Here is a 115343-nt window from a genome sequence, read left to right as displayed (position 1 = left end):
ATCGTCCTGGTGCTGGTGGAGGGCCCGCGCCTGACACCGGAAGAGGAGGCGCGACAGCTCGCCCCGTGGAAGCAACTGACGGTGCTGCGCGCGGTGAAGCAGGGGCGGGTGAAGCTCGTGGCTGGCCCGGGTGTGCAGTCCACCGGCCCTCGCATCCTGGACGTGGTGGAGCAGCTCCAGGCCGCGCTGCGCTTCGACGCGAAGACCCCATGACGTCTCTTCTGGAGGTCTCCGGGGCGACGGTGCGCAAGGGCGAGCGGGCGTTGCTGGAGGACGTGTCCCTCCGCGTCGCGCCTGGAGATTTCGTCGCGGTGGTGGGTCCCAATGGCGCGGGCAAGACGACGCTGATGCGCGTGGCGCTCGGCCTTCAGCGCCCAGACGCGGGCCGCGTCACCTTGAATGGACGCGACGTGGGAGCCCTCTCGCCCCGGGAACGCGCCGCGTTCCTCGCGTGGCTGCCCCAGCGCGTCCAGGTGTCCGAGCCCATCACCGCGCAGGAGCACGTGGCCGCCGCGCGCTACCGCTTCACGGAGTCCCACCGTCGCTCGGAGGAAGCCGCGCTCGTGGCGCTCGCCCGAGTGCAAGCGGAGCCCCTCGCCTCGCGGCCCATCACCGAGTTGTCCGGCGGAGAGCAGCAGCGCGTCGCGGTGGCGGCGCTGCTCGCACAGGAAGCGCCCCTGGTGTTGCTGGACGAGCCCGCCAACTTCCTGGACCCGGCCCAGCAGTTGGAGCTGTACGCGCTCGTGGGGCAGATGTGGCGCTCGGGGCTGGGCGTGCTGTGCATCACCCACGACATCAACGTGCTCGCCCATGCGATGCACGCTGGCAGCGAGGGACGGATTCGGGTGCTGGGCTTGTCGAAGGGCCGCGTCGCCTTTGAGTCGCACTACGACGCCCCGGACCTGGGTGAGCACCTGGGCCGGGTGTTCTCCGTGCGGATGCGGGGCGTCGAGGTCGAGAACCGCCGGGTCTTCGTGGGCATGTCCCTGGAGCGTGGGGAATGAGGACGCGACTGGTGGTGATGCTGGCGGTGTGCGCGCTCGTGATCGCCGTGGCGCCCTTCATCGGGCCGCCGATGCCGCCGGACGCGCGCGACTTCATCCTCTGGCAGTTGCGCATCCCCCGGACGTTGATGGCGCTGGTGGTGGGAGGCACGCTGTCGCTGGTGGGCGCGGTGTACCAGTCCCTCTTCTCCAACCCGCTCGCCGCGCCGAGCACCATTGGCACCACGGCCGGCGCCACGCTGGGCGCGTTGGTGGCCATCGTCCTGGGCGCGCGCACCGCGCTGTGGGGCCTGCCGCTCATCACCGGCGCCGCCTTCGTGGGCGCGCTGGGGGTCAGCCTGCTGGTGGCCGCCATCGCTGCGGGGCGCAACGTGCGGATGAATGACCTGGTCCTCGCGGGCATCGCCTTCTCGATGGCGGCGGGTGCCATCTCCACGGGCGTGCAGTTCTCCGCGGACTCCGCCGAACTGCTCACGGCCATGCGGTGGACCATGGGCCACCTGCCGCAGGTGGGCTATCAGAACATCGTGATGTTGCTGCCCATCGCCGCCGTGTCGGTGGTGGGCCTGTTGACGCTCACGCGCGCACTGGAGGTGTTCATCTCCGGCGAGGAGCACGCCGAATCGCAGGGCGTCAACGTGCGCGCGGTCCGCATGGCATCCATCGGCCTGGGCGCGCTGGGCGTGGCGGGCTGTGTCGCGTGGTGCGGTCCCATCGCCTTCGTGGAGCTCATCGTCCCCCACATCGTCCGCCGTGTGCTGGGCGTGAGTCGACGCGTGCTGCTGCCGTGTTCGGTGGTGGTGGGCGCCAGCTTCCTCGTGCTCTGCGACGCGGTGGCCCGCATCATCTTTCCGGGCAAGGAGACTCCCGTGGGCCTGGTGACGGCGGCCCTGGGCACGCCGCTCCTCATCTATCTGGTGGCGCGCAAGTCGTCCTGAGCCGCTCAGCCCTGGCAGGGCAGGGCGGTGAGACCCCGGAACACGGCGGTGTCGCGCCGCTTCCACGCGCCGGGCACCAGTCGCAGTCCAGGCAAGTCTCTCGCCAGCATGCCCAGCGCGCCCTGGGCCTCCATGCGCGCGAGCGCCGCCCCGACGCACTGGTGGATGCCGTGGCCGAAGGCGATGTGCTGGAGGTCCGTGCGTTGGATGTCGAGCGTGTCGGGATGCTCGAAGCGCCTCGAGTCTCGATTGGCCGCGCCCAAGAGCACCCAGGCCCACTCGCCCGCGCGCACGGTGGCGCCGCCCACCTCCACGTCCTCCTGGGCCATGCGCGAGCAGAGCTGCAACGGCGTGTCGAAGCGCAGCACCTCCTCCACCGTTCCCTTGATGCGCGAGGGCTGCGCGCACAGCGCCTCCCATTGCGCGCGGTGCTCCATCAGCGCCAGCACCCCATTGCCGATGAGGTTGACGGAGGTGTCGTAGCCACCGAAGAGCAGGAGCATGCAGGTGGGAAGCAGCTCCTCCTCGCTCAGCGCCTGCTCATCCTCCTGCGCGGCCACCAACAGGCCCAGGACATCGCCGCGACGCGACCGCCTGCGCCGGGTGACGGAGGCCTGGAGGCACTGGCTCACCTCGCGCGTGGCGGCGCTGGCGGCTTCGCGCACGGCCAGCGGAGTGGAGGCATCTCCACAGCGGGCGAGCGCGAGCGCCCACCGCTGGTACAAGTCCGAGTCCAGGTCGTCGGCGCCCACGAGCCAGCGCAGCGTCGTCCGGGCCAGCGGCGCGGCCAGGTCCGCGATGATGTCCACCTCGCCCCGGTTGCGCGCCTGGAAGAGGAGGGCCTCCACCGTGGCGTGGATGTTCAGGGACAGCTCCTTCATGCGCGTGCCCAGCGCGCGCTTCGTCACGGCGCGCAGGCGCGTGTGGTCCGGCGGGTCCATCAGCAGGAACCACTGACTGTGCATGGCGGACAGCGCCGCGAGCGCCTCCGGAGGCGCGGGGAACTCCTCGGGACGACTCTTCCGCGCGTTCGCGATGTTCCGGCTGAAGCGCGGATGGGAGAGCACCTCCACGCAGTCCGCGTGGCGCGAGAACAGCCACAGCCGCAGCTCCGGATTCCAGCACGCCGGACGCTGGAGGAGTTGCTCATAGATGGAGTAGGGATTGCTCAGTGACTCGGGTGAGAAGGGATTGAGGCGCTGCGTCTCACGGACTCCGGGGACGCCAGGCGGCGCGGGGGCTTCACCTCGCGAGTCGGTCTCCATGCGACAGGCCCCCCTGCGCGTCGGACGGTCAATCCCAGACAGAAACGAACCGAACCGTGAACGGTGAAGGGTACGCCTCGCGCCCGAAACCAGTCAAACCGAGGGCCCGGGTGAGTGTCTGGCCCGCCGTGTCAGGGCTCCGCGTTCATCAGCTTCACCACCGGCTCGTCGCCGTAGAAGTCGATGACATTCACGGAGGCGTGGACCTGGTCCAGTCGGAACAGGTGCTGGTCCGCCATGCCCAGTGACTCGGCGAGGAGGGTGCGGTTGACGCCGCCATGCGACACCAGGGCGAAGCACTGTCCGGTATGCCGAGCCCGCAGCATGCGCCCACCGACACGCACGCGCTCGCGCATCTCGGAGAACGTCTCTCCCTCCGGAAACCGCACCCGGGCCGGATGCTCCATCCACTCCGCGTACACGTCCGGAAAGCGGCGCTCCGCCTCCTCGTAGGTGAGGCCCTCGAAGAGGCCGAAGTCGATTTCGCGGAAGGCCTCCTCCACGCGGATGTCCAGGCCCCGGTCCGCCGCCAGCCGTCTCGCCGTGTCGAGCGCCCTGAGCCGGGGGCTCGAATAGAGGGCCTGGAGCTCCACCTGGGCCAGCAGGCGCGCGGCCCGCTCCGCCTGGACGTGGCCCTCCGGCGCGAGGCCCACGTCGAGCCGTCCATAACACCGGCCCTTCATCTCCTCGGAGGGCCTGCCGTGCCGCACCAGAATCATGCGCGTCACGCCGCTCGGCATTCGCCAGTCCATGCCGCGTTCCGCTCCTTCCCGGGTGACTCAGCCGAGCGCCAGCGCCAGCACGAGCACCAGCGCCTCGCACACCTCGGTGTTGGCGCCCATGGTATCGCCGGTGATGCCGTCAATCTTCTTCCGGCACCAGAGGCCCTGGAGCGCTGACACACACGCCACCATCAGCAAGGCCACGCCGCCCTTCCAGCCCATCAGCCCCAGGGCGAAGCCGAGCGCCAGCACCGTGGCCCCAAGCACTTCGACGCGGCCGACATAATCGGTGATGGCCATGCCGATGCCACCGCTCCGCCGCGCATACGGCAAGAGCCACCCCTGCGGAACCGAGCCCCAGCGCCCCAGCGCCAGTGCCACCACCAGCGCCGCGTCCGCCTGTCCGCGCTCCAGCAGCGCCGCGAGCGCGCTCGCCTTGAGGCCCACGGTCAGCAGCAGGGCGACCCCGCCATACGCGCCGATGACGTGGTCCCTCATGATGCGCAGCACGTCCTCCTTGGTGCGCCCGCCGCCGAAGCCGTCCGCCATGTCCGCCAGCCCGTCCAGGTGCAGCGCGCCGGTGAGCAGCGCGTAGATGGCGAGCAGCAGGTACGCCGTCACCATCGACGGCAAGAGCGGGTAGAGCGCCAGGCGCACGCCGACGAGCAGCGCGGCGAGCAGCGCGCCCACCAGCGGAAAGCACAGCGTCGCGCGGCCCACGTCGCCAGCGTCGAACGTGGCGGCCCCGGGGACGGGGATGCGGGTGAGGAAGGCGATGCCGGCGAGGAGTCGCTTCATGAGGGGCTCGGCGCGACTCCTGCCACGTTTCGACCGTGGGAGCGAGCCTCAGCGCCGGGTCTTCTCCGCCACGCCCGCGGAGGCGAACGTCGCCATCTCGTGCAGCACATGCATGCTGCTGTCCATCAGCCCCATCGCCAGCACGGCGCCCGTGCCCTCGCCCAGTCGCAGGCCCAGGTCGAGCAGGGGCCGCAGCCGCAGCGCCTCCAGCACCCGGCGGTGGCCCGCCTCGCGCGACATGTGACTGGCGAGCAGGAAGGGCATGACTTTGGGACACAGCCTGGCCGCCACCAGTCCGGCGACGGAGGAGATGAAGCCATCCAGCATGACGGGGACCCGCCGGGAGGCCGCGCCCAGCGCCGCGCCAGCGAGGCCCGCGATTTCGAAGCCGCCCACCTTGGCGAGCACGTCCAGCGGATCCGCCGCGTCCGGCTGATTCACCGCGAGCGCGCGCCGCACCACGTCCACCTTGCGCGACAGGCCCGCGTCGTCCACGCCCGTGCCGCGCCCGGTGGCCATGTCCGGTGACACGCCCGCGAGCACGCACGTGAGCGCCGCCGACGCGGTGGTGTTGCCGATGCCCATGTCTCCCAGGCCCAGCAGCGTCACGCCCGAGTCCGCCAGCTCCAGCGCGAGCAGCGCGCCCACGCTCAGGGCCTCCTCGGCCGTCTTGCGTGACATGGCCGGCCCTCGGGCCAGGTTCGCCGTGCCCGGGCCCTGGCGGTGCACGCGCACACCCTCCAGTCCTTCCACCGGCACGCGCACGCCCATGTCGACGACCTCCACGCGCACGCCGTGCTGCCTGGCGAGCACGTTGATGGCCGCGCCGCCCCGGGCGAAGTTGGCCACCATCTGCGCCGTGACTTCGGCGGGGTAGGCGCTCACGCCTTCCTCCGTCACGCCGTGGTCCGCCGCCATCACCACCAGCCCCTTGCGAGGCATCGCGGGCGCGGGCTCACCCCGCAGCGTGGCCCACTGACACGCCAGCTCCTCCAGGCGGCCCAGGCTGCCCTGCGGCTTCGTCTTCATGTCTAGCAGGCCCTGACACTGCCTCCCGGCCTCGGCGTCAGGTTCGGGAATCCTGGCGAGCACGTCACGGTACGCAGGCATGGGGCCCCCTTTGGAGGAAACCCCTTCAAGCTAGGCGCGCGCGGTGCCGTGAAGCAATGACCGTGGATGGGCCCGAGTGCAACGTGCTGCACGGTGGTGGACACAAGCCCGCACGCAAGTGCCTGCCCCGCGAGACGGGCGCACCGTCGCGCAGTGAGGGATTGGGCGCCAGCGCGTCGAGTCACCGACAGCCCGGGGGCAAGCGCTCCTGGCGCGCGGCGCGACGCGGGTGAAAGTGCGCGGGCCGCTACACGGCTGTCCCGGGTCCTGGGGTGGCGGGGGGGAGGCGCTCGTGAAGAGGAAGGCATGGTGGGGGTGGCTGGCGCTGACGGCGCTCGTCGCGAGCTGCAAGTGCGGGAGCGAGACGGACCCGACGGGCACGGGAGGCAGCGGAGAGCCGCCGCCCCTGGTGGAGGTCACCACTCCGGAAGGTGGCGAGCGGGTGTCGCTGGCCATCATCGAGGCCTTCACGCGCCGCGAGGGCACGCCGACGCGCACGTCGTTCGTGACGAGCGAGGAGCTGGTGGTCCGCGCGCGCGTCACGGGAGGCGAGGCGGGGCTGGTGGACCGCATCCAGTGGACGGTAACGGCGGTGGGCACGCGCACCGCCCCGGCCGAGCCCGCCACGGCGACGGGCGCGGAGCTGACGTTCCATGGCAAGTCCTCGCAGTCGGTGGCCGGCAGCCGGGACTCCAACCCTCCGCTCGAGTACGAGGTGCTGGGCGTGCTGGACCTGGACGATGGCCGGAGGCTGGAGGTGAAGCTGCCGCCGTCCTCGTTCCTCCGCCAGGACGAGACGGACACCCTGAGACAGGAGTATGTGGATTACGATACGGACTTCCAGCCGACGCTGGCCAACGTCCGCGTGGCGGGGAACCCGACGCTCAACCGGGGCAACTACACGCTCATCGCCGAGGAGACGCCGGGCGACCTGGACAAGCTGCTCCAGGAGGTGGACGCCGAGCTGAACAAGCTCCTCAAGGATGACGTGCAGGTGGTGCCGGTGGGCACCCTGACGCGGAGCCCCGCGACGGTGGTGGTGTCGCCGGGGCCGTCGGTGCTGATGCTCGGGCCGCTGGGGGACACGAATCCCAGTGGAGACGACGTGTGCTCGGGGGCCCGGGTGGGCGGCCTGTGCGCGGGCTCCATCCTCGCCGGACCGAATCGCCGGGCCGACACGACGGCGAACAACCGCTCCACGACGGTGAGCGTGGAGCCCTTCATCACCAGCGCGTTCCGCAACCCGCAGCGCAACCGGTTCATCGGCTCGGGCTCCATCAACAGCCGGCACACCCGGGGACGCGCGCTCGACATCGCCCCGCGCTCCATGGTGGTGCCCGGCCGGGACACGCGGCAGCTCATGTGCCTGGTGGAGCTGGCGGGCATCCGGGTGGTGGGCGAGGAAGACAGCTTCACGGAGAACGGGCCGGTGACGTTCCTCGACTGCAATGACCCGGCGGCGGACCACGTCCACATCCAGCGTTGAGCCAGGAGGACAGATGAGCGCGAAGGTTCTACTCGTCGCGGGGTGGGGGTTGCTCTCGCCCGTGCTGGCCCAGACTCCGCCATCCCCACCGCCCTCGGCGGCGGCCAAGCCCTCCGTGGCGACCCCCTCCACGCTATCGCCCACGGCGAAGGAGGGCATCCGGCTGGCGCAGAGAAATTGCCCCTCGGACGGCTTCGACAAGGCGGGCTGCGCGAAGGCCATCGCTCTGCTCCAGGCGGCCGCGGCGGAGAATCCGGACCAGCAGGACGTGCAGCTCGCGCTGGCTCAGGCGTACTGGAACACGTCGTTTCGCGAGTCACCGCAGGCGCGAACTCAAGGCGACTTGCGGCAGCGCGCGTTGGACATCTACCAGCGACAGGTGGAGTTGGGGTCGAAGGACGCAAGGCCGTACTGGGAGCTGAGCCTGCGACAGAAGGACGAAGCGGGGCGCCTTCCGCTGCTGCGCCGCACGGTGGAGCTGAACCCGTCCCACCCGCAGGCGAACCGGGAGCTGGCGCGCACGGAGCTGGCGGTGGGCGAGGTGGACGCGGCGGTGCGCAGCTACCAGAAGCACCTGGAGGTGAGCCCGTATCGCGACTCGAGCGATGCGCTGGCGCACCTGGACTTCGCGAAGCGGCTGGAGGACGTGGGGCGCCCCAAGGACGCGACGCAGGTCACCGAGCGCGTGTCGACGCTGATGCAGGGCGAGCGTCGCGCCACGCGCTGCGAGGTCTGGCGGGCCGCGGACCCGAAGCTGTACGAGCAGCAGGCGGAGCTGTCGAAGCAGGTGAAGGCGCTGCTCCCCTACTGCACGGAGACGGCGTCACTCCAGCAGGCGACGGACCTGGAGCGCCAGGGTCGGGTCGACGAGGCGATTGTCGCCGCGAAGCGACAGATAGCGGAGAACCCGAAGGTGGAAGGCGCGCACGTCATGCTGGAGCGCCTCTACCAGGACAAGGGCGAGCCCGCGCAGGCCGCTCAGGTGGCCACCCAGCATCTGGAGCAGGAGTCCGACTCGAAGGAGAAGTGCGAGCGCTTCAAGGAACTCGCGCCCGCCACCGTGCGAGCCATGCCACAAGACCAGGTGGAGACCCTGCGGCGCGACTGCCGACAGCCGTGAGGGCCGGCCCGCTCGTGCTCAGCGCTCGACGCCGTCGGGTGTCGGCGCCTCGCGCTCCCCGAGGAAGCGCCGCCGCAAGGTCTTCGTCACCTCCGCGTCCCAGCGCGGGGACAACAGCTCCACGAAGGTCCTCCGCCAGCGAAGCGCGCACGCGAAGCACGCCAGCGTGGTGAAGAGGCCGATGACGGCGTTCTGCCACGAGGACAGGTTCCACTGCCCCTGCCAGAACCACTCCCGGAAGGTGATGGGCCAGTAGTAGTGGATGGGCCACCCGGGCCCGCTGCCCGCGAGGTCGCAGAGCAGGTGCAGGTGGAAGGTCCCCAGCGCGAGCAGCCCCACGCGCAGCCGCTGTCGTCCCAGCGCCATGCACACCCCAGCGGTGACGAGCGCGCCCACGAAGCCGTGGAACAGCACATGGTGATAGCGCACGTACAGCTCCTCACCCCCGAGCAGCGTGAGCCCGTCCAGGTCCGGCGCCAGGCCCGCGCAGGTGACGAGGATGCGGTCTCTCCGCTCACGCAGGCTTTGCGCCGCCAGCCAGGAGAACTCCGCATGGACGAGGGGATTCATGAGGCCGTTGAGCCTACGCCAGCTTCGCGCTCACACCGGCACGGGCGAGCGCCGGGGCGTCCCCAGCAGCTCCAGCGTCCGCACCGCCACATCCGCCAGCGTGGCCGAGCACGGCTGACAGCCTCCTCCACAGCAAGGAGACCAGTCCCCCTCCGGGTCCCTGAGCAGGGGATACACGCAGCTAAGTAGGTAGTCCGGCAGCCCGGCCTCCTCGGAAGCACGGCGCAGCGCCTCCTGGACGGTGGGGTCCTTCACGTCGAGCACGCCCCCTTCATAACGGTGCGCGCGCCCCTTGGGGACCTGGCTTCACTCCCGGGCAGGCGAGCAGCCCTGCCCGTCTCCTTCTGGAGCCCCCTCGTGGATTTCTATTGCGTGCACTAGTTAGGGGCCTTACTAATTGGGGCGGCATCCTTTCGCCGAGCATCGAGATGAGCGTGAGTCCTCCCCCCATCACCCGCTTCGAGCGGCTGCAGCGACTGGCGAAGCGCTTCCCGCAGCTCGACTCGAGCGGCCTGGAGACGTGCATCACCCTCTTGCGCCTGTCGAACGACTTGTCGGACGCCTACGACGCCAGCCTGGCGCGACACGGGCTGTCGAAGGGGCGCTTCACCGTGCTCGTCCGGCTGTACTCCACCAGCGAGACGGAGGGCGGCCGAGGACTCATTCCGGCGGAGCTGGCGGAGAGTTCGTGCGTGAGCCGCGCCACCATGACGGGCCTGCTCGACACGCTGGAGAAGGACGGCCTCATCTCCCGGGAGGACCACCCGGAAGACCGCCGCATGTACACCGTGCACCTCACGCCGAAGGCCCGGCAACTGCTCGAAGGGATGCTCCCCGAGCACTACCGTCGCGTGGCCGCGCTCATGTCCCCGTTGAGCGAGCAGGAGCGCGACACCCTGCGCGAGCTGCTGGCCAAGGTCTCCACCGGTCTCCCCGCCTTCCGCGAGCCGTGAGCCACCCCTTGCCCTCCTGATTCCCCTCTGCCGGACCCGGCGGATGACCCGCCGCATCCGGATGGTTAGCCACCAAATCATCGACTCGCTGAACCTTTGAGAACCACCATGAGCACTGCTTCCCCTTCCTTGGATGTGCAGGACAACGATGTTCCGAAGAAGCTCCCCTCCGTCGCGAGGGAGCCCGCCGCGCCGCGCTCGCGAGCGAAGAAGGTGTTGCCCGCCCTCGTCGCGCTGGCGCTGGTGGGCGGCGGTGCGCGCTGGGCGCTGACGCGTGGCCACGAGTCCACGGACGACGCGCAGGTGGAGGGCCGCATCGCCAACGTGTCGCCGCGCGTGTCCGGCATGGTGGCCAAGGTGCTGGTGCGCGACAACCAGGCGGTGAAGGCGGGCGACGTGCTCGTCGAGCTGGACTCCACGGACCTGGACGCGAAGCTGGAAGTGGCCCGCGCGGATGTGCTGAGCGCGGAGGCACAGGCGTCCAACGCGCAGTCGCAGCTCTCGCTCACGGAGGCCAATGCCGGGGCGAACCTGCGACAGGCGCGCGGCGGCGTGACGCAGGCCAACAGCGGCATCAGCTCGTCCAAGGCGGCGCTGGACCAGGCGCACGCGGACGTGGCGGCGGCCGAGGCCCGCTTCAAGCTGGCGGACGCGGACATGACGCGCGTGAAGACGCTGAAGGAGCAGGGCGCGGTGACGCAGGCGGACCTGGAGGCGCGGCAGTCCGCGTATGACCAGGCGAAGGCGTTGCTGGACGTGTCGCGCGCGCGGCTGACCTCCACGCAGGCGGGGGTGCAGGGCTCCTCCGGTGGACTGGAGACGGCGCAGGGCAAGCTCGCCGCCGCGGAGACGGGGCCGGTGCAGGTGCAGGCGGCGCAGGCGGCGGTGAAGCTGTCCGACGCGAAGCTCAAGCAGGCCCAGGCGGCGCTGCACCTGGCGGAGCTGGCCGTCTCCTATACGCACGTCCGCGCGCCGGTGGACGGCGTGGTGAGCCGCCGCACGGTGGAGGTGGGGCAGATGGTGGGCCCGGAGCGTCCGCTGATGGCGGTGGTGCCGCAGGACGACGTGTGGGTGGTGGCCAACTTCAAGGAGGACCAGGTCGGCGAGATGAAGGCGGGTCAGCCGGTGGAGGTGGAGGTGGATGCGTTTGGCAGCCACGCCTTCAAGGGCCACGTGGACAGCCTGGCCGGTGCCAGCGGCGCGCGCTTCGCGCTGCTGCCTCCGGACAACGCGTCCGGCAACTTCGTGAAGGTGGTGCAGCGCATCCCCGTGCTCATCCGCTTCGACGGTGAGTCGAAGGTGGCCCTCAAGCCGGGCATGAGCGCCGTCGTCACCGTCGACACGAGGAGCAACTAGTCGTGAAGGGCGACGTCATCACCGGTTCAAAAACCGGTATCACCATCGCCGCCATGGCCGCGGCGCTGATGTCCGTGCTGGACATCTCCATCGTCAACGTCGCGCTCAGCGACATCCGCGCGAGCTTCGGCACGCCGTTGGACCAGATTGCCTGGGTGTCCACCGGCTACATGATGGCGAACGTGGTGGTCATCCCGATGACGGGCTGGCTTCAGCGGCGCTTCGGCTTCCGGCGCTACTTCACCGCGTCCATCCTCATCTTCACCGCGGCCAGCGTGCTGTGTGGCCTGGCGTGGAACCTGCCTTCGCTGGTGGTGTTCCGCATCCTCCAGGGCATGGGCGGCGGCGCCATCATCCCCACGTCGCAGGCCATCCTCTTCGCGCGCTATCCGCAGAAGGAGCACGGCATGGCCGGCGCGCTCTTCGGCCTGGGCGCGGTGACGGGGCCGCTCCTGGGGCCCACGGTGGGCGGCCTGCTCATCGACGTGGCGAGCTGGCACTGGATATTCCTCATCAACCTGCCGGTGGGCCTGTTCGCCGCGTTCATGGCGTGGCGTCACATCAAGCAGGAGGACTTCCAGCCCTCCACGGCCCGCGTGGACCGTTGGGGAATCGCCCTGCTCGCGGTGGGCATGGCGGCGCTCCAGTTCGTGCTGGAGGAGGGCACGCGCGAGGACTGGTTCGACAGCATGAAAATCACCGTGCTCGCCGTGGTGGCGGGCGTGGCGCTCATCACCTTCGTCGTCCACCAGTTGGAGACACCCGAGCCGGTGGTGGATTTGCGGGTGTTCGCCAACCGCTCCTATGCGGCGGCCACCGGGGTGAACTTCCTCGTCGGCACCGCGCTGTTCGGAGGCTCGTTCCTCTTCAGCCTCTTCTGCGGCACGGTGATGCACTACTCGGCGCTCGACATCGGCCTGGTGTTCCTCAAGGGCAGCTTCATCCAGGTGCTGTTGATGCCGCTCATCGGCAAGTTCGGCGGCAAGCTCGACGGGCGGTGGCTGGTGGGCCTGGGAATCATTGGCATGTGCCTGTCGCTGTGGACCAACGGCCACTTGAGCAGCACGGCGGACGAGGCGACGCTGATTACGCCCGTCTTCATCCGCGCCTGCTCCATGGGCTTCATCTTCGTGCCGCTGTCGGTGATGGCGCTCAGCAACCTGCGGCCGGACCAGCGCGGCAACGCGGCGGGGCTCTTCAACCTGACGCGCGAACTGGGGGGCTCCATCGGCACCGCGTGGATGAGCAGCGCGCTCAACCGGCTGACGAAGGTGAACACCACGGCGCTCACGTCGCACGTGGACCCGTACAGCCAGGTGACGCAGGAGCAGCTCGCCGCGCTCAAGGCCACGGTGGCCTCGCGGGTGACGGACCCGCTGTCCGCCGCCTACGGCCTGTTCAGCCAGCGCATCAACATGCAGGCGCTGGTGCGGGCCTTCAACGCCAACTTCACCGTGCTCACCGCCATCTTCGCGTGCTCGCTGGTGCTGGTGTTCCTCCTCCAGCGCGCCAACCCCGGCGTGAAGGTGGAAGGCGCGCACTGAGGCTGTCTCCCACGCGCCGGAAACAAGAAGCGGGTCCGCTCCCCGAGGAACGGACCCGCTTTCGTTTTCCAGGCAGTGGCGAGGGCCGTCGGTTCAGCTCAGCGCCGACGGGCGCGGACTTCCGCGGGCTTGCGACGACGGCTCAAGAGCCCGGCCATGGCCAGCAGCGCGGTGGCGGCGACGAACGGCGCTCCACCCGTGGCCGACGCGCCACATCCCTGCGGACCGCTGTCGGACAGCGGGTTGTTGGGGCCGTTGTCATCGTTCACCACGCCGACGTTCGGCGTGCCGGTGCCGGGCAGCGTGGGGACGGAGATGACCGGCGGGGTGGGAATCGGGGTGGGGGTGGGCTCCGGCGTCGGCGTGGTATCCGGCGTCGGAGTGGGCGTGGGGGTCGGCTCCGGCGCGGGCTCGGGGACGGGCTCGGGAGCCGGCGCGGGCGGCATCACGTCCTCGAGCGTGGTGCTCATGGTGAAGCCATCGTGGTACACGCTCGCCTCGGGCTTGATGGTGTCCTCGCGGTAAAGGCCGAGCTTCAGGTAGTTCATCTCACTGCCGAACTGCGTGGCGCCCATCGTCTTCGGCAGCGCCACCTTCCCGTTGTGCCAGAGCTGGACGAAGCCGACCTTCGCGTTGGACGACCACTTCACCTGGAGCACGAAGTCGTGCCATTCGCCTCGGGAGAGGGGACCTTCCCAGGAGATGGGGGCCTCGGAGCCGCCCACGCGCAGGAACATCCGGTCTCCCTTCACGAAGAACTCCAGCGGCGGCGAGCCACAGCAGCCCTCCTGGTGCCACTGCGCGAACACCTGCCACCCGTCCGACAGCGGGTAGTTCTGGGGGAACAGCGTGCTCCACTTGTAGAAGTACGTGGAGCCCGTCTTCTCTTCACTGATGTAGAGCAGCTCGTTGCGGTTGCCGCTCGCGCCGATGGGGTCATCGCCCTGGCGCACGGTGGCCTTCAGGGCATAGCGGCCTTCGCGCACCATGTCCGTCACCACCTGGAGGCGGCTGTTGGAGACGCTCTGCGAGCGCGTCCACTGCGAAATGTTTCCGGTCTCGAAGTCGCCCTTCCACACCACTTCAGCGGAAGCGAGTGAGGGAACCACAAACACCAGGGCGGCGAGTCGAAGGAATGCGGTCAAACGAGGTCCTTTCATTCCGGGTTGGCGCATGGGGACACCCGGCCGGGCGTGCTACTTCCCGCTCATGACTGGCTGCCAACCCCCAGGACGTCGTGCCCTCGGTCGCTTGCTCGCAGTGGCTCGAAGCGACACGGCGCCTTCGTCCTCGTTCGCCGCTTGTCTCATGACGCAATGATTCTCGGGGGATGGAGCGCCGCGTCGTGGGTGGGTGCCCGAGCCACCTCGCGTCGAGCACGGCTCGCCTGCTGCCCGGCCTGGGGACGTGCCGTCGTCCCGCACGTCTGCCGTTGCACGGGAAATCCAGACCTGCGTCCTCCGCGCGCGCGAGGATTTGGAGACATGTCCGTTCGTACGAGGCGGACGTGGACTCCCGAACGTCCTCCTCGGAGGAGCGGGGTGTCTCATTTCCGTCGAAAGTCGGCGACAGCAGGAGGGTTGGTGTAGAACCCGACGCGTGGGCGGCTGCTTGGGGGAGTTGCCCGAGGGGGCAGCATGTTGAAGTCGACGTACGACAAGGCCCTGGTCCTGGCGTTGGCCGCGCCCGTGCTCGTTGTCACCTTCCTGCTCGCGCGCACACCGTCCGGGGGGAACGGGGTGGAGACGCGATTCTGGGCCGAGCGCCGGGCATCCGCGCGCATCGAGGCCCGACTCACCTATCCGGAGGCCGACCGCTATCGCCCGCGCGTCTCCGCCGGTGGCTGTCTCATTCCTCCCGAGCCCATTCCGTTGAAGGAGCTGGCCCGGCTGGAGGAGGACGGCGACTGGGCGGGCATCGCGGCCGCGTACGGTTTGCAGAGCGAGTGGAACCAGGCCGGCTCCTTCCTGGAGCGGATGACCGCGTCACCGGACCGCGACAGCGACCTGGCCGCCGTGCACCTCGCGCGGGGAGCGCACGAGAAGGCGCTGCGCCTGTTGGACGGTGTGCTGGCGTCGAAGCCCGCGCACCCGCAGGCCTTGTGGAACCGCGCGCTGGTGCTCCGCGACATGGGCCTCACCATGAAGGCGGCGGAGACCTTCGAGAAGGTGGCCGCGCTCGGTGAGCAGGGGTGGAGCCGAGAGGCGAAGGCGCACGCGCTGACGCTGCGCGAGGAGACGCAGGAGCGGGCCCGCAAGTGGCGTGGCGCGCGCGACGCGACGCTGGCGCTGATGGACGACGCGCAAGCGCCGCTGCCTCTCCAGGAGGCGCGTCAGAGCCCGGGCGTCGTGCGGCAGCACTTCTACGACGTGGTCCGCGCGGCGCCGTCCAAGGAGCGCGTGCTGGCGTTGATTCCGCTGGCGCGGGAGCTGGACCGCATCCAGGGAGGCTCCTCGCTCGGGGACTACGTGACGCGCGTCGCCTCTCGCGACTTCGCCCGCCGGGGCGAGCTTTCGAAGGGCTACGCGGAGCTGGTGCGCAAGCGCGTCAGCGCGCCGGAGTCGCTGGTGGAGTCGGTGCGCGCCTCCGGGGAGGACGACCTCTTCGTGGGACTGGCGCTGCACAACAAGGCCGCGCTGCGCTACTTGCCGGACCTGGTGTCTCGCGCCCAGCGCGAGCAGGACTCCTGGTTCAACCTCTTCCTGGAGCGGGAGCTCGCGCGCAAGGAGACGGCGGACGGCGAGTGGTGGAAGGCCGAGCAGCGCCTGTTCAACGCGCTCCAGCGCTGCCGCGAGGGCGCCTTCTCCACGCGCTGCGTGGAGCTGGAGATCCGCCTGGGCATCCTCTACGCGGACCTGCGGCGGCTGACGGAGGCCGAGCAGCACACGCGCACCGCCTGGTCCTGGGCGCGCCAGCTCCAGGAGTGGGATTTGGAGCTGACGGCGCTGGAGAACCTCAACCACATCGCGAGAGACCGCGGCGATTTCTCCAGCGCGATTGCCTACGTGGAGGAATGGTCCGCTCGGGGCGGTCGCGATCGCATCGACACCTGCTACTGGTCCCACATCAATCAGGCCCACACGTACTACCTGGCGCTGCGCCCGGAGGCCGCGCGGGGCGCGCTGGACGCCGCCGCCGCGTGCCCCCAGGCGCCGTTGGACCTGATGTTCGGCGCGACGTTCGCGGAGCTGGCGCGCGCGCATCCGGACCCGAAGGACGCGGAGCGGCTGCGCCACGTGCTCGACGTCGCGCGGGTCAGCAATCCCATCCCCGGCGACGCGGTATATGCGCGCTACATCGAGGGCCGCTTCGCGCTGGACCGGGAGCACGCGCGGGGCGTGGAGTTGCTCACGCGCGCCATCGAGGACGCGCGGAAGCTGCCGTCCACCGACGTGCTGGCGCGCGAGTCGTGGACGCTGAGCTACTCCTCGCTCGTCACCGATGCGGGGCGCACCGGCGACTACGCGCGGGTGCTGGAGTTGATGGCCGCGCAGCTGGAGACGCAGGTGCCCACGAAGTGCGCGCTGGCCGCCGCCGTGCACAGCGAGCGCTCCGTGGCCGTCGCGCGTGGACCGAACGGCGAACTGGTGGGTGACTACCAGGGAGACCGCAAGGCGCCCTTCGCCGAGAGCCCCAGCGCGCAGCTCGTCCCCGAGCGGGTGCGGCAGGCGCTGCGAGGCTGCCCCCAGGTGGACGTGCTGGCCTGGGCGCCCGTCTTCGGGCGCACGGACCTGCTTGCCTCGGAGCAGCCCTGGAGCTTCCGCATGGGACGCACGCCCCCGCCCGCCGGAGGGGCGCCCACGTCCCGCAGACTGGTGGTCTCCAGCGTGGAGGCGCCCGCGCTGCTGCAACTGCCCCGGCTGCCCAACTGGACGCCGCCGACCGAGCCGGAGCCCACGGCGCTGGAGCTCTTGTCGGGCTCGGACGCCACGCCCTCGCGCGTGCTCTCCCGCATGTCGGACGCGACGGAAATCGAGATTCACGCGCACGGCATCAGCGACCCCGTCCTCTCCGACGCCGCGCTGGTGGTGTTGTCGCCCGAGGGCAACGGCCGCTACGCGCTGACGGCGGACATCGTCCGGAAGCAGAGGCTGGCGGCCGCGCCCCTCGTCTTCCTCGCGGCGTGCAGCGCGGGCCGGCTGGCCTCCACCACCACGCACGAGCCCTTCAGCCTGCCCGCGGCCTTCATCGAGGCGGGCGCGCGCGCGGTGCTCGCCTCCACCGTGGACATCCCCGACGCGGCCGGCCGCTTCTTCGACGGCGTGCGCCAGCGCATCCGCCAGGGCACCGCGCCCGCGGTGGCCCTGCGCGACGAGCGACAGAAGTGGCTCGCGCGCGATGCCCGCAACGGCTGGACGCACCACGTGCTGCTGGTGGAGACGTCCGACTGAGCCTTGCCTCTTTCAGAGGGGCGTGGGCAGGTACGTGTTCCCCTGGGGCACGAGGAAGTGGTGGAACGTGACGGACGCGCTCACGTCGAGCGCGTGCACCCAGTGCCACCAGCCCACGGGGATGAACACCAGCTCCCCGGGCTCCAGCACGGCCTCCACCACGTGCGCCTCCGAGTACAGCGGGTAGCGCTCGCCGTCCGGATGAGCCGCGTCCACGTGGCTGAACGTCCCGTAGCGCGGGTACATCAGGTGCCGCTGGAAGGAGGGGATGAGCTTGATGTGCTTGCGCCCCATCACCTGCGCCAGCAGCACGTTCATGTTGTCGTGGTGCAGCGGGGTGACGGTGCCCGCCGGGCCCAACAACAGCGTCATCATGTCCGGCCGCAGCTGCGCGTCGATGATGCCCTGGGGCGCGCGCACGTCGTCGCGCAGCGGCTTGAGGCCGTCGCGCTGCCAGTTCTCGTTGCGCGGCACCATGTAGTAGTCGTTCGTCGCGCCGCCCGTCGCCACGCGGTGCACGTAGTCGGAAAAGCGCATCGTCTCGCGGTGCTTCTCCGGCTCGGGCGCGTGGTCCGGGTTCGACTCCCGCCGCGTCATCACCTCCACCTCCGCGTCCCCCGCGCGCTCCGCCAGGTACGGCAGCGTCCAGCGCTCCAGCGCGGGCCAGTCCTTCATCAACCCCGTCAGCACCACCGGCCGGTGCCCGAAGTAGTAGCGCGTGAAGAACTCGTCGGCGCTCAACCCCTCCCGCCGCTCCAGCCCCGCATGCCCGCCCGACTGCCGGTGCAGCGTGCTGTAGACATCCATCACGGACTCCAGCCAACCGTAGCGCCGCCCCAACCGCTGACACGCCTGGAAGAACGGGTGCGCCTCCACGCGCGCCACCTCTTCCCTCGCCACGTCTTCACCCACGCCCACGCCCATCAATGCGCGACACGCCTCCTCCCGCGTCACCCCCAGCGCGAGGTTCTCCACCAGCCAGACCTGCCATTCCAAAGCCAACCGGGACGCATCCGCGCTCATTGAGAAATCCTTGGATTTCATGACTCAAACCACCCCCCGCCCTCTCACGGAAACGCAGCGGAGCATGTTAAGGACGGCGACAGCTTCAAAGTTTCATCCACCAGCAACTTGTACGTGCTGCCTGTATCCCAGCACGAGGAGCGAGCGCATGACGCCCGGTTCCAAGCAGTCCCCGAGTGTCCAAGTCGTCGAGTCGAGTGCCGCGGACGCCCACGTGAAGAACAACTACGTGGACTGCGCCACCGAGGTGGGGGTTCAGCGCCAGCGCAAGCCTCTGCCGATGCCGTCCACCCCCGCCCTGGCCTCCGCTCCGGAGCCTCGCTAGGCCGCTTCCCTCACCAGCGGCGGGGCCCGCACCCCACCCCTGGAGATCCATGCCCGGACGGGAATGACCCCCCTCCGGGCATTTGCTTGTCGGTGTCCTTGCACTTTTTTCTCAAGGAACGGGCGCCTTCGCGTCTTTGACTGGGAAACCTGCCGCGCGAGCATGTAGGACAACATGGCAAATCTCTTCAACCGGGAGCGGAGGCGCTACGAGGCGTTCATCCGACAGCACCGGCCCAGCCTGCTGGGTCTGGCGCGCCGGTTGTCCGCCCGTTCGAGCCTGGAGGCGGAGGACCTGGTCCAGGAGACCTTCGAGCGGGCGATGAACGAATTCGAGGCGTTGAAGGACCGGACGGACGCGGCGGCGGCGGCGTGGTTGTGCACGACGATGACCAACCGCTTCCTGGATTTTTGCCGCAGGCAGCGTACGGAGTCGCGGGGGATGCCACACCTTGCCCTGGTGCAGGAGGGGGTGGCGCAGGGGGAGGCCCAGGAGAACTGGGAGCTGGTCAGCACCGAGGAGTTCCAGAAAGCGGTGGAGCGGCTGAAGCCGCACCTGCGCGACGCCTACCGGCTGCACGCCGAGGGCAAGCGCTACAACGCCATCGCCGAGCATTTCAACGTTCCCGTGGGCACGGTGGGCAGTTGGCTCACCCTGGCGCGCAGGGACCTGAAGGACTTGCTGCTGCCACAGGTAGCGGTGGCCCGGGAGCGGGGGGCAACGAGCTCATGACGACGCCATGCACCAACAACCGACTGCACCTCTTCGTGGACGGAGAGCTGTCCGCCACGGAGGCGGAGGCCTTTCGCCAGCACCTGACGCGGTGCGCGGAGTGTGAGTCGGGACTGAGGGACTTGCTGCAACTGGAGCTGCTGGCCGCGAGGGCGCTGGGGGGCGCGGCGCCCGTGGCCGAGTCGCCGGACGTGGTGGAGCCGGTGACCGCGAAGGTGGTGCCGCTGCGGGCCAGGCTCCAGAAGGTCTACCGCACGGCGCTGCCGCTGGCGATGGCGGCGGGCCTGGCGACGGTGTTCATCCGCTTTCAGGCCCCGGTGGAGATTCCGGGCGAGGTATGGCTTTCGAGCGCGGACTCCCGCACCTTCGAGGCGCGGTTGAGCCACCCGAAGGCGGACCGCTTCCTCCCCTACAGCCCGATGCGCGGCACCAGCCAGGCGACGGAGATGTTGCCGCTGCGTCCGCTGGCGGAGCTGGAGGAGCGGCACGACTTCAGGGGAATCGCCGCGGCGTATGCGCTGCGCGGTGACTGGCAGCAGGCGGAGGCGTTCCTCGGCCGGGAGCCGGAGTCCGCGGACAAGGCGAACGACCAGGCCGTCGTCGCGCTGAGCCGGCAGCGGTACGAGGAGGCCCTGGGCCTCTTGACGAGCGCGCTGCGGCAGAATCCGAATCATGCGCAGGCGCTGTGGAACCGCGCGCTGGTGTTGCGCGAGCGGGACTTGCTGGACCGCGCGGCTGCGTCGTTCGACACGGTGGCTTCGCTGGGTGAAGAGGGCTGGAGCGCGGAGGCCCGCCGGATGGCCGCCGAGCTGCGCACGCAACTGGCGGAGGAGCGCGTGCGGTGGCGGCGGCAAGTCACGGATGCGTGGCTGACGCTGACGGGGGACGCGCCCTGGGACGTGAAGCAGCTCGCGCAGCGGCCGGTGGTGGCTCGCGCGGCGCTGTACGAGGCGGTCCGCACCGTGACTTCGAAGGAAGACGTGGAGGCGCTGTTGCCGCTGGCGAAGGAGTTGGACACGCTGGGTGGGGGCTCGGTGCTGCAGGAGTATGTGCGGCAGGTGGCGACGAAGGACTTCGCCGCGAGGGCGCCGCTGGCGCAGGGATATGCGGGGCTCCTGAGGGAGCGCGAGACGAAGAAGGACGCCACGGCGCTCCTGGAGTCGCTGCGTCGCTCGGGGGAGCGGGACATCTACTTCGGGGCGCTGGTGCACACGGGGAGCGCGGTGGTGGATGCCACGGCGCTGAGCGCGTTGCGCGGCTTCGCCGAGGGCACGCCGGACCCGTGGCTGCACCTGCTGGCCGAGCGCGAGGGCATCCGCCGCGAGCTGGCCGCCGGCCACACGGCGCTGGCTGAGAAGCAGTTGATGGACGCGATGCTGACGTGCAACGGGCTGGGCAACATCGTCCCGTGCATGGAGCTGAACTGAGCAGTCGCTTCTTCGGAGCCTGAAGCCGTCAGGGGGTCGGTCCATCAGGGCCGGCCCCTTCGCATTTTGGAGGGAGTCGTCACTCCGGGCCTGGGGCACCGCGCGGTGCTGGCGTGGAGGTCACTCCTGGAGGGATGCCCGCCGCGCGCCGCCCATCTGGCTGCCGCGCTGTTGTCCACCGTGCGAACGCGGGCTCGTGTCGCGCACGGGCGCATCCTGCGTGGCAGGCTCGCCCGCATGCCAGAGTTCGCGCCCCGCAACATGAGCGACTACGCGGCCACCCACCGGGACTTCCGATGGGAGCGGCCCGAGCACTTCAACTTCGCCACCGACGTGGTGGACCGGCACGCCGCCGAGCGCCCGGAGTCGCTGGCGCTCCTGTGGTCCGACGAGTCCGGCCGCGAGCAGCGCTTCACGTGGCAGGGCGTGCGGCAGCGCTCCATTCATGCCGCGCAGTTCCTCACGGGCCTGGGGCTGAAGAAGGGCGACCGCGTCTTCATCATCATGCCCCGCGTCCCCGAGTGGTGGTTCATGGTGCTGGGCTGCATCCGCGCGGGCATCGTCTTCATGCCCGGCACGCCCATGCTCACCGTCAAGGACATCCGCTACCGGCTGGTGGCGGCGGACGCCAACGCGGTCATCGCGGACATGAGCTGCCTGGACCGCTTCGAGGGACTCGCGGGCACGGGCCGCGTGGAGACCTGGGTCGCGGTGGGCAAGGGCGCGCCCGCGCCGTGGGTCTCCTACGAGGCGGGCACGCTGGGCACCGGCGCGCATGGCCAGGTCTTCTCGCCCACGCGGGCAGAGGACCCGCTGCTCATCTACTTCACGTCCGGCACCACCGGGATGCCGAAGATGGTGCTGCACACGCACGCCAGCTACGGCCTGGGCCACGTGATTACCGGGCGCTACTGGCTGGATTTGACGCCGGAGGACCGGCACCTGACGCTGAGCGACACGGGCTGGGCCAAGTGCGCCTGGGGCAAGCTCTTCGGGCCGTGGAGCCAGGGCGCGTGCAACGTCGTCTACGACTTCCGGGGCCGCTTCGACGCGGCGAAGATTCTCGAGGTGCTGGAGTCCCAGCGCGTCACCACCTTCTGCGCGCCGCCCACCGCGTGGCGCGCGCTGGTGCTTCAGGACCTCCAGGCCGTGGACCTGACGGAGCTGCGCCACACGGTGAGCGCGGGCGAGCCGCTGAATCCAGAGGTCATCGACTCGTGGAAGGCGGCTACGGGGCTGCACATCCGCGAGGGCTACGGCCAGACGGAGACGGTGGTGGTGGTGGGCATGTTCCCCTCGGTGGCGCCGCGCGTGGGTTCCATGGGCAAGCCGTCCCCGGGCTTCACCGTGGGCGTCATCGACGACACGGGCCAGGAGGTGAAGGACGGCCAGGAGGGCGACATCGCGGTGCGGGTGGCGCCGGAGCGGCCGGTGGGGCTGTTCCAGGAGTACCTGGGCGATGACGCGGCCAACGCGGCCTGCCGCCGGGGCGACTGGTACGTCACCGGGGACAGGGCGGTGCGGGACGCGGAGGGCTACTTCTGGTTCGTGGGCCGCGCGGACGACGTCATCAAGACGTCCGGCTACCGCGTGGGGCCGTTCGAGGTGGAGTCCGCGCTGCTGGAGCACTCGGCGGTGGCGGAGTCGGCGGTGATTGGCGTGCCGGACGACAAGATTGGCCAGCGTGTGAGGGCCTACGTGGTGCTGGCCCCGGGCTTCACTCCGTCACAGGAACTGGCGAAGGAACTCCAGGAGCACGTGAAGCGCACCACGGCGCCGTACAAGTACCCGCGCGAGGTGGAGTTCGTCACCGAGCTGCCCAAGACGGTGAGCGGCAAGATTCGCCGCGCGGAGCTGCGCGCCACGCCGCCGAAGCCGGGGTGAGGACGTCACCCCGGCTCCCGGTTTCAACGCCTGGCTAGCTGCTCCAGTCCGAGTGCACGAAGCCGGCGTCGGGCTTGTCCCGGCGCTGGTACGTGTGCGCGCCGAAGTCGTCACGCTGGGCCTGGGTGAGGTTCTGCGGCAGCTCCGCGCTGCGGTAGCTGTCCATGTACGCCAGCGACGAGCTGAACACGGGGATGGGGATGCCCAGCTTCGTCGCCGTGCCCACCAGCTTGCGCCACGACGGCGCCATCTTCTCCAGCACCGGCGCGAAGGCGTCCGACACGAGGAGGTTGGGCAGCTCCGGCTGGCGCGTGAAGGCCTCGCGCAGCGGGGTGAGCAGCTTCGCGCGGATGATGCAGCCGCCCCGCCAGATGCGCGCCATCTCCGCCAGGGAGACGTTCCACTTGTACTCCTCCGACGCCGTCTGGATGAGGCGCATGCCCTGCGCGTACGTCACCACGCGCGCCGCGTAGAGCGCGTCATGGGCCCACGCGCCCAGTTGCGCCTTCTCCTCGGCGGACAGCGCCTCCGAGGGGCCCTTGAGCTTCTGGCTCGCCGCCACGCGCTGGTCCTTCATCGAGGACAGGTTGCGCGCATCCAGCGCGGAGGCGATGGAGGGAATCGGCACGCCCAAATCCAGCGCCACCTGCACCGTCCACTTGCCCGTGCCCTTCTGCCCGGCCTTGTCCAGCACCAGGTCCACCAGCGGCCTGCCCGTCTCCGCGTCCTTCTTGCGCAGCACCTTGATGCTGGTCTCCAGGAGGAAGGACTCGGCGATGCCCTTGTTCCATTGCGAGAAGAGGTCCGCCACGCCCTCCGCCGACAGGCCCAGGCCCCGGCGCAGCACGTCGTACGTCTCCGCGAGCAGTTGCATGTCCGCGTACTCGATGCCGTTGTGCACCATCTTCACGAAGTGGCCCGCGCCGTCCGGCCCCACGTGGGTGACACACAGGCCCTCGTCCGTGCGCGCGGCGATGGCCTCCAGCACCGGCTTCACCAGCGCATACGCCTCCGTCGGGCCGCCGGGCATGATGGACGGGCCGTGCCGCGCGCCCTCCTCGCCGCCGGACACGCCGACGCCGAGGAAGTGGAAGCCCTTCGTCTTGCAGAGCTCCTCGCGCCGCCGCGTGTCCTGGAACCAGGAGTTGCCCGCGTCCATGATGACGTCGCCCGGCGACAGGAGCGGGAACAGCCGCTCCATCATCTGGTCCACCGGCGCGCCCGCCGTAATCATCAGCAGGATGCGCCGGGGGCGCTCCAGCCGCGACACGAACTCCTCCAGGGACGCGGTGCCCTTTATCTCCGGATGCCCGTACTTCTTGTGCATCTCGTCGATGCGCTCCGGATGCCGGTCCCAGGCGGTCACCCGGAAGCCGTGGTCCGCGATGTTCAGGGCCAGGGCCGCGCCCATGACGCCCATTCCCGCCACGCCGAACTGCGCGCCCGTCTGGGCGCTCGCTGCCGCACTCATGATTCCTCCGAAGATGGCCCGCTCACCGTCCCGCGGCGGCGGAGTCCAACATCCACTGCGCATTCGTCACCCGGGCCGCCGGGAGCGCCAGGTCTCCCGCGAGCGCCCGGTGCACCGTCTCCCGCTTGCCCGCGCCCGCCACCAGCATCAGCACCGCGCTCGCTGACAGGAGCGTCGGCATCGTGAGCGTCATCCGCCAGGGCGGCGGCTTGGGGCCCACCACGGACAGCACGCGCCGGCTCTTCTCCTCCAGCGCCGGGTGGCCGGGGAAGAGGCTGGCCGTATGCCCGTCCTCTCCCATCCCCAGCAACACCACGTTCAGCATCGGCGGCAGGCGCGCCTCGTACTCGCGCGCTGCGACTTCGCGGTCCCCGCGCTCGCCCTCCATGCGGAACACCTGCGAGGGCGACAGCCGCAGCGGCGCAATCAGCGTCTCCTCCACCATGCGGTAGTTGCTGTCCGCGTCATCCGGCGGAACGAAGCGCTCGTCCACGAAGTACAGGTCCACCCGTTCCCACGGCAGCACCAGGCGCGACAGCTCCCGGTACGCGGGCCCCGGCGTGCCTCCGCCCGACACGGCCAGGCTCACCCGCCGGTTCATCGCCAGCGACATCTGGAGCGAGCGCGCCATCCACTCGGCGGCGGCGCGGGCCAGGTTCTCCGGCGGGAGGACGCGGGGAGGCAGCGAGTTCATAGCTGCGTCCACCGTCGCCCGTCGCGGGCGAGCAGCGCGGAGGCGGCCTGGGGGCCGGTGCTGCCGACCGCGTAGGAGTGCACCGTGCCGCCCTCGCCGGACTCCAGGGCCTGGAGGATGGGCGTCACATAGGCCCACGCCTGCTCCACGCTGTCCTGCCGCGCGAAGAGGGTGGCGTTGCCGCGCATGCAGTCCAGGAGCAGCCGCTCGTACGCCTCCGGCACCGGCTTCTGGAAGCTCTCCTCGTAGTTGAAGTCCATGGTGACGCCCGCGATGTTGACGTCCTCGCCGGGCACCTTGGACTCGAAGGAGAGGGCGATGCCCTCCTGGGGTTGGATGCGCACCGTGAGCACGTTGGGCTGCAGCCGCTGGCAGGTGGCGCCCTCGCCGGAGAACAGGCCGATGGGCACCGACTTGAAGTGGATGGACACCTCCGTCATCCGCTTCTTCAGGCCCTTGCCCGCGCGCAGGTAGAAGGGCACGCCCTCCCAGCGCCACGAGTCCACGCTGAGCTTCATGGCCACGTACGTGGGCGTGCGCGAGTCGGGCTTCACGCCCTTCTCCTTGAGGTAGCCCTCGTACTGGCCGGCCACCACGGAGCGCGCCACCTCCTTGCCCTCCACGGGGCGCAGCGCGCGGAACACCTTGTTCTTCTCGTCGCGGATGTCCTCCGCGCCGAAGGACACCGGCGGCTCCATGGCGCACAGCGCGAGCACCTGGAGCAGGTGGTTCTGCACCATGTCCCGGATGACGCCCGTCTCGTCGTAGAAGCCGCCGCGGCCCTCCACGCCAATGGACTCCGCCGCCGTGATTTCCACATGGTCGATGTGGTTGCGGTTCCACAGCGGCTCGAAGATGGCGTTGGCGAAGCGGAAGACCAGGATGTTCTGGACGGTCTCCTTGCCCAGGTAGTGGTCGATGCGGAAGATCTGCTTCTCGTCCAGCACCGCCGCCAGCTCGCGGTTCAGCGCGCGCGCGCTCTCCAAGTCATGGCCGAAGGGCTTCTCGATGACCAGCCGCTGCCAGGGCTTCTGGAGGGGGTGCTCCTCGCGCTTGACCAGTCCGGCGCCGGCCAGGCTGTGCAGAATCTGGGGGAAGGTGGAGGCGGGGGTGGCCAGGTAGTAGAGCTGGTTGCCCTCGGTGCCCTGGCGCTGGGCGACCTGCTCCAGCCGCTCGCGCAGGCGCTTGAAGGCGGCCGGGTCGTCATAGCCGCCGGAGATGCCCTCCAGGCGCGGGGCGAACTTCTGCCACGTCGCCTCGTCGAGCGGCTGGGTGCGCGCGAACTTCTTCAGCCCCTCCTTCACGTGGTCGCGGAAGGCTTCGTCGTCGAGCTGCGAGCGACTGAAGGCGACGACGGAGAAGTGGTCCGGCAGGAGGTTGGCGCGCGCCAGCTCGAAGAGCGCCGGGAACAGCTTGCGCTGCGCCAGGTCTCCCGTCGCGCCGAAGAGCACCACCGTGCACGGGTCCGGGCGCGTGGCGCGCAGCAGCGGGTCTCCCTCTCGGGGGTGCGTCTCGATGTGCAGGCCCTGCGCGTCCATTCCGTTGCCTCCTCGGAGTGACTTCGTGGGGGGGCACCTTACGCCGCTCCAGTCGCCTCGCGGCAAGCCAGAGTGCGTGCAGTGATGTGCGCGTGACGTCTGGAGCGTCCGAAAGCGCGCCCCGGGGGCCTGCTCTAACGGCGGGCCTCGGAGGTCGCACGGGTCATCGGCCTTCCATCCGTGGTGGCCTGGGAGGCTTGCTTCGATGCCTCGAAGGAGGCGATTCGGGGTATCCTGTTGCCCTGAGACGCCCGCCCTCCGGGCAGGCGTCTCGCGCGTGCCCGGGCGGTGGTGGCTGTATCGCCCCCTCCCGGCACGCTATGTCCGGTGTCCGATGATGACCTATCGCCTCGAGCCTTCCGGCCCTCCTCGATGAAGTACCTCGTCACCGTCTGGTTCTGGGTCGTCTTCCTGCTCACCGCGCCCGTGCTCTTCACGCTGGGCGCGCTGCTGCTGCTGGTCACCTGTCCCTTCGACCGGGACCGCCGGATGTTGCACTGGCTGGTGTGTGGCTGGTGCCATTGGCTGTGGCTGCACCTGTCCCCGGGCTGGCGCACGCGCTTCGAGGGCAAGGAGCACCTGCCCAAAGGCCCGTGCGTCATCGTGGTCAACCACCAGTCCGCCATGGACATCCTCGCCGTCATGGGGCTGAACCACCCGTACAAGTTCGTGGCGAAGGCGTCGCTGTTCAACCTGCCGCTGGTGGGCTGGATGATGACGCTGCTGGCCTACGTGCCCATCGTCCGGGGCTCGTCCAGCGCCCTGCACCAACTGCTGGACCCGTGCCGCAAGTGGCTGCGCCGGGGCATGCCTGTCCTCATCTTCCCGGAGGGCACCTATGCCACCGGTGGCCAGCGGCTGCCCTTCAAGCGTGGCGCCTTCCAGCTCGCGCTGGAGGAGCATGTGCCGGTGGTGCCCATCGTCGTGGAGGGCACGACGCAACTGCTCGACGGAGACGGCCCGTGGATGAACGCGCGGGCGTCCATGCGCGTGCGCGTGCTTCCGGCCCTGCCACCGGAGTCGCTGGGACAGGACGCGGGAGAGCTGGCGGAGCGGGTGCGCACGCTGTACGAGCGCACCCTCGCCGTGGGCCGCTGAGTCACGCGCATGGGCTGGCTGCTCTGGACCTTGGAGACGTGGCTGGCGGTGGTCGCCGCCTGGGCGCTGTCCGCCGCGCTTTTGCGTGAGCGCTCCACGCTGGAGCGCTGGATGGCCGCGCTCCTCTTCGGTGCCGCGAGCATCCTCACCTGTGTCCAGGGACTGGGCCTGCTGGGGCAGTTGGGCCGCGTGCAGCTCGCTGTCGCGGGGCTCGTGCTCCACGGCGCCATGCTCGCGGTGGCTGTGTCGCGCGTCGGCGTCGCGCAACTGCTCGCCCGGCTGCGCGCGGACGTAGGCGCTCCCGTGCGGCTCCTGCGAGACATCCATCGGCGCCAGGAGCTGGCCGCCTGGGCGCTGTTGCCCGCGGCGTGCGCGCTCATGCTCTCCAGTGTCATCGCCTGGTCCTTCCCCAACTGGGCCTGGGACGTCGTCTGGTACCACGTCCCCAAGACGAACTACGCGGTGCAGACGGGCAGCATCGCCTGGGTGGACACCTCCGTCTGGTACGTCAACGGCTACCCCGAGCTCACCGAGCTGCTCTCCGTCTGGAACGTGCTGCTGCCCCGGCACACGCGCCTGGATGACCTGTCGCAGGTTCCCTTCGGCCTGTTGGGAGCGCTCGCGGTGGCCGCGCTCTGTCGCCGTGCGAGCGCGAGCCCCGCGCTGGCCGCGTCGCTGGGCGCGATGTGGCTCGCCCTGCCGGCGGTGTTCCTCCAGCTCCACACCTCGCACGCGGACGTGGTGGCGGGCGCGCTGTTCATCACCGCCTTCTATTTCCTCACCGAGAAGGACTGGAGCCCCGTCGCGCGCACGCTGACGCTGCTGGCGCTGGGCCTGTACGCGGGCACCAAGGTGACGGGCCTGTTCCACCTCGCGCTGCTGTCGCCGCTGCTGCTCGTGCGCGGGGGGCTCGTGCTGTGGCGCGCGAAGGGCGCGCGGTGGCGGACGCTGGGGCAGGCGGGGCTCGCGGTGTCGCTGCTGCTCTGGCTGGGCGCGCCCACGTACGTGGAGAACGCGGCGCGCACCGGCAATCCGTTCTGGCCCGCGCGGATGCGGGTGCTGGGCCGGGAGCTCGTGGGCACCATCGGCGCGGATGAAATCGCCGGCCCGCCCGCCTTCTTCGGCGCGCCCGGAGCGTTCGAGCGCATGGTGGACAACTGGAGCGCGAGAGAGGGGATGTACTGGCCCGACGTGCGCGAGCGCGCTTTTGGCTGGCTCTTTCCGTATCTGCTCCTGCCCGCGCTGCTGTGGGTGAGCGCCTCCGCCCTCTTCAGTCGCGAGCGCTGGTTCAGGTTGTCGCTGTCGCTGCTCGCGGGCCTGGCGGTGCTGGTGCCCGCCGCGTGGTGGGGGCGCTTCACGCTGGCGCTTCCCGCCGCGGGGCTGGTCGCATTCGCCGTGCTGCACCGGCAGGTGGGCACGCGCTATCTCCAGGCGCCGCTGTCCGCCCTCGCGGCGTTCCTCTGCGTGGCGTCCTTCGCGAAGGCCTCGGTGGGCTATCGCGTGCTGCCGACGGTGGGCCCGCGCGCCTCGCCGGACGTGCGGGACGAAGACAGGATTCGTCTGCAGATTGGCTGGCTGTGGCCGCTGGACGCGATGCGCCTGCGCGAGCAGGAGCTGCGCCCCGGTGACGTGGTCGCCTACGACAGCGCGACGTCCTTCCTGGGCGAGTACTGGACGGAGGACCTGCGCAACCGCGTCGAGTACGTCAACCACGAGGGCGATGACGGCATGTACCTCGACAAGCTCCGCGCCCTCCGGCCGCGCTGGGTGAGCGTGCGTCGGGGGAGCCCCGCGGAGCGCCTGCTGCGCGCGCGGGGGCAGGCCTTCGAGCATCTCTTCGATTGCCCCCTCAGCTCCGCCGTCATGTACCGCGTCACTCGCGCCGACTGGTAGGTGGCGCGACGCCACCGGGGGGCGAAGGCCACGGCCTCGCTGGAAGAAACTAGTGAGGGTGCGAGCTCGCGCGGCGCGGCCAACTGAAGGACGGGGCGCCCGTGCTCCGTGCTGTATCTTCCGGGCCATGCGCCAACTCTTGACTCTGCTGCTGTTGCTGGCCGCGCCCGCCTGGGCCGCTGTACCGACGGGCTTCACCGAGACGCTCTTTCAGTCGAATGACCTGAACCAGGCCACGAGCATGGCGTGGGCCCCCGATGGTTCCGGGCGCTTGTTCATCACCATCAAGTCGGGGGCCATCCGGGTGGTCTCGACGGCGAACGGCCTGCCGCAGACGACGACGCCGGGCGGCACCACGCTGGTGACGAGCCTGTTCGCGACAGAGCCGGCCGTCCACACCAACAGCGAGTGCGGCGTCATCGGCATCGCGTTCGACCCGAACTACATCGTCAACCGCTACGTCTACGTCTTCGTCACCGTCTCCGCCACGCAGCAGCAGATTGTCCGCTACACGGACTCCAACGGCACGGGCACGGCGCGCACGGTGATTGTCTCCGGGCTGCCCACGCGCGGAGAGAACCACGATGGCGGCGGTATCGGCTTCGGGCCGGACGGCAAGCTGTACTTCTCCATTGGTGACCTGGGGAACGGCACCGGCGTGGATGCGGACCTCACGTCGATGGCGGCGAAGGTGAACCGGGCCAACCGCAACGGCACGCCCGCCAACGACAACCCGTTCAACGACGGCGTGGGGCCGAACAACGAGTACGTCTGGGCGCGCGGCTTCCGCAACCCGTTCACCCTGACCTTCCAGCCGAGCACCGGCCTGCTCTGGGTCAACGTGGTGGGCACCGGCTACGAGCAGACCTTCGTCGTGAACCGGCGCAACCACGCCGGCTACAACGACTACGAGAACAACCAGCCGGCCGGAAACGACTACATCACCCCCGTCATCAAGTACCGCACCAACAACCTGGACACGCGCACCCTCACCGGGACGGGAGCCGTGCGCGCGGGCGGCGTCGCCACCTTCACCACCACGGGCACCCACGGCTTCCGCAAGGGCGAGAAGCTCACCATCGAAGGTGTCGCGGACGCGTCCTTCAACGGAGACTTCTATGTCGCCAGCACCCCCAGCGCGACGACCTTCACCCTGACGCAGACGGGCCTGCCCGATGTCAGCAGTGGCGGTGGCACCGCGAAGACGCAGGAGCTGGGGGGCTGCATGAACGGTGGCGTCTTCTACGACTCCACGCTCTTCCCGGCCGAGTACCGCGGCAACTACTTCTTCGGCGACTACAACTCCGCCAACTTCATGCGCGTCACGCTGGCGGAGGACAACACCGTGGCGAAGGTGGACCTGTGGGGGACGAGCTTCAGCTCGTATGTCGACGCGACGGTGGGACCGGACGGGGCGCTGTACACCATCGGCGTCTCCAACGGACGCCTGCGCCGCATCGTGCCCACCGCCCCCGGACAGCGCCTGGTGGTGTCCGGGCTCTATCCTCGCGTCGTGGAGGGGGGCCGGGCCACCTTCACCGTGCGGCTGGCGGAGGCTCCCTCGGCTCCGGTCGTCGTGGACGCCTTCCGGGCGGCGGGCGGCAGCACCGACCTGCGCCTGTCCGGTGTCTCCACGTTCACCTTCACGCCGCAGGACTGGAGCGTTCCCCGCGTCGTGACGATTGAGGCGCTGGAGGATGCGGACGCGGTCGTGGACACGGCCACCTTCACCGTGGCGTCGAGCGGGCTGACCTCCGAGTCGGTGCTCGCGACCACCATCGAGGACAACTCCGCGCAGCTCGTGCTCTCGTCGAGCAACGTGCGCGTCACCGAGGGTGAGACGGCGACGTTCGACGTGTCACTCAACCGCGCGCCGGCGAGCAACGTGACAGTCACGGTGGCGCGTACCGCGGGCGACACGGACCTCTCCGTGCAGTCCGGTGCCTCGCTCACCTTCACTCCGGCCAACTGGAACACGCCGCAGACCGTCACGCTGAGCGCCGCCTCGGACGCGGACAACGCGGACGGTGTCGCCACCTTCACCGTGTCCGCGACGGGCCTGGATTCGCGCGCTGTCACGGTGACCGAGGCGGACCAGCAGGACCTGGCGCCCGTCATCACCTCCACGGCCCTGACCACCGCGGTGGTGGGCAACCCGTACCGCTACGACGTGGAAGCGCAGGGCCGGCCGGCGCCCACGTACTCGCTCACCACCTCGCCGCCGGGCATGTCCATCGACGCGGCCACGGGCCTCATCTCCTGGACGCCCACCACGGCCATGACGGTGGAAGTGGTGGTGCGCGTGGTCAACACCGTGTCCCCGGCCGCGACGCAGACCTTCTCCATCACCGTGAAGGCGGACGAGGCACCGGTCGCGGTCCTCACGCGGCCCACGGCGGAGGAGCGCGTGTCGGGTGCGTCCGCGGAGTTCTACGGCGACTGCATCGACGACTCCGGCTGCACGCGCGCGGAGTTCTTCGTCGACGGAGAGCAGCGCTACGTCGACGAGCGCACGGACAACCACTTCCACTTCGGCGGCGAGCACAACCGCTGGGACACGACGGACCTGGCACCCGGTGGCCATCTGGTGAAGTTCGCGGTGGTGGACACCGCGGGGAACCGGAACGAGGTCGAGGTGAAGGTGTGCGTCGGTGATGGCGACTGCACGCTGGTGCCGCAGGGGCCTCCGGATGCGGGCTCGGAGCCGGACGCAGGCTCGGAGCCAGACGCGGGTGCACAGCCCGACGCGGGTGCGCGGCCCGACGCCGGTCCCATCCTCCAGTCGCCTGGGGAGGATGACGGCTGCGGCTGCGGCGCGGCGCCGGTGGGCCCGCTCGCGTGGGTGGCCCTGGCCGCGCTGGCGATGTCGCGCCGCCGTCGTCGTCAGGACTGACGGACGCGTGCCTTGAGCACCGGTGCTCGCCCGGCCGCCTGAATCAGGGTGTCGGCCAGGGCGAGCGCCGGAGCGATGTGGGTCTCCAGCGTCTCGGTGGACTGGGGGACGCCCCGGTGCTCCGCCTCCAGCAGTCCGGCGACGATGGAGAAGCGCTGATAGTGACGATGGGCGCGCAGCAGGTGTTCGCCCACCTGGGGCTTGGTGAGCAGGGCGTGCGACTCCGGCGACAGGCCCTTCAAGTCGAGCGCGGAGTCCAGCGCCACGTCACCCAGCTCCTCGTCGCGCGCGCCGAACAGCTTCAGGAACTTGTTGCCCAGTCCCTCGGTCTCTAGATGGAGCTCCTGGGGCACCAGGTCGCTCACGTCCAGGCGCAGCACCATCACATGGTACGTGCCCTGGCCTCGGCCGCGGACCTCGGTGAGCAGGGAGAGCTGCCGGTCCTGGTGGAGCCCCTGCACCTCCATGAAGTCCTTGGAGCTGGTGAAGCTCCAGCCTCGCCGCGTCGCGAAGACGAGCCACGCCTTGCGCTGCCGACGCTTGTCCCTGGCGGCGAGGGCGAGGACGAGCACGGCGAAGAGCGCCGTGCCCAGGAGCGCGAGCACGGGGAAGAGGGCGGATTCCATGGAGGCAAGCATCTCCCCGAGGGGGCGGGCGCGGCCAGTCACCTTCTGGGGTTCACCGGGCCCTCAGGACGCGTGGGGCAGGGTGGGGGTGCAAAGCCGCGAAATTCCAGGTGCTTGCCCATATGTCAGAGGGAGCGTGTAAGGGAGCAGGCGCCCGGCGCTTGGAGCAGGCGGCTTCCCCGGAGGAGGCTGCCGGGCGGCCTGAGTGCCGTGGGGTGAGGGAGGGTGAACGCGGGATGCGCTTGCTGCACACGTCGGACTGGCACCTGGGACACACGCTGTACGACGTCTCGCGGGAGGCGGAGCACGGCGCGTTCCTGGAGTGGCTGCTGGACACGCTGGAGGCCCAGGCGGTGGACGCGCTGCTGGTGGCCGGCGACATCTTCGACACCTCCAACCCCAGCGCGGAGGCCCAGGCGGCCTGGTACCAGTTCGTCGCGAAGGCCCGGCGGCGGTTGCCCCGGCTGGACGTGGTCGTCATCGGTGGCAATCACGACTCGGCCGCGCGGCTGGATGCGCCAGACCCGCTGTTCGCGGCGCTGGGCGTGAAGGTGGTGGGCGGGCTGCCGCGTGAGCGGGGCGCGCTGAACCTGGAGCGACTGCTGGTGCCGGTGCACGACGCGAAGGGGCGCGTGGGGGCGTGGGTGGCGGCGGTGCCCTACCTGCGGCCGTCGGACCTGCCGCCGGTGGCGGAGGACGCGGGGGACCGGTTGGTGGAGGGCGTGCGCGCGGTGTACTCGGAGGTGCTGCAGGCCGCGAGGCACCGTCGTCAGCCGGGGCAGGCGCTGGTGGCCATGGGCCACTGCTACATGACGGGCTCGGAGCTGTCGGTGCTCAGCGAGCGGAAGATTCTTGGCGGCAACCAGCATGCGCTGCCCGTGGAGTTGTTCTCGGACGACGTCGCGTACGCGGCGCTCGGGCACCTGCACAAGGCGCAGCGCGTGGGTGGGCGCGAGGGCGTGCGCTACAGCGGCTCGCCCCTGCCGTTGTCGTTGTCGGAGGCGGGGTATCGGCACCAGGTGTTGCTGGTGGACTTGAAGGGGGACGTGCTGGAGGGCGTGCAGTCGCTTCCGGTGCCGCGTCGCGCGGAGATGGTGCGCGTGCCGGCGCGGGACGCCGCGACGCTGGAGGAGGTGCTGGCGTTGCTGGAGGCGCTGCCGGCGCTGGAGGCGGACGCGGAGGAGTGGCGGCGGCCGTATCTGGAGGTCTGCGTGTCGCTGCCCCGTCCGGAGCCGTCGCTGCGGCAGAAGGTGGAGAAGGCATTGGAGGGACGCGCGGCGCGACTGGTGAAGCTGACGCCCGCGTACACGGGCACGGGAGGCGCGCTGGCGGAGGTGAGCCCGGGGTTGTCGCTGCGAGAGCGCACGCCCGAGGACGTCTTCCGGGCGCGGTATGCGCGGGACTATGAGGAGCCGCCCTCCGAGGTGTTGCTGGAGGCGTTCCACACGCTGTTGACGCAGGTTCAGGAGGACGCGTCATGAAGGTCCTCTGCATTCGTGGCAACAACCTGACGAGCTTCGCGGGGAACTTCGCGCTGGAGCTGGACAGGCCGCCGCTCGACAGGCTGGGGCTGTTCGCGATTACGGGCGCGACGGGCGCGGGCAAGAGCACGCTGTTGGATGCGCTGTGTCTGGCGCTGTTCGACCGGACGCCGAGGCTGGGTGGGCGCGGGGGTGTGCCGGTAGGGCGCGCGGACGAGGAGGAGGAGGCGCGGCTGTCCGCGTACGACGTGCGCGGGATGCTGCGGCGAGGCGCGGGCGAGGGCTTCGCGGAGGTGGACTTCCAGGGGAAGGATGGGAAGCGCTACCGGGCGCGCTGGTCCGTGTGGCGGGCGCGCAGTCGCGCGGAGGGGCGCTTCCGGCCGCAGGAGATGACGCTCACGGAGGTGGCCACGGGACAGCAGTTTGGCCGCACCAAGGGCGAGGTGCTCTCGGCCATCCAGGAGCGGCTGGGGCTGTCGTTCGACCAGTTCCGGCGCTCGGCGTTGCTGGCGCAGGGCGAGTTCGCGGCCTTCCTGAAGGCGGATGCGAACGAGCGCGCGGAGCTGCTGGAGCGGATGACGGGCACGGAGGTGTACAGCCGGCTGTCCATGGCCGCCCACGAGAAGAACAAGGGTGAGCAGGAGGAGCTGACGCGCCGCGAGCAGGGGCTGGCGGCGATTTCGCTGATGGAGGCGGGGGAGCGCGGCGCGGCGGAGGGGCGGCTCGTCGAGGAGGCCCGGGCGCGCGAGGAAGTGGAGGCGCGGCTGGGGGAGGCGGAGGGCGCGGCGGCGTGGCATGCGGAGCGGGCGGCGCTGGTGGTCGCGCAGGGAGAGGCGGAGGCGCGGGAGGCGAAAGCGACGGAGGCCCTGACGGCGGCGGCGCCTCGGGCGAAGAAGCTGGAGGAGGTCCGCGCGGCGGAGTCATTCCGAGGGCCGGTGACGGCGGCGGAGGCGGCGCGGCGGCGGTGGGAGGAAGTGGACGCCGCGCGTCGGACTCGCGGCGCGGAGGTGGAGGAGGCGAAGGCTCGGACGGCCGGGTTGTCGGGGGCGTTGCGGGTGGCGGAGGACGGTCGAGGGGAGGCGCGGTCGGCGCTGGAGGTGGCGGCGCCTGCGTTGGAAGCGGCGGCGGAGCTGGACGCGCGGAGTGCGACGGCCGCGCGCGAGGCGGAGGAGGCGCGGGGCCGGGCGCGGGTGTCGGAGGCAGAGGCGGCGAAGGCCCGGGCGGCGTTGGAGGAGGTCGTGGTCCGCGAGGAGGCCGCGCGGGTGGCGGGTGAGGGGGCTCGGGTCTGGTTGTCCGAGAAGGCCCACTGGGAGGCGCTGGCGAGGGAGTGGCCGCGCTGGCAGCGCGAGCTGGAGCGCTACGAGGCGGCGCTGGGCGAGGGACGGACAGCGCGGGCGACCGTGGAGAAGCTGCGCGGGGACGTGGACCTGCTGCGGGACGCGGAGCGCCTGAGGCGTCAGGAGCGGGACTCGGTGGCGGAGGCCGAGGCGCGTGCGCAGGCGGCGGCGGCGCATGCGGAGACTTCGCTGGGCGAGGGGACGGGCGTGGAGCGGCGGGTGCAGCGGGAGTCGCTGCTCGCGAGGCAGGAGACGCTGCGCGCGCTGGAGTCGGCCCGGCAGGGGCTGTGTGCGGGCGGGGCGGAGGCGCGAGATGCCGCGCGCGAGGCGGCGGCGGCCCAGGAGGAATCGGAGTCCGCGTCAGGAGCGGTGCGAGACGCGGGGATGCGGCGGGTGGAGCGTGAAGCGGCCTTGAAGGAGGCGCGTCGTGCGCTGTCCGTGGCGCAGGCGACGCAGGGCCACGCGGCGCAGCGGGCGCTGCTGCGCGAGGGCGAGGCGTGTCCGCTGTGTGGTGCCACGGAGCATCCGTATCGGCACGAGGTGCCCGCCCTGGCGGGGCTGGTGGCGGAGTCCACCGCGCGGGTGGAGACGCTGGAGTCCGAGCGGAACGAGTGCTCGCGAGAAGAAGTGGACGCGAGCGCGAGGCAGGCGGCGGCGAGAGCGCGAGTCACGCAGGCGGAGTCTCGGCGCGAGGGCGCGGCGGCTCGCTGCACGGAGCACCGCGACGCATGGGCGCGTGGGCGCGAGCAGTGGCGACGGGCGCGAGCCTCCGGAGAGCATGGTTCGGCGTCCCCTGATGATGGGACTGCTCGGGTGGGCGCCGTGGGCGCGCGGGATGCCGCGTCACCGAGTGGCGAAGGGGTGAGCCCGCGAAGTGCCGGTGCACGCGACACAGTGCCCGAAGCGGGCTCGGCACCGGAGGCGGGCACCTGGCTGGAGGCGATGGTCGCTGACGTCCAGGCGAAGCTGTCCGCGTTGAAGTCCGAAGAGGAGGCCGCCGAGGGGCTGGCTCGGATGGCGCGCGAGGCGCGTGCGGCGCTGGAGGCACAGCGCACCCGACGAGAGGTGGCCACCGAAGCGCTCCGGCGCGCGGAGGAGTCCTTCACGCGCGCGGAAAGTGCGCTGAAGGAGGCCCTGGCTCGGATGGAGGCGGCGGACGCGACGGTGCGGCAGGTCCTCGCGGACGTGTCTCCCATCTTCGCCGCGGACGCGGGATGGGAGGCCAAGCTGGAGGCCGCTCCCGCGGACTTCCGGCAGAAGTGCGGCAAGCGCGTCTCCATGTGGAAGGAGCGCGAGGACATCGTCCAGAAGGCGAAGGCACGCGAGGACGAAGAGCAGCGACACCGCGCACGCGCCCAGGGCTTGCTGGAGGTGAGTGCCCGTCGCGCCGAGGAGGACGCCGCGCAAGCCGTGCTCAAGGAGCAGGCCCGGGATGAGGCGGCTGGGGCTCGCGCCGCGCTGCTGGAGGGTCGGCCCACGGAGGAGGTCCGCGCGGAACTGCGAGCGAAGCTGGACACGGCGCTGGCGGCCTACGAAAAGGCGCGAGCGTCGGCCGAAGCGGCTCGGCAGGCGGAAGGCGTGGCCCTGGCCCGCGCGGAGGACGCGGCGCGCGACCTCGCTCGGGCGCAAGAGGCCCTGGAGCTGGCGCACAAGGAACTGGAGCAACGGCTGGTGGCCCGGGGTGTCTCCCTGGACGCGGTGAAGGCGTTGCTGGCGAATGATGCCGCATGGTGCGAGGCGGAGGCGCGGGCGCTGGCCGTGCTGCGCGAGGCCCAGGCCCAGGCGCGCGCGGTGCACGACGAGCGTCGCGAGCGGCGCACGGGCCACGAGGCGAGCGGACCGCCGCGCCTCTCAGAGGAGGAAGCAACCGCCGCCCGGGAGCGCCTGCGCGGAGACGTGGAGGTCCGGAGGCGAGCGGAGGCGATGCTGCGTGCGCGACTGGAAGCGGACGACTCGGCCCGAGCCCGTCACGGCACCGAGGCGCAGGCCATCGCCGAGCGCAGGCGCGCGGGCGAGGTGTGGAAGGCACTGGGTGAACTCATCGGCTCGCACGATGGAAAGCGCTTCAAGGTCTTCGCCCAGAGCCTCACGCTGGACGCGCTGTTGCTGCACGCCAACGCGCACTTGCAAGAGCTGGCGCGGCGCTACCGGCTGATGCGAGTGCCCGGGCATGACCTGGACCTCCAGGTGGTGGACGGGGACATGGGCGACGAGGTGCGGGGCGTGGCCAGCCTGTCCGGAGGCGAGAGCTTCCTGGTGTCCCTGGCGCTCGCGTTGGGGCTGGCCTCGCTGTCCTCGGAGACCACGCAGGTGGAGACGCTCTTCATCGACGAGGGCTTCGGGACGTTGGACCCGGAGACGCTGGAGGTGGCGCTGGCCACGCTGGACGCGCTCCAGGCCACGGGGCGCCAGGTGGGCATCATCTCCCACGTCTCAGGGCTGGCGGAGCGCATCGGCGTGCAGGTGCGCGTGGTGAAGCAGGGCGGTGGCCGCAGCCGGCTGGTGGTGGAGGGAGACCTGGGCCTGCCCTACGTCGCGGTTCAGCAGCTCGCGTGAGGTCCGAGCCTCACACTCCCGTGCCCATCAACCCGCGCACCACGGCGGCCACGGCCAGTGGGGTGGCCACGCGGTCATCCGAGAGCGCCGCGAGGGCTCGCGCGAACTGCTCCGCCGAGCCGAAGCGCTGCGAGGGGTGAGGCGCCAGCGCGCGGTCCAGCACCAGCGCGAGCGCGTCCGACACCTCGGGGACCTGCATCCGCACCGGCTTCACCCGGCCATGGCGGATGGCGGACTCCACCTCCTCGCCAGGACCGGAAGGGAAGGGGGACTCCAGCGACAGCAGCTCGTACAGCAGCACCGCGGTGGCCCACAGGTCCACCGCCACGGACACCTCGCCCGCCAGCAGCTCCGGCGAGCGGTAGTGCTGCTTGCCCAGGCGCCGCGCATCCAGCGCAATCCCCGCCCGCGAGCGCGCCACGCCGAAGTCCGCCAGCTTCACCTCACCGGTGCGCGACAGCAGCACGTTGTGCGGCGACACGTCACAGTGCACGACGCCCAGCGGGCGGCCCGTGGTGCTCGTGGCCTTGTGCGCATGCGCCAGGCCCTCCAGCACCTGCCGGACGATGAGCACGGAGATGTCGATGGGCAGCTCGATGCGCCGCCGCCGGCATTGCGCCAGCACCCGTCCCAAATCAGGCCCCTCCACCAGCTCCAACGCGAGGTAGCCCCCGTCGGCCAGCTCGCCGTACTCCACGAAGCCGACGATGTGCGGATGACGCAGGCACCGGGCCAGCTCCGCTTCATGCAGGAGCTGCTCATGCGCCTCGTCGTCGTGCGAGCGCTCGGGCCGCACGCGCTTGAGGGCCACGTGCTCCCCGGCCCTCGGGCCCTCCTTCACGCGCGCGAGGAACACCTCCGCCATGCCGCCGCGCCCCAGGCGGGACAGCAACTCGAAACGGCCACAGTCCCTCGGCCAGGTCTCCACGGCGACGTCCATGACTCAGTTCGCCCCACCCACCAGGCTCGCCAGGTAGTGGTCGAGCGTCCGGGAGAACGTAGCGTCGTCACTGAGGAACGCGAGCCCCACGCCACCGCTGTAGGGGTCATCCACCACGTGCACCACCACGGCCTCCCCTTGGAGATGCTCTCCGTTGGGCAGCCTCACGTCCACGGTGACGACGCTGTCGGTCGGAGGCCGGTGCGCGGTGCGCACGAAGAGCCCCCCGTTGGAGATGTTCAGCGCGTGCTCCCGCACGAAGTCCAGCTCGGTGCGGAACTCCAGCTCCAGCCGCACCGCGAAGCGGCGCCCCCGACGCTGGGGACTGCCCGGAGGCGTGGGCGGCACGCGGCGGGGATCATCCTCCGCCAGGGGCACGGCGGCGACAGGCGGTGTCGCCGGGGCCGAAGGAGGCGCGGCGGGCACGGGGAGCTCGGGCCGGGTGGCCAGCGCGCTCACGTGCTGCTCCAGCGCGCGCGCGGCGGCGGTGCGCTCGTCGCCACCATAGGCGCGTCCTCCCGCGAAGGTGCTGTTGCGAAGCGCATCGCGCTCCAGCTTGGGCAGGCGCCACAACTCCACGAAGGTGCCACCACTGCGCTTCACCTCGTCGGCGAGCCGCTCCACCGCGGCACGCGGATAGCCAGGGGCCTCCACCTTGAGCTCGATACCGGCCTGCTCGGCCTGCACGGCGACCACGAGCTGCATCGATTGAGCGGAGGGCAGCATCTCGCCAAGCCCCTCCACCACCGCCGCGGCGCGTTCTGGTGAAGCCCCTCTATTCCACAATGCCGCGAGACCGAAGACAGGCACGAAAGGGACGATAGCCGACGCTTCCCACCCCGCGAACTCTGTTCGCCAACAGTCATGGCGCAATCCGCCCATGAGGTTGGACAGCGAGCATACGAAGAGCGACGAAGAACTCGTACGCGGGGGAATAGTCCCTGACCAAAAAGCCCAGGTCTTCATAGACTTCGATTTCCCCCTGACTCATCCCAACCCCCCCCGGAGTCAGGGCCATGGAGTCGAATGATGCGCATGCCCTTCGCCCGGCTCATTGCCTGCGTGCTCGTGTCAGCTTCGTTGCTGGCCGGATGCGGTGGTTCCGACCCAGACCCCAAACCCACTGGAAACAACGACGACGACGCGGGGACGCACGTCCCGGACAGCGGCCCCCCACCACCGGAGGACGCGGGCGTCGAACCTGACCCGGACCCCGACCCGGGGACGGTGCCGACGGATGTGAACGACAGCAAGAACCCGACCAAGGACTCCGACTGCGACGGCCTCACGGACGCGGAAGAGTTCGCCAACGTCTATGCGGGTGGGTTGAAGACGGACCCGGGCAAGCGTGACACCGACGGCGACGGCATTCGCGACGGTGTGGAAGTGGGTCGCACCTCCAGCGTGGACCCCAACTGCTCCTTCCGCGCGGACATGGACCCTTCCTCCGTGACTTCGCCGGTGAAGGCGGACACGGATGGCGACGGCATCCCCGACGGCCTGGAGGACACCAACCGCAATGGCGCCCGGGAGGTGGGTGAGACGGACCCCAACGCCATCGACTCGGATGGTGACGGGCTGGCGGACGGCGTCGAGGACGCCAACCACAGCGGCACGGTGAGCCCCGGCGAGACGGACCCGCGCAAGCGCGACACGGACGGCGACGGCCTGTCGGATGGGCTGGAGCGGACCATGGGCACCAACCCGCTCAACCCGGACACGGACGGCGACTCGTGCAGCGACGGCGAGGAGGACCGCAACCGCAACGGCGTGCGGGACACCGGCGAGACGGACCCGAAGGTGGCTGACTGCGCCGCCTCCATCCCCGACGCGGACTTCGACGGCATCCCCGACGCGGTGGAGACCGCCACGGGCACCAACCCGAACGCCGCGGACACGGACGGCGACGGCCTGAACGACGGCATCGAGGACGAGAACAAGAACGGCAAGGTGGACGCGAACGAGACCGACCCGCGCCTGACGGACACCGACTGTGACGGCCTGCAGGACGGCCCGGGCCGGGGGGGCTTCCTGGGTGAGGACGCCAACGGCAACGGCAAGGTGGACGGGAACGACACGGACCCCGCCAACCCGGACACGGACGGCGACGGCCTTCGCGACGGCGTGGAGCGCGGCGTGACGACGGCCGCGGCGCCGCGCAAGGACTGTGGCTACTCGGGGGACACGGACCCGAGCACCACCACCAGCCCCACGACGGCGGACTCGGATGGCGACGGCATCGCGGACGGCGCGGAGGACGCGAACCAGAACGGCCAGGTGGACACGGGCGAACTGGACCCGAAGAACCCGGCGGACGGCGCGCCCAACACGCCCGCGGGTCAGGCGTGCCGCGCGAGCAACCTGCGGCCTGTCACCTTCAAGGAGGACAACGGCGCGGACGTGCGGCTCGCGCTGCCCGCGACGTTCAAGGACGCCAACATCACCAACATCACCGTGGCGGGCTCCACGGTGGGCGTCATCGGCTGGGATGACACGAAGCAGGTGACGCTGATTGCGTACAAGCGTCCCCAGGTGGGCGGCTCCACCACGCCCGCGGGCGACGAGGCGGGCATCCGCGGCAGCGCGTTCTCCACCGCGACGAGCGACTACGCGCAGACCTTCACCACCTGGGACGGCTACGCGGCGCTGGCGGCGCGCTACTCGCTGCCGGGCGGTGATGACCTGAAGGCGCAGACGAACACGCTGGTGCGCTCGCTGGTGCCCTCCAGCACCGGCTCGCTGGCGGGCGCGGCGGGCATCACCGGTCCGTTCACCATCCAGGCGCAGTACGTCCACCGCTCCAACGACAGCGTGCTGGTGGTGCTCGCGATTACCCCCACGACTCGCTACAACGAGGCGGGCAGCCTGTTCGCGCTGGCGGACACGGCGGGCGGTTCGGCGCTCGCGCAGTTCGGTGACGCGGACGCGGTGCAGTGCGAGCTGTTCACCTCGCGCCAGGCGGTGGTGGACTTCCTCTTCGTGGTGGACGACTCCGGCTCCATGTCCAGCTCGCAGCAGTCGCTGGCGGACGCGGCCACGGCCGTGGCGAACAAGCTGGCCAACTCCACGCTGGACTGGCGTCTGGCGATGATCACCACCAGCTACACCTCCACCAACAACAACCACGTCAACCGCAACCTGGTGCGTGGCTTCACGCGGAACGTCAACCAGTTCCGCGCGTGGCTGACACAGAACAGCACCTGCGCCACCGGCCAGTGCAACAACCTCACCATCCCCGCGGGGACGACGCCCACCACCTGTACGAACAACCAGTCGTGCTGGGTGGGTTTGAGCGGCAATGGCGACGAGAAGCCCATGGACGCGGTGCGGGCCGCCATCAACAACGTGCTCGTGCCGAACGGCACGTCCTCGGACTCGCGCATCCGCGAGGGCGCCAAGGTGGTGGTCGTCATCCTCACGGACACGCACGACTACTCGACGGACTCCATCGCCACCTTCGAGCAGTACTTCCGGAGCACCGGCACCACGGCCGCGACGAAGAACCCGCTGAACCAGGTCATCCAGGTCCACGGCATCATCTGCCCGCCGGAGTTCGCCACCAGCAACACGGCGACGTGGTGTCACAACCAGGAGGACCCCCGCAACCCGAAGCACCTGGACATCATCCAGGCGACGGGCGGCGTGGTGGGCAGCATCCGCAACTCCACCTCCATCACCACCACCATCAACGGCATCATCGACAGCGTCATCGCGTCGGTGGGCTACCGCACGCAGCAGCCGCCCATCGGCGCGTCGGTGAAGGTGTCGGTGGCCTCGGTGGCGGACGCGGTGGCGTGCCCCACGGCGTCGGACCTGCCGCGAAGCCGCACCAACGGCTTCGACGTGGATGGCATCAACCGGACGCTGTCGTTCTTCGGTGGCTGCCGGCCGCTGGCGGACAACACGGCGGCGGCGGTGTCCTACCGCTACTGGAGCGACCGGACGACGAACGCCAACGGCGTGCCTCCTCCGTGCCGCGCGGACCCGTACTACGACGCGACGGAAGCGGACTACTGCGACGGCAAGCTCTCCTGCAACCGGACGACGGACAAGTGCGAGTGCCCGTCGGACTGCGGTGGTGGTGGGGGCGCTCCGGGCCAGGTGTGCAACACGGACCCGGCGGTGTGCGCGTACACGTGTGCCTCGGATTGTGGTGGCACGTGCGGCACGTATGAGTCGTGCAACTCGGCGACGTGCGCGTGCTCGTGCGTCCAGACGGCCACGTGCGCGGCGGGCTACAAGTTCGACCCGAACGTGTGCGCCTGCGCGTGTGACACGTCGTCGCTGAGCTGCGGCTCCACGGCCACGCCGGATGCGGCCTCGTGCTCCTGCGCGTGCAAGGCGGACTGCGGCGGCTGCCCGTCGAACACGGCGTGCAACCCGAGCACCTGCGCCTGCGAAGGCATCATCGGCTGACGGTGACGTGAATCGCCGGCCCTCTTTTGAGGGCCGGTGCTTCGTCGGAACATGAAGAAGGCCCCGGTGGCGGCATGCCTCCGGGGCCTTCGTGCTTCAGGGCGTCGTGAGCCCGGGGGAGGAGGCCCGGAGCTACCGGCCGGCGGTGAGGCCCGTGGGCGCGGTGGCGGTGCGGAAGATGGGGTAGACGCGGTGCTGGGTGTCACGAGCGGGGTGGCGCTCGTAGAAGAAGCGCAGGCGCGCGCGCGGGTCCTTGGCGAAGGCGGCGTCCTTGAGCTTCGCGTCCCACTCGGCCTTCACGGTGGCGTCCTTCGCGAGCAGCTCCCGCGCGAAGGGCTCCAGCACGTAGTCCTCGACGTATTCCTTCTGCTCGAAGTGGGCGTTGAAGAAGCCCCAGGACAGCAGCGAGTCTGGCGCGGTGGGCTCCAGCAGGTGGGCCACCAGCTCCACGCCCGGCTGCGCGGTGGGGACGTACAGCGCGCCCGCGGCCATGGCCTGTGACTGCTTCTCCCACGCGCCCTTCACGGAGAGCGTCTGACGGCCCTCGTTGGACTGGGGGCTCCACTTCGCCTCGGTGGCGCGGAAGACCTCCACGTCGGTGGCGGGCGTCGGGCGGGACAGGCGCTGGAAGCGCAGGCCGTGGGTGGTGAGCTTCTCGGCCACCCAGGCGGCGTGGGACGGCGGCACCAGGTAACCCCCCGAGGGGATGGAGACGGTGAGCGCGGGCTCCACCTTGTCGAAGTACGGCACGTTCCACACCTGCGGCTTGGAGTCGTCGTAGCGAATCCACGTCTGGCCGGAGACGTCGGAGGCGCCGCGCTCGTAGGCGTAGCCCCGGAAGGCGATGGGGTGGTTCTCCGACGTGTTCTTCCACGCGACGACGACGTCGCGCACCTTGCCGGACTGGGTCTCCGTGTCCACCGCCTTCACGGCGCTCATCAGCCCAGCGCCATCGCGGGCGACGAGGCGCAGGAGTCCGGCGACGACGTCGCGCGTGGCCTTCACGCGCTCGGCATAGGGCTTCCACGAGTGCGTCTCCACGAGCACGCCGAACCGGTGGTGGGCGGCGGCGTAGGCGTGGCTGAAGCGCGGGGGCGGCACGCCGTAGGCGAAGCCGGACGTCGGGTCATCGTCCTGGAGGAACGAGGGGTAGAACTCCAGGGGCTGGTGGCCTTGCGTCTCCAGTTCCTGGAACAGCTCCTGGCGCAGCTTCACGCCGAGGGTGCGCAGGCTCTCCGGGCCGGACTTCTGCGGCTCGATGCCGACGGCGACGTCGGGCTCGAACTTGGCGCCGTCGGTGACGTGGAGGTCCGCGTAGACGAGCGCGTTCCAGGAGTGGAGGTAGCGCAGCAGGGCCACCATCTCCGGGCTCTCCGCCTTGACGTAGTCGCGGTTGAGGTTGAGGTTCCGCGAGGTGACGCGCCAGCCCATCTCCTCGGGGCCCACCTGATTGGGGCGGTTGTTGGGGCCGAAGCGCTCGTGGCCGTCGACGTTGAAGACGGGGACGAAGACAGCGGTGACGCCCTTGAGGACTCCCGGCAGCGTCTTGCCGGCGAGGATGTCTCGCAAGAGCGCGAAGCCGGCGTCCTTGCCGTCGATTTCACCGGCGTGGATGCCGCCCTGGAAGAAGACGACGGGGCGGCTCTTCTTCGTGTTGGCGGCGGGGGTGAGGGTGCCATCGGCGCTGGCGACGAGGGCGAGCATGGGCCGGCCCTCGGGGGTGGTGCCGAAGGTGTCGCAGCGCACCTTGCCGGGGTAGGCCTTGGGGAAGGCGCGGCAGAGCGCCTCCACCTCGGGGTAGCGGCCGGTTCGAGTCCAACCACTCTGCTCGGACGCGGTGGTGAGCGGCGGTGGGGACTGGGAGAGCGCCAGGGAGAGGGCGGTGGCGAGGAGCATGGCCAACCCTCAACACAGGCTCTGGTGGGTTTCAACCGCCTCGCACGGTGAGTGTTCCACCCACCGGTAGGACGTGGACGTGCTCTCGCGGCCAGCCCCGGCGCTTCCACTCGGCGTCCAGGCGGCGGGGCGGTTCGTCGAGCGGCTCGTCGGTGAGCTTGAACGTCCCCCAGTGCATGGCGAGGAACTCCCGGGCGCCGAGCGCCTCGAAGGCGCGGACGGCGTCCTCGGGGTTCATGTGCTGGCGGCTCATGAACCACTCCGGGTCATAAGCGCCAATGGGGAGCAGGGCGGCGTCGAGCTTGGGGAAGCGGCGGCCAATCTCCTGGAAGCCATCGAACCAGGCGGTGTCACCGGAGTGGTAGACGCGGGCGCTGGAGCCCTCGATGACGAAGCCGCCCCAGAGCATCTCGTTGGCGTCGTTGAGGCCGCGTCGGCTCCAGTGCTGCGAGGGGACGTAGTGGATGGTGACGGGGCCCACTCGGGTGGACTGCCACCAGTCCAGTTCGGTGACGGCGAGCTTGCCGCCCTTGAACACGGGAGCGTGTCCCAGGCCGGTGACGATGGGCGCGCCCACGTCGTTGAGCGTGGGCAGGTCCAGATGGTCGTAGTGGTTGTGGGAGACGAGGCTTGCCGCGATGGGGGGCAGCTTGTCGATGGGGACGCCGGGCGGGACGTTGCGGTGGATGACGACGTTGATGGCGTCGCGCAGCACGGGGTCGATGAGGAGGGACAGGCCGTCGAGCTGGACGAGCCAGCTCGCGTGGCCCAGCCAGGTGAGGCGCGCGCCCTCGCCGGGGGCGGGAGGCGTGGCGAGCAGGGCGAGGTCCGGCTCCACGCGAGGGACGGGCGCATGGCCGGGAGACTTGCGGCGGCGGCCGGTGAGCTTGTCGGCGACTGCCCATTTGAAGACGGTGCTGAACGGCTGAGGGCCGCTGCCGTCCAGGTTCTTGAAGCGCAAGGCCATGATGCGTGCTCCTCGAAGGACACCGGAGCCCGAGGCCCCGAGCCTCTGTCATGCTCGCGGGACGGTTCGGTTCGCAAGGGGAATGGAGCCCCTATCATGGTCGACATCACACATCGCACGCTCGAGACGAACGGGATTCGCCTTCATGTCGCGGAGGCGGGGAAGGGGCCTCTCGTGTTGCTGCTCCATGGGTGGCCGGAGTCCTGGTACTCGTGGCGGCATCAGCTCCCGGCGCTCGCGGCCGCGGGCTATCGCGTCGTGGCGCCGGACGTTCGAGGTTTTGGACGCAGCGACAAGCCGGGGCCCGTCGAGGCGTACAGCATGAAGAACCTGGTGGCGGACTTCGTGGGGCTGCTGGACGCGCTCGGGGAGAAGACGGCGGTGGTGGTGGGGCACGACTGGGGTGCGGCGATGGCGTGGACCTGTGCCGCGCTTCATCCGGAGCGCTTCAGGGCCGTCGTCGGCATGAGTGTTCCGCATCTGGGGCGTACGCCCATGCCTCCCACGCAGCTCTTCAAGGCGGTGTTCAAGGAGAAGTGGTTCTACATCCAGTACTTCCAGCAGCCCGGCGTCGCCGAGGCGGAGCTGGAGGCGGATGTCTCGCGGACGATGCGCACGGTGCTGGCGGGCAGCGTCGCGGGCTTCGACACGACGTCGGAGTTGGTGCGCGCGAGGAAGCAGGGGGACGGGTTTCTCACGGGCATCGAGACGCCCAAGACGTTGCCTGCCTGGCTCACGGAGGAGGATGTCGCGTACTTCGTAAAGGAGTTCGAGGGCAGCGGGTTCCGGGGTGGGTTGAATCGCTATCGCAACATGGACCGTGACTGGGAGGAATTGCCCGAGCTGGCGACGGTGAAAATCGAGCAGCCCGCGCTGTTCATCACGGGAGAGAAGGACCCGGGTCGTGCGCTGGCGCCGGTGGATTTGATGAAGCCGCTGGTGCCCCACTTGAAGGACATTCTCGTCATTCCTGGCGCGGGACACTGGGTTCAGCAGGAGCGTCCCGCCGAGGTCAATGCCGCGCTGTTGTCGTTCTTGAAGTCGCTGCCCGCGTGATGTCGAGGTGGGCTCGGGTCTGTCACCAGTCGGGGTGACAGACCCAGGGACTGGAGGGGCGACGCTGGAAGCAGCGGTAGGCTTCGTCGCAGGTGTTGGGGCCCTTGGGGTCGCAGGGTTGCTCGCAGGCCCATCCGTCACAGACGAGGCCATCAGGGCAGGGGGGGAAGTCCTTGCCGCAGCGTTGCTCGCACTCGGACCAGATGCGGTCGGGGAGATGGGTCGCGTGCATGAACTCGCACGTCTGGCCCGAAGGGCAGGGTGTCTGTTGGCATTGGGGGCCGAACACCCTGGCGCAGGCGGAGGCGCCCTGTTCGTGGCGGATGCAGTGCTGACCTTCGGGGCAGCCGCTCTTCTCACAGGTGGGGAGGCAGAGCGGTTCGGGTTGGGTGTCCGCGCAGAAGAAGTTGGGAGCGCAGCTGCCCGGCTCCGTCAGTGAGCAGGTGCGCGCGCAGAAACCGTCTCGGCTCCCACATATCAGTCCTGGTGCACAGGCCTCTTCCCGAGAGGCGGGAACCTTGATGCACCGCTCTCCTTCCGTGCGCACGCCGAGAAGCAGGCAGTAGCGCACCATGGGACCGGGGCCTTCCGTCGCGAGGAGGCGACAGTGCTGCCCATCCTCGCATTGCGCATCTGTGATGCATTGGCTGTCAGCGCAGTACTGAGCATGTGCTCGGGCGTCCATGAGGCAGCCCAGGGGGGCCTCACAGTCGGCGCTACGAGTGCAGTTCCGGTGATAGGTCCGCAGTGGGCCGCGTTCCTCTTTGGAGAGGAGGGGGCTGACGGGGCGCCCTCGAAAGTGTTCCGGTTGCTCGGGTTGGAGTGTGCCGCCGAGGATGAGCACCAATGGCAGCGGAAGGAGCAGCGCGACTCCAACCCCCAGGGGTGTCCGCCAGTTCATTCCACTTCACCACAGCGTTGGATGCATTCCGCGCTTTTCGAGGCCGCTCCGCCACAGTAGCGCTCGCGCTCCACGCTGGAGCAGCGCGAAGGGATGTTCTCCAGCGCATCCTGATGCGCGGCCCGGTCCACGAGGCCATCACGTCGATGCACCTCCGGGCAGCCCATGACGGCGCAGGACAGCGCACAGACCCAGAAGGTCATCCACGGCATCGCTGTGTCCCCCGGGAGGATGCGCTGCGAGGTCATCCTACTGAAGGCTGATTCTTCATCTGCCGATGCACGTGTTGTGACTGTGCATGCCAGGACACTGCGAAGCTCTCGATGCAGGTGATGCACGCGGAGATGTGCAGTTGTTTGTGGCCGGGCGCCGAAGCAGGCCGCGCACGTCAGGCACCGGTAATGGTTCGATTCAGGATGAGGAGTCACACGGAGGGACATGTTGTCGGGAGCATGGATGGCAGCATCTTGGGTCGCGGATTCCTCCGAAGATTCGGAACGGAAATCTGAACATGGGATGTCAATGAACCAGATGAACAAGCACCAGTCCGTTGTCCAATGCATCATCTCGCTCCGTACATCCATTCTCAGGATGTTCCTGAACTTTCAATGGGGCGATGAAGGGCCGCAGCCTCCGTCGTCGGGTTCTCCGTCGGGATTTCCCAACGAGAGCCCCTGAGAGAGGATCAGGGCTCGAACGGCGCGGTCATTGTCGTTCGGCATGATGCATCGCTCGGTTCGCAAGCCGGGTGTGGATTGAAACAGATTGCCGTTCTCGATTTTCGGTATGTATAGCAGGGCCACCGCTGAGGCCGTTCTGCTTGGCGGTGGACTCTGCTCGGACTTCGCTGGGCCGAAACGGCGTCACCAGTCGGGGTGGCAGACCCAGGGGCTGGAGGGGCGACGCTGGAAGCAGCGGTAGCCTTCGTCGCAAGTGTTAGGGCCCTTGGGGTCGCAGGGCTGCTCGCAGGCCCAGCCGTCACAAACGCGGCCGTCGGGGCAGGGGTGGAAGTCCTTGCCACAGCGCAGCTCGCACTCGGACCAGATGCGGTCGGGGAGACGGGATGCGTGCATGAACTCGCACGTCTGGCCCGAAGGGCAGGGTGTCTGCTGGCACTGAGGGCCGAACACCCTGGCGCAGGCGGAGGCGCCTCCTTCGTGGCGGATGCAGTGCTGTCCTTCGGGGCAGCCGCTCTTCTCACAGGTGGGGAGGCAGAGCGGTTCGGGATAGTCGTCCACGCAGAAGAAGTGGGGTGGACAGGTGCTGGCGTCATCCAGACTGCACGGTCGCCCGCAGAAGCTTCCTTCGCGGGAGCAATACAGCCCGGGCCCACAGGCGCCTTCCTGGGACTCGGAGATGTCCACGCATCGCTCGCCTTCCTTGCGGATGCCCACGGGCACGCAATAGCGCACCACGGGGTCTTGTCTCGCGGTGGCGAGGAGTCGACAGGTCTGTCCGTCGGGACACTGCGCATCCGTGAAGCACTGGCTGTCCGTGCAATAAATCGCGCGAGCACGCTCATCGAAGAGGCAGCCCAGTGGCGGGTCGCACCCCACTTTTGCACCGCAGTTTCGATGGTAGGTCTGGAATCGTGAGCGTTCTTCTGGCGTGAATACGGGACTGACCCGCCGGCCCCGGACGTATTCAGGAAGGTCTGGTTGCAGCAGGCTGCTTGTCGTGAGGACAAGAGGCAGTGGAATCAACAACGCGATGCCTGCTCCCAGCATCGTTCGCACGTTCATTGCTGACCGCCACACGTCTGGATGCACGTCTCGCTCTGCTCGCGACCATCGCTGCAGAAGAGCCTGAAGTCGTCCTCGGAGCAGCCCGTGGGAATGCTCTCCAGTGCATCCTGATGCGCGGCCCGGTCCACGAGGCCATCACGTCGATGTACCTCCGGGCAGCCCATGACGGCGCAGGACAGCGCACAGACCCAGAAGGTCATCCATGGCATCGCTGTGTCCCCCCGACAGAGGAAACGACACAGGCATTCTACCGAAGGTAGGAAGTCCCGGAGACAACCTGGGTGATGGGCGAGTGGGACTGTGCACGCGCCGACATCGCTCACCCACACGGCCCCGCACTCCCTTATATAGAACGCGATGCTTCCCACCGCCGGCTCCACGACTCGCAAGCTGCTGCTCGCCTTCGGTGCGCTGGTGGCGCTCTTCACCGCCGCCTCGGGCTTCGCGCTCGCTCGGCTGGCGGACATTCACGATGCCTCACATGAACTACGCGAAGCCGGCGGTCGGGTTCGCGAGGCACTCGAGCTGGCGACCGCCGTGAGGGACCAGTACGCCCATCTGGCCCACACCATCATCCTCGGCAACGCCAGCCACGTTCACTTCCACGAGGAGTCGCGAGCGCGCGTCGAGACGCTCACCCGCCGGCTCCGAGAGCAGGCTCAAGACGCCGAGGAGCGCGCCTGGGTGGCGGACATCCAGGAGAACGGTGACGCGCTGGACCGCCTGTACCGCGAGACGCTCCTGCCCGCCGTGCTGGCGAAGGACCACGCCGCCGTCACCGCCGCCCACGGCCGCGCCCTGGAGCGCGTGTCCCTCATCCAGGCCCGAGCCGAGGCCCTCGCGCGTCGCTTCGACACCTCCCTCGGCTCCTTCGAGGAACACGTCGCAGCCGTCGAGCACACCAGCTTCCGCTGGGCCCTGCTCTTCCTCGGCGGCGCCACGCTGTTCGCCGTGGGCGTGGGCATCTACATCGGAAACTCCGTGGCTCGCCCCGTCGCACGCCTGTCCGACGGCGCCGCGAGACTCGCCCAGGGCGACCTGCACACGCGAATCCCCGAGGACGACCCAGGAGAACTTGGCCGACTCGCCGCGCAGTTCAACCGGATGACCGAGGCCCTGCGCACGCACCAGACCCAGCTCGTCCAGCACGAGAAGCTCGCCAGCGTCGGCCGGCTCGCCGCGGGCGTCGCGCACGAAATCAACAACCCGCTCGGCGTCATCCTCGGCTATGTGCGCATCCTCCAGCGCAAGGCGGAAGGCGCCCTGGCCGAGGACCTGAAAGTGGTGGAGGAGGAGGCCGTGCGATGCCAGCAGATTGTCGAAGGACTCCTCGACCTCTCCCGTCCGGGTCAGGGCCCGGTGGAACAAATCCCCCTGCGCGAGACGTGTGAGGACGTGGTGGCGAGGCTGCGCGAAGCGGAGAGACTCGGGCAGGTGGACGTGCGCGTGGAAGGTTCGGCGAGCGCGTGGGCCCAGCCCGCGAGACTGCGTCAGGTGCTCCTCAACCTGGTGAAGAACGCCGCCGAGGCCGCGGGAACACATGGCACCGTCGAAGTGCGAATCGCCCCCGCGAACGACGGTGGCGCCAGCGTCTCCGTCTCCGACTCCGGCCCCGGTGTGAAGCCCGAGGACCACCGCCGCCTCTTCGAGCCCTTCTTCACCACCAAGTCCACGGGCACGGGTCTGGGGCTCGCGGTGAGTCAGGCCATCGCGGAAGCCCACGGAGGACGCATCGAAGCGGACACGGGCCCGCTGGGAGGCGCGCGCTTCACGTTGCGATTGCCCCCCGCGTCGGCCGAGCGGGAGGCGATGGCGTGAGCACTCAAACCCAGCCTGCCGTCCTGGTGGTCGACGACAAGGAGAACATGCGCAAGCTGTTCTCCCGCATCCTCGGAGACGCCTACGCGGTGACGGAGGCCGCTGACGGCGAGCAGGCCATGTCCCTCCTGGCGTCACGTGACTTCGACGTGGTGGTGACGGACATCCAGATGCCCGGAGCGGACGGCTTCGCGGTGCTGCGCGAGGTGAAGCGCCGCGCGCCCGGCACGGAGGTGATTCTCGTCACCGCGTTCGCCAGCATCCCCAAGGCCGTCGAGGCCATCAAGGAAGGCGCCTACGACTACCTCTCCAAGCCGTTCGACCCGGACGAGGTCGCGCTCGTCGTGGCCCGCGCGCTGGAGAAGCGTCGCCAGGGACGAGAGGCCGCGGGACTGAAGGCGCGTCTCGCGTCAGCCCCTGAACTCCACGGGCTGCTGGGAGGCAGCGCCGCGATGCACGCCCTGCACGGCCTGCTCTCCCAGGTCGCGACCAGAGACCTCACCGTGCTTCTCACGGGCGAGACAGGCACGGGCAAGGAGCTGGCCGCGCGAGCAGTCCACAAGGAGAGCCCCCGCGCCGCGAAGCCCTTCGTCGCTGTGAACTGTGGCGCGCTCCCCGCGGAGCTCGTGGAGAGCGAGCTGTTCGGCCACGCGAAGGGCGCCTTCACGGGCGCCACGGCGGCGAAGCCCGGACTCTTCGAGGAAGCCCACGGCGGCACGCTCTTCCTTGACGAGATTGGAGACCTCCCGCTGCCCGTGCAGGTGAAGCTCAACCGCGCCCTCCAGGAGAAGGAAGTCCGACGCGTGGGCACCACCGTGCCGGTGAAAGTAGACGTCCGCGTGGTGGCCGCCACGCACCGTGACTTGTCCGCCGAGGTGGCCTCGGGCCGCTTCCGCGAGGACCTCTACTACCGCCTCAACGTGGTGACGGTGCGCCTGCCCGCGCTGCGAGAGCGACGCGAGGACGTCCCGCTGCTCGCGATGTATTTCCTGTCCCGCTCGGGACGGCCCGAAGTGGAGAGCTTCACCGCCGAGGCCCTGCGCGCGCTCGCGTCCTACGACTGGCCCGGCAACGTGCGCCAGCTCGAGAACGCGGTGGCGCGAGCCGTGGCCGTGGCCCGAGGCATTCGAATCACTCCTGAGGACCTTCCTCCCGAAGTGGCCACGTCACGCGGTGTCACCTCGGGCGCTACGGCCCCGGGCGTGAGGGCCACCGCCGAATCCCTGGCGAAGCTGCCCTACCGCGAAGCGGTGGACGGCGCTCGCGACACGGTGTCCCGCGAGTACCTCACCGCGTTGATGCAGGAGTTCGGCGGCAACGTCACCCACGCCGCCGAACGCGCCGGCATGGAGCGCGAGAGCCTCCATCGACTGCTCAAGCGCTACGGCGTGCGTTCGGACGACTTCAAGCGCTCCGAGTGACGCGCCGCCACACGGGTCAGAATGCAGGCACCACCGCGCCGCCGTACTGGGACTCGATGAAGTGGCGCACCTCGCCGGACTGGAGCGCCTTGAGCAGCACGCGGACCTCGGGGCGGGACTCGTCACCCTTCCGGACGACGAGCACATTCGCATAGGGATTGCGCGTGGAGGACTCGCGAGCCAGCACCTTCGCGTCCAGCTTCAGGTGCTTCTGCGCCTCCAGGAAATAGTTGCCATTGATGACGGCGGCGGCCACGTCCTCCAGGGTGCGAGGCTGCTGCTCGGCGTCTATCTCCCGCAGCTCCAGCTTGCGAGGATTGCCCACCACATCACCCACCGTCGCGACGGCGCCCGCGGTCTCCTTCAATCGCAGCAGGCCCTGGTCCGCGAGCAGGTGCAGCGCGCGCGAAGCGTTGCTCGGGTCCGAGGGAATCGTCACCTGTGCTCCCTCGGGCAGCTCCGCGAGCTGGCGGAACTTCGTCGAGTACAGCGCCAGGGGCTCCAGGTGCACCGCGCCCGCGCTGCTCAGCGAGAGCTGACGGTCCGCGGAGAATCGCTCCAGGTACGGCACATGCTGGAAGTAGTTGGCGTCGAGCTGCCCATCCGCCAGGGCCACGTTGGGCTGCACATAGTCGGTGAACTCCACCACCTCGATGCGCACGCCGGAGCGCAAGGCCACGGGCACCGCCGCGCGGAGAATCTCGCCATGCGGCACCGGGTTGACGCCAATCCTCAGCGTGGGCACTCCGGGCGCCTCGCCGGTGGCGGGGGCCTCCGATTTCTTGCAGCCCGTCCCCACGAGCAGCGCGACGGAGACGGCGGCGAAGGCCAGGGGGATGATGAGGAATGACGCGGGTGGCTTCATGACGTGTGGATTCCGAGGGGAGAGGCCGCGGGCAACAGCGAGGCCGGGCGGATATTTCAGTCGTGCGCGCGGCGGGAGTGGGGCGAGGTGTGGTCGAAGCGCGAAGCCACTCCGTCACCCAGCCACTGCACGAGCTGCACCAGCGCGAGCAGCACGGCGAGGCAGCCCAGCATGACGTCGGTGCGGAAGCGCATGTAGCCGTACTTCACCGCCAGGTCTCCCAGCCCACCTCCGCCCACGGCGCCCGCCATGGCGCTGTAGCCGAGCAGGCTGATAACCACGAGCGCGGTACCGCGCACGAGAGAAGGCAGGGCCTCCGGAAGCAGGACGCGGAAGACGACGCGGCGGTGGGTCGAGCCCATGGCGATGGCGGCCTCCACCAGTCCGGAGTCCACCTCGCGCAGGCCCTGCTCCACCACGCGGCCCATGAAGGGAATCGCCGCGACGACCAGCGGAACGATGGCGGCGGTGGTGCCAATCGTGGTGCCCACCAGCAGGCGAGTCAGGGGAACGATGGCCACCATCAAGATGATGAACGGCACCGAGCGCCCCACGTTGACGAGCATGCCCAGCACGCGGTGAAGCGCCGGGCGCTCCCACAGTCCGCCCCGGTCCGTCAGCACCAGCAGCACGCCCAGGGGCAGCCCCGCGAGCACCACCAGCACCGTGGCCACCGACGTCATGTAGAGCGTCTCCAGCGTGGCCACCCACAGTGAATGCGTCAGCTCACCAGGCATGAGCCGCCTCCTCCGACGTCACACCCTGCTCGCGCAGGAACGCCAGGGCCTGGCTCACCGCGTCCGGAGCCCCCGTGAGCTCGAAGAGCAGCCGCCCCACGCGCGCCTCGCCCACGCGCTCCAGTGAGCCCTCCAGCAGGTGCGCATCCACGTCGAAGCGACGCGCCAGGGTGGAGAGGATGGGGCGCGTGGAGTGCTCGCCGGACAGCGACAGCTCCACACGCTGACCGCCCCGCAGGACGGCACTCTCGCCCGTGGTGAAGGGCGGGTAGCACAGCCCATGCAGATGCGTGCCAGGACGGGAGAGCAGTTCCACCACCTTGCCCTGCTCCACGAGTCGCCCCTGCTCCAGCACGGCCACGGTGTCGCAGATGGCCTTCACCACCTCCATCTGGTGGGTGATGAGCAGGATGGTGAGCCCGAGCTGTCGGTTCAAATCCCGGAGCAACGCCAGCACCGAGCGCGTCGTCTCCGGGTCCAGCGATGACGTCGCCTCGTCGGACAGCAGAATGCGAGGACGCGGCGCCAGGGCGCGGGCGATGCCCACCCGCTGCTTCTGTCCACCCGACAGCCGCGCCGGGTACGTGTCCGCCTTGTCCGACAGGCCGACCAGGGCGAGCAGCTCCGCGACACGCGCGCGAATCTGCTCGCGCGGCAGCCCCGCCACCTCGAGCGGATACGCGACGTTGGCCGCCACCGTCTGCGAGGAGAACAGGTTGAAGTGCTGGAAGATCATCCCGATGCCCTGCCGCGCCAGGCGCAGCTCCTCGGGACTCAGTGACAGCAGCTCCTTCCCATTCACCCGCACGCGGCCCTGGGTGGGACGCTCCAGCAGGTTGACGCAGCGGATGAGGGTGGACTTGCCCGCGCCGCTCTGTCCGAGCACGCCGAACACTTCTCCCGGGTCCACCCGCAGCGACACGTCCTGGAGCGCCGACAGCTCGCGCCCGCCCTGCCTGTACACCTTGCTGATACCGCGCAGCTCAATCATCCACCGACTCCCTGCGGTGTGTTCGCCAGCTCCTCGGCGAACGCGGCGAACGAACTCCAGTACCGCTCGCCCGTGTCGGGCAGCACGGTGAGCACCGTCTTGCCGGGCCCCAGGCGCCTGGCCACCTGCCGGGCCGCATGCAACGCCGCGCCACTGGAGATGCCCACGAGCAGACCCTCACGGCTCGCCAGCTCCCGCGCGGCGAGGTACGCGTCGACATCCGCGACGTCGATGACCTCGTCATAGACGGAGCGGTCCAGCACCTCCGGCACGAAGTTGGCGCCAATGCCCTGGATGCGATGCGGCCCCGCCTTGCCCTGGGTGAGCAGGGGCGAGCGCAGCGGCTCCACCGCGATGACCTGCAGGGACGGGTTCTCCTTCTTCAGCACGCTGCCCGCGCCGGTAATCGTGCCGCCCGTGCCGATGCCCGCCACGAAGGCGTCGAGCTTGCGCACGTCCAGGTCTCCGAGAATCTCCTTCGCCGTGGTGCGCCGGTGGATCTCCGGGTTGGACGGGTTGCGGAACTGCTGCGGCATGAAGCCCTTGTCGCCCAGCTCCTTGATGAGCTCGTCGGCCGCCTCGACGGCGCCATTCATGCCCTTGGCCGCGGGCGTCAGCACCAGCTCCGCGCCATAGGCCTCCAGGATGCGGCGGCGCTCCACGCTCATGCTCTCCGGCATGGTGAGGATGATGCGGTAGCCCTTCACCGCGGCGACCATGGCCAGGGCCACGCCAGTGTTTCCGCTGGTGGGCTCGACAATCGTCATGCCCGGACGCAGGCGACCCTTGTTCTCCGCGTCCTCAATCATCGCCAGGCCGATGCGGTCCTTCACGCTGCCACCGGGGTTGAAGGATTCGACTTTCGCCAGCAGCGTGGCGGCGTCAGGGCCACCGACGCGCGACAGGCGGATGATGGGCGTGCGGCCAATGAGCTGCGTCACGTCGGGGTAGATGTTGTTGGGCATCCGCGTCTCGGGGGTTGGGGCCGGGACTTCGATGCTGCGCCCCGGCGTGTGGGGAAAATGGAACGGCCCGTCTCCAGGTTTCTGGGGGACGGGCCGGACACGCCTGCGCGCGAAAGACGCTCAGTACGCTCGAACGGACGGACCCGTCGTGACGCGGCAACACATGCCGCGACAACAGGACCCGAACGGAGCGACGAAGCAGAGCATCGGCTTCAGGACGTAACCAATCCGCCGGAGACTGTCAACCCGACCTCCCTGTCATGCGGCCTCCTTCAAGGCCCGGCCCAGCGCGAGCGCGAGGTCCGCCTGGAGGTCCTCCAGGTCCTCCAGTCCCACCGAGAAGCGGATGAGGCTGTCGGTGATTCCGCGTCGCTCACGCTCGGCGGCGGGCACGGAGGCATGCGAGTGCCTCGCCGGCACGGTGATGATGCTCTCCACCGCGCCCAGCGACACGCCGAGCAGCGGCAGTCGCAGCGAGTCCACGAAGGTCGCCGCCATCGAGTCATGGGCGAGTCGGAAGGACACCACCGCGCCGGTGCCCGGATAGAAGACCTCTCGAATCTCCGGCCTGCCTCCGAGCCAGCGCGCGAGCACCCCGGCCGTGCGCACCTGCCGCTCCATGCGGACCTGCAGCGTCTTGATGCCGCGCTGGAGCAGGAAGCAGTCCTGCGGCCCGAGCACCGCACCCACGGCGTTCTGGAGGAAGTAGACCTCCTTCGCCAACTCCGGCGTCTTCACCGCCACCGTGCCCGCGATGACGTCGCTGTGTCCGCCCAGGTACTTGGTGGCGGAGTGGATGACGATGTCGGCGCCCTCGGTGAGCGGACGCGAGAGGTAGGGGGACAGGAAGGTGTTGTCCACGATGAGCAGCGCGCCGTACGTCCGCGCGAGGCTGGACATGGCGGCGACGTCCGTGCGCCGCAGGAAGGGATTGCTCACCGTCTCGACGAGCAGCCCCTTGGTGTTGGGGCGGAACGCGGCGCGCACCGCGTCCACGTCCGACGTGTCGACGAAGGTGGCCTTGAGCCCGAAGCGGCTGAAAACCCGGGTGAGGACGCGGTAGGTGCCGCCGTAACAGTCGTCGGTGACGACCAGGTGGTCCCCCGCGCTGAAGAGCATCAGCACCGTGGACAGCGCGGCCATGCCGGAGCCGAAGGCGAAGGCCCCGGCGCCCTCGTCCAGCGACGCGAGGACGCCCTCCAATGCCTTGCGCGTGGGGTTGCCGGAGCGGGCGTAGTCGAACTCGCCGGAGTGCTCCAGGCCCGGCTGGTCGAACATGGAGACCTGGTAGATGGGCACCGCGGCGGCGCCCGTCACCGGGTCGACTTCATGACCCGTGTGCAGCAGTCGGGTCGCGAAGCTCGACGGGCTGGGAGCGCCCTTCGAGCGCCTGGGCCAAATCGGAGATGATGTCATGGCTGTCCTCGATGCCCACGGAGAGGCGAATCAATCGGTCGGTGATGCCAAGCTCTTCCCGGCGCGCGACGGGGATGTCGGCGTGGGTCTGCGTGGCGGGGAAGGTGATGAGGGTTTCGACGCCGCCCAGGGACTCGGCGAAGAGGCAGATGCGCACGGCGGCGAGCACTTGCGGCACCAGGGCCGCGTCGGTGACGTTGAAGGAGAGCATCCCGCCCGTGCCCGGGTAGTAGACGCGCTCGACCTTGGGGTGGCTCGACAGGAAGGCGGCCACGTCGCGGGCGTTGGACTGGTGGCGCTCCATGCGCAGCGCGAGCGTCTTGAGCCCGCGAATCACCAGGTAGGAGTCCTGCGGCCCGAGCACGGCGCCGATGCCGTTCTGGACGAAGGCGAGCCGCTCGCCCACCGCCGCGTCCTTCACCACGAGCGCTCCGGCGACGACGTCGTTGTGGCCGGCCAGGTACTTGGTCGCGCTGTGGACGACGATGTCCGCGCCCAGCTCCAGAGGCCGCTGGAGGAAAGGTGTGTTGAAGGTGTTGTCGACGATGAGGAGCGCGCCCGCCTTCCGGGCGATGTCCGCGAGCGCGGGCAGGTCCGCCGTCTTCATCAGCGGGTTGGTGGGCGATTCCACCAGCAGGGCCTTGGTGTTGGGGCGCAGCGCCGCGCGCACCGCGTCCAGCCGCGTGGTGTCCACGAAGGTGTGGGGGATGTGGAGCAGCTTGTCCACGAGTCGGAACGTCCCACCGTAGAGGTCCTCGGTGAGGACCAGGTGGTCCTCGGGGCCGAGGAGCTGGAGGGCGCAGTGCAGCGCGGCCATGCCGGAGGCGAAGGCGAGGCCCCGGTTGCCTCCTTCGAGGCTTGCGAGCGCGTCCTCGAGCGCGGCGCGGGTGGGGTTCTTCGTGCGCGAGTAGTCGTACCCGGTGGAGTGGCCGAGCGCGGGGTGCTGGTAGGTGGCGGACTGGTAGATGGGCACGGCGACCGCGCCGGTGGACGGGTCTCTGCGGGTGCCGGCGTGGACGAGGGCGGTGGCGAGCTTCATGAGGTGGCTCCTGTTTCCCGGTGGGCGAGGCTCAGCGGCCCCGAAGCGTTTGGGAGACGCGGAGAATATCCGCGAGCACGCCAGAAGCCGTGACAGCGCCTCCCGCGCCCGCGCCGCGCACGGTGAGGGGGAACTCGCTGTGCCGCGTGGTGGTGAAGGACACGAAGGACTCGGAGCCGCGCAGGTCCGCTGCGGGCTGCCCCGCTTCGACGGCGGTGAGTCCCACTCGGATGACGGGCGCGTCGGTGCCCAGCCGCGTCGGGTCGATGCGCGCCAGATAGCGCAGCACCGTGCCCGACTGTTTGCAGCGCTCCACCTTCTGCGTGTACTCCGCGTCGAGTGCCCGGAGGCTCCGCAGATAGGACTCGGGGGAGTCGCCAGCGTCCGAGGGCTCGGGGACGAAGGGCTCCAGCGCGACGTCGGCGAGTGACAGGGACAGGCCCAGCTCCCGCGCGAGGATGAGCGCCTTGCGTGCCACGTCCGCGCCGGACAGGTCCTCGCGCGGGTCTGACTCGGTGAAGCCCCGCTCGCGCGCCGTGCGGACCGCCGTGGAGAGGGGGACGCCCGAAGTCAGCTCGTTGCAGATGAAGCCCACGCTGCCGGACAGGGACGCGGTGATGAGGCGCACGGTGTCGCCGGTGCGCACCAGGTTGGCGAGCGTGTCGATGACAGGAAGACTGGAGGCAACCGTCGTCTCGTAGTGGTACGCGACGTGGTGATGGCGGGCTTCGGCGAGCAGCGCCTCGCGCTCGTTCCAGGGCAGGGCGAGCGGCTTCTTGTTGGCGGCCACGACGTGGATGCCCCGACGGAACGCCTCCGTGTAGAGCGAGGCCACGTCACCGTCCGCCGTGCAGTCGACGAGGATGGGCACGGGCAGTCGGCGCAGCTCGTCCAGCAGCGGCGCCAGCGCGCGCGTGCCGGGTTCGCCTCGGACGACGCGGGCGAGCTGCTCCTCGATTCCATCCAGGGCGAGCCCGGTGGAGTCGAACAGGGTGCGTCGGCTGTCGGCGATGCCCACCACGCGCAGCGCGATGCCATGGCGCTGGCGGAGCTGCTCCTGCTGGGTGCGAAGCTGTGCGAGGAGCTGTCCGCCCACGGTGCCCTTGCCGAGCACGAAGAGGCTGACCTGTTGATGGGCGAGGTTGAAGGCGGCGTGCGTCGTGCGCACCGCGATGGCGGTGTCCTCCGCGTCCACCACGCAGGAGATGGAGCGGGAGCTGGCACCCTGGGCGCTCGCGCGCACGCCGACACCCACCGCGCCCAGTGCGCTGAAGAATCGGCCGGCCACGTTGACGCCATGGCCCATCGCCTCGGCCACCAGGGTGACGAGCGTCACCGGCTCCCGGACACCGAGCGGCTCCACCTCGCGGCGGGCCAGCTCCTGCGCGAGCTCCGTCTCCAGGGCATTTCGAGCGCGCGGTGCATCCGGTCGTGGAACGACGAGGGCGATGGACTGGCCGTTGGCGGACTGGGCGGTCATCCACACCGTGACGCGAGCGGCGCGCAGGGCGGCCAGGGCGCGCTCACCGAGTTGGAACTGGTCGGACAGCTTGCGCACTTCGATTCCCAGCAGGGCCAGGTCCTCGCGCGTGGCGATGCATGTGGGGCGCTGGCCGTCACGCGAGCCGATGGCGTCGATGAGCGTGCCCGGGTGGTCCGGGTGCATGGTGTTGCGGATGCGCAGGGAGATGCCGGCCTCGATGAGGGGAATCATCGTGCGCGGGTGCAGCATGCGGACGCCGACGGCGGCCAGCTCCAGGCCCTCGCCATGGGTGAGGTGCGCCACGGGATACGCATCACTGACGAGGTCCGGGTCGGCGGTGTGAAGGCCAAGCACGTCGGTCCACACGGTGACTTCGGACGCACCCACGCCTTGAGCCACCAGGGCCGCCGTGTAGTCTGAGCCGTTGCGGCCCAGGGTGGTGGTGCGTCCGTCGAGTGTCGCGGCGATGAAGCCGGGGATGATGGGGAGGGTGGTACCCCACTCGGCGATGGCGACCTGAAGTCGCTCGCGTGTCCTGTTCACGTCCACGCGCGCGGTGCCGAAGGTGTCGTCCGTCACGAGCAGCAGGCGGGCGTCGCGGAAGTGGGCGTCGGTGCCCGCGGCCCTGAGCAACTCGGCGAGCAGGGTGGCGGAGATGACCTCTCCGAATGCGAGCACCTTGTCCTTGGATGCGGGGGAGCACTCGCGGGTGAGGGAGATGCCCTGCAGGAGTTGCTGGAGCGGGGCGAGGAGCTGGTCGACGCGCGCGGCGAGCGTGGTGGACTGCGCTGGGTGGAGCGCGGCGGCGTTCGTCTTGGCCAGGTGGGCGATGCGGGCCACCACGGTGAGCGAGCCCTCCAGCTCGCCGCGTGTAGCGAGGTCAGCGGCCTCCAGGAGCCAGTCGGTGGTGTCACCCATCGCGGAGACGACGACGGCGAGCGGGCCCGTGCGGGAGTGTTTGCCAATCAGCTCGATGACCTGGCGCAGTCGGCGGGGTGAGCCCACGGAGGAGCCGCCAAACTTCATCACCCGAAAGGAATTGCTGCTCATCTGCGAACCTCGAACGAGGGCCATGGCCCTGAAGACATGAGAGGGCGCGAGGACGCGCTGTCGACACACGTCGAGCGAGCGCGGCGACCAGGCGCCGACGAAGAAAGGAATGGGAAGTGGAGTGGGAGCCCTAGCCGGCGTGTAGCGTCCCGCGCATTCGCGAGACGGTGACGTGGCGGGCGCGGCGCATTCGAGCGCTCTCGCGGCTAGGGAGCTGCGTGGCGCGAGGGGATGCGGCGGAGGTGGATGGAACCACGGAGGTCCTCTCTCACCGAAGCTGAGGAGCTGCCTCGCTTCGGACGCTTGGTTTGCCAGTGGAGCACTTGCTCCCCGAGCCGCATCGTTTGGACACCTTGGAGGTCCGTCTCCAGGTTGTCGGGCCACCGCCGAAGCGGTACCGCTCTTGATGCTGCACGCGAAATAAACGGGATGCGGGGCCTTGTCAATCCCTCGCACCGCGACTGCGCTAGGTTTCGCCCGATATGCCGCTCATTCGCGACTCATGGTGGATGCTGGTTGCAGCGTACTTGTTGGCTTGCTCCTCCGTTCAGCACGTCCCTGACCCTCAGGAGATGGGCGAAGAGGACGCGGAGTGTTCAGCTCCCAGTGAGGACCGGTGTGTCACGCTCCTGTGCCTCGGAGCCATGTGCGGTTTCTACCGGTGTGAGGACGTGGCCGGCGACATCGAGCTCGCGCGCTTTCCTCCATCACGTCCACCGGCGGCGGCAGCGGCACCTGGGATGGGACCTCGACGGAACCGGGGCGGTGCTCAGCAACTCCCCAAGGGCGCCGTCATGGTCTTCCCGAACTGGAATGGTGCCCCCGAACGCATCATCCCCCCTTCGCATCAACTCCCGCGGGGCCGGTTCGAGAAGCATCACATCTTCCCCCAGGCAGAAGATCTGGCACGGTGGTTCGAGCGTCAGGGGCTCAAGATTCACGACTACACCATGCCCATTCCGCGAGACCTTCACCGACGGATTCACGATGGAGGTCCGTCAGGAGGTGCCTGGAACGAGGCCTGGCGCGAGTTCATCCGGAGAAACGATGATGCGAGGCCTGAGGAGATCTTCAAGCACGCGGGCGAACTCATCTACCGATTCCAGCTCCTGGGCGGGCCCATTCAGCCCTACCATTCCAGGCCGGGAACGTGATGCGCGTCTTTGAACTCAGGTGGAACAAGTCACTCTGGCCTCGCTTCAACGGGAGCCTCAACGCCGCGCACAGGTGGGGGCTGCCTGGCGCGCACTGCTCGGCGTGCGGCGCGACCTGGAGTTCCTCGGGACACCAGTATCCGGCAGTCGACCTGTCCGGACTGCCAGACCAGGACGAGTTCTTGAAGGCTCGGCCCGAGCCCGTCGCTGAGTTCGCGCGCCTTCGGGAACGAGTGAGGCCGCTGGCACCGTCGACCGCGACGTTGCCACCTGGGACAACATTCGGCCCGCTGGTGGGGACTGCTTCCGGCAGGTTCGCCGCCTTCTCGTGGTTGGGCGACAGCTTGTTGCTCGTTCGCAGTGATGTGCAGGAGGGGCTTCAAGCCGAGGGCGTGCGCGGCCTCATGGGATGTCGAACGGAGCTGCGCTTCCGTCAACAAGAGCCTCCCTCATTGCTGGAGCTTCAGATCGAACCTTGTGGACGGCTACACCCGGATTGTCTCCCTCCGGATTCGCCTCCGCCATGCGTGACGTGTGGAAGGGTCGGGCTTCGCCTGCCCGAGGAGCCCATCCTCGACGCCGCGACCTTGCCCCTGGACCGTGACCTCTTCAGGGTTGGCAACTTCGCCACGGTGATTGTGGGAACCGAGCGGTTCATGGAGTCGGTGCAGCGACTGTCCCTGGAAGGAATCTCCTTTCGAGAGCTTCCGGTGCGCTGACCGGGTCCAGCACACGCTCTGGCGGCGGGTTTGTCCTGCTCCCGCCGCCGCCCATCCTCTCAGCACTGGCTTTGTTCAGCGCTCAAGGCAGGCACTGGCCCGGATTGGTCATGTCGGGAACACACTTCTCGGTGAACAGCCGGATGTCGTGAAAGACAACCTCCGTCACCGCGTTGAACGAGGTCTTCACGAAGACTTCGAGAGCGACATCCATGCCGGGCTCGACGGTGGTCTCGACCTCGTATGCGGTGACGGCCCCGTTTCGATTGAAGGGCAACTCCAGGCTTCGTGCTTCGGTCCAGGTCGACTGCGTCAGGTCCCTCTTCTTGAGGACCAGGACCAGCGAAGTCGCAGTGCTGCAGCCTCCCGTGCCGGCGCAGAAGAACTCGTCAGAAGACGCGAGCACCGTGCCGCGCACCATGGCGGGGCGGATGTGGTCCACGAAGGAAGTCACCCGTGCCTGGAGGGTCGGCGAGCCGGTGTATCGGCTCCAGGAAGAGGCCTGGTACGTGGGAGCCACCGAGTTGCAATGGACCGCCTCGGCTCGATACAGGAAGTCGCTCGTTCCCCAGGACAACGACCAGGTCTTCACTTCACGAATGCCCTGGGCCGCATCCGCGCGGACGTACGTGGAACCACTGGTGTAGCGCCACCAGTAGTCAGCCGGGGTTTGCCCCGCAGGGCACGCCGTCTGCTTCCCACTGTCCAGCCAGCAGGCCCACCCCGAGGGTGTGAGACCGGTGTCACAGATAGGGAGCGTCACCTCGGTGCCGGTGAGCTCTCCCTCCTGTGAAGCGAGCGTGTCCAAGTCGTTCGGGTTGGCGTCTTCGGGTGCACCGCAGGCTGCGGCACCCAGCAGAGACAGCAGGGCCACACTTCGAGTGATTCGCTTCACGTTGCTTCCTTGGTGGGATGAGGCGTTGAAAACGATACGGAGTGAGCCCTGACTCCTGGCACCGCACCGTGTTCGCCTGGGCCCATCACAGTGTGATGGAAGGGGTCACACCCGCTGACGACCCACTCGTGCCCAACCCGTTGGAATCGTTGGTCTTCGGAATGGGTATGCGACTTGCGTTGGTTGATTGGTGAGATGAGCGAGGACATCGAGGCGACGCGGGAGGACGGTGACGCGGTGACGCGCGCGCTGGTGGAGAACCATCGCCAGTTCCTCGCCTTCGTGGAGCGACGCGTGGGCAACCGAGCGACGGCCGAGGAGATCCTCCAGTCCGCCTTCGTGAAGTCGCTGGAGAAGGGCGACACGCTGCCGGAGCCCGAGGGTGCGGTGACGTGGTTCTACCGGCTCCTGCGCAACGCCCTGGTGGACCACCACCGTCACCAGCAGGTGGAGGCGCGGGCCCTGGCGCGCGAAGCCCGCGAGGCCGAGGAGCCCGCAGAGGACCCCGAGCTGAAGCAGACCGTCTGTGCCTGCGTGGGAACGCTCTTGCCCACCCTCAAGCCGGAGTACGCGGAGCTGGTGCGACAGGTGGACCTGGAGGAGCGCGCGGTGCCCGACGTGGCGCGTGAGGTCGGAATCTCGCCCAACAATGCGGGCGTGCGCCTTCACCGGGCGAGGCAAGCCCTCAAGAAGCAGCTCGAGCGGAGCTGCGGCTCCTGCGCGGCTCATGGCTGTCTGGACTGTTCGTGCAAGGCACGCTCTTGAACAGGCGGGAGGCAGGCCGCTCGGGTGGCCGGAGAAAGCACTTGCCGAAGCGCTGCTCCCACCGTTAACTCTTCGCGAGGTGCCGAGGGGCGCCTTCCCGAAAAGACGACGTCACCCTCGCTTCTCCCGGCAGGCCCACAGTTTCCGATGAGTTCCTTCCACGGCCCGTGACACGGGTGGGGCCGCCAACGAGGGACTTTTCATGGAAACCGTCTCGCGCCACGCCGAACCGCTTTCCCTCCATGAGTGCAAGGTCCGCGCTTCGCTCCTGCTCAAGGAGCTGGGCTCGTCCGACTCGGCGCGAGCCACGCGGGCCGCGGAGCGACTGCGCGCGCTGCCTGCCTTCGCGAGCCTGTCCCTCGGCGAGGTGCTCGCGCGTCGGGAGACGGTGCAGCGCAAGCACGTGCTGGCCGTCATCGCGCGTGAGCAGGGACACATTACCTGGAGCGACTTGAAGCATGCGCTGGAGGCTCGGGACGCGCCTCGGGTCGACTTCGAGCGGCTCCTCGAGCGCGCTGGCCCCATCTTCCTCAACCACTGGTTCGCGACGTACGAAGAGGCCGTCGCTTCGCTGCGCGTCTCGGGAGGTCATCTCTTCCCCTTCCGTGAGCAGTTCTTCGTCTGCCAGCCCGCGTTGTTGACCGCGCTCGGACTGGACCCGTCCGACGTCGACTGGAAGCTGGCGGGGCCTGACTGGCTTACGCCGTTGGATGCACAGGCGCATGCGCGGCTGGAGCAACGCCTGCTGAAGCTGTGCGGTGCCGACACCGCTGAACCCTCCTCTCCTCCACACAAAAGGAAGTCCGCCATGCCGTCCACGGATTCGAGCCGAGCGCGCCGCTCGGACCTGAAGCGCGAGTACAAGGAGAAGCCCCCAGCGATGGGCGTGTATGCCGTGCGCAATCGCGCCAATGGAAAGGTGCTGGTGGGCGCGTCGCTCAACGTCCAGGGCATGCTCAACCGCATCCGCTTCGAGCTGACCAGTGGCATGCCGCGCATCCCCGCGCTCCTGGAGGATTGGAACCGCCATGGCGCGGACAGCTTCTCCTTCGAGGTGCTCGACGTGCTGGAGCCGCCCGAGGAGCCCAACACGGACTTGAAGGCGGAGCTCCAGGTGCTGGAGAACCTGTGGCTGGAGCGCCTCAAGCCCTACGGGGACGCGGGCTACAACGAACCTCCGAAGTGAGCGGCTGGGGCGGGGCGTGCGCACCCTTTCCGAAAGTCACCTGTAAGAGCTGGCCGGGGAGCTCGTTGGCCTGGGTGAAAGGAGAGACGCACCATGAACCGCCACTCCCACCCTCACTTGCACACCCGCTCGCCTCCGACGCCCCCTTTGCCTCCAGGCGAGGGGGCTCACCCCGTCGACCCCGTCTGCGGGATGAGCGTGGACCCGACCGCTCCCAAGGGCGGCAGCTTTGATCACGACGGGCACACCTACTCGTTCTGCAACCCGAAGTGCCGGGAGCGCTTCCGCGCGGACCCGGCGCGTTTCCTCGCGCCCGCCGAGGAGCAGGAGCCGAAGCCCGTCGCGCCAGGAACGATGTACGTGTGCCCCATGGACCCGGAGGTACGTCAGGACCACCCGGGGGCCTGCCCGAAGTGCGGCATGGCGCTGGAGCCGGAGACGCTCTCCGTGCCGGAGACACACGTCGAATACGTGTGCCCGATGCACCCGGAGGTGGTGCGGGATGGGCCGGGGAGTTGCCCCATCTGCGGCATGGCGCTGGAGCCGCGCACGGTGTTGCCGGAGGACGTCCCGGACCCCGAGCTGAAGTCCATGTGGCTGCGCTTCCGCGTGGGCCTGGGCCTCACGGTGCCGCTGCTGGTGCTGGCGATGTCGGACATGATTCCGGGGCAGCCCGTGCAGCATGCGGTGCCTGCCTCGGTGCTGGCCTGGGCGCAGCTCGTGCTGGCCACGCCCGTGGTGTTGTGGGGCGGCTGGCCCTTCTTCCAGCGCGGCTGGGCCTCGGTGCGCAACCGGCACCTCAACATGTTCACGCTCATCGCCCTGGGGACGGGCGCGGCGTATGTGTTCAGCGTCTTCGCCACGCTGTTCCCCCACGTGTTGCCGCAGGGGCTGCGCACGGGACATGGCGGCACGGCGCCCCTCTACTTCGAGGCCGCCGCCGTCATCGTCACCCTGGTGGCCTTGGGACAGGTGTTGGAGCTGCGGGCTCGGCACGCGACGTCGGGGGCGCTGCGGTCGCTGTTGAGTCTCGCGCCTCCGGTGGCTCGGCGGATGCGTGAGGACGGGCACGAGGAGGACGTTCCGCTGGCGCATGTGCATCCGGGGGACAGGCTGCGGGTGCGACCGGGCGAGAAGGTGCCGGTGGATGGTGAGGTGCTGGAGGGCGCCAGCGCGGTGGACGAGTCGATGGTGACAGGCGAGTCGCTCCCGGTGGAGAAGTCGCCGGGCGAGAAGGTGACAGGCGGGACGGTGAACGGCACGGGCTCGCTGGTGATGCGGGCCGAGCGCGTGGGCAAGGACACGTTGTTGTCGCGCATCGTCCAGCGGGTGAGCGAGGCGCAGCGCACCCGCGCGCCGATTCAGCGACTGGCGGACAAGGTGGCCGGCGTCTTCGTGCCGGTGGTCATCGTCGTGGCGGTGGTGACGGCGGTGGTGTGGGGCGTGTGGGGCCCGGAACCTCGGTTGGTGCATGCGTTGGTCAACGCGGTGGCGGTGCTCATCATCGCGTGCCCGTGCGCGCTGGGCCTCGCCACGCCCATGTCCATCATGGTGGCCACGGGGCGCGGCGCGCAGGCGGGGGTGCTCATCCGTGACGCCGCCGCACTGGAGCGCCTGGAGGCGGTGGACACGCTGGTGGTGGACAAGACGGGGACGCTCACCGAGGGCAAGCCGCGCCTCGTGTCGGTGGTTCCCTCGGAGGGCTTCGACGAGGCGACGCTGCTGCGCCTGGCCGCGAGCCTGGAGCGCGGCAGCGAGCATCCGCTGGCGGAGGCGATTGTCTCCGGTGCGAAGCAGCGTGGCGCGGTGCTGACGGCGGTGGAGGACTTCCGCTCGGACACCGGGAAGGGCGTGGTGGGGCGCGTGGACGGCGTGGAGGTGGCGCTGGGCAACGCGGCGTTGATGGCGGCTCATGGCGTGGAGGCCACGGACCTGTCGGCTCGCGCGGAGGCGCTGCGGCAGGAGGGGCAGACGGTGGTGTTGGTGGCGGTGTCGGGGCGTGTGGCGGGGCTGCTTGGCGTGGAGGACCCGGTGAAGGAGTCGACGCCGGAGGCGCTGGCGCTGCTGCGTCAGGAGGGCCTGCGAGTGGTGATGTTGACGGGGGACAGCCGCACCACGGCGGAGGCGGTGGCTCGCCGGCTGGGCATCTCCGAGGTCATCGCGGGGGTGTTGCCGGAGGGGAAGGGTGACGTGGTGAAGCGGCTCCAGCAGGAGGGCCGCGTGGTGGGCATGGCGGGGGACGGGGTCAATGACGCGCCGGCGTTGGCCCAGGCGGATGTGGGCATCGCCATGGGGACGGGCACGGACATCGCGATGGAGAGCGCGGGTGTCACGCTGGTGAAGGGGGATTTGCGGGGCATCGTCCGGGCGCGGCGGCTGAGTCAGGGCTCGCTGCGCAACATCCGGCAGAACCTCTTCTTCGCCTTCATCTACAACCTGCTGGGTGTGCCCCTGGCGGCGGGGGTGCTGTACCCCTTCTTCGGCCTGCTCCTGAGCCCCATCTTCGCCAGCGCGGCGATGAGCCTGTCCTCGGTGTCGGTCATCGTCAACGCGCTCCGGCTGCGGCGGTTGAAGCTATAGGCCGGGGAGGGGGCGCCCATTAGACTGCGTCCATGAGCTCCCGCGAGGAGGCGCGCACCCCAGGTGCGGCCGCCGGTCACGTCTCCGTCGTTCACCTGCCGAATGCCTGGTTCATCCTCTGTGCGTCGCGCGAGCTGGGGGACAAGCCACTGGCGCGCACGCTCCAGGGCACGCCGCTCGTCCTGTTCCGGGGCGAGGGTGGCAAGCCCGGCGCGCTGATGGACCGCTGCCCTCACCGCAATGTGCCCCTGTCGCTGGGGCGGGTAAAGGAGGGACAGCTCCAGTGCGGCTATCACGGCTGGCGCTTCGACACGGGCGGGCAGTGCCGCGCCATTCCGGGCTTCCTCGGCGAGCCCGAGGCCCGCACCCGCTGCGCGACGTCCTATGCGACGCGCGAGCAGGATGGTTTCGTCTGGGTGTACTCCACGCCGGGCGCGGAGCCGACGACGGAGCCGTTCCGTTTTCCGCTGCTGGACGCGCGCGACTACACCACGGTGCGACGCGTGCTGCGTGCGCCGGGCTCGCTGCATGCCACGCTGGAGAACACGCTCGACGTGCCTCACACGGCGTACCTGCATGGTGGCCTGTTCCGCACCGAGGAGAAGCGCAACGAGATTGACGTGGTGGTGCGCCGGAGCGCGGACAAGGTGGAGGCCGAGTACATCGGCGAGCCTCGTCCCAGCGGTGTGGTGGGTCGGCTGCTGGCTCCGGGCGGCGGTGTGGTGCAGCACTTCGACCGCTTCCTGATGCCGTCGATTGCCCAGGTGGAGTACCGGATTGGCGAGGGCAGCCACATCATCGTCACCTCGGCGATGACGCCCGTGTCGGACTGGGACACGCTGGTCTACGCGGTGGTGACGTTTCGCCTGCCGCTGCCGCGCTGGTTGCTGCGCGCGGTGCTTCCGGTGGCGATGCCGGTGGCGCTCCACATCTTCAGCCAGGACGCGCGCATCCTGCGGACCCAGACGGAGAGCATCCGCCGCTTCGGTACGGAGACATATGCCTCCACCGAGATTGACGTACTCGGGCCCGGCATCCTCCGCCTGCTGCGTGCCGCGGAGCGTGAGAAGCCTGGCGCGGTCGCGGATGCCGTGCATGAGACGCGACTGAAGATGCGGACCTGAGCAACGGTTCGTCCAGCCAGGACCTGTCCGAGCTGGACGAACTCACTGACGTCGCTCAGCCCTGTCGGAACCCCGCCGGTGATGCGGGCAGTGCCTTGGGTGGAGCATTCACGTCGATGCCGTCCTGGCGCAGTTCCTCCGTGTTCGCCGCTACCGCCAGCGTGCCGGGCGGGTTCTCGTACCAGCCCGGGTCACCGTCGCCATCCAGCCGCTCGCGCACCTTGAGCACGGTGAACATGCCGCCCATGGTGATGACGTCGTGCTTGCCGCGCGCTCCGCTCATGGGAATGGAGTTGGCGGGCACCGGCATGCCCATCTCCACCATGTCGCCCATGCCCGTCTGCCCCATGGTCATGTAACCCGGCAGCAGCGTGCGCACCTTCGCGTCGAGCCCGCCTGGATTCACGCCAATGAGGTTGGGGATGTCATGCCCCATCTGGTTCATCAGGTGGTGTGTCATGTGGCAGTGCATGGCCCAGTCGCCGGGCGCATCGGCCACGAACTCGACGGTGCGCGTGCTGCCCACCGGGACGAGCACCGTGGTCTCCGGCCACTGCGCGGACTCGGGGATGCGTCCCGCGTCCGTCTCGGTGATGCGGAAGTGGTAGCCGTGCAGGTGGATGGGGTGATGGTCCATCGCGCTCAGGTTGCCCAGACGGATGCGCACCCGCTCGCCCTGGCGCACCACCAGCGGCTCCGTGCCGGGGAACGCCTTCGCGTTGAACGTGAGCAGGTTGAAGTCCGTCATCTCGTTCGGGTCCGGCCGTCGCGCACCGGGGTCCACGCGCCACTCGTGCAGCATCATCGCGAAGTCGCGGTCCACGCGCGGGCCCACGGGACGACGCGGGTGCATGATGAACAGCCCCACCATGCCGAGCGCCATCTGCGTCATCTCGTCATGGTGCGAGTGATACATGCCCGTGCCGGCCTGGCGGATGGTGAACTCGTACCGGAACGTCTCGCCCGGGGCGATGGACTTCTGGTTGAGGCCGCCCACGCCGTCCATGCCGTTGGGCAACAGCAGGCCGTGCCAGTGCACGGTGGTGGGCGCGGGCAGCCGGTTGGTGACGTAGAACCGGACGCGGTCTCCCTCCACGACTTCGATGGTGGGCCCGTGCACCTGGCCGTTGTAGCCCCAGCAGTGGACCTTCAGCCCGGGAGCCAGTTCGTGTTCGACCTCCTCGGCCACCATGTGGAAGACCTTCACGCCGTCCACGAGCTTCCACGGCAGCTTCGAGCCGTTCGGCACGGTGACGGGGCGATAGTCCCGGTTCGGCATTCCAGGGGACAGCCAGTCCCGTCGGCCCGCGCTTGGTGGGGACGCACGTGGCGCGGCTTGAGCCTGCGCGACACCACCCCGGAGCAGCAATGCGCCACCCGCGAGCGTGGCTCCAGCCGTCGCGAGCATTCCTCGTCGGGTCATCGCGCCTGGAGCGGTCGTCGTCTCCGTCGTGTCCTCCTCATCCTGTGCGTGGGGAGAGGAGTCAGGGGGAAGGGGATTCATGGAGTCGCTCCGTGGCCGTGCGCGGGGGGATGGCCATTTCCAGAAGGGGGTTCAGTGGGAGGCATGGGGCTCGGAGGCGAAGACCCAGGAGGGGTCGCCTCTGGCGGACGTTCGGATGCCGGGGGCGAGGTGTCGCTCGGAGTGCTCTGACGTGAAGTCGCACCGGGCAGACTGCCGCCGACGAGTTGCTCCAGCTCCGCACGAGCCATCCAGTAGTCGCGGACAGTCTCGATGAAGGCGCGGTACGCCTCGACCTGGGACTGCTTCGCGTCGAGCAGCGCGTAGAGGCCAATCTGCATCGCGTTGTATTGGAGCTGGGACTGCTCGACGACCTTCTCGCGCAAAGGCAGGACGACGCGCTGATAGCGCTCGGCGACGCCTCGGAGCGTCAGCAGGCGGGCCCTCGCCGCGCGAACTTCAGAGCGCGCGTTGATGGACAGCTCCGCGAGACGACGCTCGCCTTGGCGATGCTGGGCCTCCAGCCTGGCGATGAGCGCCTGTCGCTGGTCGAAGATGGGCAGCTCCAGCGTGAGCGTGGGCCCGAAGAGTCGCGGACCGTTCGCGTCCCGGTGCGTATGGAGGCCCACGTCGACGCGGCCGAAGAAGCGCGTGCTGCGCGCCAGCTCCAGCGCGTTCCACAAGAGCTCGGACTGCTTGCGCGCGGCGTCGATGTCGAGCCGCTGCCGGATGGCGAGCGACTCCAGTCGCTCCAGGGTCGCCTCCTCCGAGGGCGGTGCCGGGAGCTTCTCGGAGATGGCCCATTCGGTGCGAGGTCCCCACAGGCCCAGCAGCCGATTGAGTCGCTCGCGGTCCTCCACCAGCGTGAGTTCCTCGCGCGCCAGCTCCAGCCGTGCTTCCTCGGAGGCTGCCTGCTCCGTGGCCAGCTCCAGGTCGGTGATGTTGCCCGCGCCATGCTGGAGCGTGGCCAACTCGGCGGCGGCCTCGGCGGCCTGGAGGACCATGCGGCGCAGCTCCACGAGCTGCTGTCGCGCCTGGACTTCACTGAACACCTTGCGTGCTTCCGCGGCGGTGGCGAGCGCTTCATGCGCGACGCGCAGCGTGTCCGCGATGAACTGCTCCTGAGCCACGCGCTTGCGCAGCGGCAGGGTGAACAGCTCCACGAAGCCCTGCACCAGTGAGAACTCCGTCTCGCTGACGCCGTCGTTGGTGAGCGGGAAGCCGATGCTCGCATCGAACGACGGGTTGGTGAGCAGTCCCGCCTGCACCATGTCCGCCTGGGAGATGCCCAGGTCCTCATAGGTGGATTGCAGGGCGGGGTTGTTGAGGAGGGCCACCTCGACGGCGTGGTCGGAGGTGAGGGCGCCCTTCAGCAGTCCATCGAGGTGACGCGACACCTCCGCGTCCTCGGGCGTGCCCTGGTTCCATCGTGTCTTGCGGCCGATGCGCTCCTCGACGAGGGTGGCGACCTCCGCGTGGCCTCGCTCCTTCTGGATGGAGGCACAGCCGCCCGCGAACAGCAGCGCGCAGGCGAAGGTGAGCAGTCTCACGGATGGGCTCCGTGTCCTTCATGGACGGGAGCGGGCTTCTTGGACGGCGCGGTGTCCTCGGGCTTCGTCGGCGTCAGCTTCATGCCGCACTTGGGGCAGGTGCCACCCGGCTTGTCGGACTGGACCTCGGGGTGCATCGGGCACGCGTAGCCGGCGGTGCCCGCGTCTGGCGTGGAGGGCTTCTGGGGGTCGGTGTGCCGAGCGTGCGAGTCCGTCGCGGGAGGACGGGAAGGGGGCGTCGCCGCGAGCGCGGTGGGCAGGGAGGCGGGCGGGGACTCGGGCGCATCGGGGCTCGACGGGTCCACGGCGGGAGCGAGCCTCCTGGGCTCGGAAGCACAGGCGGCGAGCGTGACGAGGCTCGCGAGGACACAGAGGAAGGAACGCATGAAGGACCTCGAAGTGGCGCGCTGTGACAGCGCCAGGAATCGCTGCGCTGTTCAGCAAGGCCCAGGCCATGTCGACCCAAGAGACAACTCCGCGGATTGACGACGTGCGCGAGGTCGAGGCGCGAGCTGGGCTCGAGCGCCGGTGTAACCGGAGTCATCACACTGTGATGGCTGGAGTGGTGCCTGGCTGTTCACCGGCGCACTCCACTTGCCCCCTGAAACACGAAGCGCGGGGAGCGTCCCGAAGGACCCTCGACCCGCGCTTCACCACATTTGCTTCAGCGTCTGACGCTCAGGAGATGCCCTTGCGCAGCCGCGTCCAGTCGAAGTTCGGCGCCGGGTCGTTCTTGCGGCCCTTGGGCACCGCCACGTCCGCGTGGCCGACGATGTTCTTCATCGGCACGTCGTACTTCTCCTTCAGGTGGCTCGTCAGCTGGGTGAGCGCCTTGTACTGCGCCTCCGTGAAGGCCGTCTTGCCGCTGCCGTCGTTGACGATTTCGATGCCGATGGAGCGCCCGTTGACGTCCGTGGGGACGCCGTGCAGCTCGCTCTTGCCCGCGTGCCACGCGCGCTTGTCGTCACCGACGAGCTGATAAATCTTTCCGTCGCGGTCCACCATGTAGTGCGCGGACACTTTGCTGTCCGGGTTGCGCATCCACGACAGGTCGGCCTTGCCGTCGTTGGACGCGGTGTGGTGCAGGACGATGGTGTCGATGTCCGCGCCGTTGCGGCTGTCGGAGTTGGGCGAAGGCGCGCTGATGACCGGCGGCTTGGCGCCCGGCGTGGTGGGCGTCGTCGGCGTCGTGGGCGTGCCCCCCAGCGCCTTCTTCAGCGCCGCCTGCGTCTGCTCACCGTAATAGCCCGTGGTGGGAAGCTTCTTGTCACCCTGGAACTTCTTCACCGCCGCTTCGGTCTGCGCGCCGAAGGTCCCAGGGCCCGTGGCCACCTGCGCCTTCGTCAGATAGCCCAGCTTCACCAGCGCGTCCTGGAGCTGCTTCACCTTGGGGCCCGTGTCGCCCTTACGAAGTCCCGCCGGAGGCGCGGTGACGGCAGGCGTCGCGGCCGCCGCCTTGTTGGTGGTGGTACGGGTCGCGGTGGAGGAGGGAAGGCGCACGCTCATGAGAGGCCCCGACTTGTGGAATAGGGGAAAATCACGGGATTGTCGGTGTTCCAGGCTGAAAGTTGCCGATCCAAAGCCTGGAACACCTTCCCTGTCTCTCAGGTAACACTCAGGTCACAGTCGTCGACCTGCGCGCGGCCGCACGGTGGCGGAGCCGCTCTCTCACTCCATGAACGAATGCGTAGAAGGTGGGGAGCACCAGCAGGGTGAACAGCGTGGAGGTCACCAGCCCGCCGACCATGACGACGGCGAGGGGCCGCTCGATTTCCGTCCCGTGCAGGGGCAGCACGAGCAGCGGCAGCAGGCCGAGGATGGCCGTGGCGGCGGTCATCAACTTGGGTCGGACGCGACCTAGGCTTGCCTGACGAATGGCCGCGTCGAAAGGCATCCCACGCGCGAGCAAATCCTTGGTCTGTGAGACCAGCACCAGCCCGTTCTGCACGGCGATGCCGAACAGGCCGATGAGCCCCACGAGGCTGGAGACATTCCACGTCTCTCCGGCGATGAGCAGCGCGAGGATTCCGCCGACAAAGGCATCTGGCAGTGTGGCGAGAATCACGAGCGCCTCCGCCACCGAATCCAGCGCCAGGTACAGCAGGATGAACACCGCGAGGATGGCGACGGCGATGGCCATGGCCAGCGACTGCGCGGCGCGCTGCTGACTCTCCACGCGCCCGCCCACGTCGAGGAAGTACCCGGTGGGCAGCTTCAGCTCGGCGGCCAATCGCTCGCGCACCTCCGCGGCGGTGCTGCCCAGGTCCCGGCCGGAAACGCTGGCCTCCACCGCGAGTCGACGGCTTCCTGCCTCGCGGCGCACGCTGCCCGCGCCGAAGGTCTCCTCGATGGTCGCGAGCTGACTCAGGGGGATTCGCGTGCCGTCATGTCCGTCCACCAGGAGGTTGCGCAGCGCCTGGAGGTCTCCCCGCTTGTGGTCCGCCAGCCGAAGCACCAGGTCGTGCCGCCGCTGGCCCTTCCACACCTGCGAGGACTCCTCGCCCACCAGCCCCACGCTCACCGCGCGGATGACGTCGCCGGGCGTCAGTCCCACCCGCGCCACCGCGGCGCGATTCACGGTGATTCGAAGCTGCGGCAGGCCGCTGAGCTTCTCCACGCGCAGGTCCTCCACGCCGTCCACCTTCGCGAGGATGGCGCGCGCGCGTTCTCCCAACGCGGCGAGCGTCTCCAGCTCCGGCCCGAAGATGCGCACGGACAGGTCCGCGGGACTGCCGCCCAGGCCCTCGTCGATGCGCATGCCCAGCGGCGTGGTGAAGAGCGTGGTGACGCCGGGCACTCGCGCCACGGCGACGCGCAGGTCCGCCTCCAGCTTCTCCAGGCTCCTGCCCCTGTCCTTCTTGAGCACGACGAGGACGTCCGAGACGGTGTGAGGCATCGGGTCCTCCGTGCGCTCGGCGCGGCCGGTGCGCCGCACGACGTCTTCCACCTCCGGGAAGCCGAGCAGCACGTCCTCCACCAGGTGGTTGAGGCGGTCCACCTCCTCCAGTGACGCCTCGGGGGGCAGCACCGTCTGCAGGAGGAAGGCGCCCTCGTCCAGTCGGGGCATGAAGTCGCTGCCCACCGCGAAGGCGAGACCCAGCGCCGGCACGGTGATGGCGAGCGCCACCAGCCGCACGAGGCCCGCCCTGCGCATGCACGTGTCCAACATCGGCGCGTAGGCCGACTTGAGCTTGCGGATGAGCCACACGTCCTCGGGCTGTCCCGGACGCGGGGCCTTGAGCAGGAGCGACGAGGCCACGGGCACCAGCGTGAGCGCCAGCGCCAGTGATGCGGCCAGACACGCCACCACGGCGGCGGCGAGGGGCTGGTACATGCGCCCCTCGATTCCCGTCATGGCGAACAGCGGGATGAACACGGACACGACGATGAGGGTGGCGAAGGCGATGGGACGCCCCACCTCCAGCGACGCGGCCAGCGCCTCGTCGCGCACGGACTTGCGGCCCGCGCCCTCGCGCAGGTCATGGATGATGTTCTCGGTGACGATGATGGCCGCGTCCACCAGCAGGCCCACGGCGATGGCGAGCCCGCCCAGCGTCATGGTGTTGATGCCGATGCCGGCGAGCTTCAGGAGGATGCCCGCCAGGGCCAGTGACAAGGGCAGGGTGAGGGTGACGATGAGCGCGGCGCGCCAGTCTCCCAAGAGCGCGAACAGCACCAGCACCACCAGCAGCGCGCCCAGCAGGATGGCCCGGCTGACGCCCCCCAGCGCCTCGTCCACCAGCACCGACTGGTCATAGACGACGCGCAACTGCACGCCCTTGGGCATCGACTGCTCCAGCTCCTTGATGGCCTCGCGCACGCCCGCGGCCACCCGCTGCGTGTCCGCGCCGAACTGCTTGATGACGCGGCAGCTCACCACCTCGCCCTTGAGGCGGTGCGCGATTCCCCGGCGCAGCGCGGGGCCTTCGCGCACGTCGGCCACGTCCGCGAGCAACACGGGCGTGCCCGCTCGCAACGCCACCACCGTGCTGTTCAGGTCCTCCACCGTCTGTGCACGGCCAATCGCTCGCACCGTCCACTCCATGGGGCCCTGCACCACGAAGCCGCCGGACGCGTTGAGGTTGGCGCCCTCCAGCGCGTGCTCCACCTCGTTGAGGCTGATGCCGCGCGCCACCATCTGGTCCGGGTCCAACAGCACCTGGAACTGCCGCAGGTAGCCGCCCAGCCGCTCCACGCCCGCGACACCGGGCACGGCGAGCAGCCGGTTCTTCACCTCGAACTCGGCCAAGTCCCGCAGCGCCATGAGGTCCGCCGCGCCGGGCTCCGCCTCCAGGGTGAACTCGAAGACTTCATTGAGCCGGCCGGTGAGGCTGGAGACGAGGGGCGCGTCCGTGCCGGGCGGCAGCTCGCCCTGGGCCTGGGCCACGCGCTCGGCGACGTACTGACGGCTGCGGAAGTAGTCCGCGTCCGGCTCGAACTCCACCGTGACTTGCGTGACGCCCAGCTGCGACGTGGAGCGGATGCGGCGCACGTCGGGCAGGCCCGCCAGGGCGACCTCCATGGGAATGGCCACCGCCGTCTCCAACTCCTCCGCGCCCATGGCGGCGTTCTGGACGATGACGTTGAAGATGGGGGCGGACAGGTCCGGGAAGACGTCGCGGCGAAGCCCGTGGAGCGCCACCGCGCCGAAGGCGGACAGCGCCAGGGCCAGCACCACGGTGAGGCCAGGCCGCGCGAAGGACGTGCGCAGGATGCGCCCCACCAGGGAAGACGTGGGCTCAGTGGCCATGGTCTTCACCTCCGCCGGCGGACTTCTCGACTTCCGCCTTGAGGAGGAAGGCGCCGTCCACCACCACCTGCTCGCCGACCTTCAGGCCGGAGAGCACCTCCACGTGGTCTCCCAGCGTGCGGCCGCGTCCCACCTCGCGCCGCTCGAAGGAGCCGCGCTCTCCGGTGGGCAGGAAGGCCACCCAGCCGTTCTCCAGTCGCTGGAGCGAGGCGGTGGGCACGGTGGTGATGGTGCCATCCGGGCTGCCGAGCGGAATGGACGCGGTGGCGGACATGCCCGGCTTGAGCAGGCCCTCGCGATTCTCCAGCACCAGCCTCACGGGGATGGTGCGCGAGGACGCATCCACGCGCTGCCCCACGTGGCCCACCCGCGCCGTCAATTCCTTGCCCGGGAAGGCGGCGAAGGTGACGCGCGCCTCGGCGTCCTTCTGGATGCGCACCGCGTCGCGCTCGAAGGCGTGGACGATGAGCCACAGCGAGCCCAAATCGCCGATGCGGAAGAGCGGATGCTCCGCGTCCGCCATCTGTCCCATCCTCGCGTCGCGCTCGATGACGGTGCCGGAGATGGGCGAGCGCAAGATGAAGCCCGGCGTGCCCGCGCCCTGACGCAAGTCGTCCTCGCTCGCGCCCAGGGCCGCCAGCTCCGCTCGGGCCGCGGCGACCTCCGCCTCCGCGCCCGCGGCTTCGACTTCCGCGGCCTGCACGTCCTTCTGCGCGACGATTCGCTCGGCGGCGAGCGCGCGCTTGCGCTCGGCCGTCTGCCTGGCGGCGGTGGCGCGGGCCTTCGCGGACTGGAGCGCGGCGCGGGCCTTGCCCAGCTCGGGGCTGCGCAGTTCCGCCAGCTTCTCGCCCTCCTTCACCTCCTGGCCGGTGGTGACGAAGACGGTACCCACCCGGGCGGAGATGGGAGACGCCACCTCCGCGTAGGCGTCCTCGCTGAACATCAGCTCACCCAGCGCGGTGACGCTCTCTCCACCGGGCCTCGCCGACGCGGGCGCGGTGGTGACTCGCAAGTCGCGCAGCATCTCCGGCGCGATGTGGACGTGGGACTCGTCGTGTCCTTCGTCATGTCCCTTGGGCTCGGCGCCTTCTTCGTGCGCGTGCTCGTCTTCGTGCTCCGGCTTGTCGGACTTGCAGGCGGAGAGTGCGACGAGGGCGGACAGGAGCAGATGAGAGGGCTTCATGGCAGGACTCCTGTTTCGACGGCGAGCTGCACTCGGGCGAGCGCGGCCTGGAGGTGACTGTCGAGCAGCGCCACGCGCGTCTCGAGCGTTTCACGGCGGACGAGGAGCAACCCCGCGAGGTCCATCTCCCCGGCGTCGTAGGACCTGCGTGAGAGCGACTCGTTCTCGTCCAGCAGCGGCAGGGCCTCTTTCTCCAGCACCTCCAGCGCCTGCTGACGCCGCATGTCTCGGATGCGGGCGGCTTCCACCTGGGCATCGCGCGTGCGGCGCGCGGCCCCCAGCAGGGTGCGCAGCCTTCTCACGCGGGCCTCTCCCGTCACCTTCGCTTCCTGGCCCCGGGAGAACACGGGCAGCGGAACACTCAGGGTGCCGAGCCACGCTGTCTCGTTCACCTCCTTCTCGTAGCGCACGCCCACGCTCAAGTCGGGCAGTGCCTCCGCGCGTCCCAGTCGCAGCTCCGCCTCGGCCTGGGCGAGCGCCGACTCCAGGGCGCGAACATCCGCGCGCTCGGAGGTATTGGTGGGCGCGGCCACCGGCAGGGAGGAGAGCTCCCGGAGCGCGCCGCTCACCGCGAGCGGCTCCTGGAGGGACAGTCCGAGCCAGGCGCGCAGCTCGCTCAGCAACGCGGCCTCCTCGCCTTCGGCCACGACGACAGCCGCGTGGGCCCGAGCCAGCGCCACGCGCGCCACGTTGACGTCCACCACGGGCACGTCGCCCGCATCGAAGCGCTTGCTCGCGGAGCTGGCCAGGTTCTTCGCGGCCTCCTCCGTGTCTCGCATCAGCCGGGAGAACTCCCGGGCGTAGAGCGCGCGCAGGAACGACGCGGCCACTTCACCGAGCACCCGCCGCTCGGCGTCCTGCTGCTCGGCGCCTTCCCGGGCGAGGCCCGCGCGCGCGGACTCTCTTCGGGCGCCCTGCTTGCCTCCCAACTCGAAGGGCTGCGCGAGCCCGAGTGAGAGCTGGAGGCCGCGCGCGCCATCTTCCTGCCTGCGCGGGCCTATCTCGGCGTTGAGGGTGGGGTTGTCACGCAGCCAGGGGGAGGCGCCGGCGACGGCTCCTTGTGCCTCGGCGACGCGGCCCTCGGCGTCCAGCAACGCGGGAGCGCGTTCGCGGGCCAGGGCCAGGGCTTGTTGGAAGGACAGCTCGGAAGGTGAAGCGGTGCTGGCGCAGGGCCAGACCAGGGCGGCGGTGAGCCCGAGGGCCACCGTCGCGGAAGGATTGAACACGGAAGAAGACCTCGCGAAAGGGAAGCGAGCGTCAGGCGCGAGGTGTCCCGGTACCGCCGTGGACGCACCTCACCTGGAATCGCTCGCGCGAAGAGACGGACGCAGCCTCAGGCGAGGAGGGCTTTGGGGACGTGGAGGATGTCGTCCAGGTCCGCCGAGGCGGGCGCGGCCTCATCCCAAAGGACGAGACGTGGCCGGGGTGCTTCCAGGAGCAGCGAGGGAGGGGAGACGGGCGCGGCGATGGAGCGCACATGGCCACAGCAACTGCAGTCCGCGCAGTCCGGCGCGCACTGACCGCTCGCATCGTCATCCGGGCAACGCTGCGCGCACACGGTCTCCGTCGCGTCGGCGATGGCCATCCACAGGCCACCCTCCGTCGGGGCGAACAGCAACAGGCTGAGGCATAGCCAGATGCGTGTGAGCACGATGCCCGCTTCTAGCATGGCCCCGGACGCCGCGCACGTGGATGCACGCTCAGCGTGAACCAGACATCGGTTGATGAGGATGCCTGCTCGTCCGCGAGGGCCGGTGGAGTGTCGTCACACCGGCGCCCTTTGCGTGAGTGTGCGTCAGGCGACGCGCACGGGTGCGGGCCGGCCCAGAATCAGCTCGGTGGAGAAGTAGCGCTCCATCCGGTCCGGGAACACCGTCACCACCTGCGAGCCGGGACCCAGTCGCCGCGCGGCCTCCACGGCCGCCACGTAGTTGAGGCCGGAGGACGGACCCACGGGGAAGCCTCGGCGGATGAGGGCGCGCGCGGTGCACATGGCCTCCTCGTCCGACACGTCCAGCTCCACGCGCCCCGGCATGTCCGAGTCGCGGTACAGCTTGGACATGCCGTCGACGACGCCGGGCACGCGCGGACTGAAGCTGCAACATTCGATGTCGCAGCCGAGCCCCGCGATGGGACGCGCGATGAAGGCCGTCACCGGACAGCCCGCTTCCGCGAACGCCTGGTACAGCCCCACCACCGTGCCGCCCGTGCCCACGCCGCTCACCACGCCGTGCACCAGGCCGCCGGGAATCTGGGACAAGATTTCCTGCCCCGTCCACACGCGGTGCGCCTCGGCGTTGTCCGGGTTCTCGAACTGGCGGGGCGCGAAGGCCTTGCGCTCCCGGGCAATCTCCTCGGCCTTGGCGATGGCGCCACGCACGCCCTCCGCCCTGGGCACCAGCACCACGTCGCCGCCGTAGGCGCGGATGGTGAGCACGCGCTCGTCGGTGACTCCCTCGGGCATCACCGCGGTGAAGCGCACGCCCATTTGAGCGCTCGCCAGCGCGAGCGCGATGCTCGTCGAGCCGCTGGACGCCTCCACCACCTCGCCGCCGGGCTGCAGCTCGCCCATGCGCCAGGCCTTCTCTAACATGTAGCGCGCGATGCGGTCCTTCGTGGAGCCACTGGGGTTGAGGAACTCCAGCTTGCACCAGATGGTGGGTCCCTCCGGGTCCAGCCGGACGGGAACGAGAGGCGTGGGAGCGATGGCCTGGAGAAAGCGGCCATCCGCGGGCAGCGGGCGACAGGGAGGGCGCATGAGGTCCTCCCTATCGCGAATCGCCTCCGGCCGTTAGCGTCCCGCGCGTCTTCCCGACGGACGGGGCTTCCATGGGCCGTCCGCCCGGCCTGTAAGGAAGCGCCCGTGGGCGGCGATGGATGTGGCGCGACCGAGGGCCGGCGGGTACGAAGGAGTACCTCTGCCCCGTACTTCATGAGTCCTTCCTCCTCTCCGGTCATCCTCAACGTCAATGACGATGTCGCCAGTCGCTATGTCACGAGCCGGGTGTTGGGGCTCGCGGGCTTCCAGGTCGTGGAAGCCGGTTCCGGTGGCGAGGCGCTGGCCCTCGCGGATGAGCACACCGACCTGGCCATCCTGGACGTCCGCCTGCCGGACATCAGCGGGCTGGAAGTCTGTCGCCGGCTGAAGCTCTCCCCCCGCACCCGGGGCATGCTCGTCCTGCATCTGTCCGCACAGGCGGTGGGGCCGGGCGACCGGGCTCATGGCCTGGAGCACGGCGCGGATGGCTACCTGGTGGCCCCGGTGGACCCCGAGGAGCTGGTCGCCCAGGTCCACGCCCTGCTGCGGCTGCGCCGCGCCGAGCGCGAGGTCCACGCGCTGTCGCAAGAGGTGGAACGTCAGCGACGCTTGCTCGACATGGCCATGGCGTCCGCGGCGGACCCCATCGCGCTGTTTGACGCGACGGGACGTCTGCTGTTCGCCAACCAGGCGGCGTACGCGGCGCGCGGCAGCCACGAGGCCCTCGTCTCGGGTGAGTCGCTGGGCGCGCGGGATGCGAAGGACCCGTCGCTCGCGCCCTTCATCCGGCTAATGGAAGTGGCGCTGCGCACCGGACAAGTCCAACGCGGCGCCGTCACGCTGTCGACGGACCAGGGGCCCCGGCACTTCGACTTCACGCTGTCCCCCACGCTGGACGGGGACGGCAAGGTGGCCGCGCTGATGGCGACCTCGCGGGACGTCACCGAGGAGCGCAGCGAAGAGGAGTTCCGCGAGCAGTTCATCGGGATGCTCGGGCATGACCTGCGCAATCCGCTCAACGCCATGTCCATGTCCGCGCAGCAGCTCAAGCGGAAGGGCAACCTGGACGAGCGTCAGTCCTCGCTCACCGAGCGCATCCTCACCAGCGCGGACCGGATGGACCGGATGATTCGCCAGCTACTGGACTTCGCTCGCTCGCGGCTGGGCGGTGGTGTCCCGGTGGTGGCCTCGGACTGCGACGTCTTCGACGTGGCGCGGCGCACGCTGGAGGAGATGCGCGCCAGCCACCCTGGCCGGATGCTGGTGCTGGAGGTGCTCGGGGATGGGCGCGGCGCGTGGGATTTGGACCGGCTCGAGCAGGCGTTCAGCAACCTGCTGGCGAATGCGCTGAAGTACAGTCCTGTGGACAGTCCTGTGCGGATGTGGGGCGATGCGGGTGAGCGGGAAGTGGTGTTGCGCGTCCACAACGGCGGGCCGCCGATTCCTCCGGAGGAGCTGCCCCACATCTTCGCCGCATGGCGTCGAGGCTCGCGGGCCGTGCAGAACGAGGCGGTGGCGTCCTCGGGGTTGGGGCTGGGTCTGTACATCACCCGACAGATTCTGCTCGCCCATGGCGGCGAGGTGACGGTGGAGTCCAGTGCGTACGGTGGGACGACCTTCACGGTGCGGCTGCCCCGGGGGTGATGATGACCAGCTGACGTTTGAAATGCCGAATGGCTCGCCGTTGCGGGGGGCCATTGCCACCTTTCCGTCATGTCGCCCGAGAAGCTCATCTTCGCGCAGTCCGTCGAGGCCCTCTTCGTGAGGGCCCTGGGTCCCTACCTGACGAAGGAGGGGCGCCAGCGGCTGAAGGGGGTGGGCCTGGACTTGTCGGAGCGGTTGCGACCGGCCTACTCCCTGGAGCAGTGGCGCGCGTTCCTGCGGGTGGCCGTGCAGGACATCTTCCCGTCGCTGCCGGCGAAGGACGCCTGGCTGGCGCTGGGCGCGCGTTATCTGCAGGGGTTCCGGCAGACACCGGTGGGGCGGGCCAGCCTGTCGCTCGTCACGCGGCTGGGGCCCATGAGGACGCTGGAGCGGGTGCCCTACAACGTGAGGGCCGGCAACAACTTCAACGAGGTGCGGGTGGAGGAGTCCGCCGAGGGCTCCGCCACGCTGTGGATGAAGGACGTGGCGGCGGACAACCCGTACTTCTCCGCGGGCTTCCTGGCGGAGTCGCTGCGCGTCGCGGGTGCAGGGCACGTGTTGGTGGAGCCCATCGCCTTCGACGGCACGGCGGCGACGTACCGCATCGTCTGGAGCCGGATGGCCCTGGCGCCGGTGGGTGAGGCCGTTCCCGCGCCGGGGGCGTGAAGCGCTCTTCGCTCAAGGCGTGAGGAAGGCTCGCAGGTGCTCCCGCTCGTTCTCGAGCGACGCGGTGGTCCACGCTCGCTGGAGTGAGGGGAGGGGCCACAGGTCCATGTCCTGGGGCTGGGTCACGCGCGCGAGCTTGAAGGCATGGCGCTGTGCCGCGCCGACGTTCTCCCGTCGCTTCGGGTCGTTGAGCATTTCCACGCCCTGAATCACCATGCGCAGGCCCACCAGATACTCCACGAGCGTGGTCTCTTCGACGATGCGCTCGCCAATGGAGGACAGCACGTGGCCCAGTCGCTCACGGTCCGCGGCCGGGAGCGTGTCCAAGACGAGTGCTCGCTGGGTGAGGCGGTAGGGACCGGTGAGCGCCAGCTCTCCCACGAAGGCGGAGAAGGCACGGGCCTGGGGGCGGGAGACCTTCGCCAGCGTCAGGAGCCGCATGGCCTCGGTGTACATCGAGAGAGTCGAGGCGGTCCGATAGTCAGCGAGGTCGGCGATGCGCTCCAGTTCGGCGAGTTCTTCCGGAGTGAAGGGCGCTTTCGGGTCGGTGTCTCCCAGGAGCAGGAGCAACCGGAGTTGCATTTCCTGGGGAGCCTCGGCGGCGAGTTTTTGGAGGCGTGGCTTGAGCGTGGCGCGTGCCTTCGCGAGCGCCTCGGGATGTTGTGGCCCGGCGGTCAGGAAGTGCTCGAACGCGGCGCGTAGGAGGATGGGGTCCTTCACGTCGTCGAGGTGCGTGGCGAGCCACTCCAGGGCAGGGCCTCCGAGCACGTTTCCCGAGAGCGCGAGGATGAGGCGGACATCCACGGCTTCGATGCGTTCCCAGGCGGCTTCGACCTCAATCTTGCCATCGCTGGACGAGGTTGGCGGCTCCAGCAAGAGGCGGCTCTCGGCGAAGTGGGGGCGCCCTGCCTGGGCCCAGGCGCGAAGGAAGGCGGCATGCCAATCGAGCTTCGGCTGGCGGCGGCGCTGGTCCACCAGGGACGCGAGGATGACGACCTCCGGGTCCTTCGCGGCGACCGCGCGAAGCCGCTTCAGGGATTGCTCCGCCTTGGGTAGCGCGCCTTGTTCCAGGAACACGCACGTCTGGACGAAGAGGGCGCTCGCATCCTTGGGGGCTTCCTTGAGCGCCAGTGCGAGTTCCTTCTGGGCCTCTACGTCATTTCCAGACCGGGCGTACTCGGAGGCGCGTTGGATGCGCGTGGTGAGGGGTTCCGCCTCGGCCTTCTCTGGAGGAGCGGCTCCGAGACTCAAGGCCGCGACGACGAGCCACGGGAGGAAGGGCGTACGCATGTCCCCAGCTTAACGGTGCAGTCGCCCGGTCTGGGAGGGCGGAGCCCCGTTCGGGCCGGTTTCTACCCCCGTGGAGGGAGAGACGTATTCCGCGACATGGGTATCGTGGACCTGCTTCTTCGGGGGGCCATGCATGCGTGAGCTGACGTTGTCGGTCGCGATGACAGATGTTCCGTTGTCAGGGCCGACCCGCTTCGCCGCACTCGGGCTTGCCGCTCCCCGCGAGAATGCCTCCTTTCCGCGACTCCGTGCGCTGCCCTCTCCGCGCTACTTGGGCTCGTTTTCCGAAGACGCGCTGGTTTGGGAGGGCTCCGGTCGTACCTCCTGAGAGGTAATGCCTTGGGTCGAGGGACGGGCTATCTGCTGTGTTGCTTTGGTTGTCCAAACATCCAGGGAAGGGGTTCCCAGGATGCCACGCAAGAGGGAGATATGAAATGGCGACTCTCAGTGCTCGACTGCGTCGTTGGGTGATGATTGTTGGTACCGCCGCCGCGTTGGGGGCGGGCACTGCTTATGCGCAGAGCCGTGAAGTGGCCTGTTGCTATCCCTGCACGTGCCTGCCCAATGGCAGCACCGGCTTTTGCTGTGGCCCATGCTAGGGCGCATCGCTGTTCCTGGGGGCGTCTTTGTCGGGGTCGCGTTGCTTTCCTATTTCCTGGTCAACGGCCTCTGGATGCTGGTGTCGGTTGAATCAGGAACCTGTGGGGCCGTCACGGCAACGGCGTGTGTCGCGGGCATGCCGAAGGAGCCGCGTTCCGAGAGCTATTCAGCCACTCGGGCCCTGGGAGTCCACCAGGACGCGGCCGAGGGCGTCTCAGCCGTGTCGATGACCTACGTCAACACGAGCACGCGAGTCGCGGACGCCAGGCCAGAAGTCACGAGGACCTCTCTTACTCCCATCCAAGAAGAGGATGGCCACCGGGCTCAACAGGTCGCGACGCTTCTGGATGAGAGCCGGGCCTCGCGTCCGGGTGAACTGCTGGACTGCTCCCTGACGGATGGAGGGGCCTTCCGCTGTGGGGAGTGCGCGACCGACGGGGATTGCCCAGAGGGGGAGGGGTGCGTCATCGATTACAAAGAGGGCGCCTTCCAGTGCGCGGCCAGCGATTGTGAGGATGACTCACAGTGCTCTGACGGATTCGTTTGCCGCGTCGCCGCGGGAGGAGTTCCGGGCCCGGTGATTCGCAGGTGTCTCCAGGCGGGAACTCGTCGCGCGGGAGAATCGTGTAGTCGGTTGCCGACGAGTCGCGCGGAGGCCTGTGAGGAGGACCTGTACTGCATCAATCACCGCTGCGGAGCTCTCTGTGTGCCGGGAGAGCCGGGAGGCTGCCCGGATGGACATACCTGCGAGGAGAGCTCCAGTGGCGCCGCCTGCCTCCCTGATTGCCGAAAGCAGGGATGCTCCGAGGGCGGGCAATGCGCGCCGCTCAATGGAGGAGGCTTCCAGTGTCTGGACCTCGTCGTGGACGAGTGCTCCGACGCGAAGCCGTGCTCGGAGGAGGAGAACTGCATCGTCAGGGGGAGGGCGGGACGCGCGGGACGGTTCTGCGCGTCGGCCTGTGACTCCTGGCGCTCGGAGAGCTGCTCCTCGGGCCAGGTCTGCGGCCTGGGCGGGCCCACGGGTAGCGCGTGTTTTTCGAGCTGCGACCCACAGGACCTGCGCTCCTGCTCGGTGGGGTGGCTTTGCACGACGGTGTCCGAAGACCTTCAGAGCTGGGGATGCCTGCCTGACTTCATGAGCGGGACGACCCCACGCCCCGCCCACCAGCGCGCTGTGTTCGCGGCGACGCCGTGAGGCGCTTCTCCAGAAGAGGCCGTGTCCCAATCATGGAGACACGGCTTCCTCACGAAGCCGAAGCTCAGGGTGACGCCTGACCGAGTTGGGTCGGGATGTCACGGATGGTGCCGGGCTTGATTATCTGCAGCACGGACTCTGGAAGGATGTCGAGCAAGTCCGGCATCGCGAAGGCGTAGGCGAACTTGCCCTCGTTCTCCTTCCATAGCCCCTCGATATGGAGTCCCAGGACCGTGTCACTCTCCATGTCCACGAGTGGCGCGCCCGAGACACCATGCGTGGTGCTGATATCGCTGACCAGCTTTCGGACTTGTCGGTGCTCAAGTCCACGCTGCGGCGTGAACGACAGCAGCCGACCTGGCATCAGTCGCTTGGTGCTGAACTCGTTACCCAGGAGAGGGTCGATGAATCCTTGAGGCAAATTACCGCCCGACACAGGATACCCGACGACATAGACATACTTTTCGAGGTGGGCCCTGACCGCGTCCTTGTTCCACTCCAGCTTCACGTAGGGGTGCTGCAACGAGTCGTGGCTTGCGATTTCGAGCAGGGCGAAGGAAAGACCACCATACCCGGGAGTATTGTCGACCGCGAAGAGAATCCTTGTGACGTGATGGACGTGTTCCATGGGGCTTCTGGCGTTGTCGTCGAAGGTGAACTCCCAGGACTGTGCTGGCAGGGAGACGGGGGATTCGTGTCCGAGCATCTCGCGCGGAATCTTGTGCCCCACCGTCATGATGATGTTGGGGGCGACGGCGAATGCGGTCTGGTACGCCTTGCGGTCTTGGGGGTCGTCAATGATGGGTATCGAGAGGGATCCGGTAGCGCGGCTGATGGTGAAGGGCTCGCTTCGGGTGGACTTCATCACCTGTTTCCAGGTGTCCGACAGTGGGTCGATGATCGCGTCGCCCTGGAGACGCAGCGCGGGACGCGCCTGGGCCATGACCTTGAAGGCCTCGTGTCCGGTCTTCCTCGCGGCCAGCGCGGCCTTGGCCGACGGTGTCTGGGTCTTCATGAGGGCGTACTTCGTCCGGTCGCCCTGGGCCTGGGCCAGGTCCTGCTCGGTCTTCTGTTCCGGAGGAAGCAGCTCGATGACATCTGCTCGGAGGCGATAGACCTCGGGGAAGGTCGCCGAGCCATCCACCATCCGGTTCAAGAAGGCCCGGAGCTTCTTCATCGTTTCGATGCTGTCCGCGCCGAGCCCGCTCAACGTGGCGCTCCTCTCGCGAAGATCAATGTAGGTTGTCCATCCCTCGGCCCAACCACAGAACTCGGCACGGGACACCGCTGCCAGGTCCTCCGCGCTTGTCGCCCCCTGCGCCCAGATGAGGCCGCATGCAACGTGGAACGCCGCCTTCTCGATATCGGGCTGCCCGGAGACGTTCAGCGTCTGGCCATCGATGGGGTGACCGGCGGCCGTTCGCGATGGCCCCTGTTTCCAATTCACCTCCACCCGCACCCCACTGCTACTCTTCTGCACGGTTCCCACGAGTTCGTTGGGTGTGCTGACCCATTGACGAATCTTGGCCAGCAACTGTGTGACGTTGACGCCCTGGATGGTGAGTTCAACCTCGGAAAACTTGCTGGCGGCGATGTTGAGAGGATCAACCTCCTTGGGCAGGAAGGTGGAGTCTGGCAGGGGTGTATTTCCCGCCACGTTCCCGGCAGCCGAGGAACCGCTTTGGGCGGTAGTCAATCGTTGCGCCTCCTGGCGCAGCAGGTACAGCAAGGTCTTGTGGTAGGTGGCCACCAGTCGTGGGAAGGACTTCGCTTCGCTGGATTTCTCCTCCCCCATGTCTACGAGCTCGAACTTGCCGATGTAGAGGTTCTTGTCGAGCCAGACCCTGGTGAACTCGTTGTAGAACAGGAAGCCGAACCCCACGCCGAGCGTCGCCAGCGCGGCGGTATAGACGAGCTTCGCCACGCACTCCTGTAGCGTCATCGCGAGAACCTCGGTCGGTGGCGGAAGCCCATGCCGACGAAATCAGGTGGTGAGGGGGAAGCGGAATGGTAGGCGTGCGCTTGAAGGGCTGACAAGCAATAGCCGAATGCCACTCCGTGCTCACCTTGGAGTCCCGTTTGGATTGTCTTCTCGGGCCGTCCGCTGAGGGAGCACCCAAGTGGGGCATGTAGGAGCGGCTCCTTCTGCTCCACGCGCGCGTTGACGCCCGCCTGTACCTGTGTTCAGGCTTCTTGCGGAGAGGTGCGCATGCCCCCGCAAATCAGTCTCGACTTCGCCGCCGAGTGCGCCGCGCACCCGGCACTGGCGAACTTCCACCCGGTGGTCCGCCGCTGGTTCGCCGAGCGACTCGGCGAGCCCACGCGTCCCCAGGTGGAGGGCTGGCCGCTCATCCAGGCCGGCCAGGACGTGCTCATCGCCGCGCCCACGGGCAGCGGCAAGACGCTCACCGCGTTCCTCGCCGCGCTCGACTCGCTGTTCCGGCTGGCGCTGGAGCGGAACCTGGAAGACCGCACGCAGGTGCTCTACGTCTCGCCCCTCAAGGCGCTGGGCAACGACGTGCAGAAGAACCTGCTCCAGCCGCTGGAGGAGCTGCTCTCACGCGCCCGCGCGGAGGGCTACACGCCCGGCGAGCTGCGCGTGCAGGTGCGCAGCGGTGACACACCCGCGTCCGAGCGCGCGCAGATGGTGCGCCGTCCGCCGCACATCCTCATCACCACACCGGAGTCGCTCTACCTCTACCTCACCGCCGAGCGCGCCCGCGCGACGCTGCGCGGCGTGCGCACCGTCATCGTCGACGAGATTCACGCGCTCGCACGCGACAAGCGGGGCAGCCACTTCACGCTGTCCATGGAGCGATTGAAGGCGCTCACCGAGACGCGTCCACAGCTCATCGGCCTGTCCGCGACGCAGAAGCCGCTGGATGCCATCGCCGGCTTCCTCACCGGCGCGTCCCACCGCGAGTGCCGCAAGGTGGAGGTGGGCCACCTGCGCCCGTGGGACTTGAAGCTGGAGATTCCCGACGCGGAGCTGTCCTCGCTGGCGAGCCACGAGATGTGGGGCCAGGTCTATGACCGCCTCGTGACGCTGGCGGGTGAGCACCGCACCACGCTCATCTTCGTCAACACGCGGAAGATGGCGGAGCGCGTGGCGCATGATTTGGGCGAGCGACTGGGTGAAGGCCTCGTAGCGGCCCACCATGGCAGCATGTCGCGCGAAATCCGGCTGGCGGCGGAGGAGAAGCTCAAGGACGGCCGACTGCGCGTCATGGTGGCTACCGCATCACTGGAGCTCGGTATCGACGTGGGCAACGTGGACCTCGTCGTCCAACTGGGCACCACGAAGGCCATCTCCGTGCTGCTCCAGCGCGTGGGCCGCGCGGGCCACCACAAGGCGGCCATCTCCAAGGGCATCATCTTCGCGATGACGCGCGACGAGCTGATGGAGTGCGCCGCGCTCCTCAACGCCGTGCGCGAGGGGGACCTGGACGCGGTGCGCATCCCCCAGAAGCCGCTGGACGTGCTCGCGCAGCAAGTGGTCGCCGCGTGCGCGTGCGAGGAGTGGGACGAGCGGGCCCTCTTCAGCCTCTTCCAGCGCGCATACCCCTACCGCGACCTGACGTGGGAGGAGTACCAGGGTGTGCTGGAGGTGCTGTCGGAAGGCATCGCCGACCGACGTGGTCGCGCGGGCATCCACCTGCACCGCGACCGGGTGAATCAGCGCCTCAAGGGTCGGCGCGGCGTGCGCATCACCGCGCTCACCAACGGCGGCGCCATTCCGGACACCTTCACCTTCAGCGTCACCGCCGAGCCGGAGGGCAAGGTGGTGGGCACGCTGGACGAGGACTTCGCGGTGGAGTCGTCGCCCGGAGACGTCTTCCTCCTGGGCAGCACCGCGTGGCGCATTCAGCGGGTGATGGGCAGCACGGTGATGGTGGAGGACGCGCGCGGCGCCGCGCCCAACGTTCCTTTCTGGCGCGGCGAGGCACCGGGACGCACGGACGAGCTGTCGCTCCAGGTCGGCCGACTGCGCGACGAGCTGCTCAACCGCGACGACGCGGCCCGCTTCCTGGAGCAGGAGCTGCGCATGCCGCCGCCCGCGGTGGATGCGCTGCTGGGCTACCTGCGGCTGGGCAAGAAGATGCTGGACGCGGTGCCCAGCAATCACCTCGTGGTGGCCGAGCGCTTCTTCGATGAAGCGGGCGGCATGCAGCTCATCATCCACGCGCCCTTCGGCAGTCGCATCAACCGGGCCTGGGGAATGGCGCTGCGCAAGCGCTTCTGCCGCTCGTTCGACTTCGAGCTGCAGGCGGCGGCGACGGAGGACGGCATCCTCCTTTCCCTGGGCGAGCAGCACTCCTTCCCGCTGGCGGACATCTTCGACTTCCTGCACCCGGACCAGGTGGAAGAGGTGCTGGTCCAGGCGGTGCTCCAGTCGCCGTTGTTCGGCACGCGCTTCCGCTGGGTGGCCACGCGGGCGCTGGCGCTCAACCGGATGATGGGCGGCAAGCGCGTGGCGCCCAACCTCCAGCGCGCGCGCAGCGAGGACCTGCTGGCCGCCGTCTTCCCGGCGCAGGTGGGCTGTCAGGACAATCACGGCGGCGGCGACGTGGAGCTGCCGGACCATCCGTTGGTGAAGCAGACGATGGACGACTGTCTGCACGAAGCCATGGACGTGGAGGGCCTGCGCGAGGTGCTCCGCCAGATGAAGGACGGCCGCATCCGTCTGGAGGCCCGCGACGTGCCGGAGCCGAGCGTCTTCGCGCACGCGATGATTCACAGCCAGCCGTACACCTTCCTGGATGACGCGCCGGCCGAGGAGCGCCGCGTGCGCAACGTGGCCTTGCGACGCGCGCTGCCGGCAGAGGACGCGGCGGCCTTCGGTGCGCTGGACGCGACGGCCATCGCCACGGTGGTGGAGGACGCCGCGCCGCCGATGCGCGACGAGGACGAGCTGCACGACATGCTCCTCCAGTGGGTGCTCGTGCGGGACTCGGAGATTCCGAAGGGACTGGCGACTCCGCTGTTCGAGCAGGGCCGGGTGGCGTGGCTGGACCTGCCCGCCGGGCGCTTCCTCGTCGCGGCCGAGCGTGGCAGCGCGGTGCGAGTGCTGTTCCCAGAGGGGGTGACGCAGCCGCCGTTGCCGGTGCTCGCGCATGACCGGCCGGTGGAGCGCGAGGCCGCGGTGCTCCAGGTGGTGCGGGGGCGGATGGAGAACGTGGGCCCCACCACGGTGGCGGAGCTTTCGCGCCTGTGCGTGTTGAGCGAGGACGAAGTCAACGCGGCGATGCATCAGCTGGAGATGCAGGGCACCGTGCTGCGGGGCCGCTTCCGTCCGCTGGAGACGCCGCTCGCGCCGGGAGAGGCGCTGCCCCTGGAGTGGTGCGACCGTCGCCTGCTCCAGCGCATCCACCGGATGACGGTGGGGCGGCTGCGCCGGGAAATCGAGCCGCTGAGCGGGCGCGACTTCATGCGCTTCCTCTTCCGATGGCACCACATGGAGGACGTGGACGCGCTGCGCGGCTCCACGGGACTCATCAAGGCGGTGCGGTTGCTCCAGGGCTACGAGGCGCCGGCCTCCGCGTGGGAGCGCTTCCTCCTGCCCGCGCGCATGCGGGGCTACACGCCGGACATGCTGGAGCGGGCCTGCTACGCGGGCGAGGTGGCCTGGGGTCGGCTGACGATGAAGGACCAGCCGAAGCCCGTGCCGGGACCTCGTCGTGGCGCGCCCGTGTTGCCACCGGAGCCGGAGGTGCCCGCGCCCACGCGCTCGCGTGCCTCGCCCACGCGCAACGCTCCGCTGACCTTCACGCTGCGCGAGGACCTGGAGTGGATGCTCGCGGCGGCGCGGCCTCACGCGGTGCTCGCGGATGGGGACGTGTGGACGCCACCGGACCTCAGTGCGGCAGCGAAGGACGTGGTGGCGGTGCTGGAGCGACGGGGGGCGTGCTTCTTCCAGGACCTGGTGTCCCGAGCGCGACGGCTGCCGGCGGAAATCGAGGACGCGCTGTGGGAGTTGGTGGCGCGCGGCCTGGTGACGGCGGACGCGGTGCAGAACCTGCGCGTGCTCCAGAGCCCGGCGCATCGCAAGCGGCAGAAGCTGCTGCAGCGCGGAGGGCCTGGACGCTGGAGCCTGCTGGCGCCCGCGGAGCCGAAGACGTCCGACGAGGTGATGGACTCGCTGGCGCGCCTGTTCCTCCAGCGCTACGGCATCGTCTGGCGGGATTTGGTGATGCGCGAGGCGCTGGCGCCCACGTGGCGTGAGCTGCTGTTCGTCTACCGACGCATGGAGGCGCGCGGCGAGGTGCGGGGTGGACGCTTCGTGGCGGGGTTCGTCGGTGAGCAGTTCGCCCTACCGGAGGCGGTGGACATGGCGCGCGCGGTGCGGCGGCAGCCTCCCTCCGGCGTGCGCGTGCAGCTCTCTGGCGTGGACCCGCTCAATCTCACGGGCGTGGTGACGCCGGGGCCGCGTGTGCCCGCGATGCCGGGCAATGTCGTCACCTACGTGGACGGTGTGCCGGGCGGCGTGGACGCGCTGGAGGACGAGTCCGAGGAGAACGTTGGCGATGACACGGAGGGCGGCGGCGGGGTGGCGCAGGCGAGCTGAGAATCCGCGTCGGCATGCACTCCCGGTGTTAGGGTCCCCCTCGCTATCTTCAGGAGGGGGTTCTCTCGAATGCGTCGTCTATTGCTCGTTGGATTGTTGCTGCTCTCGGCCACGTCGTGTGACGAGTCCGGCGATGGTCCAGATGCGGACTCCGGCACCGTCGCCGGGACGCTCACGCCGTTCCGCAGCAACGAGCAGTCTTCCGAGGGAGGCGTCTCCCGGGCCACACACCTTCCCTTCGGCAAGGGCGTGCTGGCGAGACTGAAGGAGCAGCTCCGCGGTACGAAGGAGCTGCGGGTGCGTCGCGCGGCGCTGGAGCAGACGGACCCGGGCCTGCCCATCATCCCCGCGCCTCTGGGGCCTCCGCCGCTCGCTCGCGTCCCCCAGGAAGACGCGACGATTCCCGGTGACGTCGTCGTCCGCTTCGAGGAATCGGGCGTGTCCCCCGAGCGCGTGCTGTCCGCCACGGCGCTCCCCGGCTACCGCGCGGTGCACAAGGGCTACGCGAGCGAGCACCTGCACCTGGTGGGCTTCGAGGCGGAGGACGGCCACGCGGTGACGGCGGGCGAGACGCGCGAGCTGGTGTCGAGGCTCGCGGCGGTGCCGGGCGTGCGCTTCACGGACCGCAACCTGCGCATGTACAAGACGGCCGTCCCCGACGACAAGGGCTACGGCCTGCAGTGGCACTACCCCACCATCAACCTGCCGGCCGCGTGGGACATCGAGTCGGGCGCGGACGGCGTGGTGGTGGCCGTCATCGACACCGGCATCGTCTCGCACCCGGACCTCAACGCTCATGTGGTGCAGGGCTACGACATGATTGCCGACCCGACCAACGCGGGTGACGGCAACGGCCGTGACCCGAACCCCTTGGACGAAGGTGGCGATGAGCCACAGGGCGGCTCGTCGTGGCATGGCTCGCACGTGGCGGGCACCGTGGCGGCGGTGACGAACAACGGCACCGGTGTCGCGGGCGTGGCCTGGAACGCGCAGCTTCTGCCGGTGCGCGTGCTGGGCACCAAGGGTGGCAACAGCTTCGACATCGCGGCGGCCATCGCCTGGGCCACCGGTGGCACGGTGCCTGGCATCTCCCAGAGCCCGGCCAGGGCAGCCAAGGTGGTGAACATGAGCCTGGGTGGCACCGCGCCGCCGCAGGCGCTCTACCAGGACGCCATCGACGCCGCCGTCGCGCGTGGCGCCATCATCGTCGTCGCCGCGGGCAACGAGAACGTGGACGCCTCCAACAGCACGCCGTGCAATCAGGAGAACGTCATCTGCGTGGGGTCGACGGGCCTGTCGGGCCGCCGCAGCAGCTTCTCCAACTACGGCGCGCGCGTGGACGTGGTGGCCTCCGGTGGAGAGATGCGCGAGGACCTCAACGGCGACGGGTACGCGGACGGCGTGTTGTCCACCGTGCTGGATGACAACCGGCAGCCCGCGTATGCCTTCTCCCAGGGCACCAGCATGGCGTCGCCGCACGTGGCCGGCGTGGTGGCGCTGATGGCGGCGACGGCGGCCAAGCTGACCGCGGACCTCACGTCGGCCCAGGCGGAGAGCGCGCTGAAGGCCACCGCGACGCCGATTCCCGCCGCGCAGTGCACGGGTGGCTGTGGCGCGGGGCTCATCAACGCGCAGGCGGCGCTGCGCCGCATCCAGAGCACGGACCCCTCGCTGGAGCTGCCCAAGCTGAGCGTGTCGACGACCACGCTCTTCTTCCAGCAGAGCGCGACGCAGCAGCTCACGCTGAGCAACGTGGGAGGCAATCAGGGAGGCAACCTCGTGGTGACGGCCACCGTCTCGGGCCCCCAGCAGTCCGCGGTGACCTTCCCAGGGGGGAGCACCAAGACGGTGCCCGCGTTCGGCTCGACGGCGCTGGACGTGGCGGTGAACACGGCGGGACTGACGGATGGGGACTACGTGGTGACGCTCAATCTCGTGGGCTCCGGCGCCGCGGGCTCCGCGACGGTGGCGCTGAAGATTGGCGTGGGGTCGTCGAGCGATTTGGATGCGGTGGTCGCCTTCGTCTGGCAGGACGCGGTGTCGGGCGAGTGGGAGGCGGCCGACGAGGCCATCACCGTGGCGCGCGCGTCGCGCGGCTATGCCTACTCCCTCGCGCTGGCGCCCAGGACCTACTACGTGCTGGCGACCATCGATGACGACGAGGACGGCGAGCTGTTCGAGGACGGAGAGCGCACGGGCTTCTGGCGCAACATCGACTCCTTCGAACCCCTCGACGTGGAGACCGGTGCCTCCACACCGAACATCAGCTTCGACCTGCTCCCGCTGGCGCCCATCGACGATGACCCGACGCTGGACGTGGGCGCATCATGCGGGGGTGACTTCGACTGCCCGGGAGGGTTCTGCAACACGAACTTCCCTGGCGGCTACTGCTCCCTGGTGTGCAACGCGGCGGCGTGCCCCACGGGCTCCAAGTGCTATGTCGTGAGTACGTCGGGCCTGAAGAACTGTCTGGACAGTTGCTCTCGCGAGGTGGGCACTGGCCGGGGCGACTGCCGCTCGGGCTACCTCTGCTACAGCGACGGCACGGGCAGCGGTTTTTGTCAGCCGAGCTGCATCGGCACGGGCCTCTCCTGCTCGTCTCCCGCGACCTGCCGGTCCGACGGCTTCTGTCGCTGAGTCGCTGTCCGGAGTGAAGCCGGTTCCCGGGGCAGTGAGACCGGGGACCGCCGCGCTCAAGCCGAAGCGCGAGCGCGTTCGAGCAGCACGACGCGGCTGTCCACGTTGAGCACCTGGACGTCGCCTTGGAGGGTGGCGAGCGGGGTGACCCAATGGGCATGGCCGCAGACCACCAGCAGTCCCTTGCGCTTGCTGACGCACTCCCGGATGACGGGACTGCCGCGCAGGCGCGTGCCCTCGACGTCCGGCCCCTGATGCAGCACCAGCAGCTCCGGTGACTCTCGCAACGTCGCGCCGAGCTGTCGCAAGTGCTCCGCCTCGTCGCGCCGCCCCGGCTTGTCCGCGTTGCCGATGATGCCGCCCACGCCCCCCACTCGGAGGCCTTCCAGGTCCACCACGTCTCCGTCGAGCAGGTGGATGCCGGGGCGCTGCTGGAAGCGGGCCTGCTCGCGCGCGCCGCCGAACGTGTCGTGGTTGCCGGCCACGCCCACCACCCAGCGGAAGTGCTCCGCGAAGGCCTGCCAGACGGCGCGCACGTCACCGGAGGCTCCGCGCACGTTCGCATTCGCGTCCGAGTACAAGTCCCCCGCGAGCACCACGCCGATGGTTCCCGGCATCGGCAGCTCGCCCAACTCCCCGAGGATGGCCAGCTCGTCGGCGAGCACCTCTCCGAGCAACGCCACCGCGCCGTCCTGGAGCGCATGCGGGGCCACGCCCTGGAGGTCGGAGAGCACCAGCAGCGCGGAGACTTCATCCGGCAGCGTGTCCACCGTGCCGCGCAGCAGGGGAAACCACACAGTCTGCGTGCCACCTCGCGGCGCGGCGGATTGATAAGGCCAACTATGACTCGGTACTTCGTCCAACGTCAGGATTCGCATGGCGCCCCCGGTCGGCCGCCTCCCCACGTTCCTGACAGGGGCTCCCTCTGGTCCCCGTTGGGATTTAGCCATTCCCTCCGCGCCTGGGTGAGGCCATGTTGGTCTCACCGTGTCCCTGCCGCAGCGACTCAAGACGGAGACCCGCCCCCACCACGAGCGCGCCGAGTCCGCTGTGCGCCTGCTGGAGCCTGGGCTGACGCTCGAAGGCTATCGCCGCCATCTGGAGGCGCTCCACGGCTTCCATCTCCCCGTGGAGGCGCGACTCACCACCGTGCTGGACCTGGCGCTGCCCGACCTGCTCATGCGCGAGCGGGTGAAGGTGCCGTGGCTGGAGGAGGACCTGCGTGGGCTCGGGCATGACACGCCCTCGCTCGCGCGGCTGCCGAAGTGCCCGGAGCCACCGCCGCTGACGGGACTGCCCGAGGCGCTCGGAGGTTGCTACGTGCTGGAGGGCGCCACGCTCGGAGGCCAGCTCATCCTCCGGCACCTGCGCCGCCACTTCGAGGGCGCCCCCGCGGGCGACTTCGTCTTCTTCCGCGCCTACGGAGACGACGTGGGCCCCCGGTGGCGCGCGTTTGGCGAAGTGCTCACGCGTGCGTCCGTGGACGCGGCCGACCCGACCTTCGATGACCGCGTGATGAAGGGCGCCCAGGAGACGTTCGACGCCTTCGAGCGCTGGCTCCGTGGCGAGCTGCCTTGAGCGGCGCTACAGGGACGTCAGGCCGCCGCGCAGCATGAAGTACACCACCACGCCCGTCACCGACACGTACACCCAGATGGGCGCCAGCCACCGCGTCACCTTGCGGTGCCGGGGGAACTCCTTGCGCCACGCGAAGTAGAAGGCCACCAGCGCCAGGGGAACGACACCCATGGACAGCAACACGTGGCTGGCCAGGATGCACAGGTACAGCCCCCGCCAGTCCCCCACGTAGCGCGTGTCGCCGTGCACGTAGTGGTAGGTGAGATAGCAGACCAGGAACAGCGCCGACGCCACGAAGGCCGCCACCATCAGGTACTGGTGCACGCGCCGCGCGCCGCGCTTGATGGCCACCCAGCCGGCGATGAGCAGCGCCGCCGCCGTCGCGTTCAGGCTCGCGTTGACGGCCGGCAGGAAGCGCAAGTCCACGCCCTCCACACCGCTGCGTCGGCCCATCAAGATCCACGCGATGAATGCCAATGCCGCCGCGGAGACGACACCGGTGAAGACATAAAAAGCCCGGTCACTCACTCGGGGCTGAAGCGGAGCAGAGGTGGCGTTCGACATGCGCCCCTATCTCCCGCGACACGTCCGCCGATGCAACCGACACAGTAGCGATACATTGCTGTGCCGACATGTCGGATGAAGGATTCTGTTAGGCCGGCTGGATCTTCTCCCGGTAATTCTTGCATACTCAGTTACGGTCGCCCCCGACCCCCCCCCTCCACGGAGGTTCCCCGTGCTCCGCAAGCGTTGCCTTGCCACCCTGGCTGGCGCCGCCTTGTTCCTGGCTCTGCCAGCCTCCGCCGATGAGGCCGCTGTTTGCGCGCCCGTCGCGAAGGTCCGCCCCGAAAGACATCTGCGGCAGCTGACGCTCGACCTGCTCGGTCGGCCGCCCACTTGGGACGAGTACAAGGCTGTCCAGGCGAAGGGCTCGGTGTCCGAAGAGGACGTCCGCGCCATGATGAATGACGAGTCGTTCTACGCGCGCGTGCGCAACTTCCACCGCGCTCTCCTCCGCTCGAACATCAGCGCGAGCATCTTCGACAACGGCAACTCACGGCTGGGAGGCAACGGCACCACCGCCGCCTTCGGCTTCGCGAACAATCCGTCCACGGCGCTGCGAGGCGTCAACGGTCAGTCCTGCAACTCCGACATCGAGCAGAGCAGCTGCTTGACGACGATGCAGGACCCGCACGCCGCGCCGCTCACGGCCGTGCCGCGCACCAAGTGCACCGACGACATGGGCGTGCCCATGCCCGTCAGCTACGACTACGACACCAACTACTACAGCTGCCCGGAGCTGGCGGTCGCGACCAGCAACGCGGTGACGACCTGCGCCGAGCTCGCCGCGCTGCCCGCGTCCAACGCCTGGGGCAAGTACCGCTACTTCTGCGACAACCGCGGCGCCGCGGCGACCGTGAAGTCGTATCTGTGCACGCCTGACAAGGCTCCCGGCAAGCCTGGCGCCGCGCTGACGGTGGAGGCGACGGACGCCAACGGCTTCGTGGTGTCCTTCGACCATCCGACTCCCGAGACCAAGCCGAACCTCCTGACGCTCAAGCGCTGCACGCTGGACCTCAACCTCAACAACAACGTCAAGGGCGCCTACGCCCCGGTGCGCGGCTGCATCCAGCGCGAGGGCTTCGTGACGAAGCCCGCCGGCTACTGGGCCCCCGAGGGCGCGCCGACGACGGTGAAGGTGTGCGCCGTCGAGGCCCAGGAGCGCGACCAGAATCCCTGGACGCGTGAGTCCTGCGAGACGGCCCGCTTCGCCAATGACCGCAGCTGCGGCTGCGGCGAGGGCATGCGCCGCTGCGGCGTGCCGGCCATCGGCGCGACGACGGACCCGCTCTACGTGCGCAACGTGCACGACTCGCGGGTGACCGCCTTCAACGAGGAGCCGCTGCGCATCGCCGAGTCGGTCGTCCGCCGCGACGAGCCCTACTACAACATCCTCACCACGCGCCGCTCGTTCGTGAACGGCACGCTGTCGGAGTTCTACCGGAAGCGTCAGGGCGTGGGCGTGTTCAGCGCCACCGCTCCGGCGGCGCTGGAGTCGATTCCGGCCATCGCCTACAACGACATGGCGAACTGGAAGGAATACACCCGGGATGAGTCACACTCCGGCGTGCTGACGACGCCCGGGTTCCTCTACCGGTTCCCGACCCACCGGGCCCGCGTCGCCGAGTTCTACGAGGCGTTCCTCTGCAAGACCTTCGTGCCGGGCTCGGAGGCCTCCCTGCCCAACCCCGAGGATGCCTGCAACCGCGAGAACAACCTGGCCAAGCGCTGCGGCTGCAACTACTGCCACGCCACCATCGAGCCCACCGGCGCCCACTGGGGCCGCTACGCCGAGCGCGCCGCGCAGTTCCTGCCTCCGGACCAGTTCCCGCGCTTCGACCCGAAGTGCCGCGACTGCGCCATCAACGGCGACACCAACTGCGGCGGCGAGTGCTCCCAGTACGTGATGCAGGCGTATGACGGTGACGGCGCCAGCAGCCTCGGCATGCTCAAGACGTACCTGTACCGCACGGCCGACGAGGAGCAGAACATCGAGGCGGGCCCGCGCCTGCTCGTCGAGCGCATGTACCAGTCCGGCGAGCTCGAGCGCTGCACGGTGAAGCGCGTGTGGAACGAGTTCCTGGGCCGCCCGATGACGGCCGAGGAGCAGCGGATGTACCTGGCGCCGCTGGCCAGCGACTTCGCGAAGAATGGTCACCGCTTCAAGGCGCTCATCGAGCGCGTGGTGACGACCGACGCCTACCGGAGGATTGACTGATGCGCCGCGTGCTCCTGACCGCCGCGTTGCTCGCGCTGAGCGCCGGCTGCAACAAGTCCTCGGAAGAGAAGCCCGGTCCCACCCTGGACGGGCAGCTCGAACCTGTCGCCAACCCCCACCAGCCCGGGGACTTCGACCCGCTGCCGGACCCGGAAGAGCAGGGCGGTAGCGTGGGCCGGGCCCCGCGCCGCCTCACCGTCTCCCAGCTCGACGCCGCCATCCTGGAGGCCGTCGGCCGCCGCTGGGTGAACGGTGGCGACGGCATCGACGCGCGCGCCTCGTCCCTGGGCCGCGCCGACTTCGCCCTCGTCTCCAGCGAGAACACCGAGCCCAACCTGGTGTTCGCCAAGTTCCTGGAGGATGGCGCGCGCTTCGTGTGCATCGCCCAGGCGGCGGATGAGGTGAAGCAGGCGGATGCCTCCAAGCGGACGCTGTCGCGCACGCTGCCGGGCACCTGGGATGACCTGCGCAAGCTGACGGATGCGCAGGTGCGAGAGTTCCTCGTCTACAACTCCCTGCGCTTCTGGGGTGCGCCCCTGGAAGGCGAGGAGCTGACGAAGTGGGCCGGCTTCTTCACCCAGGCCTCGGCCCGGGCGGAGACTGCCAAGCGGCGCGCGGACGCGTTGGCGGTGACGTGCATCGCCATGCTGACCGACTCGCGGTTCATCACCTACTGAAGCTCGGAGTGACTTCGATGAAGAAGAATCGCCTCGACGAGAACCACCGTCCCGAGCGCCGCACCTTCCTCAAGGCCGCGGCCGGCTTCATGGGCTCCACGCTGCTGGGTGGACTGCCCTTCCGTTCCTTCGCGCAGGCGGCCTCGCTGGCCCCGGCCGACCGCTGCTTCGTCTTCGTGTACTTCAACGGCGGGTGGGACCAACTGCTCGCCTTCGACCCGAAGGACCCGGACGAATTCACCGCGGACCGCGCGGCGGAGACGCGCATCCTGCCGGGCTACAACCTCATCAACGATGCGCGCTTCTCCGCCATCCCCCTGCGCCCGGAGAAGTCGGGCGTGGGCCGGTCCAACATCGACTTCGGGCCCGCGGTGGGCAAGCTGTCGGAGCACTTCGACCTGATGACGGTGGTGCGCGGCATCAACATGAACACGCTGGGCCACGAGGTGGGCTACCGCTACTTCCTCACCGGGAAGATGCCCATCGGCAGCGCGGCGCGCGGCTCCTCCACGGCGACGGAAATCGTGGGGCAGATGAAGCCCCGCGTGCCCATCTCCAACATCGCGTTCAACGTGGAGTCGTACAACGACCGCTACCCCGGCTACGCCAACGCGCTGCGCGTCAGCCGCAAGGACGACCTGCTGCTCACGCTCAAGCCCAGCTCGCAGATGCTGGACAGCGAAATCGAGAAGCAACTGGTCGACTTCCGGGGCCAGCCCATCACCTGCGAGGAGGCCGCCTACGGCGCTCGCGGCGTGGGCACCACGTACCAGAACAGCCGGGACCAGATGCAGCAGGTGATGGCCCAGAAGCTCGAGGAGTCGTTCAAGTTCGAGCTCAACACCCCGGAGATGGCGGCCGTCCGGGCCGCCTACGGCCTGGACCAGAGCGGCCGGTACGACACCGAGGCGGGCCGTGCCGCCATGGTGGGCACCGCGCTCAAGCGGGGCATCGCCCAGTGCCTCACCATCAACCTCACCGGCGGCCTGGACACGCACTTCGGCACCCAGCTCACCCACGCGAACAACCAGCGCCGCGGCTTCGACGCGCTGGCCAGCCTGGTGGCCGACCTGCGCGCCAGCGGTCACCCGTCGGGCGGGACGTTCATGGACCACACCACCATCATGGTGTTCTCCGAGTTCTCCCGCACGCCGCTCATCAACAGCGCGGGCGGCAGAGACCACCACATCTCCAACTCCTGCATGCTCATGGGCGCGGGCGTGAAGCACAACTACGTCTTCGGCAAGAGCGGGGACATCGGCATGTCGCCGGGCACGTTCGACCTGCGCACCGGCGCGCTCGACCCCCGGGGTGAGAACATCTTCCCCGAGCACATCATCGCCACGGTGCTGGCGTCGGCGGGCCTGGACTACAGCATCACCCGCGTGAATCCCCTTCGCCCCATCCTCGCCTGAGCCGCATGCGCACCCATCCCCGAGCCCCCCGGGAGATGGACGAGGGGCGGTCCGCCGCCCCCGTTCTTCTTCGTCTCCTTCCTCTCTGCGCCGCCGTCCTCCTCACCGCGTGCGGCGACGAATCCCTCCCGTTGGACCGGCCTCGGCCCGTCTCCTTCCGGCCCGTCGAGGTCCGGTCGAAGACGGCGCTGGCGTCGGCCCCGGGCTTCGCGGACCAGTCCGGTGGCGGCATCTTCGCCAACACCACCGGCACCGTCGTCCGCATCCGGCTGGACGGCTCGCTGGGAGCGCTCGCGCCCCACCCGGGCAACAGCGCCGAGCTGGGCACGGTCAACGCCGTGTTCCGCATGGGGCCGCACAGCGCGCTGGTGGAGGCTCGGAACGGCCTCTTCCTCGCCGAGTCGGGGTGGCTCATCTCCCCGCCGTGGCGTGACGCGCTGGGCCTGGGCATCACCGCGACGACGCAGTCCGCGGACGGCGCGGTGTGGCTGGCGCATCCCACGGGCCTGTTCCAGCTTCGCGACGGCACGCTGTCCGCGCTGAAGGTGAAGGGCGAGGCGCTCACCGGAATCACCGCGCTGGCGGCGGCCCCGACGGCCGAGGGCTCCGCGGGCGTGTGGTTCCTGCGTGACGGCAAGCTGCACGTCGCGGTGGCCACCAGCCTGGTGCACTTCGACGTGCGCGAGGCGGGCGCTCCGCTCGAAGAGGGCGAGGTCGTGGAGTCGCTGGCCGGACTGGGCCCGGGACTGGGCACCGCCGGAGAGCTGTGGCTGCTCACCAACCAGGGCCTGCTGCGCCGGCCGCGAGAGGGTTGGCGTCGGGTGTCCCTGCCGCAGCGGCCGGTGCAGTTGCTCGCGTCGGGCCGCTTCCTGTGGGTGAAGTCGAGCGACGCGCTGCTCCTGTACGACGCGGACGCGAACGAGTGGGGCCTCGCGCAGGGCATCGACACGCGCGAGTTCCGCTTCCTGTCCGCGGACGAGAGCGGCTGTGCGTGGGTGCAGCTCGGCGGCGAGACGGTGGCGGTGAGCCGCTCTCCGGCGCCGCGCGTGACGGGACTGCATCAGGGCATGCAGGTGGTGGAGGACGGGCTGGTGGTGCGCGCGGTGATGCCCACCGGCGTGAATCCCGAAGCCGTCGTCTTCCAGGTGGGCGGCGTGGAGTTCCCCGCCACGGGCGAAGGACCGGTGTACAGCCTGGGAGGCCAGGAGCCGGACGGCACCCCGAAGCCGTACTCCTTCGCGGGCCTGGAGGCCGGTCGTCAGGCGCTCGGCGTGGTGGCGCGCTTCCTGGATGGCACCGAGGCCAGGCGCCTGGTGCCGTTCGACTACCAGCCCGTGAGCACGGTGGCGTTGAGCTGGGCGACGGACATCCAGCCCATCTACCTGTCGCGCTGCGAGAAGTGCCACTCCACCGGCCCCGGCCGGGCGCTCAACACGTACGAGTTGTGGAAGGAGAATGCGCCGCTCATCACCGCCTCGGTGAGAGACCAGCGCATGCCCGCGGATGGTCCGTTGGACCCTCAGCTCATCTCCCTCATCCAGCGCTGGGCCGCGTCCGGCGCGAAGCCCTGAAGCCCTCCGTCGCACCCGCCTGACCCCCTCGAGGCACACCATGATTCGATTCCCTCGCGCGGCCCCCCTCCTCGCGCTCCTCGTCGCGGCCTGCTCGGACGACCTGGACCCCGCGCGTGAGAACGAGCCTCCTCCGGAGGTGGACCAGTGCACGGGCCGCGCTCCGCTGACCCTGCGCGCCGAGCCCCCTCGCGTTCGCGTGGGCAGTCCGGTGTCCCTCATCGCCTCCGGTGGCAGCGGGCAGTATCGCTACCGGCTGGAGGAGGGAGGCTCGTCCGGTGAGCTGCGAGCGCAGCGCTTCATCGCGGGGCACACCCCGGGCACCGACACGCTGGTGGTGGAGGACGCCCGCTGCGAGGGGGACGCCCGCACCACGCTGGAGGTGACGGCGCTCTTCGACGTCGCGCCGGCGCGCGCGCAGCTTCGACCGGGCACGTCCTTCCAGGTGGCGGCGAAGGGCCTCCTGGGCTCCGCCCGGTACAACCTGACGCAGAGCCTCTCCGGCGGCACGCTCTCCGCCGACGGCCTCTACACGGCGGGCCCCACCGAGGGGCTGGACCTCATCACCGTGCTCGACTCGCAGACGGGCGACGAGGCCATCCTCCAGTACGAGGTGAGCAAGACGGCCCGGCTCAACGGCGCGCCCGCGTTCCTCGCGGTGCCCTCGGGCTCCTCCGTGCCGCTGGCCACGCGCGGTGGCAGTGACAGGGTGGTGTGGACGAAGGTGTCGGGCCCCGGGACGATTGCCGCCGGACGCATCGGCTTCCTGGCGGGCGACACGGGCGCGGCGGTGCTCGAGGCGGCCGACCCGTTCACCGGAGACAAGGCGTCGGTGACGGTGGTGGTGCTGGACGAGCTGACGCGGCCGGGCCTGGCGCACGGCCGGCTCACGGATGCCGCCACCCTGGTGACGGCGGACTTCGATGGTGACGGCACGCTGGACCTCGCGGTGGGCCAGCGCGAGAGCGACATGGGCCGGCCCACGGGCGGCGCCGTGTTCATCTACAAGGGCGGCAGTGGGGGCCTGGAGGCCCAGCCGCTGTGGGTGCTCACGGGCGACACGGACACCGCGCAGTTCGGTGACGCGCTGGCCGCGGGTGACTTGGACGGTGACGGACGCGCGGAGCTGGTGGTGTCCTCGCCGGGCGCCGACGTGGCCACGAGCAACGCGGGCGCGGTGTACCTCTACACCTTCAAGGGTGGAGCGCCCGCGCCGCTGCGCTTGCAGCTCGCCGGCCTCTTGAGGGATGCCGCGTTCGGCGCGGGCCTGTCCGTGGCCGACATGGATGGCGACGGCAAGGTGGACCTGGTGGTGGGCTCTCCCGCGGGAGACCTGGCGCCCAGCAACACCATCCGCGCGCGCGGCACCGTGGACATCTACCTGGCCACGCCGAGCGCGCCGGTGCCGGACCTGCCCACCATCCGCCTGGGTGGCTCGGACCTGTCGCCCGCGGGCGTGCCCATGGCGCGCACCGGCTCCGACCTGGGCCGCGCGCTGGTGACGGCGGACTTCAACAAGGACGGGCGCCTGGACATCGCCGCGCTCAGCCGCGTGTCCCGCTACACCGCGGAAGGCGCCGTCTCCGGCACGCAGGTGGCCATCTCCGTCTTCTTCGCGCGCTCCGAGGGGATTCGCTTCAGGGCGAGCCCGGATGTGTACGTGCTGCCCGCGAACCTCGCGGACTCCAATGAGGGCACGTGGCGCCTGGCCGCCATCGCCGGAGACGACACGCGTCCACCCCTGCTGATGGCGGTGGCGGACCGCGCGGACTCGCCGGACCTGACCGCCAGCGGCGGCGTGCGCTCCGGCGCGGACTCGGGAGGCGCGCTGCTGTTCGATTTGAGCGCCTACGCGCCCACGGGTGACCCGGCCATCACGCCGCCCCAGGTGAAGCGCGAGGAGGCCTTCGCGCGCATCTACGGGGACACGGCGGGTGTCGTCGCGGGACGCAGCTTCGCGGTGCTCGACGTGGACGGCACGCCGGGTCCGGAGCTGGTGCTGGGCGCGCCGTATGCCGCGCCTCCCGGGCCGGGCGGCACCACGCTGCGCTTCGGCGGCAAGGTGCTGGTGTATCCCCTGTCGACGCTGACCCGAGGCGCGGTCATCAACAAGTCGCTGACGGCGCTCAATGGCGCGGCGAAGTCGGACACCCTGGGCTCGGGCCTGGCGGTGTGGCGCCTGGCCGAGGGTGATTCGCTGGCGGCCTTCTCCGGTCGTTCCTCGTCCGAGCAGGGGGCCTTCACCGGCCGCGTGGAGCTGTTCCGCCGAGGCGGCGCCTCGCTGGCGGAGTGGGCGCGCACCAGCGCCAACGTGCCGGCGAAGCCCAGCGTGGAGCGCGTGGGCGAGCAGGTGGCGGTGGCGGTGGGCCCCAAGGGGGCCGTGGCGCTGCTGGGCGCGCCGGGCTGGTCGGGTGCGGGCGCCAACGGTGATGGTGACGCCATGTCCATCGGCCGGGCCTACGTGCGCGAGGTGGCCCGGGCCGCTCCCGCCGTGGTGGTCGAGGAGGGCGCGCCTTCCCCGCACAAGGCGGGCCGCACGGTGGGCATCGACGTGGCCTTCACGGACTTCAATGGCGATGGTCGGCCGGACTCGGTGGTGGGCGCGCAGGGCTTCGTCGTGCCAGCCAGCAACAGCGCGGAGCTGGCGTCGACGTACCAGACGGTTCGACCCGAGTGCCTCACCACGGGCACCCAGTCCGTGGGCGGCGTGCTGGTGTCGCTGGGGCAGGCGGATGGCTCGTTCAAGCCCGCCTATCGCGTGTGGGCGCCGCTGCTGATTCCCACCTGCACGCCGGAGACGGACGCGAAGTGCAGGCGCTCGGCCCTGGGTCGCGGACTGGTGGGCGGCTTCGACTTCAATGGCGATGGCAAGGAGGACGTAGGCGTGCTGCGCGACAGGGGCATGGAGGTGTTCCTGGGCCGGGCTCCGGACGATGCCTCGCTGACGAAGCTCACCATGACCTGTGACTCGGTCTACTCCTGGCCCTCCCTGGCCCTCCAGACGAGCGCGCCGACGTCGCTGGGGGACATCAACGGGGACAGCTGCGACGACCTCGCGTGGCGGTACGCGGAAGGCGCTCGCTCCGGCGTGGCCATCCTCTTCGGCTACAACGCGGCCGGTGGGCGCTGCGGCGGTCGCACCACCGCGACGGTGTGGCGCATCGCGGGCGACAGCGAGGTGCAGCTCAACAACCTCGGCCTGGGCCTGGCGATGACCCGCGCGGGCAAGGTCATGGCCAACGCCGGCGGCACGACGGGGGACCAGCGGGACTTCCTGGCCATCAGCGCCACCGCGGTGCCTTTCAACGGCGTCACCCAGCCCGTCGTCCTGCTCTTCGACAAGGCGCAGCTCACGACGGAGATGGCGAAGAAGCAGGCCGCTGGCAGCCCGCTCGTGCTGGGCGCCTTCGGAGATGGGCTGACGCCGGTGGTGCTGGTGCACAAGTCGCGCGCGGTGGGCTTCGGCACGGCGCTGGCGGGCAACGTGGACCTGTCGGGCGACAACGTTCCTGATTTGGTGGTGAGCGCGCCGGGCGCCTCGGAGGCCTCGGATGGTGGTGGCGCCGTGTTCGTCTACGCAGGCGCGCCCAACCTGAACGGCGCGCTCTCGCCGTACTTCACGATTGTGGGCGACGGCGCCGAGCGAGCACAGGTGGGGCAGGACCTCGCGCTCGTGCCGGGCTCGGGTGGAACCCCGCCAACAATGGTTATCGGTGCACCCCGGAGCTTCCGGACAGGAACGCAGAACGGGACAGCGTTCGCGTTGCCGCTGCGCTTCTAGCGCGGGGCCATTGGGAACCGCGCGCGGCCGGGCCTATCCTGGGCCCGGCCTCATCGCGGGAGTCTCATGGCAAGGGATTGGGAGCAGGAGTGGAGTCACGGCGAGCAGCGTGCGTGGCTGGAAGCGCCGGACATTCTCTGGGCGCGCTTCCGAGGGGCCATCACCGAGGACACTTCGCGCTGGTCCTGCGGTCTCTACAAGACGCTGTCCGCTGACGGGCGCTTCTACCTGGCGGCGGACATCACCGACTCGCAGCTCAGTCCGGAGTCCCGCCGCTACCTGGTGGACCACGCGAAGGCGGACTGGTTCCTGGGCATCGTCTACATCGGCGCGGCGCTGGAGCAGAAGGCCACCACCAAGAGCCTGATGGTGGGCTCCATGCTCAGCGGTGGGCGTCCGCTCGACGTGCGCTACGTGGACACGCTCGACGAGGCCCGTGCGTGGCTTCAGGAGCACCGCTCGCGGAACGCCTCGCGGTAGAGCCCGTGGTTCAGTGAGACGTGCCCTCGTCGGCGGGACGAGGCGCGGTTTCCTTCGGCAGCGCGTTGGCCAGCGCGGCGCCCCCGAGGATGAGGGTGCCGCCCACGACGAGCGACAGTGTGAAGGGCTCACCGAGGAAGGCGACGCCCAGCACCACCGCCACCAGCGTGTCGAGCAGGGCCATCGCGCCCAGCGCAGTGAGCGAGATGCGCGGCAGGAGCCAGTAGAGGCACAGGTACGTGAAGGCCGTGCCGAACACCGCCAGGTAGAAGACGGCGCCCAGCGCGCGCGGCGTCCAGTTTCCGGGCGAGCCCGACTCCAGCAGGAAGGAGAGCGCGAGCAGTGGCACCGCGCTGCTGAGCGTCTGGCCGAACACGAGTATCTGCGCGGGGACATGAGCCATGTATCGCCGGGCCAGCACGTTGGCCACGGCGATGACGGCCACGGCCACCAGCGTCAGCACAACGCCGAGCAGCACCTTGCCAGACAGCTCCAGGCCCTCGACGCCCGAGGCGTGGAGCACTCCCACGCCCACCGCGCCCAGGCCCGCCGCGAGCAGCTTGCCCGGCGTCAGGGGCTGGTCCGGCATCAGCACGCGCCCGATGAGCAGCAGCCACAGGGGGAAGGTGGAGAACAGCAGCGCGGCCCAGCTCGAGGGAATCCACTGCTGCGCGAAGAAGAGCAGGCCGAAGGGCACGGCGAGCTGGAGCAGGCCCAGCGCGGCGATGCGCCCTCCGGTGCGTGCGTCCACCCGTCCCCGTGCGCGCGCGAAGGGCAGCAGGAAGAGTCCCGCCACCAGCATGCGAGTGCCGAGGAAGCGCAGCGGCGGGAGGTCCTCCAGGCCCACCTTCACCACGGACCAGGTGGAGCCCCACAACACGAAGCACGTGCAGTAGGCGAGGGCGACCTTGAGCGGGCCGGCCGGCTTCACGGTGCCGGATGCGGTGGCGGAGTCCATGGTGGCGTCGCCATAGCACCCGCTTCGGGCGCGTGCACCGAAGCGCTTCACGTGCGAGGGAGGGCAGGCGACCGGGCGTCAGTCAGGCAACCGCCGCGGGTGCTTCAGCGCGGGGGCGAACAAGTCCCCCACGGCGTCCAGGCGCTTCTTCAGTGTGCGGAGATTGAAGCGCGCGGGGTCCAGTCTCCGAGTCACCTCGCTCCACTTCAGGGGCGCGGAGAAGGGCGCGGCCTCGCGAGCGCGAAGCGAGTAGGGCGCGACCACCGTCTTGCCGCGCGCGTTCTGGCCCGCGTCCAGATAGAGCCGGCCCTTGCGCGCCTCGATGCCGCGCACCGTGGTGGCCAGGTCTCCCAGCCGGGCCTCCAGCGCCTGGGCCAGCGCGTTCGCATGGGCCTGGACCTTCGCGTAGGTGTGTCCCGGCGCCAGTGGAATGAGGACATGCAGGCCGCGCTTGCCGGAGGTCTTCGGGTAGCCCTCCAGGCCCTGCTCCTCGAGCAGCTCGCGGAGCGCGAGCGCCACTGTCACCACGTCGGACCAGCCCCCCTTGCCTGGGTCCAGGTCCATGGCGAGGAAGTCCGGCTGCGAGAGCTTGGGCGCGTGACTCAGCCACATGTGCAACGTGAGTGCGGACTGGTTGGCGAGCCAGAGCAGGGGCTCCTCGCCGTTCACATTCACGTGTCGCAGGGACTTCTCCACATGGCGCACGCTCAGCGTGGGCACCCAGGAGGGAGTTCTAGACAGCTCGTGCCGGAAGAAGCCCGGGGCGGCGATTCCCGCGGGCCACTGCTGCACGGAGATGGGGCGGTCCGTGAGGATGGGCACCAGCAGCGGCGCCACCTCGCGGTAGTAGGCGAAGACGTCCGCCTTCGTCAGCCCGGTGCGAGGGAAGAGGACGCGGTCACCGTGGGTGAGCTTCGCGAGCCCTGCCTCGGGTTCCTCGCGGCGCTCGGGTGCGGACGTCCTTGCGACCTGCGCCCGGGGTGCACGCAGCTCTCCGGTGGCACGGCGGGTCCCCGTGCGTGTCGACCGCGAGGAGGCCGCGCGCTGCTTCGTGCGACGAGGTGTCGTGTGGGCGGCCTTGGACTCACTGGGAGCGGGCCGCTCACGCACTACCTCGTAGACATGGGTGTCATCTCCTGCTTCCTCGGTCCGCGCGAGCCGCGCCAGCATGGGCGCACCCATCCGCTCCAACAGCTTCTTCGGCGTCCGGGGCACCGCCGCCGCGCGGCTCGGGCGTCCAGCGCTTGCCTTGCGAGCCACGGCCTTCTTGCGACGGTAGGCGCGGAGTCGTGCGTTGGAGCGGTTCACGTCTCAACGGTTGGCATCCGGAGCGCCTGTCGCAATGTCGAGCGGGCGCGGGCTCGGCGCGGAGAGTCACCAGCCGACCAGGCCCCTTCCGGCTCGCCCCGTCACCGATGGCTTCGCGCGAGTGCGGTCCGCCCTGGCTGACGGCGAGCGAGCGCGTGCGCATCTGTATCCGGGAGGATGCATGGGCACCGAGGCCGTGGGCTGGTTCAGTTCCTTCGTTCTGTTGATGACCCTGGGAACGCAGATCCACAAGCAGTGGAAGTCAGGCTCCAGTCAGGGCGTCTCCAAGTGGCTCTTCGTGGGACAGATGACGGCGTCCCTGGGCTTCACCGTCTACAGCGTGCTGGTGCGCAACTGGGTCTTCGTGGTGACGAACGCGCTGCTGCTGGTGAGCGCCGTGCTCGGGGAGCTCATCGTCCTCCAGCACCGCCGCGGAGCGCGCCGCTCCGCCGCGCCCGCCTTGCGTCCGGCGCGGCCTCCAGTCTGAGCCGCTGCCCGCTTGCCCGGCATCAGGGCAAACGGACCTGGGACTTCCGGGACGGGTTGGCCTTCGGGAAGAGGCTTCTCACATTGCACGCGACCCTGGCGCGGAGGAAGTCGACATGGCCGAGAAGTCCGAGGTGGCACGACTGCGGAGCCTGGCCCAGCTCGACGCGGATGCGGTGGGCGCGTACGACGCGGCGCTTGCTCGAATCCCGGAGCCGCTGGTCCGCGAGCGGCTCGGCGGGTTCCGTGCCGACCACCTTCGCCACGTGCAGGAGCTCAACGGCTTCATCCACCACTTCGGTGGCGCACCGGTGGACCTGCGGCCGGACCTGAAGGGCGCGGCGATGAAGGGGCTCACCGCGATGTCCAGCATGATGGGCACCGAGGCGGCGCTGGTGGCCATGCTCGGCAACGAGGAGTTCTCCAACCGGGCCTATGACCTGGCGCTGCGCTTCGACTGGAGCCCCGACGTGCGTGTGCTCATCGAACGGCACCGCGAGGACGAGCGGCGCCACATCCTCTGGATTCGCGAGGCCGTCCGGACCCGCCCCTGGGAGCGGGCCTCCGCCCATGAGGGTTCCGAGGTCCAGGCCTGACCCCTGGAGGCGGGCGGGGTTGCGCCGTCCGATATGTGAGACACATGCCGCCGTTCTAGGCTTCCGGACAGGGATTGCCTGGAGGCGGCATGGTTCGCTGGGTCGTGGTCTTGGCGTGTGCGTTCATGGTGACGGGCTGCGCGGCCCATCGCAGTGAGCTGGATTATCCGGACCGGGAAGCCATCTATGACCGGCCGCTCGCGGAGATGTGGCCGGAGGTGCGCGGGTTCTTCACGCGCAACGAGCTGCCCTTCCGCGAGGACACGGGCAGCATGGTGCTGGAGACGGAGTGGCGGCAGGAGTTCGGAGGCTCGAAGATTTCGGGCTTCTTCCACCGGTACATGGTGGTGGGCCGACGCGAGACGCCCACGTCGAGCAAGCTCCAGATTTTCCGCATCACCAAGAGCCTGAACAAGACGCTGTCGCCCCCGGGCAACCAGATTGACTGGGGGGTGAGCCGGAGTCTGGCGGGGCCCGGGGCCGACCCGGCGCTCGCTGGGATGAGCGCCGAGGACGCCGAGGAACGGCTGGCGTTCCCTCGGGGAGAGAACGGGTTCTTCGCCGAGTCGGGGCAGGGCCAGCGCGACATGGTGATGGAGTGGCGGGTGTTCCGAGAGGTGGCGCCCGTGCTGGCGAAGGAAGAGAACGCGCCCAAGCCGGTGCAGGTGGCCAAGGCGCCGAACGCGAAGGAAGCGCCGTCGAAGTTCGCGGTGGAGTGCGGTCTGCCCATCATCGGCCTGGGCAAGCAGGCGAAGCCGGGCGCGGTGCTGCTGCTGGGCGAGATGCATGGCACGCAGGAGGTGCCGCGGTTCGTGGCGCAGACCGCCTGCCAGGCGACGGTGGCGGGCATGCCGGTGACGGTGGGCCTGGAGCTGCCGCTGGAGAATCAGGGCCGGGTGGATGCGTTCCTGGACAGCGAGGGTGGGGAAGAGGACTGGCTGAAGCTGATGGAGGCGCCCTTCTGGCGCAGCCCGTATCCGGACGGTCGTGGCAGCGCGGCGATGGCGAACATGCTGGAGCACCTGCGTCAGTTGCGCTCGCAGGGCCTGGACGTGGACATCTTCGTGTTCGACCACCCGAAGGCGAACGGGCAGCAGCGTGAGGACGCGATGGCGGCGACGGTGGCATTCCAGGTGGAGTCGAGCCCCCAGCGCTTCCACGTGGTGCTGTCGGGCAACATCCACTCGCGCACCAAGAAGGGCCTGCCCTGGGACCCCCAGCACCGGCCCATGGGCTTGCTGTTAAAGGAGAAGCTGGACGACGTGGTGGCGCTGGACATGGCCTACGCCACGGGGACCACGTGGATCTGCTCGGTGGACTCGAAGGGCGTGCGGGACAGGCTGGACTGCGGCGTGCGCGAGGCGAAGGGCAAGGACAACGGCGAGCGCTACTTCGTGCACACGTGGGACTCGGTGAACTCGGAGGGCTACCACGGGGTGTTCTACGTGGGCGCGGTGAACGCGTCGGCGCCGGCCATCCGCGTGGGTGAGCAGGGCCCGGGCAAGGAGGGCAGCAAGAGTCCCTTCATGCAGGAGGCAGGGACGCTCGCGTCCTCGCGCTGATTCGGGGGCGATATGCCACCCTCCAGGTCGCGTTCCATTCTGGGAACGTGAGATCCGGAGGGTGGATGCGCTCGGTACTGTATGCGGTGGTGTTGTTGGCCTGGAGCCTGGCGGGCTGTTCGGCCCACCGGAGTGACTTGGAGATTCCGGACCGGGAGGCCATCTACGACCGGCCGCTCGCCGAGATGTGGCCGGAGGTGCAAGGCTACTTCACGCGCAACCAGCTCCCCTTCCGTGAGGACAAGGGCAGCATGGTGCTGCAGACGGAGTGGAGGCAGGAGTTCGGAGGCTCGAAGATTTCGGGCTTCTTCCACCGGTACATGGTGGTGGGCCGACGCGAGACGCCCACGTCGAGCAAGCTCCAGATTTTCCGCATCACCAAGAGCTCGAACAAGACGCTGTCCCCTGCTGGCAGGCAGTTGGACTGGAGCCCCTCGCGGCACCTCATGCGGAGCAGCGAGACTGACGCCGCGCCGACGTCGGGAGGAAGCGAGCCCCTCACCACCGCCGAGGACTGGGAGGAGGTCATCGATGCGCCGCGCGGAGAGAACCTCTTCATCGAGTCGGCTCAGGGCCAACGAGACTTGTTGATGGAGTGGCGGGTGTTCCGCGAGGTGGCACCGCTGCTGGCGAAGGAGGAGAACGCGCCCAAGCCGGTGCAGGTGGCCAAGGCGCCGAACGCGAAGGAGGCGCCGTCGCAGATTTCCATGGAGTGTGGTCTGCCCATCATCGGCCTGGGCAAGCAGGCGAAGCCGGGCGCGGTGCTGATGCTGGGCGAGCTGCACGGCACCCGCGAGGTGCCGCGCTTCGTGGCGCAGACCTCCTGTCAGTCGACGGTGGCGGGCATCCCCGTGACGGTGGGGCTGGAGTTGCCGCTGGAGAATCAGGGCCGGGTGGATGCGTTCCTGGACAGCCAGGGCGGGGAGGAGGACTGGCAGAAGCTGATGGAGTCGCCCTTCTGGCGCAGCCCGTATCCGGATGGCCGTGGCAGTGAGGCGATGGCGAACATGCTGGAGCAGTTGCGCCAGTTGCGCTCGCGGGGCCTGGACGTGGAGGTCGTCGTGTTCGACCACCCGAAGGCGAACGGGCAGCAGCGCGAGGACGCGATGGCGGCCACGCTCATCCACCAGGTGGAGTCCGCGCCCCAGCGCTTCTACGTGGTGCTGTCGGGCAACATCCACTCGCGCACCAAGAAGGGCCTGCCCTGGAACAAGCAGCACCGGCCCATGGGCTTGCTGTTGAAGGAGAAGCTGGACAACGTGGTGGCGTTGGACATGGCCTACGACACCGGCACCGCGTGGATCTGCTCGGTGGACTCGAAGGGCGTGCGGGACAGGCTGGACTGCGGCGTGCGCGAGGCGAAGGGCAAGGACAACGGCGAGCGCTACTTCGTGCACACGTGGGACTCGGTGAACTCGGAGGGCTACCACGGGGTGTTCTACGTGGGCGCGGTGAACGCGTCGGCGCCGGCCATCCGCGTGGGTGAGC

General features: G+C 69.5%; 84 protein-coding genes and 1 riboswitch (1 of these 85 only partly in view). Of the genes, 43 read left to right on the top strand and 41 right to left on the bottom strand.

Annotation, left to right across the window (positions count from 1 at the left end; translation table 11 throughout):
* The 3 genes in view from G4D83_RS36375 to G4D83_RS36365 are tightly spaced (each overlapping or abutting the next) and all read left to right on the top strand, a layout consistent with a single transcriptional unit that may run on beyond the window.
* A protein-coding gene (locus G4D83_RS36375) for an ABC transporter substrate-binding protein (RefSeq protein ID WP_163869497.1) crosses the window boundary here: on the top strand, positions 1 to 213 show its final stretch. It extends 654 nt beyond the left edge of the window; the window shows 213 of its 867 coding nt (coding positions 655-867); the start codon falls outside the window, past its left edge; it ends in the stop codon at positions 211 to 213.
* A complete protein-coding gene (locus tag G4D83_RS36370; RefSeq protein ID WP_163869496.1) occupies positions 210 to 1004 on the top strand; it encodes an ABC transporter ATP-binding protein in 795 nt (264 codons plus the stop codon). Before G4D83_RS36375 ends, G4D83_RS36370 begins: the two co-directional genes overlap by 4 nt.
* Positions 1001 to 1942 carry a FecCD family ABC transporter permease gene (locus tag G4D83_RS36365; RefSeq protein WP_163869495.1) on the top strand — a complete coding sequence of 314 codons (942 nt, stop codon included), beginning with the start codon at positions 1001 to 1003 and terminating at the stop codon, positions 1940 to 1942. The genes G4D83_RS36370 and G4D83_RS36365 overlap by 4 nt, the downstream gene beginning before the upstream one ends.
* A gap of 5 nt (positions 1943 to 1947) precedes the next feature.
* Here the strand turns inward: G4D83_RS36365 and G4D83_RS36360 are convergent, their stop codons facing one another.
* The 4 genes from G4D83_RS36360 to cobT form a co-directional block, all read right to left on the bottom strand.
* Positions 1948 to 3207, bottom strand: a complete 1260-nt coding sequence (locus G4D83_RS36360) for a cytochrome P450 (RefSeq protein ID WP_163869494.1) — start codon at positions 3205 to 3207, stop codon at positions 1948 to 1950.
* Between the two features lie 131 nt (positions 3208 to 3338).
* On the bottom strand, positions 3339 to 3959 hold the full coding sequence (locus tag G4D83_RS36355) for a histidine phosphatase family protein (RefSeq protein ID WP_163869493.1): 621 nt from the start codon (positions 3957 to 3959) through the stop codon (positions 3339 to 3341).
* Between the two features lie 27 nt (positions 3960 to 3986).
* Entirely contained in the window at positions 3987 to 4727 is a 741-nt protein-coding gene (cobS, locus tag G4D83_RS36350) for an adenosylcobinamide-GDP ribazoletransferase (protein ID WP_163869492.1), read from the bottom strand.
* Between the two features lie 48 nt (positions 4728 to 4775).
* Positions 4776 to 5837, bottom strand: a complete 1062-nt coding sequence (cobT, locus tag G4D83_RS36345; protein WP_163869491.1) for a nicotinate-nucleotide--dimethylbenzimidazole phosphoribosyltransferase — start codon at positions 5835 to 5837, stop codon at positions 4776 to 4778.
* Positions 5838 to 6129: 292 nt separating this feature from the next.
* On the opposite strand from cobT, the gene G4D83_RS36340 reads away from it, so the two are divergent.
* Positions 6130 to 7323: a D-Ala-D-Ala carboxypeptidase family metallohydrolase gene (locus tag G4D83_RS36340; RefSeq protein ID WP_163869490.1), complete on the top strand. Its 1194-nt coding sequence runs from the start codon at positions 6130 to 6132 to the stop codon at positions 7321 to 7323.
* 13 nt (positions 7324 to 7336) lie between these two features.
* Positions 7337 to 8443, top strand: coding sequence for a tetratricopeptide repeat protein (locus G4D83_RS47005; RefSeq protein WP_163869489.1), 1107 nt, complete (start codon positions 7337 to 7339; stop codon positions 8441 to 8443).
* A gap of 18 nt (positions 8444 to 8461) precedes the next feature.
* Here the strand turns inward: G4D83_RS47005 and G4D83_RS36330 are convergent, their stop codons facing one another.
* Both G4D83_RS36330 and G4D83_RS36325 read right to left on the bottom strand, forming a co-directional pair.
* Positions 8462 to 9013: a metal-dependent hydrolase gene (locus tag G4D83_RS36330; RefSeq protein ID WP_163869488.1), complete on the bottom strand. Its 552-nt coding sequence runs from the start codon at positions 9011 to 9013 to the stop codon at positions 8462 to 8464.
* A gap of 30 nt (positions 9014 to 9043) precedes the next feature.
* Positions 9044 to 9277 carry a hypothetical protein gene (locus tag G4D83_RS36325; protein WP_163869487.1) on the bottom strand — a complete coding sequence of 78 codons (234 nt, stop codon included), beginning with the start codon at positions 9275 to 9277 and terminating at the stop codon, positions 9044 to 9046.
* 164 nt (positions 9278 to 9441) lie between these two features.
* Between G4D83_RS36325 and G4D83_RS36320 the strand changes: the two genes are divergently transcribed.
* The 3 genes from G4D83_RS36320 to G4D83_RS36310 all read left to right on the top strand — a co-directional run bounded on the left by G4D83_RS36320 (position 9442) and on the right by G4D83_RS36310 (position 12866).
* Positions 9442 to 9966 (top strand): MarR family winged helix-turn-helix transcriptional regulator, encoded by a 525-nt coding sequence (locus tag G4D83_RS36320; RefSeq protein ID WP_163869486.1) that lies wholly within the window; start codon positions 9442 to 9444, stop codon positions 9964 to 9966.
* Positions 9967 to 10074: 108 nt separating this feature from the next.
* Positions 10075 to 11322, top strand: coding sequence for an HlyD family secretion protein (locus G4D83_RS36315; RefSeq protein WP_163869485.1), 1248 nt, complete (start codon positions 10075 to 10077; stop codon positions 11320 to 11322).
* 2 nt (positions 11323 to 11324) lie between these two features.
* Complete coding sequence (locus G4D83_RS36310; RefSeq protein WP_163869484.1) at positions 11325 to 12866, top strand: DHA2 family efflux MFS transporter permease subunit; 1542 nt, start codon at positions 11325 to 11327, stop codon at positions 12864 to 12866.
* 98 nt (positions 12867 to 12964) lie between these two features.
* Here the strand turns inward: G4D83_RS36310 and G4D83_RS36305 are convergent, their stop codons facing one another.
* Positions 12965 to 14011 carry a heparin lyase I family protein gene (locus tag G4D83_RS36305; protein ID WP_163869483.1) on the bottom strand — a complete coding sequence of 349 codons (1047 nt, stop codon included), beginning with the start codon at positions 14009 to 14011 and terminating at the stop codon, positions 12965 to 12967.
* Positions 14012 to 14503: 492 nt separating this feature from the next.
* Here G4D83_RS36305 and G4D83_RS36300 point away from each other — a divergent pair, with 492 nt between their 5' ends.
* Positions 14504 to 17257, top strand: a complete 2754-nt coding sequence (locus tag G4D83_RS36300; RefSeq protein WP_163869482.1) for a CHAT domain-containing protein — start codon at positions 14504 to 14506, stop codon at positions 17255 to 17257.
* Between the two features lie 12 nt (positions 17258 to 17269).
* Here G4D83_RS36300 and G4D83_RS36295 read toward each other — a convergent pair whose 3' ends face one another.
* Complete coding sequence (locus G4D83_RS36295) at positions 17270 to 18301, bottom strand: cupin-like domain-containing protein (protein WP_240357021.1); 1032 nt, start codon at positions 18299 to 18301, stop codon at positions 17270 to 17272.
* A gap of 127 nt (positions 18302 to 18428) precedes the next feature.
* Here G4D83_RS36295 and G4D83_RS36290 point away from each other — a divergent pair, with 127 nt between their 5' ends.
* The 4 genes from G4D83_RS36290 (at position 18429) to G4D83_RS36275 (ending at position 22648) form a co-directional block, all read left to right on the top strand.
* The gene (locus tag G4D83_RS36290; RefSeq protein ID WP_163869481.1) at positions 18429 to 18605 is read left to right on the top strand and encodes a hypothetical protein; all 177 of its coding nucleotides are present in this window, start codon (positions 18429 to 18431) and stop codon (positions 18603 to 18605) included.
* Between the two features lie 174 nt (positions 18606 to 18779).
* Complete coding sequence (locus G4D83_RS36285; RefSeq protein ID WP_163869480.1) at positions 18780 to 19337, top strand: RNA polymerase sigma factor; 558 nt, start codon at positions 18780 to 18782, stop codon at positions 19335 to 19337.
* A complete protein-coding gene (locus G4D83_RS36280; protein ID WP_163869479.1) occupies positions 19334 to 20764 on the top strand; it encodes a zf-HC2 domain-containing protein in 1431 nt (476 codons plus the stop codon). Before G4D83_RS36285 ends, G4D83_RS36280 begins: the two co-directional genes overlap by 4 nt.
* A gap of 237 nt (positions 20765 to 21001) precedes the next feature.
* Positions 21002 to 22648 (top strand): acetate--CoA ligase, encoded by a 1647-nt coding sequence (locus tag G4D83_RS36275; RefSeq protein WP_205522801.1) that lies wholly within the window; start codon positions 21002 to 21004, stop codon positions 22646 to 22648.
* Between the two features lie 34 nt (positions 22649 to 22682).
* Here G4D83_RS36275 and gndA read toward each other — a convergent pair whose 3' ends face one another.
* From gndA to zwf, 3 genes are read right to left on the bottom strand one after another with little or no spacing between them, the layout of a single operon-like run.
* On the bottom strand, positions 22683 to 24119 hold the full coding sequence (gndA, locus tag G4D83_RS36270; RefSeq protein WP_163869477.1) for an NADP-dependent phosphogluconate dehydrogenase: 1437 nt from the start codon (positions 24117 to 24119) through the stop codon (positions 22683 to 22685).
* A 22-nt stretch (positions 24120 to 24141) separates the two neighbouring features.
* Positions 24142 to 24813, bottom strand: a complete 672-nt coding sequence (pgl, locus tag G4D83_RS36265; RefSeq protein ID WP_163869476.1) for a 6-phosphogluconolactonase — start codon at positions 24811 to 24813, stop codon at positions 24142 to 24144.
* Complete coding sequence (zwf, locus tag G4D83_RS36260; protein WP_163869475.1) at positions 24810 to 26351, bottom strand: glucose-6-phosphate dehydrogenase; 1542 nt, start codon at positions 26349 to 26351, stop codon at positions 24810 to 24812. Before zwf ends, pgl begins: the two co-directional genes overlap by 4 nt.
* A 372-nt stretch (positions 26352 to 26723) precedes the next feature.
* Between zwf and G4D83_RS36255 the strand changes: the two genes are divergently transcribed.
* The 3 genes from G4D83_RS36255 to G4D83_RS36245 all read left to right on the top strand — a co-directional run bounded on the left by G4D83_RS36255 (position 26724) and on the right by G4D83_RS36245 (position 32235).
* Entirely contained in the window at positions 26724 to 27449 is a 726-nt protein-coding gene (locus G4D83_RS36255; protein ID WP_163869474.1) for a lysophospholipid acyltransferase family protein, read from the top strand.
* A gap of 9 nt (positions 27450 to 27458) precedes the next feature.
* Positions 27459 to 29342: a hypothetical protein gene (locus G4D83_RS36250; RefSeq protein WP_163869473.1), complete on the top strand. Its 1884-nt coding sequence runs from the start codon at positions 27459 to 27461 to the stop codon at positions 29340 to 29342.
* A 127-nt stretch (positions 29343 to 29469) separates the two neighbouring features.
* On the top strand, positions 29470 to 32235 hold the full coding sequence (locus tag G4D83_RS36245; RefSeq protein WP_163869472.1) for a PQQ-dependent sugar dehydrogenase: 2766 nt from the start codon (positions 29470 to 29472) through the stop codon (positions 32233 to 32235).
* Here the strand turns inward: G4D83_RS36245 and G4D83_RS36240 are convergent.
* Positions 32226 to 32861 (bottom strand): hypothetical protein, encoded by a 636-nt coding sequence (locus G4D83_RS36240; protein ID WP_163869471.1) that lies wholly within the window; start codon positions 32859 to 32861, stop codon positions 32226 to 32228. The genes G4D83_RS36245 and G4D83_RS36240 overlap by 10 nt on opposite strands.
* A 236-nt stretch (positions 32862 to 33097) precedes the next feature.
* On the opposite strand from G4D83_RS36240, the gene G4D83_RS36235 reads away from it, so the two are divergent.
* Both G4D83_RS36235 and G4D83_RS36230 read left to right on the top strand, forming a co-directional pair.
* Entirely contained in the window at positions 33098 to 34342 is a 1245-nt protein-coding gene (locus G4D83_RS36235) for an exonuclease SbcCD subunit D C-terminal domain-containing protein (protein ID WP_163869470.1), read from the top strand.
* A complete protein-coding gene (locus G4D83_RS36230) occupies positions 34339 to 38235 on the top strand; it encodes an AAA family ATPase (RefSeq protein WP_163869469.1) in 3897 nt (1298 codons plus the stop codon). Before G4D83_RS36235 ends, G4D83_RS36230 begins: the two co-directional genes overlap by 4 nt.
* A 10-nt stretch (positions 38236 to 38245) precedes the next feature.
* Here the strand turns inward: G4D83_RS36230 and G4D83_RS36225 are convergent, their stop codons facing one another.
* Positions 38246 to 39175 carry a serine/threonine-protein kinase gene (locus G4D83_RS36225; RefSeq protein WP_163869468.1) on the bottom strand — a complete coding sequence of 310 codons (930 nt, stop codon included), beginning with the start codon at positions 39173 to 39175 and terminating at the stop codon, positions 38246 to 38248.
* Between the two features lie 3 nt (positions 39176 to 39178).
* A complete protein-coding gene (locus G4D83_RS36220) occupies positions 39179 to 39985 on the bottom strand; it encodes a TIGR02266 family protein (RefSeq protein ID WP_163869467.1) in 807 nt (268 codons plus the stop codon).
* Between the two features lie 219 nt (positions 39986 to 40204).
* Here G4D83_RS36220 and cglD point away from each other — a divergent pair, with 219 nt between their 5' ends.
* Positions 40205 to 43591 carry an adventurous gliding motility lipoprotein CglD gene (cglD, locus tag G4D83_RS36215; protein ID WP_163869531.1) on the top strand — a complete coding sequence of 1129 codons (3387 nt, stop codon included), beginning with the start codon at positions 40205 to 40207 and terminating at the stop codon, positions 43589 to 43591.
* Between the two features lie 132 nt (positions 43592 to 43723).
* Here cglD and G4D83_RS36210 read toward each other — a convergent pair whose 3' ends face one another.
* A complete protein-coding gene (locus G4D83_RS36210; RefSeq protein ID WP_163869466.1) occupies positions 43724 to 45487 on the bottom strand; it encodes a M14 family zinc carboxypeptidase in 1764 nt (587 codons plus the stop codon).
* Between the two features lie 31 nt (positions 45488 to 45518).
* Positions 45519 to 46454, bottom strand: coding sequence for an MBL fold metallo-hydrolase (locus G4D83_RS36205; RefSeq protein ID WP_163869465.1), 936 nt, complete (start codon positions 46452 to 46454; stop codon positions 45519 to 45521).
* Positions 46455 to 46550: 96 nt separating this feature from the next.
* Here G4D83_RS36205 and G4D83_RS36200 point away from each other — a divergent pair, with 96 nt between their 5' ends.
* On the top strand, positions 46551 to 47510 hold the full coding sequence (locus G4D83_RS36200) for an alpha/beta fold hydrolase (protein WP_163869464.1): 960 nt from the start codon (positions 46551 to 46553) through the stop codon (positions 47508 to 47510).
* Between the two features lie 897 nt (positions 47511 to 48407).
* On the opposite strand, the gene G4D83_RS36195 is transcribed toward G4D83_RS36200, so the two are convergent.
* On the bottom strand, positions 48408 to 48659 hold the full coding sequence (locus tag G4D83_RS36195; protein ID WP_163869463.1) for a hypothetical protein: 252 nt from the start codon (positions 48657 to 48659) through the stop codon (positions 48408 to 48410).
* Between the two features lie 1490 nt (positions 48660 to 50149).
* On the bottom strand, positions 50150 to 50356 hold the full coding sequence (locus G4D83_RS36190; RefSeq protein WP_163869462.1) for a hypothetical protein: 207 nt from the start codon (positions 50354 to 50356) through the stop codon (positions 50150 to 50152).
* A 157-nt stretch (positions 50357 to 50513) separates the two neighbouring features.
* On the opposite strand from G4D83_RS36190, the gene G4D83_RS36185 reads away from it, so the two are divergent.
* Positions 50514 to 51974, top strand: coding sequence for a sensor histidine kinase (locus G4D83_RS36185; RefSeq protein ID WP_163869461.1), 1461 nt, complete (start codon positions 50514 to 50516; stop codon positions 51972 to 51974).
* Positions 51971 to 53395: a sigma-54-dependent transcriptional regulator gene (locus G4D83_RS36180; protein WP_163869460.1), complete on the top strand. Its 1425-nt coding sequence runs from the start codon at positions 51971 to 51973 to the stop codon at positions 53393 to 53395. The genes G4D83_RS36185 and G4D83_RS36180 overlap by 4 nt, the downstream gene beginning before the upstream one ends.
* A 16-nt stretch (positions 53396 to 53411) precedes the next feature.
* Here G4D83_RS36180 and G4D83_RS36175 read toward each other — a convergent pair whose 3' ends face one another.
* The 7 genes from G4D83_RS36175 to thrA all read right to left on the bottom strand — a co-directional run bounded on the left by G4D83_RS36175 (position 53412) and on the right by thrA (position 61941).
* Positions 53412 to 54260: a MetQ/NlpA family ABC transporter substrate-binding protein gene (locus G4D83_RS36175; RefSeq protein WP_163869459.1), complete on the bottom strand. Its 849-nt coding sequence runs from the start codon at positions 54258 to 54260 to the stop codon at positions 53412 to 53414.
* Between the two features lie 56 nt (positions 54261 to 54316).
* Positions 54317 to 54997, bottom strand: coding sequence for a methionine ABC transporter permease (locus G4D83_RS36170; RefSeq protein ID WP_163869458.1), 681 nt, complete (start codon positions 54995 to 54997; stop codon positions 54317 to 54319).
* Entirely contained in the window at positions 54987 to 55988 is a 1002-nt protein-coding gene (locus tag G4D83_RS36165) for a methionine ABC transporter ATP-binding protein (RefSeq protein WP_163869457.1), read from the bottom strand. Before G4D83_RS36165 ends, G4D83_RS36170 begins: the two co-directional genes overlap by 11 nt.
* Positions 55985 to 56953, bottom strand: coding sequence for a cysteine synthase A (cysK, locus tag G4D83_RS36160; protein WP_163869456.1), 969 nt, complete (start codon positions 56951 to 56953; stop codon positions 55985 to 55987). Before cysK ends, G4D83_RS36165 begins: the two co-directional genes overlap by 4 nt.
* Positions 56954 to 57211: 258 nt before the next feature.
* A complete protein-coding gene (locus G4D83_RS36155; protein WP_163869455.1) occupies positions 57212 to 58369 on the bottom strand; it encodes a trans-sulfuration enzyme family protein in 1158 nt (385 codons plus the stop codon).
* Positions 58281 to 59408 (bottom strand): trans-sulfuration enzyme family protein, encoded by a 1128-nt coding sequence (locus G4D83_RS36150; RefSeq protein WP_163869454.1) that lies wholly within the window; start codon positions 59406 to 59408, stop codon positions 58281 to 58283. Before G4D83_RS36150 ends, G4D83_RS36155 begins: the two co-directional genes overlap by 89 nt.
* A 31-nt stretch (positions 59409 to 59439) precedes the next feature.
* On the bottom strand, positions 59440 to 61941 hold the full coding sequence (gene thrA, locus G4D83_RS36145) for a bifunctional aspartate kinase/homoserine dehydrogenase I (protein WP_163869453.1): 2502 nt from the start codon (positions 61939 to 61941) through the stop codon (positions 59440 to 59442).
* A 309-nt stretch (positions 61942 to 62250) separates the two neighbouring features.
* Positions 62251 to 62356: riboswitch (SAM-I-IV-variant riboswitch) on the bottom strand.
* Between the two features lie 67 nt (positions 62357 to 62423).
* On the opposite strand from thrA, the gene sitA6 reads away from it, so the two are divergent.
* Positions 62424 to 63095: a SitA6 family polymorphic toxin lipoprotein gene (gene sitA6 / locus G4D83_RS36140; protein WP_163869452.1), complete on the top strand. Its 672-nt coding sequence runs from the start codon at positions 62424 to 62426 to the stop codon at positions 63093 to 63095.
* The gene (gene sitI6 / locus G4D83_RS36135; RefSeq protein ID WP_420826685.1) at positions 63092 to 63814 is read left to right on the top strand and encodes a SitI6 family double-CXXCG motif immunity protein; all 723 of its coding nucleotides are present in this window, start codon (positions 63092 to 63094) and stop codon (positions 63812 to 63814) included. The genes sitA6 and sitI6 overlap by 4 nt, the downstream gene beginning before the upstream one ends.
* 82 nt (positions 63815 to 63896) lie before the next feature.
* Here the strand turns inward: sitI6 and G4D83_RS36130 are convergent, their stop codons facing one another.
* Positions 63897 to 64709: a hypothetical protein gene (locus tag G4D83_RS36130; protein WP_163869450.1), complete on the bottom strand. Its 813-nt coding sequence runs from the start codon at positions 64707 to 64709 to the stop codon at positions 63897 to 63899.
* Between the two features lie 195 nt (positions 64710 to 64904).
* On the opposite strand from G4D83_RS36130, the gene G4D83_RS36125 reads away from it, so the two are divergent.
* The 4 genes from G4D83_RS36125 (at position 64905) to G4D83_RS36110 (ending at position 70364) form a co-directional block, all read left to right on the top strand.
* Positions 64905 to 65474: an RNA polymerase sigma factor gene (locus G4D83_RS36125; protein WP_163869449.1), complete on the top strand. Its 570-nt coding sequence runs from the start codon at positions 64905 to 64907 to the stop codon at positions 65472 to 65474.
* 202 nt (positions 65475 to 65676) lie between these two features.
* Complete coding sequence (locus tag G4D83_RS36120; protein ID WP_163869448.1) at positions 65677 to 66660, top strand: GIY-YIG nuclease family protein; 984 nt, start codon at positions 65677 to 65679, stop codon at positions 66658 to 66660.
* 93 nt (positions 66661 to 66753) lie between these two features.
* The gene (locus G4D83_RS36115) at positions 66754 to 69240 is read left to right on the top strand and encodes a heavy metal translocating P-type ATPase (RefSeq protein ID WP_163869447.1); all 2487 of its coding nucleotides are present in this window, start codon (positions 66754 to 66756) and stop codon (positions 69238 to 69240) included.
* A gap of 32 nt (positions 69241 to 69272) precedes the next feature.
* On the top strand, positions 69273 to 70364 hold the full coding sequence (locus G4D83_RS36110; protein WP_163869446.1) for an aromatic ring-hydroxylating oxygenase subunit alpha: 1092 nt from the start codon (positions 69273 to 69275) through the stop codon (positions 70362 to 70364).
* A gap of 55 nt (positions 70365 to 70419) precedes the next feature.
* Here the strand turns inward: G4D83_RS36110 and G4D83_RS36105 are convergent, their stop codons facing one another.
* From G4D83_RS36105 to G4D83_RS36065, 9 genes are all read right to left on the bottom strand, one after another.
* A complete protein-coding gene (locus tag G4D83_RS36105) occupies positions 70420 to 71868 on the bottom strand; it encodes a multicopper oxidase family protein (protein WP_163869445.1) in 1449 nt (482 codons plus the stop codon).
* Entirely contained in the window at positions 71865 to 73376 is a 1512-nt protein-coding gene (locus G4D83_RS36100; protein WP_163869444.1) for a TolC family protein, read from the bottom strand. Before G4D83_RS36100 ends, G4D83_RS36105 begins: the two co-directional genes overlap by 4 nt.
* Entirely contained in the window at positions 73373 to 73762 is a 390-nt protein-coding gene (locus G4D83_RS36095) for a heavy metal-binding domain-containing protein (protein ID WP_163869392.1), read from the bottom strand. The genes G4D83_RS36100 and G4D83_RS36095 overlap by 4 nt, the downstream gene beginning before the upstream one ends.
* Before the next feature lie 292 nt (positions 73763 to 74054).
* Positions 74055 to 74882: a peptidoglycan recognition protein family protein gene (locus G4D83_RS36090; RefSeq protein WP_163869443.1), complete on the bottom strand. Its 828-nt coding sequence runs from the start codon at positions 74880 to 74882 to the stop codon at positions 74055 to 74057.
* A 109-nt stretch (positions 74883 to 74991) separates the two neighbouring features.
* Entirely contained in the window at positions 74992 to 78126 is a 3135-nt protein-coding gene (locus G4D83_RS36085) for an efflux RND transporter permease subunit (RefSeq protein ID WP_163869442.1), read from the bottom strand.
* Entirely contained in the window at positions 78116 to 79309 is a 1194-nt protein-coding gene (locus tag G4D83_RS36080) for an efflux RND transporter periplasmic adaptor subunit (protein WP_163869441.1), read from the bottom strand. The genes G4D83_RS36085 and G4D83_RS36080 overlap by 11 nt, the downstream gene beginning before the upstream one ends.
* Positions 79306 to 80535: a TolC family protein gene (locus G4D83_RS36075; RefSeq protein ID WP_163869440.1), complete on the bottom strand. Its 1230-nt coding sequence runs from the start codon at positions 80533 to 80535 to the stop codon at positions 79306 to 79308. Before G4D83_RS36075 ends, G4D83_RS36080 begins: the two co-directional genes overlap by 4 nt.
* A gap of 107 nt (positions 80536 to 80642) precedes the next feature.
* Entirely contained in the window at positions 80643 to 80960 is a 318-nt protein-coding gene (locus G4D83_RS36070) for a hypothetical protein (protein ID WP_240357017.1), read from the bottom strand.
* A 144-nt stretch (positions 80961 to 81104) separates the two neighbouring features.
* Positions 81105 to 82067 (bottom strand): PLP-dependent cysteine synthase family protein, encoded by a 963-nt coding sequence (locus G4D83_RS36065; RefSeq protein ID WP_163869438.1) that lies wholly within the window; start codon positions 82065 to 82067, stop codon positions 81105 to 81107.
* A 174-nt stretch (positions 82068 to 82241) separates the two neighbouring features.
* Between G4D83_RS36065 and G4D83_RS36060 the strand changes: the two genes are divergently transcribed.
* Entirely contained in the window at positions 82242 to 83711 is a 1470-nt protein-coding gene (locus G4D83_RS36060; protein ID WP_163869437.1) for a sensor histidine kinase, read from the top strand.
* Positions 83712 to 83780: 69 nt separating this feature from the next.
* Entirely contained in the window at positions 83781 to 84377 is a 597-nt protein-coding gene (locus G4D83_RS36055; RefSeq protein ID WP_163869436.1) for a DUF2378 family protein, read from the top strand.
* Positions 84378 to 84389: 12 nt separating this feature from the next.
* On the opposite strand, the gene G4D83_RS36050 is transcribed toward G4D83_RS36055, so the two are convergent.
* Together G4D83_RS36050 and G4D83_RS36045 are read right to left on the bottom strand one after the other, a co-directional pair.
* A complete protein-coding gene (locus G4D83_RS36050) occupies positions 84390 to 85667 on the bottom strand; it encodes a hypothetical protein (protein ID WP_240357015.1) in 1278 nt (425 codons plus the stop codon).
* 1859 nt (positions 85668 to 87526) lie between these two features.
* Complete coding sequence (locus G4D83_RS36045) at positions 87527 to 89386, bottom strand: trypsin-like serine peptidase (protein WP_163869435.1); 1860 nt, start codon at positions 89384 to 89386, stop codon at positions 87527 to 87529.
* A gap of 285 nt (positions 89387 to 89671) precedes the next feature.
* On the opposite strand from G4D83_RS36045, the gene G4D83_RS36040 reads away from it, so the two are divergent.
* Together G4D83_RS36040 and G4D83_RS36035 are read left to right on the top strand one after the other, a co-directional pair.
* Positions 89672 to 94027, top strand: coding sequence for a DEAD/DEAH box helicase (locus tag G4D83_RS36040; RefSeq protein ID WP_163869434.1), 4356 nt, complete (start codon positions 89672 to 89674; stop codon positions 94025 to 94027).
* A gap of 69 nt (positions 94028 to 94096) precedes the next feature.
* Positions 94097 to 96664: a S8 family peptidase gene (locus tag G4D83_RS36035; RefSeq protein WP_163869433.1), complete on the top strand. Its 2568-nt coding sequence runs from the start codon at positions 94097 to 94099 to the stop codon at positions 96662 to 96664.
* Positions 96665 to 96720: 56 nt separating this feature from the next.
* Here G4D83_RS36035 and G4D83_RS36030 read toward each other — a convergent pair whose 3' ends face one another.
* Positions 96721 to 97461 carry a metallophosphoesterase family protein gene (locus tag G4D83_RS36030; RefSeq protein WP_240357013.1) on the bottom strand — a complete coding sequence of 247 codons (741 nt, stop codon included), beginning with the start codon at positions 97459 to 97461 and terminating at the stop codon, positions 96721 to 96723.
* A 190-nt stretch (positions 97462 to 97651) separates the two neighbouring features.
* On the opposite strand from G4D83_RS36030, the gene G4D83_RS36025 reads away from it, so the two are divergent.
* On the top strand, positions 97652 to 98242 hold the full coding sequence (locus tag G4D83_RS36025) for a biliverdin-producing heme oxygenase (RefSeq protein WP_163869431.1): 591 nt from the start codon (positions 97652 to 97654) through the stop codon (positions 98240 to 98242).
* Between the two features lie 6 nt (positions 98243 to 98248).
* Here G4D83_RS36025 and G4D83_RS36020 read toward each other — a convergent pair whose 3' ends face one another.
* Complete coding sequence (locus G4D83_RS36020) at positions 98249 to 98806, bottom strand: DUF420 domain-containing protein (protein WP_163869430.1); 558 nt, start codon at positions 98804 to 98806, stop codon at positions 98249 to 98251.
* A 172-nt stretch (positions 98807 to 98978) separates the two neighbouring features.
* Between G4D83_RS36020 and G4D83_RS36015 the strand changes: the two genes are divergently transcribed.
* From G4D83_RS36015 to G4D83_RS35990, 6 genes are all read left to right on the top strand, one after another.
* Positions 98979 to 101021: a DUF1585 domain-containing protein gene (locus G4D83_RS36015; protein ID WP_163869429.1), complete on the top strand. Its 2043-nt coding sequence runs from the start codon at positions 98979 to 98981 to the stop codon at positions 101019 to 101021.
* Positions 101021 to 101698: a hypothetical protein gene (locus G4D83_RS36010; RefSeq protein WP_163869428.1), complete on the top strand. Its 678-nt coding sequence runs from the start codon at positions 101021 to 101023 to the stop codon at positions 101696 to 101698. Before G4D83_RS36015 ends, G4D83_RS36010 begins: the two co-directional genes overlap by 1 nt.
* A 17-nt stretch (positions 101699 to 101715) precedes the next feature.
* Positions 101716 to 103113: a DUF1501 domain-containing protein gene (locus G4D83_RS36005; RefSeq protein ID WP_163869427.1), complete on the top strand. Its 1398-nt coding sequence runs from the start codon at positions 101716 to 101718 to the stop codon at positions 103111 to 103113.
* A 5-nt stretch (positions 103114 to 103118) separates the two neighbouring features.
* Positions 103119 to 104684: a hypothetical protein gene (locus G4D83_RS36000; RefSeq protein WP_163869426.1), complete on the top strand. Its 1566-nt coding sequence runs from the start codon at positions 103119 to 103121 to the stop codon at positions 104682 to 104684.
* A 40-nt stretch (positions 104685 to 104724) separates the two neighbouring features.
* Entirely contained in the window at positions 104725 to 108465 is a 3741-nt protein-coding gene (locus tag G4D83_RS35995; protein ID WP_163869425.1) for an FG-GAP-like repeat-containing protein, read from the top strand.
* A gap of 66 nt (positions 108466 to 108531) precedes the next feature.
* Complete coding sequence (locus G4D83_RS35990; RefSeq protein WP_163869424.1) at positions 108532 to 108945, top strand: hypothetical protein; 414 nt, start codon at positions 108532 to 108534, stop codon at positions 108943 to 108945.
* A 10-nt stretch (positions 108946 to 108955) separates the two neighbouring features.
* Here G4D83_RS35990 and G4D83_RS35985 read toward each other — a convergent pair whose 3' ends face one another.
* A complete protein-coding gene (locus G4D83_RS35985; protein ID WP_163869423.1) occupies positions 108956 to 109903 on the bottom strand; it encodes a DMT family transporter in 948 nt (315 codons plus the stop codon).
* 78 nt (positions 109904 to 109981) lie between these two features.
* Positions 109982 to 111211, bottom strand: a complete 1230-nt coding sequence (gene ligD, locus G4D83_RS35980) for a non-homologous end-joining DNA ligase (RefSeq protein ID WP_240357011.1) — start codon at positions 111209 to 111211, stop codon at positions 109982 to 109984.
* A 181-nt stretch (positions 111212 to 111392) separates the two neighbouring features.
* On the opposite strand from ligD, the gene G4D83_RS35975 reads away from it, so the two are divergent.
* From G4D83_RS35975 to G4D83_RS35960, 4 genes are all read left to right on the top strand, one after another.
* Positions 111393 to 111698, top strand: a complete 306-nt coding sequence (locus G4D83_RS35975; protein ID WP_163869422.1) for a PQ-loop repeat-containing protein — start codon at positions 111393 to 111395, stop codon at positions 111696 to 111698.
* Between the two features lie 115 nt (positions 111699 to 111813).
* Positions 111814 to 112293, top strand: coding sequence for a ferritin-like domain-containing protein (locus G4D83_RS35970; RefSeq protein ID WP_163869421.1), 480 nt, complete (start codon positions 111814 to 111816; stop codon positions 112291 to 112293).
* A gap of 89 nt (positions 112294 to 112382) precedes the next feature.
* The gene (locus G4D83_RS35965) at positions 112383 to 113855 is read left to right on the top strand and encodes a ChaN family lipoprotein (protein ID WP_240357009.1); all 1473 of its coding nucleotides are present in this window, start codon (positions 112383 to 112385) and stop codon (positions 113853 to 113855) included.
* 65 nt (positions 113856 to 113920) lie between these two features.
* Positions 113921 to 115343: hypothetical protein (locus tag G4D83_RS35960; RefSeq protein WP_163869420.1), on the top strand; the 1423-nt coding region annotated here is incomplete at its 3' end.

It is taken from the genome of Myxococcus eversor (assembly GCF_010894455.1).
Classification (GTDB): Bacteria; Myxococcota; Myxococcia; order Myxococcales; family Myxococcaceae; genus Myxococcus; species Myxococcus eversor.
This window is presented reverse-complemented; position numbering and strand designations above follow the sequence as displayed.

Coding starts and splice junctions, on each gene's coding strand:
- G4D83_RS36370 (WP_163869496.1), top strand. CDS start 210: ATGACGTCTCTTCTGGAGGTCTCCGGGGCGACGGTGCGCAAGGGCGAG.
- G4D83_RS36365 (WP_163869495.1), top strand. CDS start 1,001: ATGAGGACGCGACTGGTGGTGATGCTGGCGGTGTGCGCGCTCGTGATC.
- G4D83_RS36360 (WP_163869494.1), bottom strand. CDS start 3,207: ATGGAGACCGACTCGCGAGGTGAAGCCCCCGCGCCGCCTGGCGTCCCC.
- G4D83_RS36355 (WP_163869493.1), bottom strand. CDS start 3,959: ATGGACTGGCGAATGCCGAGCGGCGTGACGCGCATGATTCTGGTGCGG.
- cobS (WP_163869492.1), bottom strand. CDS start 4,727: ATGAAGCGACTCCTCGCCGGCATCGCCTTCCTCACCCGCATCCCCGTC.
- cobT (WP_163869491.1), bottom strand. CDS start 5,837: ATGCCTGCGTACCGTGACGTGCTCGCCAGGATTCCCGAACCTGACGCC.
- G4D83_RS47005 (WP_163869489.1), top strand. CDS start 7,337: ATGAGCGCGAAGGTTCTACTCGTCGCGGGGTGGGGGTTGCTCTCGCCC.
- G4D83_RS36330 (WP_163869488.1), bottom strand. CDS start 9,013: ATGAATCCCCTCGTCCATGCGGAGTTCTCCTGGCTGGCGGCGCAAAGC.
- G4D83_RS36320 (WP_163869486.1), top strand. CDS start 9,442: ATGAGCGTGAGTCCTCCCCCCATCACCCGCTTCGAGCGGCTGCAGCGA.
- G4D83_RS36315 (WP_163869485.1), top strand. CDS start 10,075: ATGAGCACTGCTTCCCCTTCCTTGGATGTGCAGGACAACGATGTTCCG.
- G4D83_RS36300 (WP_163869482.1), top strand. CDS start 14,504: ATGTTGAAGTCGACGTACGACAAGGCCCTGGTCCTGGCGTTGGCCGCG.
- G4D83_RS36295 (WP_240357021.1), bottom strand. CDS start 18,301: ATGAAATCCAAGGATTTCTCAATGAGCGCGGATGCGTCCCGGTTGGCT.
- G4D83_RS36290 (WP_163869481.1), top strand. CDS start 18,429: ATGACGCCCGGTTCCAAGCAGTCCCCGAGTGTCCAAGTCGTCGAGTCG.
- G4D83_RS36285 (WP_163869480.1), top strand. CDS start 18,780: ATGGCAAATCTCTTCAACCGGGAGCGGAGGCGCTACGAGGCGTTCATC.
- G4D83_RS36280 (WP_163869479.1), top strand. CDS start 19,334: ATGACGACGCCATGCACCAACAACCGACTGCACCTCTTCGTGGACGGA.
- G4D83_RS36275 (WP_205522801.1), top strand. CDS start 21,002: ATGCCAGAGTTCGCGCCCCGCAACATGAGCGACTACGCGGCCACCCAC.
- gndA (WP_163869477.1), bottom strand. CDS start 24,119: ATGAGTGCGGCAGCGAGCGCCCAGACGGGCGCGCAGTTCGGCGTGGCG.
- pgl (WP_163869476.1), bottom strand. CDS start 24,813: ATGAACTCGCTGCCTCCCCGCGTCCTCCCGCCGGAGAACCTGGCCCGC.
- zwf (WP_163869475.1), bottom strand. CDS start 26,351: ATGGACGCGCAGGGCCTGCACATCGAGACGCACCCCCGAGAGGGAGAC.
- G4D83_RS36255 (WP_163869474.1), top strand. CDS start 26,724: ATGAAGTACCTCGTCACCGTCTGGTTCTGGGTCGTCTTCCTGCTCACC.
- G4D83_RS36250 (WP_163869473.1), top strand. CDS start 27,459: ATGGGCTGGCTGCTCTGGACCTTGGAGACGTGGCTGGCGGTGGTCGCC.
- G4D83_RS36245 (WP_163869472.1), top strand. CDS start 29,470: ATGCGCCAACTCTTGACTCTGCTGCTGTTGCTGGCCGCGCCCGCCTGG.
- G4D83_RS36240 (WP_163869471.1), bottom strand. CDS start 32,861: ATGGAATCCGCCCTCTTCCCCGTGCTCGCGCTCCTGGGCACGGCGCTC.
- G4D83_RS36235 (WP_163869470.1), top strand. CDS start 33,098: ATGCGCTTGCTGCACACGTCGGACTGGCACCTGGGACACACGCTGTAC.
- G4D83_RS36230 (WP_163869469.1), top strand. CDS start 34,339: ATGAAGGTCCTCTGCATTCGTGGCAACAACCTGACGAGCTTCGCGGGG.
- G4D83_RS36225 (WP_163869468.1), bottom strand. CDS start 39,175: ATGGACGTCGCCGTGGAGACCTGGCCGAGGGACTGTGGCCGTTTCGAG.
- cglD (WP_163869531.1), top strand. CDS start 40,205: ATGCGCATGCCCTTCGCCCGGCTCATTGCCTGCGTGCTCGTGTCAGCT.
- G4D83_RS36210 (WP_163869466.1), bottom strand. CDS start 45,487: ATGCTCCTCGCCACCGCCCTCTCCCTGGCGCTCTCCCAGTCCCCACCG.
- G4D83_RS36205 (WP_163869465.1), bottom strand. CDS start 46,454: ATGGCCTTGCGCTTCAAGAACCTGGACGGCAGCGGCCCTCAGCCGTTC.
- G4D83_RS36200 (WP_163869464.1), top strand. CDS start 46,551: ATGGTCGACATCACACATCGCACGCTCGAGACGAACGGGATTCGCCTT.
- G4D83_RS36195 (WP_163869463.1), bottom strand. CDS start 48,659: ATGACCTCGCAGCGCATCCTCCCGGGGGACACAGCGATGCCGTGGATG.
- G4D83_RS36190 (WP_163869462.1), bottom strand. CDS start 50,356: ATGACCTTCTGGGTCTGTGCGCTGTCCTGCGCCGTCATGGGCTGCCCG.
- G4D83_RS36185 (WP_163869461.1), top strand. CDS start 50,514: ATGCTTCCCACCGCCGGCTCCACGACTCGCAAGCTGCTGCTCGCCTTC.
- G4D83_RS36175 (WP_163869459.1), bottom strand. CDS start 54,260: ATGAAGCCACCCGCGTCATTCCTCATCATCCCCCTGGCCTTCGCCGCC.
- G4D83_RS36170 (WP_163869458.1), bottom strand. CDS start 54,997: ATGCCTGGTGAGCTGACGCATTCACTGTGGGTGGCCACGCTGGAGACG.
- G4D83_RS36165 (WP_163869457.1), bottom strand. CDS start 55,988: ATGATTGAGCTGCGCGGTATCAGCAAGGTGTACAGGCAGGGCGGGCGC.
- cysK (WP_163869456.1), bottom strand. CDS start 56,953: ATGCCCAACAACATCTACCCCGACGTGACGCAGCTCATTGGCCGCACG.
- G4D83_RS36155 (WP_163869455.1), bottom strand. CDS start 58,369: ATGACATCATCTCCGATTTGGCCCAGGCGCTCGAAGGGCGCTCCCAGC.
- G4D83_RS36150 (WP_163869454.1), bottom strand. CDS start 59,408: ATGAAGCTCGCCACCGCCCTCGTCCACGCCGGCACCCGCAGAGACCCG.
- thrA (WP_163869453.1), bottom strand. CDS start 61,941: ATGAGCAGCAATTCCTTTCGGGTGATGAAGTTTGGCGGCTCCTCCGTG.
- sitA6 (WP_163869452.1), top strand. CDS start 62,424: ATGCCGCTCATTCGCGACTCATGGTGGATGCTGGTTGCAGCGTACTTG.
- G4D83_RS36125 (WP_163869449.1), top strand. CDS start 64,905: ATGAGCGAGGACATCGAGGCGACGCGGGAGGACGGTGACGCGGTGACG.
- G4D83_RS36120 (WP_163869448.1), top strand. CDS start 65,677: ATGGAAACCGTCTCGCGCCACGCCGAACCGCTTTCCCTCCATGAGTGC.
- G4D83_RS36115 (WP_163869447.1), top strand. CDS start 66,754: ATGAACCGCCACTCCCACCCTCACTTGCACACCCGCTCGCCTCCGACG.
- G4D83_RS36110 (WP_163869446.1), top strand. CDS start 69,273: ATGAGCTCCCGCGAGGAGGCGCGCACCCCAGGTGCGGCCGCCGGTCAC.
- G4D83_RS36105 (WP_163869445.1), bottom strand. CDS start 71,868: ATGAATCCCCTTCCCCCTGACTCCTCTCCCCACGCACAGGATGAGGAG.
- G4D83_RS36095 (WP_163869392.1), bottom strand. CDS start 73,762: ATGCGTTCCTTCCTCTGTGTCCTCGCGAGCCTCGTCACGCTCGCCGCC.
- G4D83_RS36090 (WP_163869443.1), bottom strand. CDS start 74,882: ATGAGCGTGCGCCTTCCCTCCTCCACCGCGACCCGTACCACCACCAAC.
- G4D83_RS36085 (WP_163869442.1), bottom strand. CDS start 78,126: ATGGCCACTGAGCCCACGTCTTCCCTGGTGGGGCGCATCCTGCGCACG.
- G4D83_RS36080 (WP_163869441.1), bottom strand. CDS start 79,309: ATGAAGCCCTCTCATCTGCTCCTGTCCGCCCTCGTCGCACTCTCCGCC.
- G4D83_RS36065 (WP_163869438.1), bottom strand. CDS start 82,067: ATGCGCCCTCCCTGTCGCCCGCTGCCCGCGGATGGCCGCTTTCTCCAG.
- G4D83_RS36060 (WP_163869437.1), top strand. CDS start 82,242: ATGAGTCCTTCCTCCTCTCCGGTCATCCTCAACGTCAATGACGATGTC.
- G4D83_RS36055 (WP_163869436.1), top strand. CDS start 83,781: ATGTCGCCCGAGAAGCTCATCTTCGCGCAGTCCGTCGAGGCCCTCTTC.
- G4D83_RS36050 (WP_240357015.1), bottom strand. CDS start 85,667: ATGCGTACGCCCTTCCTCCCGTGGCTCGTCGTCGCGGCCTTGAGTCTC.
- G4D83_RS36040 (WP_163869434.1), top strand. CDS start 89,672: ATGCCCCCGCAAATCAGTCTCGACTTCGCCGCCGAGTGCGCCGCGCAC.
- G4D83_RS36035 (WP_163869433.1), top strand. CDS start 94,097: ATGCGTCGTCTATTGCTCGTTGGATTGTTGCTGCTCTCGGCCACGTCG.
- G4D83_RS36020 (WP_163869430.1), bottom strand. CDS start 98,806: ATGTCGAACGCCACCTCTGCTCCGCTTCAGCCCCGAGTGAGTGACCGG.
- G4D83_RS36010 (WP_163869428.1), top strand. CDS start 101,021: ATGCGCCGCGTGCTCCTGACCGCCGCGTTGCTCGCGCTGAGCGCCGGC.
- G4D83_RS36005 (WP_163869427.1), top strand. CDS start 101,716: ATGAAGAAGAATCGCCTCGACGAGAACCACCGTCCCGAGCGCCGCACC.
- G4D83_RS36000 (WP_163869426.1), top strand. CDS start 103,119: ATGCGCACCCATCCCCGAGCCCCCCGGGAGATGGACGAGGGGCGGTCC.
- G4D83_RS35995 (WP_163869425.1), top strand. CDS start 104,725: ATGATTCGATTCCCTCGCGCGGCCCCCCTCCTCGCGCTCCTCGTCGCG.
- G4D83_RS35990 (WP_163869424.1), top strand. CDS start 108,532: ATGGCAAGGGATTGGGAGCAGGAGTGGAGTCACGGCGAGCAGCGTGCG.
- G4D83_RS35985 (WP_163869423.1), bottom strand. CDS start 109,903: ATGGACTCCGCCACCGCATCCGGCACCGTGAAGCCGGCCGGCCCGCTC.
- G4D83_RS35975 (WP_163869422.1), top strand. CDS start 111,393: ATGGGCACCGAGGCCGTGGGCTGGTTCAGTTCCTTCGTTCTGTTGATG.
- G4D83_RS35970 (WP_163869421.1), top strand. CDS start 111,814: ATGGCCGAGAAGTCCGAGGTGGCACGACTGCGGAGCCTGGCCCAGCTC.
- G4D83_RS35965 (WP_240357009.1), top strand. CDS start 112,383: ATGGTTCGCTGGGTCGTGGTCTTGGCGTGTGCGTTCATGGTGACGGGC.